At 67.5% G+C, this 112,574-nt stretch carries 107 protein-coding genes, 5 tRNA genes and 1 pseudogene (2 of these 113 cut by a window edge); 60 read left to right on the top strand and 53 right to left on the bottom strand.

The features are described from left to right. A protein-coding gene (locus tag ILP86_RS08840) for a tetratricopeptide repeat protein (RefSeq protein WP_113681929.1) crosses the window boundary here: on the top strand, positions 1 to 431 show its final stretch. It extends 493 nt beyond the left edge of the window; 431 of the gene's 924 nt are visible here — the last part of the coding sequence; its start codon lies beyond the left edge, outside the window; the stop codon is at positions 429 to 431. Between the two features lie 53 nt (positions 432 to 484). On the opposite strand, the gene glgB is transcribed toward ILP86_RS08840, so the two are convergent. From glgB to glgX, 3 genes are all read right to left on the bottom strand, one after another. Next, positions 485 to 2,689, bottom strand: coding sequence for a 1,4-alpha-glucan branching protein GlgB (glgB, locus tag ILP86_RS08845; protein ID WP_061018454.1), 2,205 nt, complete (start codon positions 2,687 to 2,689; stop codon positions 485 to 487). Continuing rightward, entirely contained in the window at positions 2,686 to 4,665 is a 1,980-nt protein-coding gene (locus ILP86_RS08850) for an alpha-1,4-glucan--maltose-1-phosphate maltosyltransferase (RefSeq protein ID WP_227750939.1), read from the bottom strand. Before ILP86_RS08850 ends, glgB begins: the two co-directional genes overlap by 4 nt. Positions 4,666 to 4,823: 158 nt before the next feature. Further along, a complete protein-coding gene (gene glgX / locus ILP86_RS08855; RefSeq protein ID WP_193761793.1) occupies positions 4,824 to 6,899 on the bottom strand; it encodes a glycogen debranching protein GlgX in 2,076 nt (691 codons plus the stop codon). A gap of 100 nt (positions 6,900 to 6,999) precedes the next feature. Here glgX and ILP86_RS08860 point away from each other — a divergent pair, with 100 nt between their 5' ends. From ILP86_RS08860 to ILP86_RS08875, 4 genes are read left to right on the top strand one after another with little or no spacing between them, the layout of a single operon-like run. After that, entirely contained in the window at positions 7,000 to 8,175 is a 1,176-nt protein-coding gene (locus ILP86_RS08860; RefSeq protein WP_179516017.1) for a cysteine desulfurase family protein, read from the top strand. A 9-nt stretch (positions 8,176 to 8,184) separates the two neighbouring features. Next, complete coding sequence (mnmA, locus tag ILP86_RS08865) at positions 8,185 to 9,282, top strand: tRNA 2-thiouridine(34) synthase MnmA (RefSeq protein ID WP_082682493.1); 1,098 nt, start codon at positions 8,185 to 8,187, stop codon at positions 9,280 to 9,282. Positions 9,283 to 9,320: 38 nt separating this feature from the next. Next, positions 9,321 to 11,654 (top strand): NAD-dependent DNA ligase LigA, encoded by a 2,334-nt coding sequence (gene ligA, locus ILP86_RS08870; RefSeq protein WP_113681934.1) that lies wholly within the window; start codon positions 9,321 to 9,323, stop codon positions 11,652 to 11,654. Beyond that, positions 11,651 to 12,118 carry a hypothetical protein gene (locus ILP86_RS08875; RefSeq protein WP_193761794.1) on the top strand — a complete coding sequence of 156 codons (468 nt, stop codon included), beginning with the start codon at positions 11,651 to 11,653 and terminating at the stop codon, positions 12,116 to 12,118. The genes ligA and ILP86_RS08875 overlap by 4 nt, the downstream gene beginning before the upstream one ends. A gap of 23 nt (positions 12,119 to 12,141) precedes the next feature. On the opposite strand, the gene ILP86_RS08880 is transcribed toward ILP86_RS08875, so the two are convergent. Continuing rightward, positions 12,142 to 13,983 (bottom strand): DEAD/DEAH box helicase, encoded by a 1,842-nt coding sequence (locus tag ILP86_RS08880; RefSeq protein ID WP_374706391.1) that lies wholly within the window; start codon positions 13,981 to 13,983, stop codon positions 12,142 to 12,144. Positions 13,984 to 14,030: 47 nt separating this feature from the next. After that, entirely contained in the window at positions 14,031 to 15,731 is a 1,701-nt protein-coding gene (locus ILP86_RS08885) for a long-chain-fatty-acid--CoA ligase (protein WP_193761795.1), read from the bottom strand. A gap of 67 nt (positions 15,732 to 15,798) precedes the next feature. Between ILP86_RS08885 and gatC the strand changes: the two genes are divergently transcribed. The 6 genes from gatC to ILP86_RS08915 are packed head-to-tail and all read left to right on the top strand — an operon-like array spanning position 15,799 to position 21,350. Further along, entirely contained in the window at positions 15,799 to 16,098 is a 300-nt protein-coding gene (gene gatC, locus ILP86_RS08890; RefSeq protein WP_026049703.1) for an Asp-tRNA(Asn)/Glu-tRNA(Gln) amidotransferase subunit GatC, read from the top strand. Continuing rightward, complete coding sequence (gene gatA / locus ILP86_RS08895; protein ID WP_141369791.1) at positions 16,095 to 17,612, top strand: Asp-tRNA(Asn)/Glu-tRNA(Gln) amidotransferase subunit GatA; 1,518 nt, start codon at positions 16,095 to 16,097, stop codon at positions 17,610 to 17,612. Before gatC ends, gatA begins: the two co-directional genes overlap by 4 nt. Then, a complete protein-coding gene (gene gatB / locus ILP86_RS08900) occupies positions 17,612 to 19,126 on the top strand; it encodes an Asp-tRNA(Asn)/Glu-tRNA(Gln) amidotransferase subunit GatB (RefSeq protein WP_058630629.1) in 1,515 nt (504 codons plus the stop codon). Before gatA ends, gatB begins: the two co-directional genes overlap by 1 nt. Positions 19,127 to 19,173: 47 nt before the next feature. Continuing rightward, entirely contained in the window at positions 19,174 to 20,430 is a 1,257-nt protein-coding gene (gene dinB, locus ILP86_RS08905) for a DNA polymerase IV (protein WP_058630630.1), read from the top strand. Positions 20,431 to 20,467: 37 nt separating this feature from the next. Continuing rightward, positions 20,468 to 20,785, top strand: a complete 318-nt coding sequence (locus ILP86_RS08910; RefSeq protein WP_046747046.1) for a hypothetical protein — start codon at positions 20,468 to 20,470, stop codon at positions 20,783 to 20,785. Next, the gene (locus tag ILP86_RS08915; RefSeq protein ID WP_082738362.1) at positions 20,769 to 21,350 is read left to right on the top strand and encodes a hypothetical protein; all 582 of its coding nucleotides are present in this window, start codon (positions 20,769 to 20,771) and stop codon (positions 21,348 to 21,350) included. The genes ILP86_RS08910 and ILP86_RS08915 overlap by 17 nt, the downstream gene beginning before the upstream one ends. On the opposite strand, the gene ILP86_RS08920 is transcribed toward ILP86_RS08915, so the two are convergent. The 6 genes from ILP86_RS08920 to orn all read right to left on the bottom strand — a co-directional run bounded on the left by ILP86_RS08920 (position 21,351) and on the right by orn (position 23,967). Beyond that, positions 21,351 to 21,848, bottom strand: coding sequence for a DUF2017 family protein (locus ILP86_RS08920; protein ID WP_193761796.1), 498 nt, complete (start codon positions 21,846 to 21,848; stop codon positions 21,351 to 21,353). It abuts the gene before it with no gap. Continuing rightward, on the bottom strand, positions 21,845 to 22,141 hold the full coding sequence (gene clpS / locus ILP86_RS08925; RefSeq protein WP_046747044.1) for an ATP-dependent Clp protease adapter ClpS: 297 nt from the start codon (positions 22,139 to 22,141) through the stop codon (positions 21,845 to 21,847). The genes ILP86_RS08920 and clpS overlap by 4 nt, the downstream gene beginning before the upstream one ends. Further along, positions 22,138 to 22,485, bottom strand: a complete 348-nt coding sequence (locus tag ILP86_RS08930) for a metallopeptidase family protein (protein ID WP_046747043.1) — start codon at positions 22,483 to 22,485, stop codon at positions 22,138 to 22,140. Before ILP86_RS08930 ends, clpS begins: the two co-directional genes overlap by 4 nt. Positions 22,486 to 22,511: 26 nt before the next feature. Further along, positions 22,512 to 23,141 carry a LysE family transporter gene (locus tag ILP86_RS08935; protein ID WP_046747042.1) on the bottom strand — a complete coding sequence of 210 codons (630 nt, stop codon included), beginning with the start codon at positions 23,139 to 23,141 and terminating at the stop codon, positions 22,512 to 22,514. An 89-nt stretch (positions 23,142 to 23,230) separates the two neighbouring features. Continuing rightward, positions 23,231 to 23,305 (bottom strand) — tRNA-His (locus ILP86_RS08940). A 35-nt stretch (positions 23,306 to 23,340) separates the two neighbouring features. Then, positions 23,341 to 23,967 (bottom strand): oligoribonuclease, encoded by a 627-nt coding sequence (gene orn, locus ILP86_RS08945; RefSeq protein WP_046747041.1) that lies wholly within the window; start codon positions 23,965 to 23,967, stop codon positions 23,341 to 23,343. 87 nt (positions 23,968 to 24,054) lie between these two features. Between orn and ILP86_RS08950 the strand changes: the two genes are divergently transcribed. Then, positions 24,055 to 24,130: transfer RNA gene (locus ILP86_RS08950), tRNA-Arg, on the top strand. 55 nt (positions 24,131 to 24,185) lie between these two features. Here ILP86_RS08950 and ILP86_RS08955 read toward each other — a convergent pair. Continuing rightward, positions 24,186 to 24,455, bottom strand: coding sequence for a hypothetical protein (locus ILP86_RS08955; RefSeq protein ID WP_052748636.1), 270 nt, complete (start codon positions 24,453 to 24,455; stop codon positions 24,186 to 24,188). A 205-nt stretch (positions 24,456 to 24,660) separates the two neighbouring features. On the opposite strand from ILP86_RS08955, the gene ILP86_RS08960 reads away from it, so the two are divergent. From ILP86_RS08960 to ILP86_RS08975, 4 genes are all read left to right on the top strand, one after another. Further along, a complete protein-coding gene (locus ILP86_RS08960) occupies positions 24,661 to 25,167 on the top strand; it encodes a single-stranded DNA-binding protein (protein WP_193761797.1) in 507 nt (168 codons plus the stop codon). Between the two features lie 94 nt (positions 25,168 to 25,261). Continuing rightward, complete coding sequence (locus ILP86_RS08965) at positions 25,262 to 25,759, top strand: hypothetical protein (protein WP_046747039.1); 498 nt, start codon at positions 25,262 to 25,264, stop codon at positions 25,757 to 25,759. Positions 25,760 to 25,822: 63 nt separating this feature from the next. Further along, the gene (ettA, locus tag ILP86_RS08970) at positions 25,823 to 27,502 is read left to right on the top strand and encodes an energy-dependent translational throttle protein EttA (protein ID WP_046747038.1); all 1,680 of its coding nucleotides are present in this window, start codon (positions 25,823 to 25,825) and stop codon (positions 27,500 to 27,502) included. A gap of 7 nt (positions 27,503 to 27,509) precedes the next feature. After that, positions 27,510 to 27,995: a thioesterase family protein gene (locus ILP86_RS08975; protein WP_046747037.1), complete on the top strand. Its 486-nt coding sequence runs from the start codon at positions 27,510 to 27,512 to the stop codon at positions 27,993 to 27,995. Between the two features lie 113 nt (positions 27,996 to 28,108). On the opposite strand, the gene ILP86_RS08980 is transcribed toward ILP86_RS08975, so the two are convergent. Then, positions 28,109 to 28,999 (bottom strand): acyl-CoA thioesterase II, encoded by an 891-nt coding sequence (locus tag ILP86_RS08980; RefSeq protein WP_058631142.1) that lies wholly within the window; start codon positions 28,997 to 28,999, stop codon positions 28,109 to 28,111. A gap of 50 nt (positions 29,000 to 29,049) precedes the next feature. Between ILP86_RS08980 and ILP86_RS08985 the strand changes: the two genes are divergently transcribed. Further along, a complete protein-coding gene (locus ILP86_RS08985; protein WP_046747035.1) occupies positions 29,050 to 29,715 on the top strand; it encodes a hypothetical protein in 666 nt (221 codons plus the stop codon). Here ILP86_RS08985 and ILP86_RS08990 read toward each other — a convergent pair. The 5 genes from ILP86_RS08990 to pepN form a co-directional block, all read right to left on the bottom strand. Then, positions 29,646 to 31,145 (bottom strand): serine hydrolase domain-containing protein, encoded by a 1,500-nt coding sequence (locus ILP86_RS08990; protein WP_308431900.1) that lies wholly within the window; start codon positions 31,143 to 31,145, stop codon positions 29,646 to 29,648. The two genes, ILP86_RS08985 and ILP86_RS08990, sit on opposite strands and share 70 nt — an antisense overlap. A 119-nt stretch (positions 31,146 to 31,264) precedes the next feature. Beyond that, positions 31,265 to 32,929 carry an FAD-binding dehydrogenase gene (locus ILP86_RS08995; protein ID WP_193761798.1) on the bottom strand — a complete coding sequence of 555 codons (1,665 nt, stop codon included), beginning with the start codon at positions 32,927 to 32,929 and terminating at the stop codon, positions 31,265 to 31,267. Beyond that, positions 32,926 to 33,375: a globin gene (locus ILP86_RS09000; protein ID WP_058631145.1), complete on the bottom strand. Its 450-nt coding sequence runs from the start codon at positions 33,373 to 33,375 to the stop codon at positions 32,926 to 32,928. Before ILP86_RS09000 ends, ILP86_RS08995 begins: the two co-directional genes overlap by 4 nt. Then, complete coding sequence (locus ILP86_RS09005) at positions 33,372 to 34,445, bottom strand: mechanosensitive ion channel family protein (protein ID WP_179516020.1); 1,074 nt, start codon at positions 34,443 to 34,445, stop codon at positions 33,372 to 33,374. The genes ILP86_RS09000 and ILP86_RS09005 overlap by 4 nt, the downstream gene beginning before the upstream one ends. Before the next feature lie 147 nt (positions 34,446 to 34,592). Next, positions 34,593 to 37,145, bottom strand: coding sequence for an aminopeptidase N (pepN, locus tag ILP86_RS09010; RefSeq protein ID WP_193761799.1), 2,553 nt, complete (start codon positions 37,143 to 37,145; stop codon positions 34,593 to 34,595). Between the two features lie 179 nt (positions 37,146 to 37,324). Between pepN and ILP86_RS09015 the strand changes: the two genes are divergently transcribed. The 5 genes from ILP86_RS09015 to ILP86_RS09035 are packed head-to-tail and all read left to right on the top strand — an operon-like array spanning position 37,325 to position 42,212. After that, positions 37,325 to 38,509 carry a ferrochelatase gene (locus ILP86_RS09015; protein WP_061016723.1) on the top strand — a complete coding sequence of 395 codons (1,185 nt, stop codon included), beginning with the start codon at positions 37,325 to 37,327 and terminating at the stop codon, positions 38,507 to 38,509. Positions 38,510 to 38,547: 38 nt separating this feature from the next. Then, complete coding sequence (locus ILP86_RS09020) at positions 38,548 to 39,033, top strand: ribose-5-phosphate isomerase (protein ID WP_046747030.1); 486 nt, start codon at positions 38,548 to 38,550, stop codon at positions 39,031 to 39,033. Position 39,034: 1 nt separating this feature from the next. Further along, positions 39,035 to 40,033 (top strand): Fpg/Nei family DNA glycosylase, encoded by a 999-nt coding sequence (locus tag ILP86_RS09025; RefSeq protein WP_058631149.1) that lies wholly within the window; start codon positions 39,035 to 39,037, stop codon positions 40,031 to 40,033. A gap of 38 nt (positions 40,034 to 40,071) precedes the next feature. Beyond that, entirely contained in the window at positions 40,072 to 40,719 is a 648-nt protein-coding gene (locus ILP86_RS09030) for an FMN-binding negative transcriptional regulator (protein WP_046747028.1), read from the top strand. After that, positions 40,716 to 42,212, top strand: a complete 1,497-nt coding sequence (locus ILP86_RS09035; protein WP_061016717.1) for an amidohydrolase — start codon at positions 40,716 to 40,718, stop codon at positions 42,210 to 42,212. Before ILP86_RS09030 ends, ILP86_RS09035 begins: the two co-directional genes overlap by 4 nt. A gap of 75 nt (positions 42,213 to 42,287) precedes the next feature. Here ILP86_RS09035 and ILP86_RS09040 read toward each other — a convergent pair whose 3' ends face one another. Continuing rightward, entirely contained in the window at positions 42,288 to 42,773 is a 486-nt protein-coding gene (locus ILP86_RS09040) for a Dps family protein (protein WP_046747026.1), read from the bottom strand. 130 nt (positions 42,774 to 42,903) lie between these two features. On the opposite strand from ILP86_RS09040, the gene ILP86_RS09045 reads away from it, so the two are divergent. From ILP86_RS09045 to ILP86_RS19605, 3 genes are all read left to right on the top strand, one after another. Beyond that, positions 42,904 to 43,440: a gamma carbonic anhydrase family protein gene (locus ILP86_RS09045; protein ID WP_061016715.1), complete on the top strand. Its 537-nt coding sequence runs from the start codon at positions 42,904 to 42,906 to the stop codon at positions 43,438 to 43,440. Between the two features lie 30 nt (positions 43,441 to 43,470). Further along, positions 43,471 to 43,544: transfer RNA gene (locus tag ILP86_RS09050), tRNA-Ile, on the top strand. Between the two features lie 54 nt (positions 43,545 to 43,598). Next, positions 43,599 to 43,907 (top strand): hypothetical protein, encoded by a 309-nt coding sequence (locus ILP86_RS19605; RefSeq protein ID WP_227751213.1) that lies wholly within the window; start codon positions 43,599 to 43,601, stop codon positions 43,905 to 43,907. 90 nt (positions 43,908 to 43,997) lie between these two features. On the opposite strand, the pseudogene ILP86_RS20010 reads toward ILP86_RS19605, so the two are convergent. Next, positions 43,998 to 44,303 (bottom strand): annotated as a pseudogene (locus ILP86_RS20010) (helix-turn-helix domain-containing protein); the annotation flags it as partial. Here ILP86_RS20010 and ILP86_RS09060 point away from each other — a divergent pair. Both ILP86_RS09060 and ILP86_RS09065 read left to right on the top strand, forming a co-directional pair. Then, complete coding sequence (locus ILP86_RS09060; protein WP_265333148.1) at positions 44,278 to 45,522, top strand: globin domain-containing protein; 1,245 nt, start codon at positions 44,278 to 44,280, stop codon at positions 45,520 to 45,522. The pseudogene ILP86_RS20010 and the gene ILP86_RS09060 sit on opposite strands and share 26 nt — an antisense overlap. A gap of 116 nt (positions 45,523 to 45,638) precedes the next feature. Next, the gene (locus tag ILP86_RS09065) at positions 45,639 to 45,899 is read left to right on the top strand and encodes a DUF6458 family protein (protein ID WP_046747022.1); all 261 of its coding nucleotides are present in this window, start codon (positions 45,639 to 45,641) and stop codon (positions 45,897 to 45,899) included. A 111-nt stretch (positions 45,900 to 46,010) separates the two neighbouring features. Here the strand turns inward: ILP86_RS09065 and ILP86_RS09070 are convergent, their stop codons facing one another. Together ILP86_RS09070 and ILP86_RS09075 are read right to left on the bottom strand one after the other, a co-directional pair. Continuing rightward, positions 46,011 to 46,328 carry a hypothetical protein gene (locus tag ILP86_RS09070; RefSeq protein ID WP_046747021.1) on the bottom strand — a complete coding sequence of 106 codons (318 nt, stop codon included), beginning with the start codon at positions 46,326 to 46,328 and terminating at the stop codon, positions 46,011 to 46,013. A 217-nt stretch (positions 46,329 to 46,545) separates the two neighbouring features. Continuing rightward, complete coding sequence (locus tag ILP86_RS09075) at positions 46,546 to 47,457, bottom strand: helix-turn-helix transcriptional regulator (RefSeq protein WP_061016708.1); 912 nt, start codon at positions 47,455 to 47,457, stop codon at positions 46,546 to 46,548. 138 nt (positions 47,458 to 47,595) lie between these two features. Between ILP86_RS09075 and ILP86_RS09080 the strand changes: the two genes are divergently transcribed. Further along, positions 47,596 to 48,495 carry an alpha/beta fold hydrolase gene (locus tag ILP86_RS09080; RefSeq protein WP_058631156.1) on the top strand — a complete coding sequence of 300 codons (900 nt, stop codon included), beginning with the start codon at positions 47,596 to 47,598 and terminating at the stop codon, positions 48,493 to 48,495. On the opposite strand, the gene ILP86_RS09085 is transcribed toward ILP86_RS09080, so the two are convergent. Continuing rightward, the gene (locus tag ILP86_RS09085; protein WP_045265266.1) at positions 48,467 to 48,940 is read right to left on the bottom strand and encodes an Lrp/AsnC family transcriptional regulator; all 474 of its coding nucleotides are present in this window, start codon (positions 48,938 to 48,940) and stop codon (positions 48,467 to 48,469) included. The two genes, ILP86_RS09080 and ILP86_RS09085, sit on opposite strands and share 29 nt — an antisense overlap. 171 nt (positions 48,941 to 49,111) lie before the next feature. On the opposite strand from ILP86_RS09085, the gene pdhA reads away from it, so the two are divergent. From pdhA to ILP86_RS09100, 3 genes are read left to right on the top strand one after another with little or no spacing between them, the layout of a single operon-like run. After that, complete coding sequence (gene pdhA, locus ILP86_RS09090) at positions 49,112 to 50,227, top strand: pyruvate dehydrogenase (acetyl-transferring) E1 component subunit alpha (protein WP_061016706.1); 1,116 nt, start codon at positions 49,112 to 49,114, stop codon at positions 50,225 to 50,227. A gap of 2 nt (positions 50,228 to 50,229) precedes the next feature. After that, positions 50,230 to 51,240: an alpha-ketoacid dehydrogenase subunit beta gene (locus ILP86_RS09095; protein ID WP_045265268.1), complete on the top strand. Its 1,011-nt coding sequence runs from the start codon at positions 50,230 to 50,232 to the stop codon at positions 51,238 to 51,240. Continuing rightward, the gene (locus tag ILP86_RS09100) at positions 51,237 to 52,601 is read left to right on the top strand and encodes a dihydrolipoamide acetyltransferase family protein (protein WP_058631158.1); all 1,365 of its coding nucleotides are present in this window, start codon (positions 51,237 to 51,239) and stop codon (positions 52,599 to 52,601) included. Before ILP86_RS09095 ends, ILP86_RS09100 begins: the two co-directional genes overlap by 4 nt. On the opposite strand, the gene ILP86_RS09105 is transcribed toward ILP86_RS09100, so the two are convergent. Beyond that, on the bottom strand, positions 52,594 to 53,202 hold the full coding sequence (locus ILP86_RS09105) for a TetR/AcrR family transcriptional regulator (protein WP_058631159.1): 609 nt from the start codon (positions 53,200 to 53,202) through the stop codon (positions 52,594 to 52,596). The two genes, ILP86_RS09100 and ILP86_RS09105, sit on opposite strands and share 8 nt — an antisense overlap. Before the next feature lie 112 nt (positions 53,203 to 53,314). Between ILP86_RS09105 and ILP86_RS09110 the strand changes: the two genes are divergently transcribed. Genes ILP86_RS09110 through ILP86_RS09130 form a run of 5 tightly spaced genes read left to right on the top strand, consistent with a single transcriptional unit; the run spans position 53,315 to position 59,263 of the window. After that, positions 53,315 to 54,868 carry a carboxyl transferase domain-containing protein gene (locus tag ILP86_RS09110; protein ID WP_141369575.1) on the top strand — a complete coding sequence of 518 codons (1,554 nt, stop codon included), beginning with the start codon at positions 53,315 to 53,317 and terminating at the stop codon, positions 54,866 to 54,868. A gap of 11 nt (positions 54,869 to 54,879) precedes the next feature. Further along, positions 54,880 to 56,811, top strand: coding sequence for a biotin carboxylase N-terminal domain-containing protein (locus ILP86_RS09115; protein ID WP_193761801.1), 1,932 nt, complete (start codon positions 54,880 to 54,882; stop codon positions 56,809 to 56,811). Positions 56,812 to 56,813: 2 nt separating this feature from the next. Then, entirely contained in the window at positions 56,814 to 57,962 is a 1,149-nt protein-coding gene (locus ILP86_RS09120) for an acyl-CoA dehydrogenase family protein (protein ID WP_193761802.1), read from the top strand. Between the two features lie 9 nt (positions 57,963 to 57,971). After that, positions 57,972 to 58,460 (top strand): MaoC family dehydratase, encoded by a 489-nt coding sequence (locus ILP86_RS09125; RefSeq protein ID WP_061015221.1) that lies wholly within the window; start codon positions 57,972 to 57,974, stop codon positions 58,458 to 58,460. After that, positions 58,457 to 59,263: a CoA ester lyase gene (locus tag ILP86_RS09130; RefSeq protein WP_193761803.1), complete on the top strand. Its 807-nt coding sequence runs from the start codon at positions 58,457 to 58,459 to the stop codon at positions 59,261 to 59,263. The genes ILP86_RS09125 and ILP86_RS09130 overlap by 4 nt, the downstream gene beginning before the upstream one ends. Here the strand turns inward: ILP86_RS09130 and ILP86_RS09135 are convergent, their stop codons facing one another. Both ILP86_RS09135 and ILP86_RS09140 read right to left on the bottom strand, forming a co-directional pair. After that, complete coding sequence (locus ILP86_RS09135) at positions 59,264 to 59,851, bottom strand: histidine phosphatase family protein (RefSeq protein WP_046747010.1); 588 nt, start codon at positions 59,849 to 59,851, stop codon at positions 59,264 to 59,266. Further along, positions 59,848 to 60,681, bottom strand: coding sequence for a Sir2 family NAD-dependent protein deacetylase (locus tag ILP86_RS09140; protein WP_308431926.1), 834 nt, complete (start codon positions 60,679 to 60,681; stop codon positions 59,848 to 59,850). The genes ILP86_RS09135 and ILP86_RS09140 overlap by 4 nt, the downstream gene beginning before the upstream one ends. Before the next feature lie 120 nt (positions 60,682 to 60,801). On the opposite strand from ILP86_RS09140, the gene ILP86_RS09145 reads away from it, so the two are divergent. After that, positions 60,802 to 61,602 (top strand): RNA methyltransferase, encoded by an 801-nt coding sequence (locus ILP86_RS09145; protein WP_193761805.1) that lies wholly within the window; start codon positions 60,802 to 60,804, stop codon positions 61,600 to 61,602. Between the two features lie 3 nt (positions 61,603 to 61,605). Here the strand turns inward: ILP86_RS09145 and ILP86_RS09150 are convergent, their stop codons facing one another. Beyond that, complete coding sequence (locus ILP86_RS09150; RefSeq protein WP_058631166.1) at positions 61,606 to 62,433, bottom strand: SGNH/GDSL hydrolase family protein; 828 nt, start codon at positions 62,431 to 62,433, stop codon at positions 61,606 to 61,608. A gap of 147 nt (positions 62,434 to 62,580) precedes the next feature. Here ILP86_RS09150 and ILP86_RS09155 point away from each other — a divergent pair, with 147 nt between their 5' ends. After that, positions 62,581 to 64,323, top strand: coding sequence for a DEAD/DEAH box helicase (locus ILP86_RS09155; RefSeq protein ID WP_193761806.1), 1,743 nt, complete (start codon positions 62,581 to 62,583; stop codon positions 64,321 to 64,323). 146 nt (positions 64,324 to 64,469) lie between these two features. Then, positions 64,470 to 65,567 carry a VIT1/CCC1 family protein gene (locus ILP86_RS09160; protein ID WP_058631167.1) on the top strand — a complete coding sequence of 366 codons (1,098 nt, stop codon included), beginning with the start codon at positions 64,470 to 64,472 and terminating at the stop codon, positions 65,565 to 65,567. Between the two features lie 112 nt (positions 65,568 to 65,679). Here the strand turns inward: ILP86_RS09160 and ILP86_RS09165 are convergent. Next, positions 65,680 to 65,762, bottom strand: a tRNA-Leu gene (locus ILP86_RS09165). Positions 65,763 to 65,873: 111 nt separating this feature from the next. On the opposite strand from ILP86_RS09165, the gene ILP86_RS09170 reads away from it, so the two are divergent. Together ILP86_RS09170 and ILP86_RS09175 are read left to right on the top strand one after the other, a co-directional pair. Further along, positions 65,874 to 67,169: a M20/M25/M40 family metallo-hydrolase gene (locus ILP86_RS09170; RefSeq protein WP_193761807.1), complete on the top strand. Its 1,296-nt coding sequence runs from the start codon at positions 65,874 to 65,876 to the stop codon at positions 67,167 to 67,169. Positions 67,170 to 67,210: 41 nt separating this feature from the next. Further along, entirely contained in the window at positions 67,211 to 68,035 is an 825-nt protein-coding gene (locus ILP86_RS09175; protein ID WP_017830635.1) for an undecaprenyl-diphosphate phosphatase, read from the top strand. 7 nt (positions 68,036 to 68,042) lie between these two features. On the opposite strand, the gene ILP86_RS09180 is transcribed toward ILP86_RS09175, so the two are convergent. Further along, positions 68,043 to 68,891 (bottom strand): PAC2 family protein, encoded by an 849-nt coding sequence (locus tag ILP86_RS09180; RefSeq protein WP_046747004.1) that lies wholly within the window; start codon positions 68,889 to 68,891, stop codon positions 68,043 to 68,045. Positions 68,892 to 68,971: 80 nt separating this feature from the next. On the opposite strand from ILP86_RS09180, the gene ILP86_RS09185 reads away from it, so the two are divergent. The 9 genes from ILP86_RS09185 to lnt are packed head-to-tail and all read left to right on the top strand — an operon-like array spanning position 68,972 to position 78,676. Beyond that, on the top strand, positions 68,972 to 69,664 hold the full coding sequence (locus ILP86_RS09185; RefSeq protein ID WP_371861856.1) for an HAD family phosphatase: 693 nt from the start codon (positions 68,972 to 68,974) through the stop codon (positions 69,662 to 69,664). Beyond that, positions 69,661 to 70,680 carry a tRNA (adenine-N1)-methyltransferase gene (locus ILP86_RS09190; protein ID WP_058631169.1) on the top strand — a complete coding sequence of 340 codons (1,020 nt, stop codon included), beginning with the start codon at positions 69,661 to 69,663 and terminating at the stop codon, positions 70,678 to 70,680. The genes ILP86_RS09185 and ILP86_RS09190 overlap by 4 nt, the downstream gene beginning before the upstream one ends. 10 nt (positions 70,681 to 70,690) lie before the next feature. Then, positions 70,691 to 71,602 carry a hypothetical protein gene (locus tag ILP86_RS09195; RefSeq protein WP_113681953.1) on the top strand — a complete coding sequence of 304 codons (912 nt, stop codon included), beginning with the start codon at positions 70,691 to 70,693 and terminating at the stop codon, positions 71,600 to 71,602. Next, entirely contained in the window at positions 71,602 to 72,594 is a 993-nt protein-coding gene (locus ILP86_RS09200) for a YafY family protein (protein WP_058631171.1), read from the top strand. Before ILP86_RS09195 ends, ILP86_RS09200 begins: the two co-directional genes overlap by 1 nt. Next, complete coding sequence (locus ILP86_RS09205; protein ID WP_058631172.1) at positions 72,591 to 73,574, top strand: YafY family protein; 984 nt, start codon at positions 72,591 to 72,593, stop codon at positions 73,572 to 73,574. Before ILP86_RS09200 ends, ILP86_RS09205 begins: the two co-directional genes overlap by 4 nt. Positions 73,575 to 73,618: 44 nt before the next feature. After that, positions 73,619 to 73,855 (top strand): Sec-independent protein translocase subunit TatA, encoded by a 237-nt coding sequence (tatA, locus tag ILP86_RS09210; RefSeq protein WP_021200561.1) that lies wholly within the window; start codon positions 73,619 to 73,621, stop codon positions 73,853 to 73,855. A 57-nt stretch (positions 73,856 to 73,912) separates the two neighbouring features. After that, positions 73,913 to 74,671, top strand: coding sequence for a twin-arginine translocase subunit TatC (gene tatC / locus ILP86_RS09215; protein ID WP_045265395.1), 759 nt, complete (start codon positions 73,913 to 73,915; stop codon positions 74,669 to 74,671). Further along, on the top strand, positions 74,668 to 77,142 hold the full coding sequence (locus ILP86_RS09220; protein WP_058631173.1) for an RNA helicase: 2,475 nt from the start codon (positions 74,668 to 74,670) through the stop codon (positions 77,140 to 77,142). The genes tatC and ILP86_RS09220 overlap by 4 nt, the downstream gene beginning before the upstream one ends. Before the next feature lies 1 nt (position 77,143). Beyond that, entirely contained in the window at positions 77,144 to 78,676 is a 1,533-nt protein-coding gene (gene lnt / locus ILP86_RS09225) for an apolipoprotein N-acyltransferase (RefSeq protein ID WP_113681957.1), read from the top strand. On the opposite strand, the gene ILP86_RS09230 is transcribed toward lnt, so the two are convergent. The 4 genes from ILP86_RS09230 to ILP86_RS09245 form a co-directional block, all read right to left on the bottom strand. Next, positions 78,673 to 79,056, bottom strand: coding sequence for an RNA polymerase-binding protein RbpA (locus ILP86_RS09230; protein WP_021200565.1), 384 nt, complete (start codon positions 79,054 to 79,056; stop codon positions 78,673 to 78,675). The genes lnt and ILP86_RS09230 overlap by 4 nt on opposite strands. A gap of 123 nt (positions 79,057 to 79,179) precedes the next feature. Then, positions 79,180 to 79,956, bottom strand: coding sequence for a glycerophosphodiester phosphodiesterase family protein (locus ILP86_RS09235; protein WP_193761808.1), 777 nt, complete (start codon positions 79,954 to 79,956; stop codon positions 79,180 to 79,182). Next, positions 79,953 to 80,882 carry an SPFH domain-containing protein gene (locus tag ILP86_RS09240; RefSeq protein WP_046746996.1) on the bottom strand — a complete coding sequence of 310 codons (930 nt, stop codon included), beginning with the start codon at positions 80,880 to 80,882 and terminating at the stop codon, positions 79,953 to 79,955. Before ILP86_RS09240 ends, ILP86_RS09235 begins: the two co-directional genes overlap by 4 nt. Before the next feature lie 9 nt (positions 80,883 to 80,891). Next, the gene (locus tag ILP86_RS09245; RefSeq protein ID WP_046746995.1) at positions 80,892 to 81,365 is read right to left on the bottom strand and encodes an NfeD family protein; all 474 of its coding nucleotides are present in this window, start codon (positions 81,363 to 81,365) and stop codon (positions 80,892 to 80,894) included. A 123-nt stretch (positions 81,366 to 81,488) separates the two neighbouring features. On the opposite strand from ILP86_RS09245, the gene ILP86_RS09250 reads away from it, so the two are divergent. Next, positions 81,489 to 82,253, top strand: a complete 765-nt coding sequence (locus ILP86_RS09250; protein WP_046746994.1) for an SDR family oxidoreductase — start codon at positions 81,489 to 81,491, stop codon at positions 82,251 to 82,253. 67 nt (positions 82,254 to 82,320) lie between these two features. Here the strand turns inward: ILP86_RS09250 and ILP86_RS09255 are convergent, their stop codons facing one another. Next, positions 82,321 to 82,917, bottom strand: coding sequence for an HdeD family acid-resistance protein (locus ILP86_RS09255; RefSeq protein ID WP_046746993.1), 597 nt, complete (start codon positions 82,915 to 82,917; stop codon positions 82,321 to 82,323). A 195-nt stretch (positions 82,918 to 83,112) separates the two neighbouring features. On the opposite strand from ILP86_RS09255, the gene ILP86_RS09260 reads away from it, so the two are divergent. Genes ILP86_RS09260 through ILP86_RS09275 form a run of 4 tightly spaced genes read left to right on the top strand, consistent with a single transcriptional unit; the run spans position 83,113 to position 86,803 of the window. Further along, on the top strand, positions 83,113 to 83,511 hold the full coding sequence (locus ILP86_RS09260; RefSeq protein WP_058631215.1) for a helix-turn-helix transcriptional regulator: 399 nt from the start codon (positions 83,113 to 83,115) through the stop codon (positions 83,509 to 83,511). Positions 83,512 to 83,516: 5 nt separating this feature from the next. Further along, complete coding sequence (locus tag ILP86_RS09265; RefSeq protein WP_113681959.1) at positions 83,517 to 83,927, top strand: VOC family protein; 411 nt, start codon at positions 83,517 to 83,519, stop codon at positions 83,925 to 83,927. Between the two features lie 43 nt (positions 83,928 to 83,970). Beyond that, positions 83,971 to 86,328 carry an excinuclease ABC subunit UvrA gene (locus ILP86_RS09270; RefSeq protein WP_193761809.1) on the top strand — a complete coding sequence of 786 codons (2,358 nt, stop codon included), beginning with the start codon at positions 83,971 to 83,973 and terminating at the stop codon, positions 86,326 to 86,328. A 4-nt stretch (positions 86,329 to 86,332) separates the two neighbouring features. Beyond that, entirely contained in the window at positions 86,333 to 86,803 is a 471-nt protein-coding gene (locus ILP86_RS09275; protein ID WP_193761810.1) for an NUDIX domain-containing protein, read from the top strand. Between the two features lie 104 nt (positions 86,804 to 86,907). Here the strand turns inward: ILP86_RS09275 and ILP86_RS09280 are convergent, their stop codons facing one another. Further along, on the bottom strand, positions 86,908 to 87,447 hold the full coding sequence (locus tag ILP86_RS09280) for an MOSC domain-containing protein (RefSeq protein ID WP_193761811.1): 540 nt from the start codon (positions 87,445 to 87,447) through the stop codon (positions 86,908 to 86,910). 64 nt (positions 87,448 to 87,511) lie between these two features. Here ILP86_RS09280 and ILP86_RS09285 point away from each other — a divergent pair, with 64 nt between their 5' ends. Then, positions 87,512 to 87,982, top strand: coding sequence for an HIT family protein (locus ILP86_RS09285; RefSeq protein ID WP_193761812.1), 471 nt, complete (start codon positions 87,512 to 87,514; stop codon positions 87,980 to 87,982). Positions 87,983 to 88,019: 37 nt separating this feature from the next. Next, positions 88,020 to 88,568: an AAA family ATPase gene (locus ILP86_RS09290; RefSeq protein WP_193761813.1), complete on the top strand. Its 549-nt coding sequence runs from the start codon at positions 88,020 to 88,022 to the stop codon at positions 88,566 to 88,568. 72 nt (positions 88,569 to 88,640) lie between these two features. Here the strand turns inward: ILP86_RS09290 and ILP86_RS09295 are convergent, their stop codons facing one another. Both ILP86_RS09295 and ILP86_RS09300 read right to left on the bottom strand, forming a co-directional pair. Continuing rightward, the gene (locus ILP86_RS09295; protein WP_061015921.1) at positions 88,641 to 89,096 is read right to left on the bottom strand and encodes a GNAT family N-acetyltransferase; all 456 of its coding nucleotides are present in this window, start codon (positions 89,094 to 89,096) and stop codon (positions 88,641 to 88,643) included. Between the two features lie 48 nt (positions 89,097 to 89,144). Then, entirely contained in the window at positions 89,145 to 89,513 is a 369-nt protein-coding gene (locus tag ILP86_RS09300) for a VOC family protein (protein ID WP_046747108.1), read from the bottom strand. 72 nt (positions 89,514 to 89,585) lie between these two features. On the opposite strand from ILP86_RS09300, the gene ILP86_RS09305 reads away from it, so the two are divergent. Then, complete coding sequence (locus ILP86_RS09305; protein ID WP_193761814.1) at positions 89,586 to 90,911, top strand: nitrate/nitrite transporter; 1,326 nt, start codon at positions 89,586 to 89,588, stop codon at positions 90,909 to 90,911. Positions 90,912 to 90,938: 27 nt separating this feature from the next. On the opposite strand, the gene ILP86_RS09310 is transcribed toward ILP86_RS09305, so the two are convergent. The 7 genes from ILP86_RS09310 to polA form a co-directional block, all read right to left on the bottom strand. After that, positions 90,939 to 91,751 carry an arginase family protein gene (locus tag ILP86_RS09310; protein ID WP_046747110.1) on the bottom strand — a complete coding sequence of 271 codons (813 nt, stop codon included), beginning with the start codon at positions 91,749 to 91,751 and terminating at the stop codon, positions 90,939 to 90,941. Positions 91,752 to 91,832: 81 nt separating this feature from the next. Continuing rightward, a complete protein-coding gene (locus tag ILP86_RS09315) occupies positions 91,833 to 92,579 on the bottom strand; it encodes an SUMF1/EgtB/PvdO family nonheme iron enzyme (protein ID WP_058631186.1) in 747 nt (248 codons plus the stop codon). Between the two features lie 25 nt (positions 92,580 to 92,604). Beyond that, complete coding sequence (locus ILP86_RS09320) at positions 92,605 to 93,360, bottom strand: SGNH/GDSL hydrolase family protein (protein WP_174799774.1); 756 nt, start codon at positions 93,358 to 93,360, stop codon at positions 92,605 to 92,607. A 61-nt stretch (positions 93,361 to 93,421) separates the two neighbouring features. Further along, complete coding sequence (locus tag ILP86_RS09325) at positions 93,422 to 94,774, bottom strand: MFS transporter (protein ID WP_193761815.1); 1,353 nt, start codon at positions 94,772 to 94,774, stop codon at positions 93,422 to 93,424. Between the two features lie 47 nt (positions 94,775 to 94,821). Beyond that, on the bottom strand, positions 94,822 to 95,856 hold the full coding sequence (locus ILP86_RS09330; protein ID WP_058631189.1) for an LLM class flavin-dependent oxidoreductase: 1,035 nt from the start codon (positions 95,854 to 95,856) through the stop codon (positions 94,822 to 94,824). Positions 95,857 to 95,910: 54 nt separating this feature from the next. Next, positions 95,911 to 97,587, bottom strand: a complete 1,677-nt coding sequence (locus tag ILP86_RS09335; RefSeq protein WP_046747115.1) for a DUF885 domain-containing protein — start codon at positions 97,585 to 97,587, stop codon at positions 95,911 to 95,913. Positions 97,588 to 97,628: 41 nt separating this feature from the next. Beyond that, positions 97,629 to 100,262: a DNA polymerase I gene (gene polA / locus ILP86_RS09340; protein WP_179516028.1), complete on the bottom strand. Its 2,634-nt coding sequence runs from the start codon at positions 100,260 to 100,262 to the stop codon at positions 97,629 to 97,631. A 45-nt stretch (positions 100,263 to 100,307) separates the two neighbouring features. Here polA and ILP86_RS09345 point away from each other — a divergent pair, with 45 nt between their 5' ends. Continuing rightward, entirely contained in the window at positions 100,308 to 100,736 is a 429-nt protein-coding gene (locus tag ILP86_RS09345) for a hotdog fold thioesterase (protein WP_193761816.1), read from the top strand. Here ILP86_RS09345 and ILP86_RS09350 read toward each other — a convergent pair. After that, the gene (locus ILP86_RS09350) at positions 100,711 to 101,286 is read right to left on the bottom strand and encodes a GNAT family N-acetyltransferase (RefSeq protein ID WP_193761817.1); all 576 of its coding nucleotides are present in this window, start codon (positions 101,284 to 101,286) and stop codon (positions 100,711 to 100,713) included. The genes ILP86_RS09345 and ILP86_RS09350 overlap by 26 nt on opposite strands. A 2-nt stretch (positions 101,287 to 101,288) precedes the next feature. Beyond that, complete coding sequence (locus ILP86_RS09355; protein WP_017830602.1) at positions 101,289 to 101,909, bottom strand: ANTAR domain-containing response regulator; 621 nt, start codon at positions 101,907 to 101,909, stop codon at positions 101,289 to 101,291. 101 nt (positions 101,910 to 102,010) lie between these two features. Here ILP86_RS09355 and ILP86_RS09360 point away from each other — a divergent pair. Then, positions 102,011 to 102,093, top strand: a tRNA-Leu gene (locus ILP86_RS09360). 51 nt (positions 102,094 to 102,144) lie between these two features. On the opposite strand, the gene ILP86_RS09365 is transcribed toward ILP86_RS09360, so the two are convergent. The 7 genes from ILP86_RS09365 to trpB all read right to left on the bottom strand — a co-directional run. Further along, a complete protein-coding gene (locus ILP86_RS09365) occupies positions 102,145 to 102,801 on the bottom strand; it encodes an alpha/beta hydrolase (RefSeq protein WP_308431901.1) in 657 nt (218 codons plus the stop codon). 109 nt (positions 102,802 to 102,910) lie between these two features. Continuing rightward, the gene (gene pyk / locus ILP86_RS09370) at positions 102,911 to 104,359 is read right to left on the bottom strand and encodes a pyruvate kinase (protein ID WP_193761818.1); all 1,449 of its coding nucleotides are present in this window, start codon (positions 104,357 to 104,359) and stop codon (positions 102,911 to 102,913) included. Positions 104,360 to 104,417: 58 nt separating this feature from the next. Further along, entirely contained in the window at positions 104,418 to 105,884 is a 1,467-nt protein-coding gene (locus ILP86_RS09375) for a glutamate synthase subunit beta (protein WP_193761819.1), read from the bottom strand. Beyond that, entirely contained in the window at positions 105,877 to 110,400 is a 4,524-nt protein-coding gene (gltB, locus tag ILP86_RS09380; RefSeq protein WP_193762012.1) for a glutamate synthase large subunit, read from the bottom strand. The genes ILP86_RS09375 and gltB overlap by 8 nt, the downstream gene beginning before the upstream one ends. 143 nt (positions 110,401 to 110,543) lie before the next feature. Then, positions 110,544 to 111,569 carry a prolipoprotein diacylglyceryl transferase gene (lgt, locus tag ILP86_RS09385; protein ID WP_193761820.1) on the bottom strand — a complete coding sequence of 342 codons (1,026 nt, stop codon included), beginning with the start codon at positions 111,567 to 111,569 and terminating at the stop codon, positions 110,544 to 110,546. Between the two features lie 10 nt (positions 111,570 to 111,579). Continuing rightward, a complete protein-coding gene (gene trpA, locus ILP86_RS09390; protein WP_046747123.1) occupies positions 111,580 to 112,383 on the bottom strand; it encodes a tryptophan synthase subunit alpha in 804 nt (267 codons plus the stop codon). Continuing rightward, positions 112,380 to 112,574, bottom strand: the 3' portion of a protein-coding gene (trpB, locus tag ILP86_RS09395; protein ID WP_046747124.1) for a tryptophan synthase subunit beta. Its footprint extends 1,074 nt past the window's final position; the window shows 195 of its 1,269 coding nt (coding positions 1,075-1,269); its start codon lies off the right edge, out of view — the gene reads right to left on this strand; its stop codon occupies positions 112,380 to 112,382. Before trpB ends, trpA begins: the two co-directional genes overlap by 4 nt.

The following is a 112,574-nucleotide window of genomic DNA, read 5'->3' on the forward strand; positions in this document are numbered from 1 at the left end:
CCCCCGCAGAGCCGGAGCTTCCACCGCTGCACGCTGAGGCGTTCGCAGCGATCGAGCTCGGGGACTACGCGGCGGCCATCACGGCCTATGAGAAGGCGCTCGCGGAGAACCCCCGTGACGCGGACGCGATCGCGGGGCTCGGCCAGGTGCGCCTCCTCGACCGCGTGCAGGGCCTCGATCTGCAGGCGGCGCGCGCTGCGGCAGCGGATGGCCCGCTCGATGTCCAGGCGCAGTTCGACGTGGCCGACCTCGATCTCGCCGGGGGACACGTGGAAGACGCCTTCGGCAGGCTGCTCGACCTGTTCGCGCAGCTCCCGGCGGATCAGCGCACTCCGGTGAGGGAGCGTCTTGTCGAGCTCTTCGGACTCATCGGCGCGGAGGATCCGCGAGTGGTGTCGGCGCGCAACCGACTGTCGTCGCTGCTCTTCTAGGGCGACGTTCTCCGGTACCGTTCTCGGCCCTGGCGCGTACGCGCCAGGGCGTCTCAGCCGTGGTTGACGGTCGGCACGTGTGGGTCGGACTGGTACCGCAGCCACAGAGTGGACAGCGCAGGCAGCGTCAGGCTCGCGACAGGAGCGCCGCCTTCTAGCGGCTTCGCGTACACCAGGCCGAGGTTCCCCGATCCGCGGCCCCCGTAGTCGGCGGCATCCGTGTTGAGCACCTCCTGCCACACGCCCTCGCGGGGCAGGTTGAGCTGGTAGCCCGTGCGTTCCACGCCGGCGAAGTTGCTGACGACGACCAGGCGCCCCCCGTGGGCGTCACGTCGTTCGAAGGCGATCACCGTGGGATCCCAGCTCGGCGCTCCGAGACGGCTGAACGACGAGCCGTCGTTGTCGCGCTCCCACAGCGGCGCCTGCGCCCGGTAGGAGCGGTTCATCGCCCCGACGAAGTCCTGCAGCTGCGCGTGTGAGGGCTGGTCGAGAAGCCACCAGTCCAGCTCCCGACCCTCCGACCACTCGGCGAGCTGACCGAATTCCTGCCCCATGAAGAGCAGCTTCTTGCCGGGATGACCCCACATGTAGGCGAGATACGCGCGGACGTTCGCGAGCTTGTGCCAGTGATCGCCCGGCATCTTGGCGAGCAGACTGCCCTTGCCGTGCACGACTTCGTCGTGACTGATGGGAAGCAGGTAGTTCTCTCCGAAGGCGTACACGAAGGAGAAGGTCATCTCGCCTTCATGGTGACCGCGGTACATCGGGTCGCGGGCGATGTACTGGAGCGAGTCGTTCATCCACCCCATGTTCCATTTGAAGCCGAACCCCAGACCCGCGTGATCGGTCGGAGCAGTGACCCCGGGGAAGCTGGTCGACTCCTCCGCGATCATCAGGATTCCCGGGTGCAGCCGGTACGAGGTGGCGTTGACCTCCTGCAGGAAGCGGATCGCCTCGAGGTTCTCGCGTCCGCCGTGGATGTTCGGCTCCCATTGGCCGGGTTCGCGCGAGTAGTCGAGATAGAGCATGGAGGCGACCGCGTCAACGCGAAGGCCGTCGACGTGGAACTCCTCGAGCCAGTAGAGCGCGTTGGCGACGAGGAATCCCCGTACCTCCGGCCTGCCGTAGTCGAAGATCAGCGTCCCCCAGTCCTGGTGCTCTCCCCGTCGCGGATCGGGGTGCTCGTAGAGCGGCTGTCCGTCGAAGCGGGCGAGGGCGAAGGCGTCCTTGGGGAAGTGACCCGGCACCCAGTCCATGATGACGCCGATGCCTGCCTGGTGCAGCCGGTCGATGAGGTAGCGGAGGTCGTCGGGGCTGCCGAAACGACTGGTCGGGGCGTAGTACCCGCTCACCTGGTATCCCCAGGATCCGCCGAAGGGGTGCTCCGCGAGCGGCATGAACTCGACATGGGTGAATCCCGCGTCCGTCACGTGCTGGATGAGCGGATCCGCGATCTCGCGATAGCCAAGTCCACCTCGCCACGATCCGACGTGGACCTCGTAGACCGACAGCGGTTGCGCGACGGCATGGGTGGCCGCCCTCCTGGTCATCCAGGCGCCATCGGACCAGGAGTGGGAGGAGGTGGTCACGACGGACGCTGTGTCCGGCGGCACCTCCGCCGCGAGCGCCATCGGATCGGCCTTGAGGATCCACGCGCCGTCGCGGGTGCGGATCTGATACTTGTACCTGGTGCCGATCGGGATCCCGGGGACGAAGAGCTCCCAGACGCCGCTGACTCCCATCGAGCGCATGGCGTGCGACTCGCCGTTCCAGCCGTTGTGGTCACCGACCACGCGCACGGCTGAGGCATTCGGGGCCCAGACGGCGAATGAGACGCCGATCTCTCCGTCGAAGGTGCGCACGTGTGCTCCCAGCACCTCCCAGAGACGTTCGTGACGCCCCTCAGCGATGAGGTGGAGGTCGAGGTCGCCCAGAGTCGGGGGATGGCGGTAGGGGTCGCCGACGACCGTCTCCTCGTGATCGCCGTACCGCGTCGCGATCCGATACGGGAGTGGAGGGCCGTCGTGCTGAGCTTCCCAGATGCCGTGCGCCACATGGGAGAGTTCGAGCCTGCTCCCGTCGGCGAACACGGCAGCGACCGCACCCGCGAGGGGGCGTCTCGCCCGGATGACGGTGACGGTACGATCAGCGGCATCCTTGTGCGCGTGCGCTCCGAGAACCGCGTGCGGATCGTGATGCGTGGCCGCTGAGATCGCCTCCCACTCGGTGGATGCCGCGACGTCTTCGGTGTAGCTCATGATCGCTCCCTCACCTTCAGGATGTGCACCGGCTCGGCGAACGCGTCGAGTCGTACGTAGTTGTGGTCGCTCCAGGTCCAGATCGCTCCGGTGAGGAGATCCTCCACCTCGAAGGCTTCCCCCAGCGGGATTCCCCATTGCGTCGTGTCGAGGTGCACGGTCGTCTCGCGAACCGAGTGCGGATCGACGTTGGCGACCACGATGATGGTGTCCGGGCGTCCGGTACCGGTGAACTCGGCAGCAAGGTGCTTGCTGTAGACGAGGACGGCGTCGTCGTCGCTCCAGTGCACCCGGAAGTTGCGAAGCTGCTGCAGCGCCGGGTGTGCCTCCCGGATAGCGTTGAGTCTGCGCAGGAGGGGAGCGAGCGATTCGCCTCTGGCTTCGGCTCCCGCCCAGTCGCGGAACTTGAACTCGTACTTCTCGTTGTCGATGTTCTCTTCCGAGCCGGGCCTGGCGACGTTCTCGAACAGCTCGTATCCGGCGTACACGCCGTAGACGGGGCCGGCCGTCGCCGCGATGCAGGCCCGGATACGGTAGGCCGCCCTGCCGCCGAACTGCAGGTACTCGGTGAGGATGTCATGCGTGTTCACGAACAGGTTCGGACGCATGTAGTCGGAGGTCTCCTGCGACACCGACGTCAGGAACTCCTCGAGCTCCGCCTTCGTGTTGCGCCACGTGAAGTAGCTGTAGCTCTGCTGGAAGCCCACGGCCGCGAGCGCGCGCATGACCGCCGGGCGTGTGAACGCCTCAGCCAGGAAGATGACGTCGGGGTCGGCCGCATTCACCTCGGCGATGAGCCACTCCCAGAACTGGAGCGGCTTGGTGTGCGGGTTGTCGACGCGGAAGATCTTCACGCCCTGCGCAACCCAGTGCTGCACGACGCGCAGCATCTCGGCGTAGATGCCCGCGGGATCATTGTCGAAGTTGAGCGGGTAGATGTCCTGGTACTTCTTCGGCGGGTTCTCGGCGTAGGCGATCGTCCCGTCGGGGAGGGTCGTGAACCACTCAGGATGCTCCTGCACCCACGGGTGGTCGGGAGAGGCTTGCAGCGCGAGATCGAGAGCGACTTCCAGGCCCTCCTTCCGGGCTGCACGCACGAAGGCGCGGAAATCCTGGGCCGAGCCGAGGTCCGGATGGATGGCGTCGTGTCCGCCCTCCGCTGCGCCGATCGCGTACGGGGAGCCCGGGTCTCCCGGTTCGGCCGCGAGGGTGTTGTTGCGGCCCTTGCGGTTGGTCGTGCCGATCGGATGGATGGGGACCAGGTAGACGACGTCGAACCCCATGGCTGCGACCTCGGGCAGCCGTCGTGTCGCCGTACGGAACGTACCGCTCCTGACCGTACCGTCCTTGAGGCGTCTGGCGCCCTCGGAGCGCGGGAAGAACTCGTACCAGGCGCCGACACCCGCGGCGCGCCGGTCGACGTCCAGCATCTGGGGGAGTGTGACGGAGCGCAGCGACGTGACAGGACGCTCTCGGAAGATCTGTGCGAGCTCTGCATCCGTCGAAAGGGCGATGGTCGTCGCGGCATCTCCGTTGCGGAGCGAGAGGGCATCAGCGGCCAGTCGTCTCCGCTGCGCTGCAGGACGGTCCTTCTCAGCGGCGGCGGTGGTGAGGAGATCGGCGCCGAGCGCCGCCATGACCGGGACGTCGACGCCGGCCGCCACCTTCAGCGCGGCGGCGTGGGCCCAGGTCGCGAAGTCGTCGGAGAAGGCTTCGAACCGGTAGCTCCAGGAGCCCTGCTCGTCGAGCGCGATCTCCGCCACCCACGCGTCGGTGCCGTCATCGCGCGGCGTGAGGCGATGCAGGCTCTCTTCGCCGGAGGGCGATGTGAGGCGGACATGCACGCCGATGATGTCGTGCCCCTCTCGGAACGCGACCACCCGGAACGGGACGACCTCGCCGACGAAGGCCTTCGGAGTGAACCCGCCAGGGACGGTGGGCGCAGGCTCGAGGAGCGGGATACGCGTCGTCCGCATCGAGCCGGGAGCATCTGCTCCGTCCGCGGCGCGCGCCGGGATCTGAGCGGGGCTCCGAAGAGCCGAGGACCGAGTACCAGCACGAGCAGCCACCTCCCGAATGTACCGCGCGGACGTGGTGGCGGGTAGCGCGCAGGATGGTGCGTCGGCCGCCGGACTCATTCCACGCGGAAAAGCCTCATCGACGTGCCGGACACCGGAAGGACATCGCCGGGTGCGAAGACCTCGGCGTCGTCAGAGGGACGTTCCTGCGCGCTCGACCACAGCGAGACGAAGCGCGTCGCTCCATCGATCTCCTCGGGGAGACGGACATCGACGGGGGACTCGGTTCCGTGCACGATGAGCAGGATGCGGTTGTGCGCCTCGGTATCAGGCGTGGAGGCGGCGACGTACTGCAGCGTTCTGTTGCCGGGGTCGGCCCATTGCTCCTGTTCCATCGTCTCGCCGTTCTGGTCGTACCAGTCCATCACCGAGGCATTGGGAATATGCTCGCCGAGTCGCGCATAGCGGCTGGGGCGCAGTGCGGGGTTCTCCTGACGAAGGCGGATCAGGCGCGAGACGTGGGCGCGCAGGTCCTCTTGCCACGGCTCGAACTCCCAGCCGAGCCAGGTGAGCACGGAGTCCTGAGCGTAGGCGTTGTTGTTGCCTCGCTGGGTGCGGCCCACTTCATCGCCGGCAGTGAGCATCGGGATACCTGCAGAGAGCAGAAGGGTCCCCAAGAGGTTCCGCATCGCCTTGCGGCGGTCGGCGAGGATCGCCGGGTCGTCGGTGGGCCCCTCGACGCCGTGGTTGAAGGCGCGGTTCATATCGGCGCCGTCGCGGTTGTGCTCGCCGTTCGCCTCGTTGTGCTTCACGTCGTAGGAGACGAGATCATGCAGGGTGAATCCATCGTGGGCGGTCACGAAGTTCACGCTGGCGAGCGGGCCGCGGTCTTCGCTGAACGTGTTGGAGGATCCGGCGAGGCGGGTCGCGAACCCGCCGATGCCGACCGGGGCGGACGCGCGGCGCGCGTAGTCGATGTCACTCAACCAGAAGTTGCGCACCCTGTCGCGATAGCGGTCGTTCCATTCATGCCAGCCGGCGGGGAAGTTCCCCGTCTGCCAGCCACCGAGGCCCACATCCCACGGTTCGGCGATGAGCTTGGCGTCTGCGAGGACGGGATCATCCGCGATGGCGGCGAGGAGCGGGTGCTCCGGCGAGTAGGCGTGCGTCTCGTCTCGCGCGATGGCGGTGGCGAGGTCGAAGCGGAACCCGTCGATCTGCATCTCCTGCGCCCAGTAGCGCAGCGAGTCCAGCACGAGTCTCGCGCCCGCAGCGGTCGATGTGTTGAGGGTGTTGCCGCAGCCCGTGGTGTCGATGTAGATCCCGGACTCGTCCTGACGGTAGTAGCTCGCGTTGTCGATGCCCCGCAGGCTCGATCTGGGGCCGCCGATACCCTCCTCCTCCGAGGTGTGGTTGTACACGACGTCGAGGATCACTTCGAGCCCCGCCTCGTGCAGCAGCCGCACCATGCCCTTGAACTCGGCCAGTACGGCTTCGGGGCCCGCCTTCCGAGCCTCCTCCGTCGCGTAGGCGGTGTGCGGAGTGAAGAAGTTCAGGGTGTTGTAGCCCCAGTAGTTCGTGAGTCCGCGTTCGAGGAGTCGTGGTTCCGGCACGAAGGCGTGCACAGGCAGCAGCTCGATCGAAGTGATGCCCAGCTCGTGGAAGTACTCGATCATCGCGGGGTGCGCGAGACCGGCGTAGGTGCCGTGCAGCGCGGGTGGGACGTCCGGGTGACGCTTCGTGAGCCCCTTGACGTGACCTTCGTAGATCACGGTGCGGTCCAGGGGCACGCGCGGCTTCTGCGAGTCGCCCCAGTCGAAACCGTCGACGATGACGACCGAGCGCCATTCCTCGTACCCGTCTCCTTGCGCGAGGCCGCGAGCGTAGGGGTCCAGCAGCAGGGTCTCCGGGTTGAAGGTGTTGCCCGGGCCGTGTGGGCCGCTGACGCGGATCGCGTAGCGAACCCCCGGCTGGAGCATCTCCGTCGTGACTTCCCAGATCCCCCCTGGCAGCCGCTCGAGCGCCACTTGATCGGTCGCCCAGTCGAGATCGGTCGCGTCGAAGACGACCAGTTCGACGGATGAGGCGTTCTGCGACCAGACACGCAGTGTGCCGACACCGTCGTGCAGACGGACGCCGAGGTTGTCGAGGACGGGGCCGCCGGGCGCGGTGAGGTCTCGGGACGCGGGCATGAGTACACATTAGGCGTGATGTGTTGCCGTCTCATGACAAGGAGGACCCGGTCCCAGGCGCGAAGGCCCTCTCCCGACGGTTTCGCGAGAGAATCGAAGGATGCGGCACTATCTCGACCACGCGGCGACCACGCCCCTGCGCCCCGAAGCGCGTGAGGCGTGGCTGGCAGCGTCGGAGACGGTGGGCAACGCCTCCTCGACTCATGGCGCCGGCCAGGACGCACGACGGCTTCTCGAGGAGTCCCGTGAGCGCGTGGCGGCGGTGCTGGAGGCCGACCCGATCGAGATCGTGTTCACCTCAGGCGGCACCGAATCGATCAACCTGGCGTTGCAGGGTTTGTGGCGCGCCCGGCCCACGGGGACGTCGGCGATCGTGATGCCCGACGCCGAGCACCACGCGACCACGGACACCGTCGCAGCGCTCCTCGATGAGGGGGCGGAGGTGCGACAGGTGCCGGTCTCGCCCTCGGCGCGCATCGTCCCGGAGCGCTTCGCCGAGGCTCTTCCCGGAGCTGCCCTCGCCACGGCCCTGGTGGCGAACAACGAGGCCGGGACGATCAACGACGCACGGTCGCTTGCGGCAGGGTCCGCCGGTGCCGGAGTTCCCCTCCACCTCGACGCGGTCGCTGCGCTCGGCCACGTGCCCTTGTCGTTCCGAGGCCTTCGAGGAGAGGCGGACAGCGGGGTCGGGCTCGTCGCGATGAGCCTCGCCGGTCACAAGATCGGCGCACCGGTGGGGGTCGGGGTGCTCGTCACCGCCCGCTCCGCCCGGCTCACGGCGTTGCTACGCGGGGGAGCCCAGCAACGAGGCCTGCGCGCCGGCACACAGGATGTCGCCGGAGCCGCCGCCCTCGCCGTGGCTCTCGAACTCGCGGAGCACGAACGACAGGACGAGGCTGCGCGTCTCAGTGCGCTGCGCGACCGCCTCGTGGCCGGGATCGTTGCCGCGGTGCCGACGGCCGAGCTCCTGGGCGACCCGACCGACCGTCTTCCCGGCAACGCGCACATGCTGTTCCCGGGTGCGGTGGGGGAGAGCCTGCTGTTCCTGCTCGACGTCGCAGGGGTGGCGGCGTCGACCGGATCAGCCTGCCAGGCGGGCGTGGCCGAACCTTCGCATGTCGTGATGGCGATGGGACGCCCGGAGCGCGACGCCCGCAGCGTGCTGCGCTTCTCGCTCGGGCGGACATCGACCGAGAGCGACGTCGATGCCGTGCTCGGTGCGATCGCCGAGGCGTACACGCGCGCATCCGGCGCCGGCACAGCCGCACGCTCGTAGACTGGTCGTATGCGGATCCTTGCGGCGATGAGCGGTGGAGTCGACTCCGCCGTCGCGGCAGCCAGGGCCGTGGAGGCGGGGCACGACGTGGTCGGCGTGCATCTCGCGCTCTCCCGGGCGGGCGGAACGCTGCGCACCGGCAGTCGAGGATGCTGCACGATCGAGGATGCCCTCGACGCGCGTCGTGCAGCCGACGTGCTCGGCATCCCGTTCTACGTCTGGGATTTCTCCGAGCGGTTCCGAGACGATGTGATCGAGGACTTCATCTCGGAGTACCAGGCAGGCCGCACCCCGAATCCCTGCATGCGCTGCAACGAGAAGATCAAGTTCGCCGCCCTTCTGGAGCGTGCGATCGAGTTGGGCTTCGACGCGGTGTGCACGGGGCATTACGCCACTCTGGTCGACGGCGAGGACGGCCTCGAGCTGCACCGGGCGTCGGACAACGCCAAGGACCAGTCCTATGTGCTCGGCGTCCTCACGGCCGAGCAGCTGGCGCACACCTACTTCCCGCTCGGCACGACGCCCACGAAGGCCATCGTCCGCGCAGAGGCCGAAGCACGCGGCCTGAGCGTCGCGCAGAAGCCGGACAGCCACGACATCTGCTTCATTCCCGATGGGGACACGCGCGGCTGGCTCGCCGAGAAGGTCGGCACGGCCACCGGCGAGATCGTCGATCGTGCGGGCGAGGTCGTCGGATCGCACGAGGGCGCGCATGCCTTCACCGTCGGACAGCGACGCGGGCTCAAGCTCGGCGTTCCCGCGGCAGACGGCAAGCCGCGCTTCGTCCTCGAGGTGCGACCGGTCTCGAACACGGTGGTCGTCGGCCCCAAGGAGGCCCTCGCGATCGCCGAGATCGCCGGAGAGCGGTTCAGCTGGGCCGGTGCCGCACCCACGGAGTCCTCGTTCGAGTGCCACGTGCAGATCCGAGCGCACGCTGAGCCGGTCCCTGCGAGGGCCGAGATCTCCGAAGGCGGCGTGCGCGTGACGCCCGAGGTCGCGTTGGACGGCGTCGCGCCGGGACAGACCGCCGTGCTCTACATCGGGACGCGGGTGCTCGGACAGTTCACGATCGACACCACGGTGTCCGCGGTCCCTGTCGGCGCGTAGCCTCCTCCGGTGTCCGCACCCGCTCGTAGACTGACGGGGTGCCGGAGAACATCTCGTTGGAAGACGCCCGAACCGAAGCCGAGGAGCTGACCACGCGCATCCTCGATGCGAAGGAGGCCTACTACGGCCGCGACACCTCGATCGTCGACGATTCCACCTACGACGGCTGGATGCGCCGACTCGAAGAGCTCGAGCGTCTGCATCCCGAGTTGCAGGGGCAGGACTCGCCCACACAGATGGTGGGGGCGGCTGAGGCGACGGGCCTCGCGACCATCGAGCACGCGGAGCGCATGCTCAGCCTCGACAATGTCTTCTCCATCGACGAGCTGCGGGAATGGGCCGCGAAGACGAAGGCCGCCGCCGGACGCGATGTCGCCTGGCTCACCGAGCTGAAGATCGACGGCCTCGCCATCAATCTCCGCTATGAGAACGGCGTGCTCACTTCTGCTGCGACCAGGGGCGACGGACGCGTGGGGGAGATCGTCACGGAGAACGCGCTTCGGCTGCCCGAGATCCCGTATCGACTGAGCGGTGAGGGCCACCCGGCCATCGTGGAGGTGCGCGGGGAGGTCTTCATCCCCGTCGCCGCGTTCGAACGGCTCAACGCGGCCCAGGCGGCGTTCCGCGACCGCGCCTACGCCGATGCGCTCGAGCGCTGGGAGGCGCGGGGCGGAGCGAAGAAGCCCTTCGACGAGGAGAAGGCTCGCACCGCCGCCGCGCGCCGATTCCCCGCGTTCGCCAATCCCCGCAACGCGGCGAGCGGCGGCCTGCGTCAGCAGATCGACAAGAAGAACGGCCTCGAACTCGAAGCCGGCCTGCTGCGCATCGAGTCGCTCGCGCTCTACGTGCACGGCGTCGGCGCATGGTCGAACCCTCCCGTCGCGGCGCAGAGCGAGGTCTACGATCTGCTGGCCGAGTGGGGGCTGCCGACGAGCCCGCACACCAGGGTGTGCCACACGATCGATGAGGTTGTCACGTTCGTGGAGTACTTCGGTGAACACCGCCACGACATCGAGCACGAGCTCGACGGCATCGTGGTGAAGGTCGACGAGCTCGAGCTTCATGACGAGCTCGGCGCGACCAGCCGGGCACCGCGCTGGGCGATCGCGTACAAGTACCCGCCGGAAGAGGTGCAGACGAAGCTCCTCGACATCGTGGTGTCGGTCGGCCGCACCGGCCGCGCGACGCCCTTCGCGGTGATGGCTCCTGCGCAGGTCGCGGGGTCTGTCGTCCGGCAGGCGACTCTGCACAACAAGGACGTCGTGAAGGCGAAGGGCGTGCTGATCGGAGACACGGTCGTGCTGCGCAAAGCCGGCGACGTCATCCCCGAAGTCCTCGGTCCGGTCGTCGAGAAGCGCGACGGCACGGAACGCGAGTTCGTGATGCCCCTGGAGTGCCCGGAGTGCGGCACTCCGCTTCGGGCGATGAAGGAGGGCGACATCGATCTGCGGTGTCCGAACGCGCGTTCGTGTCCGGCGCAGGTGCGCGGACGTGTCGAGCACATCGGCTCCCGCGGTGCCCTCGATGTCGAGGCCCTCGGCGAGGTCACCGCCGCCGCCCTGACACAGCCGACGTCTCCCGCGGTGCCGCCGCTCGAGACCGAGGCCGGCCTCTTCGCCCTCACGCTCGACCAGCTCGTCCCCATCGAGCTGGTGGTCCGCGACGCGGAGACGGGGCTTCCCAAGGAGGACGAGGACGGGATCGTCAAGACGCGCGCCCCGTTCCGACGGAACCCGACTGCGGCCGAGAAGAAGTCCGGCCTCGAGGGTCCGCAGCCCTCGTCCCAGGCGCTCACTCTCCTCGCCGAGCTCGAGAAGGCGAAGAAGAAGGAGCTGTGGCGTCTGCTCGTGTCCTTGAACATCCGCCACGTCGGACCTGTCGCTGCGAGGGCGCTCGCGCAGTGGTTCGGCTCACTCGACGCGATCCGCACGGCTACGCGCGACGAGTTGGCTGCCGTGGAGGGCGTGGGCGGCATCATCGCCGACTCGCTCCTGGCCTGGTTCGAGGTCGACTGGCACAAAGAGATCGTGGAGCAGTGGGCGGATGCGGGGGTGCAGTGGAAGACACCAGGTCACCCCGGTCCCGGCGCTGCCGTCGCCGCAGGGGGAGTGCTCGAAGGGCTGACGGTGGTCGCCACCGGCTCGCTCGACGGCTACACGCGTGAGGGTGCGCAGGAAGCCATCATCAACGCGGGAGGAAAGGCGGCGTCGAGCGTGTCGAAGAAGACGGACTTCGTGGCCGCCGGCCCCGGCGCGGGGTCCAAGCTCGCCAAGGCGGAGGAGCTCGGTCTCCGGATCCTCGATGCGGCGCAGTTCCACATCCTGGTGACGGAGGGACCGGACGCGCTCCCTCCCGCGGGCGAAGGGGCGTGAGACGCTACGGTCCGCTGATCGTCGTCCCCGAGGCGTTGGCTGTCGGTGATCCCGGTCGGAACCACCTGCGGCTGATGCCCGAGGCCGTGATCATCCGCGACGGAGTCGAGAATCGCGGAATAGTGCCGTGGACGGGACTCGAGCACATCGAACTCGACGTTCCGACGACGAACTTCCGCCTCCCCGGTCTCACGGGCACTGTGCTGCTCGGAGCGTTGACCGCCCTGATGCTGAGCGATCCCGGGATCGATCCCGATGACGGTTCCGCGAAGCTCGTCGTCGAAGGAGAGACGCACACCGTCCCGCTGAGCCGTCATCACGTCGGAGGTTACTGGACCCCGACCGTCACGGGAGCGCACCGACTGATCGCTCACCTGATCTCGCACCCGGAGCAACGGGCCCTTCTGGCACATCCAGAGCCGCTGATCGCCGTCGCCGCACGGCTCGCGCGCGGAGGCGACTAGACACCGCCGCGCGCGACCCGCCGTCAGTTCTTGTGGCGCGGCTTGCGGAAGGGCTTCTCGTCCCGGCTTTCGCGCGCAGGGCGCTCGTCACGGTCACGACGATCGAAACGGTCACCGCGACCGCCGGAGGGACGATCCTCGCGAGGGCCGCTACGTCGAGCGCCAGGACCGCGGTCGGGCTTGATCTCGATGAGGCGACCCGAGATGCGGGTGTCGCGGAGCTTGTCGAGCACGGCGGGATCCATGTTCGACGGGAGCTCGACGGTGGAGAAGTCGGGGCGGATGTTGATCGCCCCGAAGTCGTCACGGCCCAGGCCGCCCTCGTTGGCGAGGGCGCCGACGATCTGGCGCGGCTCGACACGGTGACGCCTGCCGACCTCGATGCGATAGGCGGTGTAGTCGCCACGGCTGCGGCGTTCGCCCCGAGGCTCGCGCGCGTCACGAGCGGGGCGCTCCCGCTGCGGCCGGTTGTCCGCCTCGACGGCCCTGGTGAGCGCATCGTTGGCGGGATCGAGGAGCAGAGGCTTGTCTCCCTGCGCGACCACGGCCAGCGCCGCGGCGACGTCGCTCTCCGGCACATCATGATGACGGACGTAGTGCGCGATGATGTCGCGGAACGCGTCGATGCGCCCGGTCTCCGAGAGAGCGGTGGTGATGGCATCGTCGAACCGGGTCAACCGGGTGGTGTTCACGTCCTCCGTGCTCGGCAGCTGCATCTGAGTGGGCTGCTGTCGGGTCGCCTTCTCGATGTGCTTGAGCAGGTAGCGCTCGCGCGGGGTGATGAAGCTGATCGCGTCGCCCGTTCGTCCCGCGCGCCCGGTGCGACCGATGCGGTGCACGTAGGACTCGGTGTCCGTGGGGATGTCGAAGTTCACGACGTGGCTGATGCGCTCGACGTCGAGCCCGCGCGCGGCCACGTCGGTCGCGACGAGGATGTCGAGCTTTCCGTCCTTGAGCTGGTTGACGCTGCGCTCGCGCTGCACCTGAGGCACGTCGCCGTTGATGGCTGCGGCTGAGTAGCCGCGGGCGCGGAGCTTCTCGGCGAGCGTCTCGGTCTCGTTCTTGGTGCGGACGAAGACGATCATGCCGTCGAAGTTCTCGACTTCGAGGATGCGGGTCAGCGCGTCGACCTTCTGCGCGTACGAGACCACGAGGTACCGCTGAGTGATGTTCGTGCCCGTCGCGGTCTTCGACTTGATGCTGATCTCTTCCGGCTCACGCAGGTACTTCTGCGCGAGGCGGCGGATCTGCGGCGGCATCGTGGCGGAGAACAGCGCGACCTGCTTCTCCTCGGGTGTCTGCGCGAGGATCTGCTCCACATCCTCGGCGAAGCCCATCTTCAGCATCTCGTCGGCCTCGTCGAGCACGAGGTACTGCAGCTGCGACAGGTCGAGTGTGCCCTTGGCGAGGTGATCCATGATGCGGCCCGGTGTCCCGACGATGACATGCACCCCGCGGCGCAGAGCCGAGAGCTGCACGCCGTAGCCCTGTCCGCCGTAGACGGGGAGGACGTGAACACCCTTCATCTTGGACGCGTACGACTCGAACGCCTCGCACACCTGGAGGGCGAGCTCACGGGTCGGAGCCAGCACGAGCGCCTGCGGCGTCTTCTGCGCGACATCGAGACGCTCGAGCACGGGCAGCGCGAATGCCGCGGTCTTGCCGGTTCCGGTCTGCGCCATGCCGACGACGTCGCGCCCGGCGAGGAGGGTAGGGATAGTGGCCGCCTGGATGGGCGACGGGGTCTCGTAGCCGAGGTCCTTGATGGCTTTGAGGACGGGCCCGGTGATTCCGAGTTCCTCGAATCCGGGGGTCGCGGGGGAGTCCTCGGGGGCGTCGGTCAGCACTGCATCTTCAGGGGTCACTTCCCAAGGGTAGCGCGCCGAACGTCTCGCCGCCTGTGAGGGCGTCCTCAGGAGCCGGTGTTCAGGGCGACCAGTTTCTCCTTGACCTGCCGACGGAGCACCTTGCCGATGAGCGACTTCGGGAGTTCGTCGACCACGAAGATCCTCCTGGGGACCTTGTAGGGCGTCAGGATGCTGCGCGCGAACTCGCGGATGGCCTCCACGTCGACCTCGGTCTCCGGATCGACGACGATCGCGGCCACGACCTCCTCGCCCGAGTGCTCGCTCGGAAGTCCGATGACCGCAGCGTCGACCACCTGCGGGTGCTGGCGCAGCGCATTCTCGACCTCGGTGGGGGCGACGTTGAAGCCGCCGGTGATGATGAGCTCCTTGATGCGGTCGACGATGCGCACGAAGCCGGCTTCGTCGATCGTGACGATGTCGCCCGTGCGGTACCACCCGTCGACGAACACGGCCTCCGTCTCCTCCGGCTTGCCGTAGTACCCGGAGAAGACCTGCGGTCCGCGAACCACGAGTTCTCCCGCCGCTCCTGCAGGCACGTCGTCCGTGGGGTTCTCCGGGTCGACCACCCGGCATTCGGTTCCGGGCAGCGGAAGTCCGACGGTGCCGGGCACGCGGTTGTCGGCGACGGGGTTCGCCATGAGTACGGGCGAGCACTCGCTCAGGCCGTAGCCCTCGACGAGGTAGCCGTTGGTCGCCTCCTCGAAGGGCACCACCAGCTCGTGGGGCAGTGCCATGGCCCCGGAGATCGCGACCTCGATGCCGTCGAGCGACACACCCTTGGCCTTGGCAGTGCTCAGAAGGCGGTCGGCGATCGGTGGCACGAGCGGGAGGAATGTCGCGGGATGCTTCTTCACGACGTCGAGAACCAGATCGGGATCGAACTTCGGGAAGAGCACGAGTCGCGCGCCCATCGACATCGCGAACGTCAGACAGAGCGTGAGGCCGTATGCGTGGAACATCGGCAGCACCGCGTACACGACGCATCCCTTGCCGCGCTGGATCGACGGCACCCAGGCCTGCGACTGCGCAGCATTGGCGAGGAGGTTGCGGTGTGTGAGCGCGGCACCCTTCGGCGTCCCGGTGGTGCCTGAGGTGTACTGGATGATCGCCAGGTCGTCTGCTGCGGGCGTCGGGTGCGACGACGGAATCGGGTCTGTGGCGATCAGCGAGTCCCAGAGCACCGTGCCGCGGACCTTCTCGGTGAGCGCTGCGCGGGACTCCCTGGCCTTGGAGACGGGCAGACGCAGGGCGAAGCGGGTGAGGAAGGGCATCGCGCGGGTCACGTCGACGGAGACGAGGTTCGTCACCGCCAGGTCGGCGGGGAACTCCTGCACCGTGGAGACGACCTTGTTCCACACGATCGCGTGCTTCGCGCCGTGGTCCTCGAACTGCTTGCGGAGCTCGCGCGGCGTGTACAGCGGGTTGTGCTCGACCACGACCGCGCCGAGTCGGAGCACGGCGTAGAACGCCACGATGTGCTGCGGACAGTTGGGGAGCACGATGGCCACAGGGTCGCCGGCGCGGACGCCCAGGTCTCGCAGGCCCGTCGCCGCCCGGTCGATGGCGGCCTGCAGCTCGGCGTACGTCGTCTCGCGGCCGAAGAACTGCAGGGCGGGGGCATCCGGATAGTCGCGTGCCGAGGCGGCGACGATGTCGACGAGCGATCCGTCGACGGGAGGCAGGTCTTCCGGGACGCCTGCGGCGTAGCTGGCGGTCCACGGGCGCGGGGGCTGGAACGTGCTCACCCGCCCAGCATATGTCGACGGCCGTGCAGGGAAGAGGAGTGACGGGTGCTCCAACTAGACTGGAGGAGTGTCTGAAATCACCCCTGAACTCGTGCGCCACCTCGGTGTGCTCGCACGCATCCAGCTGAACGACGACGAGGTGTCGCGGCTCACGGGCCAGCTCGACGCGATCGTCGACAACATCGCCAAGGTGTCGGAGGTCGCGACCGCCGACGTGGCAGCGACGAGTCACCCCATCCCGTTGAGCAACGTCTTCCGCCCCGACGTGGTCGGGCAGACGCTCACGCACGAGCAGGTGCTTCAGAACGCCCCGGATGCCGCCGACGGCCGATTCCGTGTGACCGCGATCCTGGGAGAAGAGCAGTGACCGACATCATCCGTCTGGACGCGGCGGATCTCGCCGCGAAGCTCGCTTCCGGCGAGGTCTCCAGTGTCGAGGCCACCCGCGCTCATCTCGACCGCATCGCCGCGGTGGACGGCGACGTCCACGCGTTCCTGCACGTCAACGAAGGGGCGATCGAGGCGGCTGCCGCCATCGATGCCCGTCGTGCGGCGGGTGAAGAGCTGGGCCCGCTCGCGGGAGTCCCTCTCGCGATCAAGGACGTCCTCGTCACGACGGACCAGCCCACCACGAGTGGCTCGCGCATCCTGGAGGGCTACCGTTCGCCGTATGACGCGACGGTGGTCGCACGCTCGCGCGCCGCGGGCCTGATCCCGCTCGGCAAGACCAACATGGACGAGTTCGCGATGGGGTCGTCCACCGAGCACTCGGCATACGGCCCCACGCACAACCCCTGGGACCTCGATCGCATCCCGGGCGGTTCCGGTGGTGGCTCGGCTGCGGCCGTCGCCGCGTTCGAAGCGCCGCTCGCGCTCGGTTCCGACACGGGCGGCTCGATCCGTCAGCCCGCGCACGTGACCGGCACAGTCGGCGTCAAGCCCACCTACGGCGGTGTGAGCCGCTACGGCGCGATCGCCCTCGCCTCGAGCCTCGACCAGGTCGGCCCGGTCTCCCGCACCGTGCTCGACTCCGGACTGCTGCACGACGCGATCGGCGGCCACGATCCCAAGGACTCGACCTCCCTGCGCGATGCGTGGCCCTCGTTCGCCGAGGCTGCCCGTGAGGGCGCGCGCGGTGACGTGCTCAAGGGGCTCAAGGTCGGCGTGATCCGCGAGCTTCCGGACAGCGGCTTCCAGCCCGGCGTCGCCGCGTCCTTCCGCAGCGCTCTCGCGCTGATGGAGGCCCAGGGCGCGGAGATCGTCGAGATCGGCGCGCCGCACTTCGAGTACGGCGTCGCCGCCTACTACCTGATCCTCCCGGCGGAGGCGTCGAGCAACCTCGCGAAGTTCGACTCGGTCCGTTTCGGCCTGCGGGTGACCCCCGACGGCAACCCGACGGTCGAGGACGTCATGTCCGCGACGCGCGATGCCGGATTCGGCGACGAGGTCAAGCGCCGGATCATCCTCGGCACGTACGCGCTCTCGGCGGGTTACTACGATGCCTACTACGGCAGTGCCCAGAAGGTTCGCACGCTCATCCAGCAGGACTTCGCGAACGCGTTCGCCGAGGTCGACGTGATCGCGACGCCCTCCGCGCCGACCACGGCGTTCAAGCTCGGCGAGAAGATCGACGACCCGCTGCAGATGTACCTCAACGACATCACCACCATCCCGGTGAACCTGGCCGGTGTCCCGGGGATCTCCATCCCCAGTGGTCTGTCGGACGAAGACGGTCTCCCCGTGGGCATCCAGTTCATCGCTCCGGCGCGCGAGGATGCTCGTCTCTACAAGGTCGGCGCAGCGCTCGAGACGCTCCTCGTCGATTCGTGGGGTGCGCCGTTGCTCACCCGTGCACCGCAGCTCGCAGGAGGGAAGCGCTGATGGCCGCCGCCAAGCTCATGGACTTCGACAAGGCGCTCGAGCTGTTCGAGCCGGTCCTCGGATTCGAGGTGCACGTCGAGCTGAACACCAACACCAAGATGTTCTCTGATGCGCCGAACCCGGCGAACGAGGCCTTCCATGCTGCCGAGCCGAACACGCTCATCGCGCCGGTCGACCTCGGGCTCCCGGGCTCGCTTCCGGTCGTGAACGAGACGGCAATCCGCTCCTCGATCAGTCTCGGTCTGGCTCTCGGCTGCTCGATCGCCGAATCGAGCCGGTTCGCGCGGAAGAACTACTTCTACCCTGACCTGGGCAAGAACTACCAGATCTCGCAGTACGACGAGCCGATCGCGTACGAGGGTTCGGTGGAGGTCGAGCTCGAGGACGGGACGCTCATCACGATCCCCATCGAGCGCGCGCACATGGAAGAGGACGCCGGGAAGCTGACCCACATGGGCGGTGCGACCGGGCGCATCCAGGGCGCCGAGTACTCGCTCGTCGACTACAACCGCGCCGGCGTGCCCCTGGTCGAGATCGTGACGAAGACGATCTTCGGCACCGACCACCGTGCGCCGGAGGTCGCGAAAGCCTATGTGCAGGCCATCCGCGACATCGTGCGGGGACTCGGCATCTCCGAAGCGCGTCTGGAGCGCGGCAACCTGCGCTGCGACGCCAACGTCTCGCTCCGTCCGCGCGGACAGGAGAAGCTCGGCACCCGCACCGAGACGAAGAACGTCAACTCGATGCGTTCCGTCGAGCGTGCCGTGCGATACGAGATCCAGCGTCAGGCGCAGATCCTCGCGGACGGCGGCACCATCACGCAGGAGACCCGGCACTGGCACGAGGACACCGGGACGACCTCGCCGGGACGGCCCAAGTCGGATGCCGACGATTACCGCTACTTCCCCGAACCGGATCTGCTGCCCGTGGAGCCGGCAGCCGAGCTGGTCGAGGAACTGCGCGAGGCGCTTCCGGAGCAGCCGGTGGCTCGCCGCCGCCGCCTCATGACCGAATGGGGATTCACCGACCTGGAGTTCCAGGACGTCCGCAACGGCGGTCTGCTCGAGGTCGTCGAGGCGACCATCGCCGCCGGGGCGACCCCCGCGACCGCGCGCAAGTGGTGGACCGGTGAGATCACCCGTATCGCGAACTCCCAGGAGAAGGACGCGACCGAGCTGATCAGCCCGGAGAGCGTGGCTGCTCTGCAGCAGCTCGTCGATGCGGGAACCCTGACCGACAAGCTCGCGCGTCAGGTGCTCGAAGGCGTCATCGCCGGGGAGGGCTCGCCGCAGGAAGTGGTCGACTCGCGTGGGCTCGCGGTCGTCTCCGACGACGGAGCGCTGATCGCCGCCATCGATGAGGCCCTCGCAGCGCAGCCCGATGTGATGGCCAAGATCAAGGACGGTAAGGTGCAGGCCGCCGGCGCCGTGATCGGGGCCGTCATGAAGGCGATGAAGGGCCAGGCGGACGCCGCCCGTGTCCGTGAGCTCATTCTCGAGCGCGCTGCGCAGTAGCGCGCCGTCCCGGGCCTCGTGTCGGAGGCCCGGGGGAGAATGGTTGTATGGGACACGGTGACGGGCGGGGGCGGATCGTATCCGCCCCCGACGCCGACGACTCCGGCACGCGGATTCTCCATGTCGACATGGACGCGTTCTACGCCGCCGTGGAGGTGCTCGACGATCCTTCCCTCCGCGGACTGCCTCTGATCATCGGAGCTCCCGATGGGCGTTCGGTGGTGTCGAGCGCATCGTACGAGGCGAGACGCTACGGCGTCCGGGCGGCGATGCCGGTGTCGCAGGCCCTTCGACTGTGCCCGACCGCGCGCATCGTCCCGCCGCACTTCCACCGCTACCAGGAGGTCTCCCGGCAGGTCATGGCGATCTTCGAGTCGTTCACCCCGCTGGTCGAGCCGCTGTCCGTCGATGAGGCGTTCCTCGATGTGCAGGGTGTGCGTCGACTCTGGGGGAGTCCTGCACGCATCGCCGAGCTCATCCGACAACGAGTCCTCGACGAGGTGGGAATCACCTGCAGCGTGGGAGTGGCGGCGACCAAGCACGTCGCGAAGATGGCCTCGACGATCGCCAAGCCCGACGGGATGCTCGTGGTCGCAGCGAGGGACACCCTCGACTTCCTGGCGCCGAGATCGGTCCGGGCCATGTGGGGCGTCGGTCCGAAAGCCGCGGAGGCTCTGGAGGCGCGTGGTATCCGCACGGTGCAGGACGTCCGCGATGCGCGCCCCGGTATGGTCGAACGCGCCGTGGGCACGGCCCTCAGCATGCGTCTCGGAGAACTCGCGAGGGGGGAAGACCCGCGAGCGGTGCACACGGAGCGGGTGGAGAAGAGCATCGGCCACGAGGAGACGTTCGACCACGACATCCTCGACCGTCCGTTCCTGCGAGCCGAACTGCTGCGGCTGGCCGACCGGGTCGCGGCTCGGCTCCGGCGCGCGGAGTGGGAGACCTCGACCGTCGCCGTCAAGATCCGCTTCGACGACTTCCGCACGGTGAACCGCTCCCAGACCTTGAGCGAACCCACCGCGGTGGGGCAACGCATCGGCGAGGCCGCGCAGTCGCTGTTCGAGCTGATCGATCGGCGAGACCCCGTCCGGCTCGTCGGTGTTCGCGCCGAGAACCTGCGTCCTGCCGGCGGCGGGGGCCTGGCTCTCTGGGACGAAGACGAGGACTGGCGCAAAGTCGAGGGGGCCGTCGACGAGGCCGTCGCTCGGTTCGGCACGGCGACGATCAGTCGCGCGCGGCACATAGGTCGCGGAGACGGTCGGGGAGCCGCTCAGCATCCGAAGGCCCATGGCGTGAATTGATCCCGCACCGGCGCGGTTCCTGGACTAGCGTGGGGGTATGCCGAACATTGCACTGGAACTCGGAAAGCAGGCTGCGTCCTTCGGCGTGAAGAGCGCATACGGAGAACCACAGGACGTCGGTGGAGTGAGTATCACCCCGGTGGCGTTCACGTACTCCGGTTTCGGTGGCGGCAGCGGCGACGGCGGCGAGGGTGGCGGCGGCGGTGGCGTCTCCGTTCCGGTCGGCGTGTACGTGCGTCGCGAGGAGGGTCTGCGCTTCGAGCCCAACATCATCACGCTGCTCGTGGTCGCTGTCCCCTTCGTCTGGGTCGCCGGACGGGCGCTCACTCGCATCATCCGTGCCCTCAAGAAGTGACGATCCGGTCGCGGCTGCACTGGAGCACGCCGCGGCACTGATCGAGCAGGACGTCCGTGCCGTGGCCGCGGCGAACCCGGTCGTCCTCATCGACGGCGGCAGCGGGGCCGGCAAGTCCTCTCTCGCGGCATTGCTGGTGAGACGTTGGCCCGTGGTCGGGCACGTGCAGCTCATCGCCCTGGATTCCCTCTATCCGGGGTGGGACGGACTCGACGGCGGCGCGGAGCGCGCCCGCGAGTGGATCCTCGGTCCGCACGGACGCGGCTACATCGGCATCTGGCGCCGCTGGGATTGGGAAGAGCAGTCCGAGGCGGAGAGTCATGCCGTCGACCCCTCCCTCGGAATGATCATCGAGGGGAGCGGCATCCTTCGCCCCTCCACGGCGGGTCTCGCCGATGTCAGAGTCTGGGTGGAGTCGGGGGAAGCCTCGCGGAAGGCGCGCGCCCTCGCTCGCGACGGGGACACCTATCGCCCGCACTGGGACCGCTGGGCCGCGCAGGAACGCCGTCACATCGAGCGGGATGATCCTCGCTCCCTGGCGACGCGTATCGTCGAGGTTCCCTGACTACGCGCCCGACTCGGCTTCGTCTGCTGCCTGGATGAGAAGCTCCAGGCGATAGCCCAGCCAGTCGTACACGTCGTGACGTCTGTCCGACATCGCGTGCTGGTCCGTCGTGATCCCCAGACGATCAGCGATCACGAGGCGCAGGGCCGTCACGGTGCGGAGCCACGATTCCAGATCGCCCAGGGTGATGGAGAGGTCACGAGTGCGAACCGCTTCTGCATCCGTGAGGCCCGCAGTGGGGGCAGAGACCTCTTCAAGCGCAGCACGCATGCGACGCGCGTCCGCGAGGCGCCGATCGAGCAGATCCTTCCGCGTGCTCCCGGCGAAATCGGCAGCGGCGTCGGGGTCATCGGGATACGGGTTGGGCGCCAGGCGGTCGACGGCCGGGTCCTCGCCGTTCCGCGATTCACCGATGAGCTCGATGAAGTCGTCGAGCAGCATCGCCAGGTGATGCTCCTCGATGGCGCTGATCGTGACGGTGATGCGGTCTGAAGTCATGGGGACGCCCTTCTGACCGTCGCCCAGAGGCCGTAGTCGTGCATCGCCTGCGCGTGGACCTCCATGGTCTCCCGGGGGCCCGTGGCCACGATCGCGTGCCCGTCGTTGTGCACCGCGAGCATGAGCGCTGTCGCGTGGTCGAGCGAGTAGCCGAAGTATTTCCGGAAGACGCGGACGACGTAGCTCATGAGGTTCACCGGATCATTCCAGACGACGACCTGCCACGGCTCCAGAGGTGCGGCACTGAGTTCGATCGTCTCCTCGAGATCGGGGACTGCCGTGGGCATCGTCATGCCCAGCCCAACTCGTGCAGCTGCGCATCATCGATCCCGTAGAAGTGCGCGATCTCATGCACCAACGTCGTGTGGATCTCGTCGCGGAGTTCTTGTTCCGTCTCGCACTGCGCAAGATGCGGTTCGCGGTAGACGACGATGCGATCGGGGAGTTCGCCCATCCCGTACTGCGTCCGCTCCGTCAGCGCCAGTCCGTCATAGAGACCGAGCAGATCGAGGCTGCCGTCCTCCGGGCGGTCCTCCACCACGAACACCACGTTGTCGAGCCCTTCGACCATGTCGTCGGGGAGCAGATCGAGCTCGTCGATCACGAGCTCTTCGAAGGCGGCCGCATCCATGTCCATCCCCTCCAGCCTAGGGGCGACAGCCCTCAGTGGAGGAGAACGAGAATCGCGGCGACCGCTATGAAGAGCGTGCCGAAGACCGTGTTGAGCACTCGCTGTCCGCGCGCGGTTCGCGTGAGGCGACGGAACGGACGCGCGGCTGCTGCGAAGAACCCCCACATCACGATCACGTCCACCACGATCACGGTCGCGATGAGCGTGAGGTACTGGGGGAGCGGGGGCTGATCCAGTCTGACGAATTGGGGGATGAACGCCAGGAAGAACACGATCGCCTTGGGATTGAGCAGGTTCACCCAGAAGCCGCGGCGGATCATCGACCACGGGCTCTCACGGGAGTCGACCGGAACGGGTGCGTCCTCGACCGCCACGGTCGGCTTCGTCAAGATCAGCCGGACGCCGAGAAACACGAGGTAGGCCGCTCCGGCGTAGCGGATCCCGTTGAAGAGAAGCTCCGAACGGGACACGAGGAGCCCGACTCCCGCGGCGACGACCGCCACATGGACGATCAGGGCGATCTGCTGGCCGACGATGCCCCAGATGGAACGACGCCATCCCTGATTCATCGCATTCGACATCGTGTTGATCGCGCCGGCCCCCGGCGTGAAGCTGATGACGACGGAAGCGGTCAGCAACGAGAACCAGACCGCGAGCGACACGTCGTCAGTCTAGGGCTTCGCGGGGGCGCATCATTCGAGGCACAGATGCGAAGAAGGCCCGAACCTTGCGATTCGGGCCTTCTTCTGGAGGGTGAGTAACGGGACTCGAACCCGCGACATCCGGCACCACAAGCCAGCGCTCTACCAGCTGAGCTATACCCACCATGTGCCCACCGGAGCGGGCAACCATACGAGTCTATTACATGTTCGGAGTGAACTCTGACACCGTACGGGAAGCGATCTCGCGAGCCTCGTCGCTCGACGGACCCGGCTCATCGACGAACACGGCCTCCCGGTAGTAGCGGAGCTCCCTGATCGACTCCAGGATGTCAGCAAGGGCGCGGTGACCGCCGTCCTTCGAGGGAGCCTGGAAGAACACCCGCGGATACCAGCGGCGCGACAGCTCTTTGATGCTCGACACGTCGACGTTGCGGTAATGCAGCCACTGATCGACCTGGGGCATGTACTTTGCCAGGAACATCCTGTCCGTGCCGATCGTGTTGCCTGCCAGAGGAGCCTTCCGCTCGAGCGGAACGAAGCGTTTGATATAGGCGAGAGTCTGCGCCTCCGCCTCTTCGAGCGAGAGACCGCCTGCGATCTCGTCGATGAGCCCCGAGGTCTCGTGCATGTTCGTGACGAAGTCATTCATGTGATCGAGGGCCGCTTCGCTGGCTCTGATCACCACCTGGAACCCCGCATCGACGGGGTTGAGTTCGAAGTCGGTGATCACGACCGCGATCTCCACGAGTTCGTCGACTGCGAGATCGAGGCCCGTCATCTCGCAGTCGATCCATACGAGACGGTCGTTCTCGGACGCAGATACCATGTCGCCATCCTATCGACGGTCCCGACATCCCCGACCGGAACCGGCGTCATGATCGTTCGGCAGGAGCGCGATACTCTAGACGCGTGCGCCTCCGTAGCTCAGGGGATAGAGCAGGAGCCTTCTAATCTCTTGGTCGCAGGTTCGAATCCTGCCGGGGGCACCACACAGGATCGAATCCCGGTGAGAGACGCGGAACGGGACCGGGCTCCTGGCCGTCGTCAGGAAGCACGCAGAGCCGCGACCGCGTCGTCCACACGCCAGAACTCGCCGACGACGCGGAACACGCCCGTCGCGAGGTGCAGCCGTTCGGCGCGGTACCGAAGCCCCAGCGGATCGGCGACGATCCGGAGATGACCCAGGATATGCTCCCGGCGATCCTGCACCCTCCAGAGGTGATCGGCAGCGCGGACCAGATGCTCGCGCGCAGAGGAGAGTCGAGGCGTCGCGAACGGGACGTCGGGTAGGGAGGTGGTCAGGTGGTCGGACATCGGTACTCCTTTCATGATTCGAAGATATGACCGACCACAGACATTCGCCGTCGCAGGTTCCGTCGCTGTCATCGGGGCTTTCTCTCCACCGTCCGCGCGATCTGCAATCTGTCCACCGGTAGCGTCTTCACCGCATCCGCGGCCCGATGCTCCCGCGCAAGCTGGAGAAAGCCGGAAGAGACCCGGCGATCGAGAGGATACGAACATGATCGACACCCTGACCATCGTGGGACGAGTCGCCACCGACCCGACGCAGACACAGACAGGCGGAGGGGTCCGTGTCACCAACTTCCGCCTTGCCACCACGCACCGTCGCTTCGATGCCGCGACGCAGACGTGGACGGATTCGGGCACCAACTGGTACTCGGTGGCGGCGTTCCGCCACCTCGGAGAGAACGCCAAGGCGTCTCTGCGCACGGGAGACAGCGTCATCGTGACGGGGCGTCTCAAGATCCGCAACTGGGAGAGCAATGGGAAGCACGGCACCAGTGTCGACATCGAGGCAGACGCGATCGGCCATGATCTGCGGTGGGGAACCACGGCGTATCGCCCGCAGCCGCGTCCGCAGACGAGTACTCCCGACACGTCGACCGAATCACCGGATACGCGTGTCTCCGAGGATGACGTCGATGCGCTGGGCTCGGGGAGCGATTCATCCGCGTTCGCACTCTCCTGGTCGGCACCGGACGTAGAGGTGGTCGGGAGCGCGTAACGGGCGCTGCCTCGGCGACGGCGCACGGCTGCGCGCGTGAACGGGGGCACGGGGACAGCGCAGGTGTGATGAGAAGGCGACGTAGACTCGGCACGTGCTTCGTCGATCGGTCCTTCCTCCGCCGCGCACAGCCGGTGCACTAGCCGCCGCCGCTGTCGTCGCCATGCTCCTGTCCGGCTGCACGCCGACCGCCGCACCGTCTCCCTCCGCCACGGCCTCCGCTTCACCGGACGCGGAATCGACGGCACCCGTCGGGCCCGTTCTCGTGCCGGATGGCAGCGCCGACGACAATCTGCCGCTGTTCACCGCTACCGCGGAGGGCGTTTGGGCGACCGAGCAGCGCGGCGAAGGTCGGGCGTACATCGACGCGCTGATCGGCGCAGGATTCGATCGCGATTCGATGCAGGTGACCCAGGACCTGACCACGGTGGGCAACCCGGCGGAGAGTCTGCAGTTCTCGGTCCGCTGGGGCAATGACGAGTGCCTCGTCGGCCAGGTCGGTCCTTCCACCGGTCAGGTCGTCACGGCGGTTCTCCCGCAGCTCGCGGAGGGGCGCTGTCTCGTCGGCACCACACGTCCGATCGACTGGTGAGATGCCAGGGGGCCGGTAGGCTGGAGTGTCGATCTTCGACGCCAACAGAAGGAGCGGTTTTCGGTGGCTGAGTACATCTACTCGATGGTTCGTGCGCGCAAGGCGGTGGGCGAGAAGCTCATCCTCGACGACGTGACCATGGCGTTCCTCCCCGGGGCCAAGATCGGCATGGTCGGTCCGAACGGCGCGGGTAAGTCGACCATCCTCAAGATCATGGCAGGACTCGACACCCCGTCGAACGGCGAGGCGAAGCTCTCCCCGGGCTTCACGGTCGGCATCCTGATGCAGGAACCTGAACTCGACGAGACCAAGACCGTTCTGGAGAACATCCAGGACGGGATCGCGATCAAGGCCAAGCTCGACCGGTTCAACGAGATCTCCGCTCTGATGGCGGATCCCGATGCCGACTTCGACGCTCTCCTCGCCGAGATGGGCTCGCTTCAGGAGGAGATCGACGCGGCAGACGGTTGGGACCTCGACTCGCAGCTCGAGCAGGCCATGGACGCCCTCCGCACCCCTCCGGGAGACGCGGCCATCGCACCGCTGTCGGGTGGAGAGAAGCGTCGCGTGGCGCTGGCGAAGCTGCTCCTCCAGAAGCCCGATCTGCTGCTGCTGGACGAGCCGACCAACCACCTCGACGCCGAGAGCGTGCTCTGGCTCGAGCAGCACCTCCAGGCATACAAGGGCGCCGTCATCGCGATCACCCACGACCGCTACTTCCTCGACCACGTGGCCGAGTGGATCGCCGAGGTCGACCGCGGCCGCCTGATCGGTTACGAGGGCAACTACTCGACGTACCTGGAGAAGAAGGGCGAACGCCTCGAGATCCAGGGCAAGAAGGACGCCAAGCTCGCCAAGCGCCTCAAGGAGGAGCTGGAGTGGGTGCGTTCCAGCGCGAAGGGTCGCCAGACCAAGTCGAAGGCGCGTCTCGCCCGATACGAGGAGATGGCTTCCGAGGCGGAGCGGACCAGGAAGCTCGACTTCGAGGAGATCCAGATTCCGGCGGGCCCGCGTCTCGGAAGCGTGGTCATCGAGGCCAAGAACCTGAAGAAGGGCTTCGACGGGCGCTCGCTCATCGATGGACTCAGCTTCAGCCTCCCGCCGAACGGCATCGTCGGCGTCATCGGGCCGAACGGTGTGGGAAAGACCACCCTGTTCAAGACCATCGTCGGGCTCGAGCCGCTCGACGGCGGAGACCTGAAGATCGGTGAGACGGTCAAGATCAGCTACGTCGACCAGTCCCGCTCCAACATCGACCCGAACAAGACGCTGTGGGAGGTCGTCTCCGACGGCCTCGACTACATCACGGTCGGCAAGACCGAGATCCCGTCGCGCGCCTACGTGTCGAAGTTCGGCTTCAAGGGCCCCGATCAGCAGAAGAAGGCCGGCGTGCTCTCCGGTGGTGAGCGCAACCGCCTCAACCTGGCGCTGACCCTCAAGGAGGGTGGCAACCTGCTTCTTCTCGACGAGCCCACGAACGACCTCGACGTCGAGACCCTGAGCTCGCTGGAGAACGCGCTGCTCGAGTTCCCCGGCTGCGCCGTGGTGATCACCCACGACCGGTGGTTCCTCGACCGCATCGCCACGCACATCCTCGCCTACGAGGGAACCGACGAGAAGCCGGACCAGTGGTATTGGTTCGAGGGCAACTTCGAGGCGTACGAGGAGAACAAGATCGAGCGTCTCGGAGCCGATGCCGCCAAGCCGCACCGCTCGACCCACCGCAAGCTGACGCGCGACTGACTCCGTCATGACCGCGACGCCGGGGCCCCGCCTGCACATCCCGATCCAGCTCCGCTGGGGCGATCTGGATGCGTTCAACCACGTCAACAACACCTCGATGCTGAAACTGCTCGAGGAGGCTCGCGTGCGAGCGTTCTGGCGTGCGGGCCCCGGCGAGGAGGCTCCATCGACGGCGGTGCTCGATTCGGGCATCGAAGAGGGGATCCTCACGCTGATCGCGCGCCAGGAGATCGAATACCTCGCGCCGGTGCCGTATCAGCGGCGACCGCTCGAGGTGCAGATGTGGTTCGGCAAGCTCGGCGGATCCAGCGTCGAGGTCTGCTACGAGGTACACAACGATCCGACGGCGGAACCTCGTCAGATCTACGCGCGCTCGACGGCGATCATCGTCCTGGTCGACGCGCAGACCGGTCGCCCGACCCGCCTGACCCAGGAGATGCGCGACGTCTGGGAGCCGTACGTCGGCGAATCGATCGAGTACACCCACCGCTGACACCGGCCGCGGTCCCGGTCGCAGCGCGCCTCGACCGAAGCTGCCAGCTCTTCAAGCCGGTCGGGCCAGTCAAACCCGGCAGACGCTTCAGCGCTGCTGGTCAGTGCTGCTCGTCAGTCCTGATCGTCAGGGACGCGGATCATGATCTCCTGCGCGACGCTCGCCACGAACTCGCCGTCTCGGGTGAAGATCCGGCCGGTGGCGAGTCCCCGTCCGCCGCGCGCGTTCGGCGACTCCTGCACGTACAGGAGCCACTCGTCCACCCGCGCGGGCCGGTGCCACCACATCGCGTGATCGAGGCTCGCGACTTTGAGACCGGGAAGCGCCCAGTACACGCCGTGCGCCCGAAGGATGGACTCCTGGATCGTCATGTCGCTGAGGTAGGCGAGGGCTGCGCGATGCAGACGCGGGTCGTCGGGGAGCGGAGCCCGCAGGCGCATCCACACGGCCTGCTGCGGTATGCGCTCGTCGTCACTGGGCAGATACAACGGCGAGTCGACGTGACGGATGTCCGCTGCTCGCTCGCTCAGCATCCGGGCCGTCCCGCCGGGGAGCCCCTGCACGCGGGCCTCGTCCGGAGCCAGGTCTTCCGGTGCGGGAATGCCCTCCGGCATCGATGCCGCATGTTCGACACCGGGGTCCGCGTCCTGGAAGGAAGCGATCATCGAGAAGATCGGCACACCGTTCTGGTACGCCTGGGCACGGCGCGTCGAGAAGGAACGTCCGTCGTGGATGCGGTCCACAGAGATCGTGATGCCCTGGCTCGCGTCGCCGGGGCGCAGGAAGTAGCCGTGCATCGAGTGCGCAGCCCGATCCTCGGGGAGCGTGCGTTCGGCAGCCAGGAGCGCCTGAGCGAGGACCTGGCCACCGTAGATCCGTCCGCTCGGCATCGGGTGCGAAGAACCCGTGAAGATGTCCTCCGTGGTCCGTGCCTGCGTCGAATCGAGATCGAGCACCTCGAGCAGTCGCTCGACGGTCCGGGTGGCGTGCTCGTCCGTGCTCATCTGTTCCTCTCCGCGCCCCGAGGCGCCGCTCCGTTGGTAGTTTAGAACGCGTGCCGCATCACCTCCTCCTCGCCGACCCGGACACAGCGAAGGACGTCCTCACGTTCGTGGGACGCGCGTCACGGATCACGGACGAGGGAGTACGGTTGCAGGCGGGGAACGGTGTGCTCGCCCTCACGACCGCGGCGCTCGCTCCCCATGGACTCTTCGACCAGACACCGACGATCCTCGCGATGCGGATCGTGCACGCCGACCCCGAGCTCGAGTGCGACATCGTGGTCGACCAGCTTTCGCAGACCGATGAGCCGCAGCGGCTCGGTCTCCCGGAGACCGGGATGTCGCCCGCCTGGGCCGGGGTGGCTCCGCCCCGTGGCTCTTGGGAGCCCGTAGGGGAGCTCGACGCATCTGTGATCGCGCAGCGCGCGCAGTGGGGAATCTCCGCCGTCGCCCGCGGCGCAGCCCCGGGATCCGGCGAAGAGGCCGTACGCGCCCTGCGTGCGGCGATCTGGGGCGAACCCGACGAGGACCTCGACGGCCTCCCTCGGGGAATCGCCTTCGCTGCCGACGCGATGGGGTTCATCTCCGGTGAGGAGCAGGTCCGCGTGTCGAAGTCGGGGCGGTGGACACGTCTCGCCTTCCGACGTGGTCACGTGCTCTCGCGCGGTCCCGTCGCATCGGGTCTCACGAGCGTCCGGGACACCGGCTCCGCGGGCTGAGATCCTCCGGGCGCCCGCGAGTCCAACCGCAGCGCCACGATCCTGCTCACCAGCGCGCTTGTGCCACCCAGTACGAGCACGAGTCCCAGAGCGTCCAGGAGCGGGAACAGCCAGAGGTCGATCACCCAGTACTGCCAGTTCACGGATCCCCCGAGCAGCCCTGGCACCAGGGGGACGAAGAACCCCGCCACGATGACGAGCGCGAACGGAACGAGCCGGACACCGGCACGCGACCTCCCCTCTCCGCGCATCCGCCTCGCCCACCGCGGAGCCCTCAGCGTCGTGACGAGCAGAATGATCGACGCGAACGCTGTGACACCCAGGAGGATCCTGTTCGCGATATCCAGCGGATTCTCGTACGTCGCCGCGGACGCGTCGCCTTCGATCAGGTGACGCACCAGCTCGCCGGGGGAGCCCACCCCGTTCGTCAGCACCACGGCTGCGGTACCGGTGGTGGTGTCGAAGGCCATCGACCCGCCGAACGTCGCGAGAGTACCCGCGTGCGACAGGACGCCGGGCGCTGGTGCTCCGTCCGGACCGAGGTTCTGCCATCCCAGGGCATACGACACGGCGCCCGGTTGCACAGAATGCAGTTCCTCCCGCAGCACCGGATCCAGGATGTCCGCACCGACGTCACCCTGGTTGAAACCCAGCCATTGCACCATGTCGGAAAGCGTCGAGACCACACCACCGTTGCCGCCGCACCGGCCCGGCATCTCCGGCATGACATAGGCGACCCCGAGCACCACGGAGTAGCCGGGTGTGAGCCCGTCGACGCTCTGATCACAGGCGTCGACGCTTCGAGAGTCGAGCATCCCGAGCGGGGCGAAAAGCCGCTGACGGAGGAACTCGTCGAGGCTCTGCCCGGAGACGACCTCGACGATGCGGGCCGCGAGCGAGTAGTTCGTGTTGTGGTATTCGAAACGAGCACCCGGATCCGCGACGAGTCGTCGTCCTGTGAGTTCAGTCACCACCGCCCGCGTGTTGCGCGGCGCCGGCAGCGAGAACTCGTCGTTCGTCTGCAGCGAGAGCCCCGACGTATGAGACAAGAGCTGTCTGATCGTGATGTCCCGATGCCTGGGGTCGGCCATCGTGAATTCAGGGAGCCGCTCGACGACGAGGTCGTCGAGCGCCAGCGCTCCATCCTGCACGAGGAGCATGATCGCGGTCGCCGTGATCGACTTGCTCATCGACGCGATCCGGAACGGCGTCTGCGGAGTGATCGGGTCGCCCGCTCCATCACGGCCGTGCACGATCAGGTCGACGTCACCATTCGAGATGACCGCTGCCGCGACCCCGGGAGTCGCGAACGCCTCGGCGTAGCTCCTGACCGCGCTTTCATGCGCCGTCGACGCCTCGGCGGCGGCAGCGGAGAGCGTACCGCCGAGGATCGATGCCGAGACGAGACCGAGGATGCAGAGGATGCGCACGAGTCCACGGTAGGGAGCAGGACGCGACGACTCGAGACCCGCCGCCGCCGCTTCGGGTTACCCCGAACAAGCAGGATGGATCCCCCGAAGAGGTTCACCCGGAAAGCCCGGGACCGAGATCATCCGGCCAGAGCCGCAGCCCGTCCGGCGATGCGGCCGGAGAACAGACACCCGCCGAGGAACGTCCCCTCGAGCGCACGGTAGCCGTGCACTCCGCCACCGCCGAAACCGCTCGCCTCGCCAGCGGCGTACAAGCCGGGGATCGGCTCGCCGACCGCGTTCAGCGCGCGCCCTTGGAGGTCGGTGTTGATGCCGCCGAGCGACTTGCGGGTGAGCACGTGCAGCTTCACCGCGACGAGCGGCCCCGCGGCCGGATCCTGAAGGCGATGCGGAGCCGCCGTTCGGATGACCTTGTCGCCTCGATAGCTGCGCATGGAACGGAGCATGCCGATCTGCGCGTCCTTCGTGAAGTCGTTCTCCATCTCCCGATCGCGGGCGAGCACCTCGCGCCGCACGTTGTCGATGTCCAGCACCTCGCCGCCGGCGTGCCTCTGCATCTGCTCCAGCAGCGAATCGAGGTCGTTCTCCACGATGAAGTCCTCACCCTCGTCGAGGAACGCCTGCACCGGCCCTGTGGGCCCCTTCGCCAGGCGGGACTTCAACAGGAGGCCCACGTCCTTCCCGGTGAGGTCGGGGTTCTGCTCGCTTCCGGAGAGGGCGAACTCCTTCTCGACGATCTGGCGCGACGTGACGAACCAGGAGTGGTCGTGCCCGGTCGTGCGCAGATGAGCGAGAGTCCCGAGAGTGTCGAATCCGGGGAACAGCGGCACGGGCAGGCGAACGCCGGTCGCGTCGAACCACAGCGAGGACGGCCCGGGGAGGATGCGGATCCCGTGCGACGGCCACACCGGATCCCAGTTGGCGATGCCTTCGACGTAGTGCCACATGCGATCGCCGTTGATCAGCCGGGCACCGGCGGCTTCGCTCACACCGTGCATCGAGCCGTCGACATACGCGGGCACCCCGGTGAGCATGTGCTCCGGTGCAGTGCCGAGGCGCGCGGGCCAAGCGGCGCGCACAAGGTCGTGGTTTCCACCGATGCCGCCCGACGAGACGATGGTCGCTGTCGCCGTGATCTCGAAATCGTCGACGACGTCGCGCGATGAAGGCTCACCGCGCTTCGACCCGCTCGTCGCGAGGATCTGCCCGCGTGCCCCGGTGACGGTTCCGTCGGTCACCAGCAGCTCGGAGACGCGGTGGCGGGGGAGCACGGTCAGGCGCCCCTCTCGCTCCCCTTGCTCGACAGCTGCGGCGAACGGCGCGACGATTCCCGGGCCGGTGCCCCACGTGATGTGGAAGCGGGGCACGGAGTTGCCAGGTCCGATAGCGCCGTAGCCGCCGCGCTCCGCCCAGCCGACGACGGGGAAGAAGCCGACCCCACGTTCACGGAGCCACGCGCGCTTCTCGCCGGCGGCGAACTGCAGGTACGCCTCGGCCCATCGCCGGGGCCACTCGTCTTCCGGTCGATCGAATCCGGCGTTGCCCACCCAGTCCTGGGTCGCCAGTTCCAACGAGTCCTTGATGCCGAGGCGCCGCTGCTCGGGGGAGTCGATGAAGAACAGCCCTCCGAACGACCACCAGGCCTGCCCACCGAGGTTCGTGCGCGGTTCCTGATCCACCAGGATGACACGCCGCCCGGCATCGAGCGCCTCGGCGGCGGCGACCAGGCCCGCCAACCCCCATCCGATCACCAGGACGTCTGCGGACAGGGGCGTTGTCGTCATGGGGTCTCCGTTGATTCCTGACGTGAGCGGGTCTCGAGCGTGGGCCGGCCGCCGGGTCCGGCGCCGATCCCGGAAGGTTCGCGTGTGTTCACCATGGCATAGGCCGCGCGCTCCAGGTAGTCCCACAGCGTGGTTTCGTGCAGGGGAGACAACTGCGCCTCGTCGAGCGCGGTGCGCATGTGACGAAGCCAACGGTCTCGCGCATCCGCATCGATGTGGAACGGCATGTGCCTCATGCGCAGACGCGGATGCCCGCGGGTTTCGCCGTACGTCGTGGGGCCGCCCCAGTACTGCTCGAGGAACATCCGAAGACGGTCTTCGGCAGGACCGAGGTCTTCCTCCGGGTACATCGGCTTCATGACGGGGTCCAGCGCGACCTCGCGGTAGAACACGGAGACGATCTTCCGGAAGGTCTCGTGCCCGCCGATCTCGTCGTAGAAGGTCACTTCTGGGTGCTCCCGTCGTCGTTCGGCTTCTTCCGCCGCCAGATACCTCGGTCGGGGACCACCGGCACGCCGGTCACCGCGTTCGGGCGCGTTCTCGGCGGGTTCGCACCGCGGACCCGCCGTGCACCGTCGAGCCCCGTCGGCACCACGTCGACCATTCGGGGCACGCCGATCTCCTTCTCGAGGAGGGCAGCGCGCAGGCGGCGACGCAGCTCCTGGGCCACGTCGTCCTTGGCATTGGCCCTGGCCTTGATGACGATACGCACCACGAGCGCGTCTCCGTCGATGGACTCCAAGCCCCACAGCTCGGGCTTCTCGATGATGCGCGTACGCCACTTCGGGTCCTTCGACAGTCCCTGCGCGGTCTCGAGCATGATGTGCTCGACCTGTTCGAGGTCGGAGTCGGCCGGCACGCCGATGTCGATGATGGAGCGCGCCCACCCCTGCGACATGTTGCCGATCCGGGTCACCTCACCGTTGCGCACGTACCACAGCGTGCCGTTGACGTCGCGCACCTGGGTGATACGCACACTCACGTATTCGACCACACCGCTCGCGAGACCGAGATCCACCACATCGCCGATGCCGATCTGGTCCTCGGCCACGAGGAACATGCCGTTGAGCACGTCCTTGACGATGTTCTGGGCGCCGAAACCGAGACCAGCGCCGACCGCAGCGGTCAGGAGGGTCAGCGAGCCGAGCAGACTCGAATCGAGCGCGTTCACGATGAGCACGATCGCGATCACGACCAGCATCACGTTCACGATGTTCTGCAGGATGGTGCCGAGCGTGCGTGTGCGCTGCACCAGGCGCATATCCGCGAGCGGAGAGCGCTCGAGTGCCTGAGTGTCGTCGACCGACGCCTTGTTCTTCGCGCTGTCGACGATGCGGTGCACCACACGTCGGATGACGAGCCGCAGGACGAGCCCGATCACGATGCAGCTGACGATGATGATGGTGACCGTCAGGGCATTCATGCCGACCTGGCCGAGCCAGGCGAGCAGCGCCTTCACCCAGTCGGGGAGGGGGATCTCCGCAGGTGGTTCGGTGACAGTGGAGGGAAGAATCATCACCTCCGATCCTAGCGAGCGGGCCTCTGCGCGGGCTGGGTGGAACCCCGCGTCAAAACGGAGACCATCCGGCCCGACCGCAGCGTGTCATTGGTGGACACACGGGGATCAGAGCGGATGGTCTCCGTTTTCGCTGGTGTTCGGGTATCAGTCCTCGGCGTCGCGGGCCTGCGCGGCCAGGGCGCGCTCGACATCGGCGAGGTTCTCGAGCACGAGGCGTCGCAGAGCAGGGGCGACATCCTGGTGCTCCGAGAGCCAGCCGCGGGTCGCGTCGCGCAGGGCGATGTCCGCCAGTGCGGTCGGGAACAGCCCCACGATCAGGTACTGCGCGATCTGGTAGGTCCGCGACTCCCAGATCGGCAGCAGCATGTCGAAGTACGCCGGGACGAACTCCTCGAGCACCGCAGCCCCCGCCGGGTGGGTGAACCCGAGTGCTGCGGAGCGCACGATCGTGTTCGGAGCATCATCGCGCTCGATCAACGACGCCCACGCGGCCTTCTTGGAGGCGGAGTCCGGCAGGGACGCGCGTGCCTGAGCCGCGAACTCCCCACCCTTCGCGGTGTTGTCCGCGGCGAGAGCGGCATCGATCGTGGCGGCGTCCGTCGCGCCGATCGTGGCGAGCCCGGCGAGCAGCTGCCAGTTCAGGTCAGCGTCGATCTCCAGCCCGGGGAGCGTGTCCTCACCGGAGCGCAGACGTCCGACGATGCCGGCGTGCTCAGGAGTGACCAGAGCGTTGGCGAAGGCCGTGACGAACTGCAGCTGGCTGTCGCTGCCAGGGTCGGCCGACTCTGCCAGGCTCCACAGACCATCCGCCACCTTGAGGCGCGCGGCCTCGCGGTCGGCCGGTGCGACGTAGAGGTTCGCCGCGGTGCGCAGTTGCGCGAGCGTGGTGCGCACCGTCGTCGACTCGGTCTCACGCCCGATGTTGCCGAGCACGAGGTCGATGTACTCGGAAGCGCCGGTCTCGGCGTCGCGGGTCTGATCCCATGCCGCGCCCCAGACGAGCGAACGGGCGAGCGGGTCGTGGATGTCGGCGAGGTGTGCGATCGCGGTGGCCAGAGACTTCTCGTCGAGGCGGATCTTCGCGTAGGCGAGGTCGTTGTCGTTGAGGAGCACGAGGTCGGGGCGGGTGAGACCCTGCAGCTCGGGGATCTCGGTGCGGTCGCCGTCGACGTCCACTTCGAGGTAGTGCGTGCGGGTGAGCGAGCCGTCCGTGAGGGTGTAGAAGCCGATGCCGAGACGGTGCGGACGGATGGTCGGGTAGTCGGCCGGAGCGGTCTGCGTGATCGCGAAGCGCGAGATCGTGCCGTCGTGGCCCTCGGCGATGACCGGCGCCAGCGTGTTCACGCCGGCGGTCTCCAGCCACTTCTTGGACCACGTGCCGAGGTCGCGGCCGCTGGTGGCTTCGAGCTCGGTGAGCAGGTCGCTGAGCTCCGTGTTGCCCCAGGAGTGCTTCTGGAAGTATTGCGAGACGCCCGAGAAGAACGCCTCGATACCGACCCAGGCGGCCAGCTGCTTCAGGACGGAGCCGCCCTTGGCGTAGGTGATCCCATCGAAGTTCACCTGCACGTCTTCGAGGTCGTTGATCTCGGCGACGATCGGGTGGGTCGAGGGGAGTTGGTCTTGGCGGTAGGCCCAGGTCTTCTCCATGGCGTTGAACGTGGTCCATGCCTCGGTCCACTCGGTGGCCTCCGCCGTGGCGATGGTCGAGGCCCACTCGGCGAACGACTCGTTCAGCCAGAGGTCGTTCCACCACTTCATGGTGACGAGGTCGCCGAACCACATGTGAGCGAGCTCGTGCAGGATCGTGACGACGCGACGTTCCTTGACGGCGTCCGTCACCTTGCTGCGGAAGACGTAGGTCTCTGTGAAGGTGACGGCTCCCGCGTTCTCCATGGCGCCGGCGTTGAACTCCGGCACGAAGAGCTGGTCGTACTTGGCGAACGGGTACGGCACGCCGAACTTCGACTCGAAGTAGGCGAAGCCCTCGCGGGTCTTGTCGAAGATGTAGTCGGCGTCGAGGTGCTGCCACAGGCTCTTGCGGCCGTACACGCCGAGGGGGATGACGCGGCCGGAGGCGCTCGTCAGCTCCGAGAAGGTCGACTCGTAGGGACCGGCGACCAACGCCGTGATGTACGAGGAGATGCGCGGCGTGGGCTCGAAGCCCCACGTGGCGGTGACGTCATCGTCGTGCACGATGGGCTCGGGGGTGGGCGAGTTGGAGACGACCTTCCATGCGGCCGGTGCGGTCACGGTGAACTGGAACGTCGCTTTGAGGTCGGGCTGCTCGAAGACCGCGAACACCCGACGCGAGTCGGGCACCTCGAACTGCGAGTAGAGGTAGACCTCGCCATCGACGGGATCGACGAAACGGTGCAGGCCCTCGCCGGTGTTCGTGTACTCGCAGTCGGCGTCGACGACGAGGACGTTCTCCGCCTGCAGTCCCTCGAGCGTGATGCGCGAGTCGGCGAAGACCTCGTTGGGGTCGAGCTGCTCCCCGTTGAGGGAGATCTCACGGACCTCCCGCGCGATCAGATCGATGAAGGTGAAGCTCTCTGGCGTGGCGGTGAAGCGGACGACGCTCCGAGAGCCGAAGACCTCGGCGCCCTTGGTCAGATCGAGGGCGACTTCGTAGGACTGCGTGTCGACGACGTCGCGGCGCTCCTGCGCTTCGATACGGGTGAGGTTCTCTCCAGGCACAGCTGTACTCCCAGGGGTGAGGGGATGTCACCGGGGCTGGGCGCAGTTGGCGCCGACGGCAACCCTGACAGCCTACGCCAGTGCGGGGAATGCCCGATCTCCATCGCGGTGCAGCGGAATCGGATAGAAACGGTGCTCGCGCGCACTCCGGCACTCCGTAGAAGTGGGAGGATGGACGGGTGACTGCGATCGAGCCGAATGTCGTCCCCTTTGCCTCGCCTGCTGCCTCCGGTGGTGCACCTTTCGTGACCGCACCGGTCGCCTATGACGCGATCCTGCTCGCCGGATTCGGCGGGCCCGAGGGCCAGGAGGATGTGATCCCGTTCCTCAGGAACGTGACGCGCGGCCGCGGCATCCCCGACGAGCGGCTCGAGGAAGTCGCGCACCACTACCGCCACTTCGGCGGGGTGAGTCCGATCAACGGTCAGAACCGCGTGCTCAAGGAGGCGCTGCAGAACGCTCTCGCCGAGCGGGGCATCACGCTCCCGGTCTACTGGGGCAACCGCAACTGGGCGCCGTACCTGGAAGAGGTCGTGACCGAGGCATCGGGCAACGGGCACAACACCCTGCTCGCCTTCGCCACGAGTGCGTACAGCTCGTTCTCCAGCTGCCGCCAGTACCGGGAGGACTTCGCCCGCATCCTGGAGGAGACCGGCCTGGGCGAGACCGTCACGATCGACAAGATCCGCCCGTTCTACGATCACCCCGGCTTCGTCGAGGCGTTCGAGACCGGTGTCCGTGAGGCCATCGAGAACTTCCTCGCCGAAGGCATCGCAGCCGCGGACATCCAGATCCTCTTCTCGACGCACAGCATCCCCACCGCCGACGCCGAGCGCTCGGGTGCCCGCGACATCGAGTGGGGTGAGGGCGGCGCCTATGCCGCGCAGCACCTCGCCGTCGCCGCGTGGGTCATGGATCGCGTCCGCCAGACCGTCCCGGCGGCCGCCGATGTGTCGTGGGAGCTCGTCTACCAGTCCCGCTCCGGTCCCGCCTCGCAGCCGTGGCTCGAGCCCGATGTCTGCGACGTGATCGGCGAGCTGCCCGAGCGCGGACGCAAGGCCGTCGCCGTCGTGCCGGTGGGATTCATGAGCGACCACATGGAGGTCCTGTGGGACCTCGACACCGAGGCGGCGGAGGCCGCGGAGGAAGCGGGACTCTCCTTCACCCGTACTCCGACCCCCGGCGTATCGCCGGCATTCGTCGCGGGCATCGTCGATCTGATCGAGGAGCGCCTCCAGGGGCGTCCCAACGAGGAACGCGCTCACGTCACTTCCCTTCCCGGCGGGTTCGACGTGTGCCGCCCCGGTTGTTGCGAGAACATCCGGGCGGGCTTCAAGCCGGCTGCCGCAGGCGTCGCTCCGTGACCTCTCGGTGACCGGCGCGCGCTTCTAGGATGGGACACATGCGCATCCATATCGCCACCGACCACGCGGGCCTCGACTTCTCCACGCAGCTGCAGGACCATCTGCGCGCCGCCGGGCACGAGGTCGTCGATCACGGCCCCGTCGAGTACGACGCGGTCGACGACTACCCGGCGTTCTGCATCCGCGCGGCGCAGGCCGTCATCGCCGATCAGCGTGCGGGCGTCGAGGCGCTCGGGGTCGTCTTCGGCGGCTCCGGAAACGGCGAGCAGATCGCCGCGAACAAGGTCGAGGGCGTACGTGCGGCGCTCGTCTGGAACCTCTCGACCGCGGAGCTGGCCCGCGAGCACAACGATGCGAACGTGATCTCCATCGGCGCGCGTCAGCACACGTACGACGAGGTCACCTCGTTCATCGACCGCTTCATCACGACCCCGTTCTCGGGCGACGAGCGCCACGTGCGGCGCATCGGACAGATCGCCGACTTCGAACGCGACGGCTCACTGCTCCCGGACCCGCGGGCCTGACATGCCCGAGGGTCATTCCGTCCACCGGATCGCTCGGCAGTTCGACCGCAACTTCGTCGGCAAGACGCTGAGCGCTTCCAGCCCGCAGGGTCGGTTCGCCGAAGGAGCATCCCTGCTCGACGGCCGTGCCGCGGTGAGCGTGCAGGCGGTCGGCAAGCAGATGTTCCTGGAGACGGAAGGCGACCTGTGGCTCCGGGTGCATCTCGGCCTGTATGGAGCGTGGGACTTCGCCGGTGAGATCGTCGTCGACCCGACCATCGCCTCCGCCAACGGACGCATGGGCCAGACCAATCAGCGGGGCACGATCCTCGAGGACCCGATCCTCGATGATGCGGGGGAGAACTCGCTGTCCTCGATCGGTGCGCCCCGACGCACGCGGGTGCACGTGCGCATGTCCGAGCAGACGAAGGGGCTCGCTGATGAGGGCATGGAGTGGCCGCCGCCCGTGGTCGGCCAGGTTCGACTGCGTCTGATGACCGACATCACCGCGGCCGACCTCCGAGGGCCGACCGCGTGCGTCCTGCAGACGCCTGAGGAGATGCTCGCGACCGTCGCAAAACTGGGCCCTGACCCCCTGGTCGGCGATCCGGTCGAGAACGAGGAGCGTTTCGTCCGCGCTGTCAGGAAGAAGCCGACGGTGATCGCACTCCTGCTCATGGACCAGTCGGTCGTGAGCGGCATCGGGAACGTCTACCGCGCCGAGATGCTGTTCCGGCAGAGGCTGAACCCGCACACGCCGGGTCGCGACGTTCCCGAAGACGTCGTGCGCGCGCTCTGGCACGACTGGGTGCGTCTGCTCGCCATCGGTGTGGAGACGGGGCAGATGATGACGATGGACGGTCTGACCGGCGCGGACTACCGCGCCGCCATGGCCAACCGGGACGATCGTCACTGGGTCTATCACCGCGCTGGTCTGCCCTGCCGTATCTGCGGGACCGAGATCGCGCTGGAGGAGATCGGCGCTCGGAAGCTCTACTGGTGCCCGCGTTGCCAAGCGTGATCCGCCCGCGCCGCCACCACCGGATCTAGGCTGATCGAATGCGACAGAATCCCAGCTTCACGCTGGCCGATGTGCCCGAGATCCGCCGCGTGATCGAGGCGAACCCCTGGGCGACGATCATGAGCTCTGGCGGAGAGGGGCTCGTGGCCTCGCACTACGCCGTCCTGCTCGATGACGCCCACGACGACCTCACCGTCGTGGGTCACGTGGGTCGTCCTGACGACCTCATCCACGGGCTGGGGGAGGACCGAGAGATGCTGGTGGCCTTCCAGGGCCCGCACGGCTACATCTCGCCCGGATGGTACGGCGATGTGCCCGCGGTGCCGACCTGGAACTACACCGCTGTCCATCTATCCGGCGTTCCCGAGATCCTGAGCGCCGAGGAGAACCTCGTCGTGCTCGACCGCCTCGTCGCGCACTTCGAATCCCTGATGCCGGAACCGCGACGCATGTGGGAGCGCCCCAACGACGCGGCCTACGTGGAGCGGCTGGCCGCGGGAACGGTGGGTTTCCGGTTGACACCGACACGAGTCGTCGCCAAGAGGAAGCTCAGCCAGAACAAGGCGCCGGAGACGATCGAGACGGTGATCGAGGAGCTCTCCGGCGACGGACCCTATGCGAACCCGGCCCTCGCCGCGGAGATGCGGCGCGCGCAGGACGCACGCCGAGGAGGGGTACAGCAGTGACCGAACGCGGCGCCGCCATCGACACCATCACAGCCGTGCGGATCGCCGGACCAGGACGCGAGTTCCTGATGGACGACGAACCGGTCGACATCTTCATCGCCGATGGACGCATAGTCGACATCGCCCCGACCGGTGCTCTGTCCGCCCGCGGCCGCGCCCTCGCCGCCGACGGCGCCTGGGCGGTTCCCGGTCTCTGGGACAACCACGTCCACACCGTCCAATGGGCGCTGACATCGGAGCGCGCGCCGCTCGGACACGCGGAATCCGCAGCGGCCGCCGCGGGTGCGATGAGTGGTGTTCCCCCGCTGGCGGACGGTCGACGCGTCGGGACCGGTTTCCGAGATGCGCTGTGGCCGGATCGTCCGTCACTCGAACTCCTGGACACAGCCACCGGCGGCGTTCCCACCTACCTCATCAACGCCGACGTCCACAGCGTCTGGTTGAACAGCGCTGCACTCGCTCGTGAGGGCTTCCGCAGCGAGGACGGCGTGCTGCGCGAGACCGATGCTTTCGAGATCTCGCGGCGCCTCAATGCCGTCGACGCCGCTCATGGTGACCGTGCGATGGTGCGGGCAGGGGAGCAGGCCGCGGCACGAGGTGTCACCGGCCTCGTCGACTTCGACATGGCGTGGAGTGCGGAAGCGTGGCCGCGACGGGTGCAGGCGGGCTTCGCCTCCCATCGCGTCGAGTTCGCGGTGTACCCGTTCGACCTCGAACGCGCCATCGACGCCGGGCTCCGCACGGGTGAACTCCATGAACTGACCGAGACTCCGGCCCGCGGGGCGGGGCTCGTGCGCGTCGGGCCGCTGAAGATCATCACAGACGGTTCCCTGGGCACTCGGACAGCCGCGTGCTCGCACGCCTACCCGGGAGATCCCGGCAACTTCGGCATGCTCACGGTGCCCTCCGACGAGTTGGTCGACCTCCTCACCCGCGCGACCGGCGCAGGACTGGGGGTGGCGGTGCACGCGATCGGCGACAGGGCCATCACCTCGGCGCTGGATGCCTTCACCACCACGGGCGCAGCCGGATCGATAGAGCATGTCCAGCTCGTGCGACACACCGACCTCGCGCGGTTCGCTCGCCTCGGTGTGATCGCCAGCGTTCAGCCGCAGCACGCCGTCGATGATCGCGATCTGGTGGACCGGCACTGGTCGGAGCAGACCTCGATCGGCTATCCCCTCGCATCACTGCGCGCATCAGGGGCACAGTTGCGCTTCGGTTCCGACGCCCCGGTGGCCCCGCTTGATCCGTGGCAGGCCATCTCCGCAGCGGTGTCCCGGACGGCCGACGCGCGAGCAGCATGGCATCCGGAAGAGCGGATCACGGTCGCCCAGGCACTGGAAGCGAGCGTGCGTACTTCGCTGCGGCCGGGTGAGCCCGCCGACATCGTCCTGTGTGCGGCGGACCCGCTGACGTCGACGGGGCCGGCTCTGCGCTCGATGAGCGTGCTCTCCACCGTCTTGCGGGGATACGTCACACACGCGCACTGATGGGTTACTCGTGCAGCAAGGGCGGCCCTCGGAGAACCGAGGACCGCCCTTGCCACGTTCAGACGATGTCTGCGATCAGGCCGCGATGTGCGAGACGAGGAACCAACGGTCCTTCTCGAGGCCGCGCTGGATCTCGATCGCGACGTCCTGGCTGGTGAGGTCGACCTCGTCGAGGCCTTCCACAGCGGCCTTGACGTCGACGAGGATGGCGTCGATGTCGGAGATCACCGCGCGGATCAGCTCGTCGGACTGTGCGAAGCCGGCCGCGACCGACGTCGAGCCCGCCTTCTCCGCGACGGCGCTCACGCGTGCATCGATCGGCAGACCGAGAGCGACGATACGCTCAGCGGCGGTGTCGGCGAAGTCGCCGGCGTGGGCGACGATCGTGTCGAGCAGCTCGTGCACGCCGACGAAGTTCGCGCCGCGGACATGCCAGTGGGCCTGCTTGCCGTTGATGGTCAGTGCCTGGAGACCGAGGACGACAGGGGAGAGGAACTGGGCCGCCCCTGCAGCCACGGTCGGGTCGATGGCGGTGGTGGAAACGGTCTGTGCCTTGCTCATCTTGTGCTCCTCCGGAACGGTTTCTCGTATCTGATGAAGACAACGCTACTCAGCGTCAGACATTCCGCAAGCAAGCTGAGGCTCGGCTCACTTCCGCGTGATTCCGCGGAAGTGAGGGTAGTCTCGCCTCATGAGCATCGCGTCCGGAGCCTCCATCCTCGCCCTGCCGAACAGTACGCCGTCGATCGACGCGACGGCATTCGTCGCCGACGGCGCTCGCATCGTCGGCGACGTCAGCCTCGCGGCGGGCTCCAGCGTCTGGTACAACGCCGTCCTTCGCGGGGATTCGGCGCAGATCGTCATCGGCCCCGGCTCCAATCTCCAGGACAACGTTTCCGTCCACGTCGATGCAGCGCATCCTGTGGTGATCGGCTCCAAGGTCTCGGTCGGACACAACGCGGTCGTGCACGGCTGCACGATCGGCGACGGAAGCCTGGTGGGAATGGGGGCGGTGATACTCAGCGGTGCCGTCATCGGCGAAGGATGTCTCATCGCCGGAGGAGCGGTCGTCCTCGGCGGGACGGAGATCCCCGCAGGCTCTCTCGTCGCCGGCGTGCCGGCGAAGGTGCGTCGAGCGCTCAGCGAAGAGGAGCGAGCGGAACTCCTGGCCAACGCCGACATCTATCTCGGACACTCGCAGACGCACTCGGCGGCGACGCGGGTGTGAGCGCCCCGGCCGCTAGGCTGGGACCCGTACGGGGCGGTGGCCAAGCTGGTTAAGGCAGTGGGCTCATAACCCAACGATCGTCGGTTCAAGTCCGACCCGCCCTACTCGCGATCCTCAGCGGATCCCTGCTCGCTCGATGACAGCAGCAGCGTGCAGCGATGCGGCGTCACGAACGGATCGAGTCGCCGCATCTCCAGAGGACCATCGCCCAGTCGGAGCACATCGCGCACGAGTTGCGCATGCACGGCGCATACGAGCGCCTGATCCTCGGCGAGCAGGCCGCGGTACCGGCAGGGAGCAAGATCGAATCGGAGCGTTTCCTCGTCGACGACGGGGTTCAGACCGGCATCGTCGAGGTGCTCGTACAGGACGTCAACCTGCCGGAGGGCCTGCTCGCCGAGGCGCGGACTCTCCGACGTCACGGCGCGGAGCATGCGGCCCCTCACATCGGCGCCTTCGACCCGTGACCGTGCTCTCTGGCTCGACGATGTCTCACGCACAGGGTGGAAGACGAGGGGTGGACGACCGCGATGGCCGGTGTTGACGGGCTCACTGCGAATCAGGCCTTCGTCTTCGAGCACCCGCAGGTGGTCACGTGCGGTGTTCAACGGGATCCCGCTCTCCTCGGCGAGCGCGCCGGCGTCCCGGCCGGGCCTCTCCTGGATGGAGCGGAGCAGGCGCAGGCGCCGCGGTTGGGTCAGACCTCGGAAGTCATGGGCTCGACGGGGCATGGGGCGAGGATAAGCACGCCGGCAGAGAGGAGGGCGCGTTTCGGCCGGAAATAACCCGGTGAAAGGGCGCGCGCACTCCGTCTGGTCCGGCGATGGTGGAACGACCATGACGCTGAAGAGAAGGGAAGTCATGAAGCTCTCAACGGAGTCCGAGGCGGTCGTACGTGCGACCGCAGGAGTCGTAGCCGCGCACGCGGATGAGATCACCACGCTGTTCTACCGGGAGATGTTCACCGCGCACCCCGAACTGCTGCGGGTGTTCAACCGTGCGAACCAGGCTATCGGCGAGCAGCCGCGAGCTCTGGCCGCGTCGGTCGTCGCCTTCGCCGTGCACCTCATCGACCCGGACGCCCCCGACTTCACGCCGATCATGAGTCGGATCGCCCATAAACACGTCTCGCTGGGTGTCCAGGCACGCCAGTACACGATCGTCGGCCACTACCTCCTCGATGCGGTGCAGACGGTGCTCGGCGATGCGGTGACCACAGAGGTCAGAGCCGCCTGGGACGAGGTCTACTGGCTCTTCGGGTGCTCCCTCATCGCCGAAGAGGCGAAGCTGTACGCGCAGGGCGGCACCGATCCCGCCCATCCGTGGCGCAAACATCGGGTGGTGGAGCGCGTCGTCGAGTCGGACGACGTCATCTCGCTCCTCCTCGCGCCTGTCGACGGCGTCGTCGCGTCACATCGGACGGGGCAGTACGTCGCCATCGCGGTGGACCTGCCGGACGGGTCCAGACAGCCCCGCCAGTACACGATCTCCTCCGGTCCGCGAGGCGATGCGCTGCGCGTGACCGTCAAGCGCGTCCGCGGCAGTGCAGGCGTCCCCGACGGTCAGGTCTCGACCTGGCTCCACGAGCACGCCCACCCCGGCACCGTGCTCGATGTGTCCCAACCAGCAGGTGACGTCGTGCTCGATGACACCGGGCATCCCCTCGTCCTCGTCTCCGCAGGCATCGGCATCACACCGATCACCGCAATCGTCGAGGATCTGTCCCGTCGCGCCCCGGACCGCACCATCCGACTCTTCCATGCCGACCGGAACCACGACGCCCATGTGCTGTATCCCTCCTTGCGGCGACAGGTGCTCGCGATGAAGGATGCCAAGGCGCAGAACTGGTACGCGGACGGGGCGGACGCGGCCCCGACCCTCCACCCCGCGCTCCCCGGGCGGATGGACCTCTCGAATGTCGAGCTCCCGGACGACGCGGTCGTCTTCATGTGCGGCCCTCTCGAGTTCATGCGCTCTGTCCGGGCGACTCTGATCGGCCGGGGGATACCTGCGGAGCGGATCGCCTACGAGGTCTTCGGCCCCGACCTCTGGCTGCAGCAGCCGACCGTCGACGCCGCCTGACGCGCGGAGCGCCGCGGAGGAGAAGGGTTCGCGCCGATGTCAAGCCCCTCCTCGGCGCCGCGACCCCACGCCATTCTTCCGAAGTGCGGCACCGCGCCGCAGAGACAGGAGGAACAATGAGCATCGGCAGCGGAATCGCGCTCTTCGTGATCGGGGCGATCCTCGTCTTCGCGATCAACGTCGACGTTCCCTGGGTCGACCTCGACATGGTCGGCTACATCCTGATGGGAGCAGGAGTCATCATCTTCCTCATCGGCATCGTGCTGCTCGCGCGTCGCCGGCGAACGGAGACGGTCTCACGCACATACGTCGACCCCGCCACGGGGGAGCCGACCACTCGTCGCTCCGTGAGCTCCAGCGGCGACGAGGCCCTGTGAGTTGCGCCGCCCTGTGAGTTGCGCCGCCCTGTGAGCGACACCGGCTTCTGAGTGCACGCACTGACGGCGTCGGTCACCACAGTGTCCGACGCCGTCAGTGCGAGGCGGTGATCAGTCCGGCGCGATGGTCTCGAGGTGCTCCTCGACCAGGACGATGCCGCCGCTCGAACTCGCCGAGTGCGCGAGCTCCTCGATCCACCTCCGGCTCAGATCGGGAGACTCCGGTTCCTGGAAGACGAACCTCAGAGGAATCGACGGGTGGAGCCAGAGGGTCGATCGCCCAGGGGCCTCACCCTCGGGGTGACGCCAGGAGAGGGTGAAGCTCTCGTTCCGGCGGAGCTTGGTGGCGATGACCACCTTGAGGTGCGCCAAAGCGCGATCCTCGATGTAGATCGGCGTCGATGTGTCGCCGTAGTACAGGCTGCCCATCAGCAGTGGCGGCGGGACACGACGGTCAGGGGGCGGGCCATGGTTCTCCTCGATGGCATGCTCGACGGACCGGGAAGTGGTCCGGGAATTCGAACTCTAGCCAACAAATCGACGCGCACCCTGCGCCTGACGCCCCACATTGCGCTGAGCGAACAATCTGTTCGCTCAGTGTCACGTTCACAAGGCGAGTGTCACGTTCACAAGGCGAGCGTCACGATCACGAGGCGAGGACGGGCGCTGCACCGTAGGCGTCACGATACGCCGCAGTGAAGCGAGACGAGTTGCTGAAGCCCCAGCGGCGCGCGATCTCGGCGACCGATCGGCCCTCGCCGTTGCGGAGATCACGGTGCGCCCCGTCGAGGCGCGCCCGCCGCAGAGCGTCGGCGGGCGTCATGTCCAACGCTCGTCGAAAGGCGTACTGCAGTCCCCGTGTGGAGATGTACGACGCGGCGGCGACGTCATCGATGGTGATCGCCAGGTGCGCATTCGCGTCGATGTAGGCGAGCGCACGACGGACCGAGGCCGGCGCTCCGGCTCGCTGTGCCGGCCGCCTGAGGGAGTCGGTGAATGTGGTCGGGAACGCCGAAAGCGTCATCGTCAGGGCGTGCCGTTCGAGTTCGGCGAGGAGCAGATGATCGGTCGGCCCCGCGTTCACGGACTGATCCACGTACTCGAACATCCGCTCCCAGCGCCGAGCGTCGGCAGGGGAGTGCGGCACGAACCCCGTCGTGCGCAACTCCCGTCGGTCATCACCCGTGATCTGCCTCGCGCGCGCCTGGGCGGCGCGGTGATCGAACACGAACGCCCGTACGCGCGCTGTCCGGTCCCATCGGGCTTCGACCTCGGTGCCGTCGGACATCCAGGCCGAGCCTGCATCCAGGGACTCGCGTCCCGACCAGACACGCGCATCGGGAGCGTCGACCCGACACACCAGCAGCTGCTCCTGAGGTTCTGCCCGAGAGTGCACCTTGGCGGTGAGTCGGTAGTCGATCAGGGACGCGGTGCCGAGTTCCTCGGATCGCCAGTCGAAGCGGAAGCTGCGCGGATCCGCATCCTGCAGCGACGACGACGGAACGTACTGCTGCCATGTGGACTCCACCTGGGCCAGATCGGTGGACGTGAACTGCATGGGCTACTCCTCGTGCTACGCGCGTCGATCCCACTCGAAAGCGCACGATCAGGAGCGTATCCCACGATGCCTGAGCCTCCGCCGTGCAGGTCTCCGGGATGCACCAGAACCCGCGAGGCCGCTCGTAGACTCGGGAGTATGAGCGTGCCTTCCCCATATGCGGACCGTCTTCGTCGCCTTCCCGTGCAGCGTCGCGAGGTCGAGGTGCATGGGGGGACCACGGCATACTGGGCGTACGGCCCCGACGACGCAGACACCACGGTCGTCGCGGTGCACGGTTTCCGAGGGGAGCACCACGGCCTCGAACCGGTGCTCGCGTTCCTGCCCGAGGTGCGGGTGATCGCGCCGGATCTTCCCGGTTTCGGCGAGTCTGCCCCTGTGCCACGACGCACGCATGATCTCGACGAGTATGCGGAGTGGCTCACCGACTTCGTCGCCGAAGTCGCCCCAGGTGCCGTGATCCTCGGCCATTCCTTCGGTTCGATCGTGGCCTCAGCCGCCGTGGCACGCGGACTGCAGACCCCGCGCCTGATCCTGCTGAACCCCATCGGTGCGCCGGCGCTCGAAGGGCCGAAGGGACTGATGACACGACTTGCGGTCCTCTACTACGCTCTCGGCGCCAGGCTCCCCGAGAAGGTCGGGACGGCCCTGCTGCGCAACCGGATCATCGTCCGCGTGATGAGCATCACGATGGCCAAGACGAGGGATCCGGAACTCCGCCGGTTCATCCACGACCAGCACGACACCTATTTCTCCCGATTCTCGGATCGGGATGTACTCCGGGACGCCTTCGTCACGAGCGTTTCGCACGACGTACGCGAGTTCGCCCCCGAGATCGACGTTCCGACACTGCTCGTCGCAGCAGAGCGGGACGACATCACACCCATCGAAGCGGAGCGGAGGCTGGCGACGATGTTCCCGGACGCCCGCCTTGTCGAGATCGCGCACGTCGGACACCTGATCCACTACGAGACCCCGGCCGAAGCTGCGGGAGCCGTTCGCCGCTTCCTCAGGATTCCCGTCGCGCGAGGCCGATGAGGCCCGCCACACGGAACGGGATGACCTCACCCATCGCCAACGACGTCTCCGTGCGTTCGACGCCCTCGATGGACAGGATGCGCGCGTCCGTGTCGAAGAGGTGTCGCGCATCGCGGCAGGCCACGCGCGCGAGCAGATCGATCGATCCGCTGAGGCCGTGCGCTTGCACGACCTCAGGGATCCGGGAAAGCTCGTTGATGATGCGGGGCAGTTCCGTCTGACGGACCCCGATGCTCACGAAGGCCTGCAAGGGGAAACCGAGCACATCGGGCGAGAAGGACCGCTCGTAGGACAGGAAGATCCCGCTCTGCTCCAACCGCGCCATCCGCGCCTGGATCGTGTTGCGCGAGAGCCCCAGGTTCTCCGCGAGCGCGACGATCGTCGTGCGCGGGTCGTCGGCGAGCGCGGCGAGAAGCTCGAGATCTATGCGGTCCAGTCCTGGCATAGTGCCAAACCTTAGCAGCACTCTCTCGAGCGAAATTGAGCAACATGCTCAAGCGCTCTTGGAATGCTTGAGCGAGGTGTTGACCGGACGTACTCTCAGACCATGCCGGTGATGACGCTGGCATCAGTGCGCGGAGCCTCACGAGGGCCGCCGAGGACGAGGAGGACGACGATGTCACCGCAGGCCACGCCCATCGCAGACACGGCACAGGATCTGGAGCTCTCGGAGCGCCTCCTGAACCCCGACGGAAGCCGCATCCCGAACCCCCGGCTGGACCCGTTCGTCGCCGACGTCGATGCCGAGCAGCTGCGTTCTCTGCTCCGGGACATGGTCATCCTCCGCCGCATCGATGCCGAGGGTGTCGCGCTTCAGCGCCAGGGACAGCTCGGACTCTGGGCGCCTTGCCAGGGACAGGAAGCGACGCAGATCGGCACGGCCCGTGCCCTCGCTCCCGAGGACTTCGTGTTCCCCAGCTACCGGGAGACCGGAGTCATCTACGCGCGGGGCGCGGAACCCGGAGACTACGTGCGCATGTGGCGCGGTGAGGAAGGTGCGGCTCACGATCCCGCCGACCTCGGTGTCGCTCCCTTGCAGATCATCATCGGAGCGCAGACACTGCACGCGGTCGGCTACGCGCTCGGCATCCAGCACGACGGCGCTGACGAGGTGGCGGTGACCTACTTCGGTGACGGAGCCACCAGCCAGGGTGACGTGAACGAGGCGATGATCTTCGCCGCGTCGTACCAGGCGCCGGTCGTCTTCGTATGTCAGAACAACCACTGGGCGATCTCCGAGCCGGTCGCCGTGCAGTCGCAGTATCCGATCGCGGGAAGGGCGCCAGGATTCGGCATCCCCAGCCTGCGGGTGGACGGCAACGACGTGCTCGCCTGCATGGCGGCCATGCGCTGGGCTCTCGACCACGCGCGGTCCGGCAAGGGCCCCGCCTACATCGAAGCCGTCACTTATCGCATGGGTCCGCACACCACGGCCGACGATCCGACCCGCTACCGCGACCAGGAGGAACTGGATTCCTGGCGCCGTCGCGATCCGATCGCGCGGTTGGAGGCACACCTGCGCGCCAGCGGGGAGCTCGCCGAAGAGCACGCCGCCGAGACCCAGTCCGCAGCCGATCTCGTCGCCAAGGAGATGCGTGCCGCGTGCCTCGGCATGGTCACACGGCCGGCACTCGCCGTGTTCGACGGCGTCTACGCGGAGCCGCACACCGGACTCGAGCGGCAGCGCGATGAGTACGCCTCGTACCTCGCCACCTTCGAGAGCGAGGTGTGACCATGACCGAGCTGACTCTCGGGAAGGCCCTCGGAGCCGGTCTCCGCCAGGCGATGCGCGATGACGACAAGGTCGTGCTGCTCGGGGAGGACATCGGCAAGCTGGGAGGCGTCTTCCGCATCACCGACGGACTGCTCGACGAGTTCGGCGCTGCGCGCGTGATCGACACGCCGCTCGCCGAGTCCGGAATCGTCGGCACGGCGGTGGGCCTCGCATTCCGCGGCTACCGACCCGTCGTCGAGATCCAGTTCGACGGCTTCGTGTATCCCGCCTTCGATCAGATCGTCGCTCAGGTCGCGAAGCTGCACTACCGCACTCAGGGCCGGGTGAAGATGCCCATCACCATCCGGATCCCGTGGGCGGGCGGCATCGGCGCTGCCGAGCATCACTCGGAGTCTCCGGAGGCCTACTTCGTGCACACGGCAGGACTGCGCGTGATCGCGGTCTCGAACCCGGAGGACGCGTATCGAAGCCTGCGACAGGCCATCGCCTCCGACGACCCCGTGATCTTCTTCGAGCCGAAGCGGCTGTACCACCACAAGGGCGAGGTCGACCTCGAAGCCCCGCTGGCCGACGCGCCGCCGATGGGTCTCGCGCGCGTGGTGCGGACCGGGACGGATGCGACCCTCATCACGTACGGCGCCATGGTGTCCACCGCGCTGCAGGCAGCGGACGCCGCGGCGGATGAGGGAACGTCGCTCGAGGTCATCGATCTCCGTTCCCTCTCGCCCGTCGACTATGACTCCGTCGCGGCTTCGGTGCGGAAGACGGGCCGCGTCGTGGTCGCTCACGAGGCGTCGCGGGAAGCGGGAGTGGCCGCGGAAGTGATCGCGAGCATCACGGAGCGCTGTTTCGAGTACCTCGAGTCGGCTCCACTGCGGGTCACCGGCCACGACATCCCCTACCCGCCCGCGAAGCTCGAGAAGTACCACCTCCCGGACCTGGATCGACTGCTCGACGCCGTCGACCGGGTATTGGACCGGCCGAACAGCCTGACGGGAGCAGAGGCATGATCGCGGAGTTCCGCCTTCCCGACCTCGGGGAAGGACTGACAGAAGCCGAGGTCGTGACCTGGCTCGTCGCTCCCGGCGACAGCGTCACTCTCAACCAGACGCTCGCAGAAGTCGAGACCGCGAAAGCGGTCGTCGAGCTGCCCTCGCCCTACGAGGGCATCGTCTCGACGTTGCACGCGGAAGCAGGACAGACCATCGCCGTCGGTGCTCCTCTGATCGCCTTCGATGTCGTGGGGGAGGAGCCGGCGGCCCCGTCGCCCTCCTCGGAGCCTGGGGAGAAGGCCGAGCCGAACCTGGTGGGGTACGGCGCCGCGCCCACGAGCTCAGGGCGACCAGCGCGACGGGCACGGAGGATCGGCGCGTCCGCTCCGGCCACCATCGACACGGCCGTTCTCGAGGCGGCACCGCACGACGCTGCTCCGTCAGCCGTCGACGCCGTGATCGAGCGCCCACGCTCGACGCCCCCGGTGCGCGCCCACGCGAAGAGGCTCGGCATCGATCTCGTGCTGGTTGCGGCAGAAGTGGGCGACCGCCTCATCACCCGCAACGATGTAGACGCCTATGCGGAACGCGTCGGCGCGCACGATCGCGCCGGCGGCGGCGTGCATTCCACGTCGTCCGCTGCACTTCCGGCCAGCCCTGCCGCACTCGCCGGCGAGGAGCGCGAGACCCGGATCCCTATCCGCGGAGTGCGCAAGCACACGGCGGCGGCGATGGTCCAGAGCGCCTTCACGGCCCCGCACGTCACCGTCTTCCATACCGTCGACGTGACCGCGACCATGGATCTGCTGTCGAGTCTCCGCGAAGATCGATCGCTGAGCGCACATCGGATCGGGCCGCTCGCCGTGGTGGCGAAGGCGGTCTGCCTCGCTCTCGGGCGGACTCCTGGCCTCAATTCGCGTTGGGATGAGGCCGCCGGCGAGATCGTCCAGCACAACTACGTCGATCTCGGGATCGCGGCAGCGACGGAGCGCGGACTGATCGTCCCCATGATCAGAGATGCCGAGCGGCTGACACTCACCGAACTCGCGGACGCCGTGAAATCCCTCGCCGAGGTCGCGCGTTCGGGGAAGACCTCGCCGGCGGAGCTCGCGGGCGGCACCTTCTCGATCTCCAACATCGGCGTGTTCGGTGTCGATGCCGGTACGCCGATCCTTCCCCCCGGTCAGTCCGGGATCCTGGCCGTGGGCGCGGTACGTCGTCAGCCCTGGGAACACCGGGGCGAGATCGCGCTGCGGCAGCTGATGACCCTCAGTCTCTCTTTCGACCACCGGATGGTCGACGGCGCGGAGGGCGCCCGGTTCCTGAAGGATGTGGCCGACCTCCTCGAGGAGCCGGGGCGGGCGATGCTCCTCAGCTAGTCGCGCGCACGGCAGCATCCGCCATCGCGATCAACACGGTCGCGGTGGCGGAGTGCCGTCTGGCCGCCGCACGCGTGCTGTGCGGCGTGGAGTTGATGAGTCCGAAGCAGGCCTGCACGCGCAGACGCAGCTCGTCCGGATCGGCGCCGTCCGTGCCGCCTCGATGCAACGGAGCCAGGGCCGCCATCCACAATTCGATGTAGGCGCGTTGCAGGCGGCGTACCTCGGCGCGGTCGGCATCGGACAGGAACGCGACATCGCGGTCCTGCACCTGGATCACCTCGGCGTTACCCAGGGCGAAGTCCACGTGGAACTCGATCAGCGCACGCATGCGCGCGTCGGGCGTCGGGGCCTCGTCAGCGACGCGGCGTCCGCCGTGGATGAGGTCCTGACTGACTTTGACGAGGACCGCTCCCAGCAGAGCCTGCTTACCGGCGAAATGACGATAGACGGCCGGGCCGGACACACCGACGGCAGCGCCGATGTCCTCCAGGCTCACGCCGCTGTACCCGCGCGCGGCGAACAGTCGCGCTGCGGCGTGCAGGATCGCATCGGACCGTTCGGCCTTGGCGCGGTCTCGGGCGGTGACCGGGCTTGTCATCTCAGTTAATCCTCGCTAACCTGAATCAACGGGTTAGTGAACACTAACCGAAAGTGCATGCACCGCGCCAGGGTTCGGCCCAGGGCGGACGTGGGTCGAGGAGGACATCACGATGCCGACATCCCAGGAGTCGCTCGCGCACGAACTGCGAGACCGCCTCGCCGCCGCCGCGCGCGGAGGACCGGACGCTTCTCGCGAGCGTCACCTGGCGCGAGGGAAGCTGCTCCCTCGCGATCGCGTCACCCGTGTGCTCGATGAGGGCAGCCCCTTCCTCGAGGTCGCGCCCCTCGCGGCTGACGGCCTGTACGGGGGAGAGGCGCCGGGCGCGGGCGTGATCGCCGGTATCGGTCTCGTGCACGGGCGGCACGTCATGGTGGTCTGCAACGACGCGACGGTCAAGGGCGGCACGTACTTCCCCCTCACCGTCAAGAAGCATCTTCGCGCGCAGGAGATCGCGCTGGAGAATCGCCTTCCCTGTCTCTACCTCGTCGATTCGGGGGGCGCGTTCCTCCCCAAGCAGGACGAGGTCTTCCCGGACCGCGAGCACTTCGGGCGGATCTTCTTCAATCAGGCGCGCATGTCCGCGGAGGGCATCCCGCAACTCGCCGCCGTTCTCGGCTCGTGCACCGCCGGCGGCGCCTACGTACCGGCGATGAGCGACGAGACCGTCATCGTGCGCGGCCAGGGGACCATCTTCCTCGGTGGCCCCCCGCTCGTGAAGGCCGCCATCGGGGAGATCGTCACGGCGGAGGAACTCGGCGGCGGCGAGCTGCACGCACGACGCAGCGGCGTGGTCGACCATCTCGCCGAAGACGACGAGCACGCCCTCGAGATCCTCCGCGACATCGTGGCCACGCTCCCTCCTCCCGCCGCCCCGGCCTGGGAGGTGCTCGGCAGCCGCGCTCCCTCCGAGCTGTCCAGCCTCTACGACGCCGTCCCTGTCGACGTCAATGCCGCGTACGACGTGCACGAGGTCATCTCGCGGTTGGTCGACGGCGACTCGTTCCTCGAGTTCAAGCCCGAGTACGGCACGACCCTGGTCACCGGCTTCGCCCGTCTCCACGGTCACCCCGTCGGCATCGTCGCGAACAACGGCGTGCTCTTCAGCGAGTCGGCGCTCAAGGGCGCCCACTTCATCGAGCTCTGCGACCAGCGGGGGATCCCTCTGCTCTTCCTGCAGAACATCACCGGTTTCATGGTCGGCTCCGACGCGGAGGCCGGCGGCATCGCCAAGGACGGCGCCAAGATGGTCACGGCCGTCGCCAGCACCCGTGTACCGAAGCTCACCGTCATCATCGGGGGATCCTTCGGAGCCGGGAACTATTCGATGTGCGGGCGCGCGTACTCGCCGCGGTTCTTGTGGACCTGGCCCGCCAGCCGCATCTCCGTGATGGGGGGCGCGCAGGCCGCGTCGGTGCTCGCCACTGTCAAGGAGGACCAGCTCTCCGCACGGGGAGGCTCCTGGACGGCGGAGGAGCGAGCAGCCTTCGAGGCCCCGGTCCGGGAACAGTACGAGCACCAGGGCGAGCCGTACTACGCGACCGCGCGGCTCTGGGACGACGGCATCGTCGACCCCGCCCAGACCCGCGACCTCCTCGGCCTCGCCCTCGACGTCGTCTCCCGCAGCCCGCTGCCCGAACCGCGCTTCGGCGTCTTCCGGATGTGAGTGCCTTGTCCATGAATCCGACACCGACGTCGTCCGACGTCCTTTTCGACACCGTCCTCGTCGCCAACCGCGGGGAGATCGCCCGCAGGGTGATCCGCACGCTGCGGGCGCTCGGCATCCGCAGCGTCGCCGTCTACAGCGACGCCGATGCGACGAGCCCTCATGTCCGCGAGGCCGATCTGGCCGTGCGGATCGGGCCAGCGCCCGCTGCCGACTCCTACCTCGACATCGACGCCGTCATCGCCGCGGCGCGCGCCACCGGTGCGCAGGCCATCCACCCCGGCTACGGGTTCCTCTCCGAGAGCGTCGGACTCGCCGAGGCCTGCGAGGAGAGCGGGGTCGTCTTCATCGGTCCCTCCGTCGACGCCCTGCAGATCATGGGAGACAAGGCCCGCGCCCGCGATCATGTGCTGCGGTACGGGGTCCCCGTCGTCCCCGGCTTCGATGCCAAGGGACTGTCCGACACCGAGATCGCCGAAGAGGCCGAGACCGTCGGATATCCGCTGCTGGTCAAGCCCAGCGCAGGGGGAGGGGGAAAGGGCATGGAGGTCGTCGCCGACGCGGCGGGGCTCCGCGGCGCTCTCGCCTCCGCCCGCCGGGTCGCGTCCGCCGCTTTCGGAGACGACGCGCTCATCCTCGAGCGGCTGATCAGACGACCACGGCACATCGAGGTACAGGTCTTCGGCGACGTGCACGGAACCGTCATCGCCCTCGGCGAACGCGAGTGCACGTTGCAGCGCCGGCATCAGAAGGTCATCGAGGAGGCCCCGTCGGCGGGGATCCCGGCCGACACGCGCGAGCGCCTGCTCTCCGCCGCGGTGCTCGCCGCCGAGAGCGTCTCCTACGTGGGGGCCGGCACGGTCGAGTTCCTCGTGGATGCCGACGCGCCGGACGAGGTCTTCTTCATCGAGATGAACACGCGGCTCCAGGTGGAGCACCCCGTCACCGAGGAGGTCACCGGACTCGACCTCGTCGCGCTTCAGCTCCGCGCGGCAGCGGGTCTTCCCCTGGACGTCACACCTCACCTGCGCGGCCACGCGGTCGAGGCTCGGGTGTACGCGGAGGCCCCTGAGCGCGGCTTCCTTCCGTCCACGGGGACGGTGCTCCTCTTCGACCCACCGCCGGGTGTCCGCGTGGATGCGGCCATCGAGAGCGGCAGCGAGGTCACCGGATTCTACGACCCGATGATCGCGAAGGTGATCGCCTTCGCCGATGACCGCGCCACGGCACTGGCACGACTGGACCGAGCACTCGCGAGCACCGTCGTGCTGGGCGTCGAGACCAACATCGCGTTCCTGCGGATGCTGTGCCAGGACGCGCGGGTCATCGAAGGCGATCTCGACACCGGTCTCATCGAGTCCCTGCTTCCCCTCGAGACGGTGAAGCCTTCGGCGTCTCAGTTGGCTGCGGCGCGGGACGCCGTTTCGGATCCCCCCGCATCGGTGCGCACCAGCCCGCTGTGGCGTGAGCTGCCCGGGTGGCGCCTGGGGACCCAGGACGCGCCGTATGCCCCGTTCGTCGCGCTCACGGACGACGGCGACGAGGTCGAGCTCGATGAAGCGTCTCCTTCCCCCTCCAGAGCGGGCGTGCTGGCCGCAGTCGATGCCGAGGGAGCGGTCTGGGTCGCGGAGGAAGGTCGCACGATACGCCTGCGCCCTCTCGACAGGCGACAGCGGATGCAGCGCCGGTTGTCCGCACGCGACGCGGGAGCTGCGGCGACCGAGCCGGAGGGCCGTGCCCCCATGCCGGGCAGCGTCGTGGCGGTGCACGTGACCGACGGCGACACGGTGTCCGCGGGAGAAGCCCTCGTCTCGATCGAGGCGATGAAGATGGAGCACCCGGTACTGGCACCGCATGACGGTGTGGTGCATCTGCTGGTCGCGGTCGGCGACCAGGTGCGGCGTGACCAGCCGGTCGCCCGCGTGACGACGGAGGAGAGCTGAACATGGAAGAGCTGACCGACGAGGAGCGCGAGCTCGCCGCCATGGTGCGCGAATTCGCCGACACGGTCGTCGCACCGCAGGCCTACGAGGCCGATCGCACGCACACGCTGTCGATGGACGTCGTTCGCCAGATGGGCGATCTCGGATTGTTCGGTCTACCGTTCCCCGAGGAGTACGGCGGACAGGGCGGCGACTACATGGCACTCGGCATCGCGATCGAGGCGCTCGCGCGCGTCGACCAGTCCATCGCGATCACGCTCGAAGCAGGGGTCAGCCTCGGCGCGATGCCGATCTACCGCTTCGGCTCGGAGGAGCAGCGCCAGGAGCTGCTGCCGGACCTGCTCGCCGGGCGAGCCCTGGCGGGCTTCGGCCTCACGGAGCCGGAGGCCGGCAGCGATGCCGGTGCGACCAGGACCACGGCGCGCCTCGACGGCGACGAGTGGGTGATCGACGGCTCGAAGCAGTTCATCACGAACTCCGGGACCCCCATCACGCGGTTCGTCACGGTCACGGCGGTGACCGGGAACGAGGATGGGCGCAAGGAGATCTCCACCATCATCGTGCCGAACGGGACACCGGGGTTCACGGTCGAAGCGCCGTACGACAAGGTCGGGTGGAACGCGTCGGACACACATCCCCTCACCTTCGACGGCGCGCGGGTTCCCGCCTCCAACCTGTTGGGTTCGCGGGGGAGCGGCTTCCGCAGCTTCCTCAGCATCCTCGACGAAGGACGCATCGCGATCGCGGCCCTCTCGACCGGCGCCGCCGAAGGATGCCTGGAGGCCGCTGTCGAGTACGCCAAGAGCCGCACGATCTTCGGGGCCGCCCTGAGCACGCGGCAGAACGCGCAGTTCACTCTGGCCCGCATGCGCGCACGGGTGCACACGGCACGCCTCGCCTGGCATCACGCGGCACGACTCCGAGACGCGGGCAAGCCGTTCGCCGAAGCCGCGGCCATCGCCAAGCTGGTCGCGGGCGAGGCGGCGATGGACAACGCGAGAGACGCGACGCAGATCTTCGGCGGCAACGGCTTCATGAACGAGTTCTCCGTGGCACGGCACTACCGCGACTCCAAGATCCTCGAGATCGGCGAGGGCACGACCGAGGTGCAGCTGCTGGTCATCGCCCGCGGTCTCGGACTCGCCGGGTAGCGTGGCGGTATGAGCACGCACGACGTCGTCCAGAGGGGTCTGTACTACGAGGAGTTCGAGACCGACGCCCGCTACCTGCACCGCCCAGGACGAACTGCGACCGAAGCCGACAACGTGCTGTTCACCACCCTCACCATGAACACGCAGGCCCTGCACCTCGATGCGGCTTTCGCCGACGGTCAGGAGCCGTTCCGCGCGCGACTGATGAACTCGATGTGGACTCTGTCCACCATGGTGGGTTCGTCCGTCGCGCAGCTGACGCAGGGGACCCTCGTCGCACAGCTCGGCTTCGGCGATGTCGCGTTCCCGCATCCGCTGTTCGCGGGAGACACCCTCTACACCGAGAGCACGGTCGTCGAGAAGCGGCTCTCCTCCTCCCGGCCGGGGCAGGGGATCGTGAAGATCGCCCACACCGGCCGGAACCAGGACGGTACCGTCGTCGCCACGGCCGTCCGCTCGGTGCTCGTCCACTGCCGTCCGGAAGGATCCCCCGCATGACGTTCGACCTCGGTCCGGCGCTGTTGTTCTGCCCTGCCGACCGGCCGGAGCGCTTCCGGAAAGCCGCGGAGCGGGCTGATGCGATCATCCTCGACCTCGAGGACGCGGTGCTCCCGGAGGCGAAGGACGAAGCGCGCAGGAACGTGATCGCCGCCGATGTCGACCCCTCTCGAGTGGTCGTGCGCGTCAACGCCCCCGACACCGAGGCCTTCGCCGCAGACCTCGCGGCGCTGGCTCAGACCGACTTCCGCACCGTGATGGTGGCGAAGACCGAGCGTGCGGACAGCTTGTCGGCGTTCGATGAGAGGTACTCGCTGATCGCCCTGTGCGAGACCGCCCGCGGCGTCCAGGCAGCCGACCGCATCGCCGCACACCCGCAGGTGTCCGCGTTGATGTGGGGGGCCGAGGATCTCGTCGCCTCCCTGGGAGGCACGTCTTCGCGCAACGCGGACGGCGCGTATCGCGACATCGCCAGGTACGCCAGAGCGCGTGTCCTCCTCGAAGCCGGTGCGCACGGCAAAGCAGCCATCGACGCCGTGCACATCGACATCGATGACCTCACTGGACTCGAGGAGGAGGCGATCGACGCCGCCGCTTCGGGATTCCGTGCGACGGCCTGCATCCATCCAAACCAGGTGGCGACGATCCGTGCGGCGTACCGTCCGGACGACGCGCTGCTCACCTGGGCGCGCGCCGTGCTCACTGCGGCCGAGTCGCAGCGCGGCGTGTTCCGGTTCGATGGACGGATGATCGACGAGCCGGTCCTCCATCACGCGCGTTCGGTCGTGTCCCGCGCCGTCTGATCAGAGGACGGGCGTCTCCTCCAGCAGACGGAGATAGCCCGGTGCGGCGACGAACCGGTGCGCCGAGCCGTTCTGCAGCACCTCGCCGTCGCGCGGGAGAGTGCCGCCGGAGACGTGGTCGATCACGGCGCGGATCACGCCACCATGAGCGACGACGATGACCGACTCCGCACGCGGGGAGGACCGACGCCGCGCCTCGCGAGCGATCGTGTGCAGTGCTTCGATCGCGCGTTCTCCCACCTCGTGCAGCGACTCCGCACCAGGAACCTCCGCGTGCCAGTCGCCATACGTCGCGATGTAGTCGGGCACGAGCATGCCCTCACCATCGCCGAACTCGCGCTCGCGGATGTCGGGGACGACGCCGGCGACTTCCAGCCCCAGGCGCTCCGCGATGATCTCCGCGGTCTCCTTGGCGCGCAGCAACGGGCTCGTGTACACGGCGTGATGGGTTCCTGCCGCGAGCTTCTCCGCGGCCCATCGCGCGTCTTCGCGTCCCTTCTCGTTCAGGGGGATGTCGGTGGAGCCCTGGATGCGCCGCGCGAGGTTCCAGTCGGTCTGACCGTGGCGGACGAGGGTGAGGTGGGTCACGAGAGGAGTTCCTGGAGGGCGGGGAGCACGTCGCTGGTGCCCGCGGCGATGGTCACATGCGCCCAGGCATCCGCGCGCGTCGACTCACGGTTGACGATGATCAGGGGGATGTTACGTCGCCGCGCACGCTCGACGAGGCGGACACCGGAGTTGACCACGAGGGAGGAGCCCGCGACGATCAGGGCGGAGCTCGAACGCAGCAGCGACTCCGCTGCGCGGAAGCGATCCTGTGGCACGTACTCGCCGAAGAACACCACGTCAGGCTTGAGCATGCCCGCGCAGACGGTGCACACGGGGATGACGAAGCCTTCCGTGCTCTCCGGGAGCACGTCGCCGTCGGGGGCGAGAGCGACGTTCTCCGGCACGGTGATCCAGGGGTTGAGCTCCTCGATCTGCACGGCGACGTCGCGGCGATCGAAGACCTGACCGCACTGCAGACACAGCACGCGACGCATGGTCCCGTGGACCTCGATGACGTGCGAGCTCCCCGCCCGCAGATGCAGTCCGTCGACGTTCTGGGTGATCACGCCGGACACGTTCCCCGATGCTTCGAGTTGCGCCAGGGCGATGTGTCCCGCGTTCGGCTCGGCTCTCGCGAAAGCGCGCCAGCCCAGGTGCCCGCCGACCCAATAGCGCCGACGCGCCGCCTCGTCACCCAGATAGGTCTGGATCGTCATCGGATCGCTGCGCGTCCTCGCGCCTTCGCCACGGTAGGCGGGGATGCCGGAATCGGTGGAGATGCCGGCGCCGGTGAGGAGTGCGATGCGCTTCTCGCGCAGCAGCTCGGCGGCGTGGGCGATGGTGGCCGACAGCTCGGCGGGAATGGACACGCTCACAAGACCTCCTCGAGCGAGTCTACGGTGCCGAGGCCGACCAGGGCCTCCACGAGAGCCGCCGACGTCCCAGCGACCGGTGCTGCGCCGTGTCCTGACGGTGGCAGAGTGGACATCGTGGATCTCCTGCCTGTGACCGACGCCGCCGACCGACGTCTCGACGACTACCGCGGCCTCACCGATACCGCCCTACGAGCACTGTCGGAGCCGTCCGGTGGTCTCTACATCGCGGAATCGACGAAGGTGATCGCGCGCGCGGTCGCCTCCGGTCACCGTCCCCGCTCCGTCCTGGTGCAGGAGCGCAGGGTGGACGACATCCGTGCCATCGTCGGTGACCTCGACGTGCCGGTGTACGTCGTTCCGGACGAGGTGGCGGAGGCGGTGACGGGTTTCGCGGTGCACCGCGGCACCATCGCCTCCATGCACCGACCAGAGCTGCCCTCCGTCCGCGAGGTGATCGACGGCGCCTCCCTCGTGCTGATCCTGGAGAACATCGGGGATCACACCAACGTCGGAGCAGCCTTCCGTGCTGCAGCAGGTCTCGGCGCCGACGCGGTGCTGGTGTCTCCGGGCGGGGCCGATCCGCTGTACCGGCGCAGCGTCCGAGTCAGCATGGGCACCGTCTTCCAGGTGCCGTGGACGCGCATCACGGACTGGGAGTCCGCGATCGCGGATCTCCACGCCGACGGCTTCGACATCGCCGCGCTGGCGCTGCGCGACGACGCGGTGACGCTCGACGCGTATGCGGCCGCACGTCCGGCGCGGGTCGCGCTGGTCATGGGGTCGGAAGGCGACGGACTCTCGCGCGAGGCCATGGACGGAGCCGACACCGTCGTCACGATCCCGATGTCCGGTGGGGTCGACTCCCTCAACGTGGCATCAGCGGCAGCGGTCGCACTCTGGGCGATGAAGGCCTGACGCTCAGTCCCTCCCGGGAAGGACGACGGGGGAGGGCTCCGGACGCTTCGCAGCGAGGTTGTCGCCAGATGACTGGTGACGGAGCCTTCTGAGCACCCACGGAACCAGGTGCTCCCTGGCCCAGCCCAGGTCTTCCGAGCGTGCCTCTCGCCAGGTGCGCAGCGGGAACGGCTCGGGCTGCATGGCCTCGAGATCGTTCGGCACGTTCAGGGCACGCAACGCCATGCGGGCCACCTCGTGGTGGCCGAGCGCGTTGTAGTGCAGTCGGTCATCGTCGAAGAAGCGCATGTCCTGCACGACCTTGAGCGCCCACTGGTCGGCCACGATGCAGTCGTATCGCTCGGCGATGGTGCGGACGTTCTCGTTGTAGATCGCGACCTTTCCGCGGAAGGCGCGGAAGACCGGCGTGAAGGCGGTGTCGATGCCCGTGAACAACAGCACGGCGGCGCCGGTGGAGGACAGCCGGGCGACGGCGTCGTCGAGCTGGCTCGCGATCGCATCCGGGTCGGTGCCGGGCCGGATCACATCGTTGCCGCCCGCACAGATGGAGACCAGATCGGGGCGCAGCGCGACGGCCGGCTCGATCTGGTCGGCGACGATCTGGGCGATCAGCTTGCCGCGGACGGCGAGGTTCGCGTAGGCGAAGTCGTCGACCTGCGCGGCGAGCACCTCGGCGACGCGGTCTGCCCACCCGCGGTGGCTCCCCGGATGCGCCGGATCGGGGTCGCCGATGCCCTCGGTGAACGAGTCGCCGACCGCGACGAATCGGCGCCACGGGTGCGCGGTCTCGTTCGGGATGTAAGGGGTCCGAGTCGAATCCTGGTCGGTCATCCAGCTCTCCTTCGCGAACGATCAGCGACGCGGCGGTGATCGCGACGCAGTGACCGAGCCTACCCGCAGGGCTCGGTGCGGGGCAGGGCACGCGCGGGAATCGCGGGGAGTGATCCGGTGTCCCCGGCAGCGATTATCGTGGACTCGATGCTCTCTCCGTCCTTTCCTCAGCGTGCCCCATGGGGAACCGCGAACAAGCTGCGTGCCTGGCAGCAGGAGGCCCTCGAACAGTACTTCGCGGCGGATCAGCGCGACTTCCTCGTCGCCGCCACACCCGGCGCAGGCAAGACCACGTTCGCACTCACCCTCGCCGTCGAGCTCATGCGCATGGGCGAGGTCAACCGCATCATCGTGGTCGCACCGACCGAGCATCTCAAGACCCAGTGGGCGGACGCCGCGGCACGCGTGCACATCCGCCTCGACCCGCGCTTCCGCAACAGCGACTGGGCACCGGCTCGGCACTATCACGGCGCTGTCGTGACGTACGCGCAGGTCGCCGCGAAGTCCTCGGTGCACCGGCATCTCACGGAGGACGCCAAGACCCTGGTGATCCTCGACGAGGTTCACCACGGCGGCGATGCGCTGAGCTGGGGCGACGCCATCCGAGACGCGTACGGGCCGGCGAAGAGGCGCCTGCTGCTGTCCGGCACGCCGTTCCGTAGCGACACGGCGCCCATCCCGTTCGTGGAGTACCACCCCGATGAGTCCGGCGCCCGCATCTCGCGCACCGACTACAACTACGGCTACGGCCGGGCACTGGCCGACGGCGTCGTCCGGCCCGTGCTCTTCCACATGTACGCCGGCAAGATGCGCTGGCGCACCACCACCGGCGACGAGCTCGAGACGCACTTGGGCCAGGACAACACCAAGGACGTGACGTCGCAGGCGTGGCGCACGGCGCTCGATCCCGAGGGCGAGTGGATGCCGGCCGTCCTGTCGGCCGCGGACAGACGGCTCACGGAGATCCGCCACCACGTCCCCGATGCCGGCGGTCTCGTACTGGCGACGGACCAGACGGTCGCGCGCGCGTATGCGAAGATCCTGCACAGCATCACGGGCCAGCAGGCCACGGTCGTGCTCTCGGATGATGCGACGGCGTCGGAGCGGATCGAGAAGTTCAGCGCCAACGACTCCCGCTGGATGGTGGCCGTGCGCATGGTGTCGGAGGGCGTCGACGTGCCGCGTCTCGCCGTGGGGGTCTATGCGACGTCGTCCTCGACTCCGCTGTTCTTCGCTCAGGCCATCGGCCGGTTCGTGCGAGCCCGGCGTCGTGGCGAGGCCGCGAGCGTGTTCCTTCCGCAGGTCCCCGTGCTCATGGGGCTTGCGAACGAGATGGACAAGCAGCGTGACCATGCGCTCGACCGGCAGTCGAAGGAAGACGACGGCCTGGAGGATTCGCTGCTCGAGAGTGCGAACCGTGAGGAGGAGACCTCGGACGCGCTGACGCAGGAGTTCAGCTACCAGGCGCTCTCGTCCGTCGCCCATTTCGACCGCGTGGTCTTCGAAGGACAGGAGTTCGGTCAGCTGGCCGAACCGGGGACCCCGGAGGAGGAGGAGTTCATCGGCTTCCCCGGTCTCCTCGAGCCGGAGCACGTGCATGAGCTCCTCATGCAACGTCAGTCCCGCCAGTCACGCCTGCGGGAGGCACGTGAGGCCTCCACACCGCCCGACGAGTCGACGACGCTTCCCCCGCCCCTGCACCGCACCCTCAAGGAGCAGAGGCAGCTGCTGAACAGCCTCGTCGGCCTCTACGCGCGCCAGAGGGGTGAGCCGCACGGCGCGGTGCATGCGGAGCTCCGCCGCATCTGCGGAGGACCGGCAGTCGCGCAGGCCACCGTGACGCAGCTGCAATCCCGCATCGAGGTTCTTCGGAAGCGCGTGCGGTCCTGACATGATCTGCGCCCCGCCCGTGCAGGGACGGCGCTTCGGATCCCCGAAATGCTGTCAATCCGCGCCTGGGTGAGGTCGTGCTGAGCATCCGCGGATAGCGTTGAACGGTTGCCCACGCATAGGGCGCCGCCATCTCTGGAGGATCCATGACAGCCCCCGCTGCCGCCACCCCGACCCCCGCCGATCGTCGGCGCTGGGCGCGCTACCTGGTCGAGGAGCGCGCCGAGGGCGCCGTCTATCAGAAGCTCGCTGCACGCCGAGAAGGCGAAGAGCGCGACATCCTGCTGAGCCTCGCCGATGCGGAACGTCGCCATGAGCAGCATTGGCTCGATCTCCTCGGTGAGGAACCGCGGCGTCTGCCCCGCGCCGGGGTCCGCTCGCGCCTACTCGGATGGATGGCCGGTCGTTTCGGATCGATCTTCGTGCTCGCCCTCGCACAGAGCGCTGAGGCACGGTCGCCCTACGATTCGGAGCAGTACGCCACTCCGGCCATGAGGGCAGACGAGAAGGTGCACTACGAGGTCGTGCGCGGACTCGCTGCGCGTGGTCGCAGGCGGTTGTCCGGTTCGTTCCGCGCGGCCGTGTTCGGCGCCAACGACGGCCTGGTGAGCAACCTCGCGCTGGTGCTCGGGATCGGCGCGACGGGCGTGAGCTCCGGCTTCGTGCTTTTCAGCGGGATCGCCGGTCTCCTGGCCGGCGCACTGTCGATGGGAGCAGGCGAGTTCGTCTCGGTACGTTCCCAGCGCGAACTGCTCGCGGCGACGGAGGCCAACGAGGACGCACACGCATCAGCGGGAGATCTCGACATCGACGAGAACGAGCTGGCTCTCGTCTACCGTGCCCGCGGCATGGAGCAGGAGGAATCCCTCGCGCGGGCACGCCGCATCGTGAAGGCGGCGCAGGCCGGCGTGCGTCAGGCGGCGACCGGTCCCGTGGACATCCAGCGCGGCGATGATCACGAGATCGTCGGCAGCGACTGGACGGCGGCCATCTCCAGCTTCCTCCTGTTCGCCTCCGGGGCGATCATCCCCGTGCTCCCGTGGATCTTCGGGCTTCAGGGCACCACGGCGATCATCGTCGCTCTCGTGCTCGTCGGCATCGCCCTCCTGAGCACAGGCGCGATGGTGGGAGTGCTGTCCGGGGGCCCGCCCCTTCGTCGAGCACTCCGCCAGCTCGCCATCGGGTTCGGGGCTGCCGCGATCACCTACGCGCTCGGTGTGCTGTTCGGCGTCGGCGCGGCCTGAACGATCCGCGATCCGGCGGGCGCTGCGTCCCCGCCGGATCGCGGAAGACGAACCGCATCGCGGAACGCGAAGAAGGCCCCGGATCCTGGGATCCGGGGCCTTCTTCTTCCTGTGCGCGGAGGGGGACTTGAACCCCCACGCCCTTACGGGCACTACGACCTCAACGTAGCGCGTCTACCATTCCGCCACCCGCGCAGGTTTTGGATGATCGTTGCCGACCGAAGAATGACATTACCATGTCCTCCGCGGCCTCTCGAACCGAGGCGCACGCCCGGGCGTGGCGCGACGTTTCGATAGCCTGGACCCATGACTGATCCGTCCCTCCCGGAGGTCGTGCGCATCGCGAGCGACCTGATCCGCTTCGACACCTCCAACTTCGGCGGCGGCAACGCGAAGGGCGAGCGGGAAGCCGCGGAATATGTCGGGGCCTACCTGGAGGGGCTCGGACTCGAGGTCGAGTACTACGAGCCGATCCCGCGCCGCACGAACGTCATGGCACGAGTGGCGGGACGCGACAGGGAAAAGCCCGCACTCGTCGTGCACGGGCACCTCGATGTGGTCCCGGCCATGGCCGAGGATTGGAGCGTCGACCCGTTCGCCGGATTGGTGCAGGACGGGATGCTCTGGGGCCGTGGGGCCGTGGACATGAAGAACATGAACGCGATGATCCTCACCTCGGTCGCCGAGATCCTGCGTGCGGGTGAGCAGCCGGAGCGCGACCTCGTTCTCGCGTTCTTCGCCGACGAGGAGAACGGCGGGGTCGAGGGGTCGGCGCTCGTCGTGCAGAACCGCCCGGAATGGTTCGAGGGTGCCGCGGCCGCGATCAGCGAGGTCGGCGGCTACTCGATCACGGTCGACGACCGCCGCGCCTATCTGCTGCAGGTGGGGGAGAAGGCCCTGATCTGGATCCGTTTGGTGGCGAAGGGGCGAGCGGGACACGGCAGCCGCCTGCACGACGACAACGCGGTCACGAAGCTCGCTGAGGCCGTCGCGGCGATCGGACGCACCCGGTGGCCGATCCGCCTGACTCCGACCACCAGAGCGCTGCTCGAGGGGCTGAGCACGCTGTCAGGTCGCAGCGCGGACGACCCTGACGCTCTCGCCGCAGCCGCAGGGCCGGCCGAGGCCTTCCTCCGCTCCTCGTTCCGCACCACCACGAACCCGACGGCGCTGACCGCGGGGTACAAGCACAACGTCATCCCGGAGCGGGCGGAGGCGCTCATCGACGTGCGAGTGATCCCCGGCACCGAGGACGAGGTCCTGGCCGAGCTCCAGCAGATCGTCGGAGACGAGATCGTCATCGAGACGGTCGTCCGTGACATCGGTATGGAGACGCCCTTCGAAGGGGATCTCGTCGAGGCGATGGTCGCCAGCATCGGTCGTCATGACCCCGGGGTTCCGGTGATCCCGTATCTGCTCGGTGCCGGTACCGACAACAAGGCGTTGGCGTACCTCGGGATCACGGGCTACGGCTTCGCACCTCTCAGGCTCCCGGCCGACCTCGACTTCACAGGCATGTTCCACGGAGTCGACGAGCGAGTACCCGTAGAATCGCTTGTCTTCGGCCAGCGGGTGCTGACCGATCTGCTGCGCACGTACTGAGCGCCGCGCGCTCCGTGCCTCCTCCGACCTGAAAGCCCTCCATGCACCTGCTCGAAGCACTGATCCTCGGCGTCGTCCAGGGACTCACCGAGTTCCTCCCGATCTCCTCCAGCGCACACCTGCGCATCCTCGGGACGTTCCTCCCCTCCGGTGAGGACCCGGGCGCGGCGTTCACCGCGATCACCCAGATCGGCACCGAGGCCGCAGTCGTCGTGTTCTTCTGGCGAGACATCGTACGCATCGTGACCCAGTGGTTCCGCTCCCTCGTGGGGAAAGCGCCTCGCAACGATCCGGACGCGAGGATGGGCTGGTTGATCATCATCGGCAGCATCCCGATCGTGGTGCTCGGGCTGCTCTTCCAGGATCAGATCGAGACCGTCTTGCGCTCGATGTGGATCGTCGCGGTCATGCTGATCGTCTTCGGAATCCTGCTCGGTGTGGCCGATTACGTGGGGGCGAAGCGCCGCAAGCTCGACGACCTGACCTACCCGCACGGCATCGCATTCGGTTTCGCGCAGGCGCTGGCCCTGATTCCCGGCGTCTCCCGTTCGGGCGGAACCATCACCATGGGCCTGTTCCTGGGCTACGAGCGCGCCGCGGCTGCGCGTTATGCGTTCCTGCTGGCGATCCCTGCGGTGTTCGGCAGCGGCTTCTACCAGGTCTTCAAGAGCTGGGACGAGCCCTCGTTCTTCTCCTTCGGCGACACCCTCGCCGCGACCGGCATCGCGTTCGTCGTCGCTCTCGGCGTGATCGCGTTCTTCATGAACTGGATCTCGAAGCGCAGCTTCCTGCCGTTCGTGATCTACCGCATCCTGCTCGGAACCGTGCTGCTCGTACTGCTCGGCACCGGCGTGATCGCAGCCTGAGCGCGAATCAGCGCTTGCGGTCTCCCGGACCGTCGTCCCGTCGACGGAGGTAGCGCTCGAAGGCCTGCGCGATCGCGTCTCCCGACGCTTCGGGGGAGTCCCACGTGTCGCGCGTGCGCTCGAGCTGGCGGATGTACTCCGCCATGTCCTCATCCTCGGAAGCGGCGGCGTCGATGGACGCCTCCCACGCGGCAGCCTCCGTCCGCAGCGCCTGACGGTCGACATCCACGCCGGTGAGTTCCTCGAGCCGGTCCAGCAGCGCGAGGGTCACCTTCGGCGAGGGAGTCGCCGAAGCGACGTAGTGCGGCACACTCGCCCACAGGCTCGCTGTGGGGATTCCCGCATTCTCGGCGAAGTGCTCGAACACCGTGAGGATTCCCACCGGGCCCTCGTACATCGATCGTTCCAGGGCGTGCGCCTCGCGCACCTGCTCGTTCTGGCTGGAGGCGAAGATCGATATCGGTCGGGTGTGCGGCACGTCGGAGAGCATCGCACCGAGGGTCACCAGCCCGGTGATGTCGTCACGCAACGCGACGTCGATGAACTCGGAGGCGAACGCCTGCCACGTGCGCGCGGGCTCGGCGCCGGTGAGCAGCCAGATCTCGGGACCGGGCCCGGGATCGCGCGGCCGCCACAGTCCTGCTTCCGGCCAGGTCAGCTGGCGTCGTCCCTCGGCGTCCATGCGTGTCGATGGGCGCGTGTACTGGTAGTCGAAGTACAGCTCGGGGTCGACGGAATGCACGAGGTCGTACTCCGAAGATCTCCGCAGTGCCTCGATGGCGCCGCTCGCTGCTTCACCCGCATCGTTCCAGCCGTCGAAGGCGGCGATGACGATGCGCGGACCGAGAACATCCATCGAGGCTCCCTTCGAGATGGCGGTCGTGATCCTTCCAGGCTAGTCCGCGGAGGCGGGATGCGGGCGGCACCACGGCTAGCATGGGTTCAGTGAGCAGAAAGCCCAGCGCGGTCCTGTGGGACATGGATGGAACACTCGTCGACACCGAACCGTATTGGATGGCGGCCGAGACGGCGCTCGTCCAGTCGTTCGGAGGCTCCTGGACCCATGAGGATGCACTTCAGCTCGTGGGAAGCGGCCTGATCGACAGCGCGGTCATCCTGCAGAACGCCGGAGTCGCCATGGAAGCCGAGGCGATCGTCTCGCATCTCACCGACGTCGTGCAGGAGTCGCTGCGCACCCAGGGCGTCCCGTTCCGCCCCGGTGCGCGCGAGCTGCTCCGCGACCTCCGCGACGCGGGGATCCCGACAGGGCTGGTGACGATGTCGTTGCGCCGCATGGCCCTCAACGTGGTCGACCTGATCGAGTTCGACGCGTTCGACATCGTGGTCGCGGGCGACGACGTGGACAACCCCAAGCCGCATCCCGAGCCTTACCTGCAGGCAGCGGCTCTTCTGGACGTCGACATCGCCGAGGTGATCGTCATCGAGGACTCGCCGACCGGGGTGCGAGCGGGCCTCGCCTCGGGCGCGCTCACCCTCGCAGTCCCGCACATCGTGCCTCTCGACCACCTCGGCGCTCACGAGCTGTGGGACACGCTGGACGGCCGAGGCGCGGTGGACCTGACCGATCTCTACGACAGCCGCGCAACCGCGACAGGAGCCGCCCGATGACCGAAGCCAGCCCGAACCGGCCGAGTGGCCCCTTCCGCGCCGGCGACCGCGTGCAGCTCACCGGCCCCAAGGGGCGCCTGCACACCGTGACGCTCCGCGAGGACGGCGAACTGCACACGCATCAGGGCGTGCTCCGCCACCGCGACCTCATCGGACTTCCCGACGGCTCCGTCGTGGCGAACAGCTCGGGGCACGACTACCTGGCGCTGCGTCCGTTGCTGCGCGATTTCGCGATGTCGATGCCGCGCGGAGCGGCGATCGTGTACCCGAAGGACGCGGCGCAGATCGTGATGCAGGCCGACATCTTCCCCGGCTCGGTCGTGGTCGAGGCGGGTGTCGGCTCCGGCGCTCTCTCCCTTTCCCTCCTGCGAGCCGTGGGACCGGCGGGAACGCTGATCTCCTTCGAACGCCGCGAGGACTTCGCCGATGTCGCCCGCGGCAACGTGGAGACGTTCTTCGGGGAGCGCCCTGACACCTGGCGCGTCGTGGTCGGCGATCTCGTGGAGTCCCTTCCCCGCGAGGTGACGCCGGCCTCCGTCGATCGGGTGGTGCTCGACATGCTCGCTCCGTGGGAGTGCATGGACGCCGTCGCCGATGCGCTGACCCCCGGTGGCGTCGTGCTCTGCTACGTGGCGACAGCCACTCAGCTCTCCCGTGTGGCAGAGTACATCCGCGCCACGGGTCTCTTCACCGAACCCGATGCCTCCGAGACGATGGTTCGCGGCTGGCATGTGGAGGGCCTCGCCGTGCGGCCTGATCACCGCATGGTCGCGCACACCGGCTTCCTGCTCACCGCGCGCAGGCTCGCGCCGGGTGCGGTCGCCCCCTCCGTGAAGCGACGGGCATCCAAGAGCAGCTATGGCGACGAGGACGTGGAGGCGTGGACCCCCGGTGCCGTGGGCGACCGCGAGATCAGCGACAAGAATCTCCGCAAGCGCGCACGGGAGGCGGAGAAGGCTGCGGAAGGGGCGCGCCTTGCCGCCGCATCGCGCGATTCCGGGCACGCGACGGAATAGACTGGAGCGCGTGCGTAAAACGTCCGCCGTTCTGGCCTCCCTCAGCCTCGCCGTCCTCGCCCTGACGGGCTGCACCGCGACCGCATCCGACGGTGTCGCCGCCTGTGATCGCGGTGGTGACGACAAGATCCTGAACGTCGCCGACGTGAGCGGTGACCTCGGTTCGCTGCCCGACGTCGAGGTCTTCGGGCCCGTCAAGTCCGACAAGACGGCCTTCGCCGATGTGACGGTCGGCGATGGCCTCCCGCTGGGCTCGAAGTTCCAGCCCGTGGTGCTCGATATCGCCTTCTACGGCGGCGACAGCGGCGAGAAGCTCTACCAGTCCGAGTTCAACGGCGACCAGAGCCGCGTGCACAGCATCGACTACTGGGCGCAGCGCTCTGCCGGTCTGTCCGATGTGCTGGAGTGCGCGACCGAGGGCAGTCGCGTCCTCGCCGTGCTCACCCCGGAGGACTTCGGCGAGCAGAACGTCCAGGCGTTCGGACTCGAAAAGGGGGAGAATATCGTGGCGGTCATCGACGTGCTCGATGTGATGCCGGCGAAGGCATCCGGCGCGTTGCAGTTCAATGACGCGCGAGGACTCCCCACCGTGGTGCGCGCTCCCGACGGCACGCCGGGCGTCATCATCCCCGACGTTCCCGCCCCCAAGGAGATCACCACGCAGACGCTGATCAAGGGCGACGGTCCGAAGGTGAAGAAGGACGACATCGTCGTCACCAACATCATGGGCGTCGGTTGGGACGACAAGAAGGTCACCACGAGCTCGTGGGGTGCCGATGCCAGCGTCAGCGTGGCTGCCGAACAGCTCGTCGGAGCCACGGTCGGATCCCAGCTCCTCGTCGTCTTCCCCGCCGCCGAGAACGCTCCGGCCACTGCGGTCGTCGTCGACATCCTGGGCGCAGTGACGGCGCCCACGCCGTGATGGCAGCCCGGATCCCCGCGGAGGAGCGTCTGACGAATCTCGTCGTGGCGCTGATGGCCACGGAGATCGGGTTGACCAAGCAGCAGATCCTCGACAACGTCTCCGGCTACCGGCAGCGCGCCGAGGCCGGTACCCGGTCGGATGCGCTCGAGAAGATGTTCGAGCGCGACAAGGACGAGTTGCGCTCACTCGGCGTGCCCATCGAGACCATCGGGGACGCCGCGGATCCGAACGATCTCCGCGAGGCGCGCTATCGCATCCCGCAGGCGGAGTACGACCTCCCCAGCGACATCGAGTTCTCGCCGGCCGAGCTCGCGGTGCTACAGCTCGCAGGAAGCGTCTGGAGCTCCGAATCGGTCTCCGGGGACGCGCAGTCCGGCGTCCGCAAGATTCGCGCCCTCGGCATCGACGGCGACGAGCCGATCATCGGGTTCGCGCCGCGCATCACCGCGCGCGATGCGGCGTTCTCGCCTCTGCAGGATGCGATCGAGCGGTGCAGGGTGGTCACGTTCGAGTACTTGAAGCCCGGAGAGGATGCGCCGCGCCGCCGCCGTATCCGGCCGCTGGCTCTGGTCGACTACGAGGCACGGTGGCATGTCTACGGCATCGACGTCGATGTGGAGGAGGACCGCACCTTCCTGCTCAGCCGGATCGTCGGGGACGTACGCATGACTCCCCAGAGCTTCGATCCGGTGCTGCGCGACGGCGCAGGAGATCGCGCACTCGCCGGGCTGGAGCGCGTCGCCGCCGAGAACTCGGCCCTTCTGGAGGTCACCCCCGGCACGGAGGCGGCGTTGCGGCTGGGACGACGCGCCTCGCCGGCCACGCAGGGCATCAACGTGCCCTTCGTCGACCTGCACATCCTCGCCGACGAGCTCGCCTCGTACGGACCGGAAGTACGAGTGGTCGACCCGGCACCCTTGCGGGAAGCCGTGATCTCGCGGCTGCGTGCCGTCGTGAACGCCCACTCCGGAGCGGAGGAGACGAAGTGAGCGCGAGCTCGAAGCCCCTGCTCGCCGCCGATCGCGTGCGCCTGTATCTCACACTGGTTCCCTATCTCCTGGAGCACGGACAGGTCTCTCTCGAGGAGGCGGCCGCGGAGTTCGCCGTCACGCCGCAGGAGATGCGCGGGATGGTGGAGAAGCTCACCGTGATCGGTCTCCCCGGAGAAGCGGGGTACTGGCAGCAGCCGCAGGAGATGTTCGACATCAACTGGGACCTCCTCGATCTGGAAGACGTGATCGAGATCACGAACGATGTGGCTCTACGCCGCGTCCCGCGCTTCACCGCTCGCGAGGCTGCGGCGCTGCTCGCAGGGCTCCAGATGGTCGCGGCGGTCCCGGCCGTCTCGGACTCGGGTCTCGTCGCCGGACTGATCTCCAAGCTGTCCCGTGGCGCGGCGGACGCGCCCGCCGATGTCGTCGTCGCCCCCAGTGCCGTCGACGAGGTGCGCGAGGCGGTGGCCCGCGGACTGCATGAGGGCGTCGCGATCGCGTTCACGTATCAGGCTCCCGACGCCGCGCCGACCACTCGCACCGTGGATCCGATGCAGATCCTCATCACCAACGGTCAGTGGTACCTCCAGGGGTGGTGCCATCTGCGCAAGGCCATGCGCACTTTCCACCTCGACCGGGTCAGCGCGCCGGCGCTCACCGACATCCCGATCACGCATCAGGGAGATCACGTCCCCGAAGCCTTCGCAGGGCTCGAGGAGGAACGGACCGTCACGGTGCGGGTGCCGGAGAGGCTGGCTCCTCTGCTCGGCGGATTCGTGCCCACCGGAACCACCGACGCGGTGGACGGTACGGTCACAGCGCAGCTGCACCTCGCGGACCCGCGGGGTATCAAGCGGCTCGCTGCGCGCTTCGGCGGGGCGATGGAGGTGCTGGAGCCCGCGCTGGGCCGTACGGCGACGAGGGAGTGGGCTGCTGCGGGACTCGCGCTCTATCACCAGCCCGAAGCAGAGGTTTGATCTGTAGACTGGATCGAACGCTCACCGACGACGGGAAACCTGACATGTTCGCTGGAATGCAAGGCTGGCACCTGCTGATTGTGCTCGCCGTGATCCTCCTCCTGTTCGGTGCGGCCAAGTTGCCGGCTCTCGCGAAGAGCATGGGCCAGTCGGCTCGCGTGTTCAAGGGCGAGATGAAGGCCATGAAGGACGACGACGCCGCTCGCACCGACTCCGCAGCCGCCGAGCCGACCACGGTGAAGGACTCGGGCATCGACCCTGAGACCCCGCCCCGCGCCTGACCGGCCGTGGCAGCCATCGAACCGACCGTGATGCCGAAGGCGGATCGGGATCGACGGATGTCGCTCGGCGCGCATCTCGTCGAACTGCGCAAGCGCCTCATGTTCGCTGCGCTCGCCCTGCTCGTCGGAATGGTGATCGCCTTCCTCATCGCCGATCCGATCATCAACTTCATCACCGAACCGGTCCGCATCATCGCCGAGAAGCGCGGAGACGATTTCAGCGCGCTCAACTTCGGCACCGTCACGGCCGCGTTCGACATGCGCATGCGCATCGCGTTCTCGATCGGCATCTTCCTGTCCGCACCCGTGTGGCTGTGGCAGATCTGGGCGTTCATCATGCCCGGACTCACGCGCAAAGAGGTCAGGTACACCGTCGGCTTCGTGGTCGCCGCCGTTCCGCTGTTCTTCGCCGGCTGCTACCTCGGCGTCATGATCATGCCGCACATCATCGAGCTGATGTGGAGCTTCACCCCGGCAGGCGCGACGAACCTGTACTCGGCGCAGGAGTATTACGACTTCATCTTCAAGCTGATGATCGTGATCGGCATCTCCTTCGTGCTCCCGGTGTTCCTCGTCGCCCTCAACCTCGCAGGTGTGATGTCCGGACGGGCGATCCTCAAGGGATGGCGCGTCGCGATCATCATCGCGACGGTCTTCGCCGCGCTCGCGACACCCGCGGCAGACGTCGTCAGCATGCTGATGCTGGCCGGCATCCTCATCGTGCTGTTCTTCGCCGCTGCCGGTCTCTCGCTCATCTTCGACCGGCGCAAGCGCAAGCGTGACGAGGCATCAGGGCTTCTGCCGGATCCGGCATGAGCTCGCCTTCGGAGAAGTACGCTCGCGCGCGGGAAGCGGGGGAGCATCCGCAGTCAACGGCGTTCGCGGCGCTGCAGAAGTTCGATCTCGACCCGTTCCAGGTCGCGGGCTGTCATGCACTCGAGGGTGGACGAAGCGTGTTGGTCGCTGCTCCGACAGGTGCAGGCAAGACGATCGTCGGCGAGTTCGCGATCCATCTCGCGATGCAGACATCGAGCGACAAGGCCTTCTACACGACGCCGATGAAGGCACTGTCGAACCAGAAGTTCCGCGAGCTGGTCGACGTCTACGGGGCCGATCAGGTGGGCCTGCTCACCGGCGACACCAACATCAACGGCAATGCGCGGATCGTCGTCATGACGACAGAGGTCCTGCGCAACATGATCTACGCCGACTCGGCGGCGCTGAGGGATCTGCGCTACGTGGTCATGGACGAGGTGCACTACCTCGCTGACCGATTCCGTGGAGCGGTCTGGGAAGAGGTCATCATCCACCTCCCCGCCCGCGTCCGCCTGGTGTCGTTGAGCGCGACGGTGTCGAACGCGGAGGAGTTCGGCGACTGGCTGGACACGGTGCGCGGCGATACCGAGGTCATCGTCTCCGAGATCCGTCCCGTGCCGCTCGAACAGCACGTCCTCGTCCGTGACGACCTGCTGCCGCTGTTCGACGATCGGGCGGGTCTGGCCACCGCGCAGGTCAACCAGGAGCTCATGCGGATCCGCTCCGCGACGGGCACGACATACGAGAACAACCGGCAGGCACAGTCGTACCGCAGCGACCGCCATGCCGGACGTCAGGCGAAGCGTCCGCCGCGCGGAGGACGACGTCCGGTCCGTGCTGCCAACGCGCGCCGCATCGAGCGAATGGATCGGCCCGACGTCGTCCGTCTGCTCGAACGCGCGAATCTGCTCCCTGCCATCTTCTTCATCTTCAGCCGCGTGGGGTGCGATGCCGCGGTGCAGCAGGTGCGCCGCTCCGGTATCAGGCTCACGTCAAACGAGGAGCGCGCGGAGATCCGCGCCATCGTCGAGGAGCGCACGCGGACCCTCCAGGACGAAGACCTCGGTGTGCTCGGCTACTGGGAATGGCTCGACAACCTCGAACGCGGAATCGCCTCGCACCACGCGGGCTTGCTGCCCGCTTTCAAGGAGGTCGTCGAGGAGCTCTATCAGCGCAAGCTCGTGAAGGTGGTCTTCGCCACCGAGACGCTCGCCCTCGGCATCAACATGCCGGCGCGCACCGTCGTCCTCGAGAAGATGGAGAAGTTCAACGGCGAGGCCCGCGTCGCCATCACCTCGGGGGAGTACACCCAGCTCACCGGTCGCGCAGGGCGTCGCGGCATCGACGTCGAGGGCCACGCCGTCGTGCAGTGGACCGAGGGCATGGATCCGCAGGCGGTCGCCGCACTCGCGTCCCGGCGCACGTATCCGTTGAACTCCAGCTTCCGCCCGACCTACAACATGGCCGTGAACCTGATCGACATGTTCGGCAAGCCCAGGGCGCGGCAGATCCTGGAATCGTCGTTCGCGCAGTTCCAAGCAGATCGGGCCGTCGTCGGGCTCGCACGCCAGGTGCGCGAGGCCGAGGAGTCGTTGGCCGGTTACCAGAGCGCGATGGCCTGTGAGCACGGGGACTACCCCGAGTACGCGGCCATCCGGCGCGAACTGAGCGACCTCGAGAAGAAGAACCGGCAGGACTCGAACGCCCCTCGCGCTTCACGCGACAAGCGGATGAAGCGAATCCAGTCGTTGCGCACGCAGATGCAGCGGCACCCGTGCCATCGTTGTCCGGATCGCGAAGCTCACGCGCGGTGGGCGGAGCGGTATTGGAAGCTCAAGCGCCAGACCGATCGGATCCGCCGTCAGATCGAGACGCGCACCGGCACGGTCGCACGCGTCTTCGACCGCGTGGTCGAGGTACTGGAGACGCTCGACTACCTCACCGAAGTCGACGGAGAGACGGCGCTGACCGAAGCGGGACGCACCATGCGTCGCATCTACGGCGAGCGGGATCTGCTCGTCGCGGAGTCGCTCCGTCAGGGACTGTGGGCGGGGCTGGATGCTCCTTCACTCGCGGCGATGGCGTGCTGCCTCGTCTATGAGCCTCGCCGTGACGAGGCGAATTCGGGGGAGCGGGGTCTGCCCCGAGGCGCCTTCCGGGCCGCATACGAGAAGACGACGACGCTCTGGGCCGAGCTCGACGATCTGGAGCAGGATCACCACCTGCCCGGGAGTGAGCCGCTGGCGGCAGGGCTGGCCGGGGCGATGCACTCCTGGGCCCGCGGCGGCATGCTCGACCGCGTCCTGATCGACGCCGACATGGCTGCGGGAGACTTCGTGCGCTGGGCCAAGCAAACGATCGATCTGCTCGATCAGCTCTCCATCGTCGCGGAAGATGCCGCACTCGCACGAACGGCACGGGCCGCGCTCGATGGCGTGCGCCGCGGCATCGTCGCCTACTCGTCGATGTGAGATGGACGGAATGACCTCGAAAACCGCGCCACAACGCGCCCTCCTGCCCCTCTGGGCTGCTGTGCTCGCCGCCGGACTGGCCGCCCTGGTGATGAATCTGGCGTATCCGGAGGCTGCGATCTGGATCCTCGCCTTCCCAGCGACAGCTCTTCTGCTGCTCGCGCTGATAGGACGACGGTTCGGGGGTGCGCTGCTCGTCGGGCTGGTCTACGGCATCCTGTTCTTCGGGCTCCTGGTCTCCTGGACATCGCGATACCTCGGCCCCATCCCGTGGGCCGCCCTGAGCGTCGTCGAGGGCGTGCTGACGGCGATCGCCCTCATCCCGATTGCGCTCGCCTATCGCTGGCTCCCGAAAGCCTTCCCCGGGACAGCGGGGCGCCTTCTGGGGCTCCCGACGGTCGTCGCGGCCCTCTGGGTCGGCCGCGAGCTGTTCGTCGGCTCCTGGCCCTACGGCGGCTTCCCTTGGGCACGTATCGGCATGAGTCAGGCCGAGAGTCCCCTCGCGTCCGTCTCCTCCTGGGTCGGCGTGAGCGGGCTCAGCTTCCTCATGGTGCTCGTCGTGGCGATGCTGATCGAAGTCGTGCGGCTGCGCGCATGGCGCCGGCCCTTGCGGCTGATCGCGCCGGCAGCCCTCGTGGTGGTGCTGCTGTTCACCCCGCTCTTCCCGACCGCGACCAGCGGCTCGATGCGGATCGCCGCCGTGCAGGGGAACGGCCCGACGGGGTACTTCGACGATCGCGAGCCGTTCGCGGTGATCCAGGCGCAGACAGAGGCGACCGCCCCTCTTTACGGCGAAGACGTCGATCTGCTGGTCTGGCCGGAAGGGTCATTGGACGCGGACCCTTTTCAGAGCGATGCGCTGGCGCGGCGGATGACCCTCATCGCGAACCGGATCGACGCACCGCTCCTCGCCAACGCGCCAACAGGTCGTGACGACCGCTTCTTCAACACCTCGATGCTCTGGAACCTCGATGGCACCGCGAGGCAGCTGCACGACAAACGGCACCCCGTCCCCTTCGGCGAGTACGTGCCGGATCGCCCGTTCTTCAACGCGCTCGCCCCGGAGCTGATCGGTCTCATCCAACGGGAGTACACGCCGGGTTCGAACCCTCCGATCGTCGACGTCGACGGGGTCCGCGTCGGTCTCGCCATCTGCTTCGATGTGATCTACGACGATGTGATCTGGCAGGGCCTGAACGCGGGGGCAGAGGTGCTGGTGTTCCAGACGAACAATGCCGACTTCCGTGGCACGGACGAGAACCTGCAGCAGCTGGCCTTTGCACGCATGAGGGCCATCGAGACCGGCAGAAGCGTGGTGAACGTCTCGACCGTCGGCACGAGCCAGGTCATCCGTGCTGACGGCTCCACGGTCACGAGCCTGGACGCAGATGAGGCCGGAGCCATGCTCGAGGATGTCGAGCTGCGCTCCGGCCTCACGGCTGGTGTGGTGCTGGGCCCCTGGATCCAGGCAGTCGTGCTGTGGGGCGGTCTCGGCGCGCTCCTCGTCGGGTGGTGGCGCGCCAGGAGGCGCTAGGCGCCGATCTTCTCGCGGGTCGGGTCTTCTCCGGCACCGCGGCGGGCCCGGATGAAGGCGAGGCGCTCTTCCAGCAGCTCCTCGAGCTCGGCGCGCGTACGGCGCTCCAGCAGCATGTCCCAGTGGGTGCGGGCGGCCTTCTCGTCGCTCGCCTCGAGCGTGACGGCCTGGCCGTCGACGTTCAGTCGAGCCTCGGCACCGCAGGCGCGGCACTCCCAGGTCTGGGGCGGCTCGGCGTCCGCCGCGAACATCAGGTTCGTGACGTGGCCGCATGTGTCACAGGTGTAGGTGGTCTCACGGCGCTCCATGAAAACGACGCCCTCTTCGCTCTGTAGGCTCTGGGCGCCGAGTCGGATGCCGCGCAGGCTGCGATCTGCCATTGTGTGGTCCTCTCGTCGCTGTCAGGTATAACGCTCCAGCCTGTGGGCTTCATCCACGCGGGCGAGTTCTCGGCGGAACTCACAGGTTAATCCCAGCGGAGGAGGTTATGAGGCGGGTCGCCCCTAACGCGGGGCGAGAGTCTTCAGGGCGAGATCAGCGCGGTCCGACACGATGCCGTCGACACCGAGGTCGATGAGACGGCGCATGTCTGCGGCCTCGTTGACGGTCCAGATGTGCACCTCCACCCCGTGCCGGTGCGAGGCCTGAAGAAGAGCAGGAGTCAGCACCGTCAGCGCGCGGTGGCGCTCCGGGATCTGCAGAGCATCGATGCCGCGAAGGATGCGCGCGGGGGAGAGGCGGAGTGCCGAGAGCGCGCGCAGGGAGGCGATCGTCGCGCTGCCTCCGGACGTGGCCGGACGAAGCGCCGCCCCTGCCCGCAACACGGACGCCACCGTTCCCCGTCGATTGGCGTCGGAGAAGCTCGTCACGAGCACCCGGTGCGTGTCGTCGACCAGGATCTTCCCGAGAGGCTCGACAGCGGACGACGTCTTCACGTCGATGTTGAACCGCACGTCCGGGAAGGAATCGAGTGCTTCTGCGACGGTCAGCAGGCCCCCGTGCTCCTCGAACAGGGTGCGCAGCTCACGTGTACTCACCTCACCGACGGGCCGGGGGTCGCCGGTGAGTCGTGCGATGTCGTCATCGTGGAAGAGCACCACGTCGCCGCTCGCTGTGACCTGACAATCGGTCTCGATGTACTCGACGCCGGCGGCATTGGCGGCCGCGAAAGCCCCGGCGGAGTTCTCCCAGACGCCGGAGTCCTCGCCCGCCGCGGTGATCAGACCACGGTGGGCGAGGACTCGGGGATTCCGCGTCTTCGAGAAGTACGGGTGCGTCACGCGCCGGGAAGCGTGTTCGACGGGCCCTGGCCGGGCTTCGGCGTGAACGCGCTGCCGATGCCCTTGAGCGCCTCGGTGAGTTCGCTGGGGATGATCCAGAGCTTGTTGGACTGCCCCTCACTGATCTTCGGAAGCATCTGCAGGTACTGGTAGGCCAGAAGCTTGTCGTCCGGCTCGCCCTGGTGGATGGCGCTGAAGACGTTCTGGATGGCCTCGGCCTCACCCTGGGCGCGCAGCACTGCGGCTTGCTTGTCACCTTCCGCGCGGAGGATCTCCGCCTGCCGCGCACCCTCGGCTTCGAGGATCGCGGACTGCTTGGTCCCCTCAGCGGTCAGGATCGCGGCGCGGCGGTCACGCTCGGCTCGCATCTGCTTCTCCATCGAGTCCTGGATCGAGATGGGCGGGTCGATGGCCTTGAGCTCGACCCGGCCGACGCGGATGCCCCACTTGCCTGTCGCCTCGTCGAGGACGACTCGCAGTTGACCGTTGATGTTGTCACGGCTCGTGAGCGCTTCCTCGAGGTTGAGGCCACCGACCACGTTTCGAAGCGTGGTGGTCGTCAGCTGCTCGACGGCGCCCAGGTAGTTCGCGATCTCGTAGGTCGCCGCACGCGCGTCGGTCACCTGGAAGTAGACGACGGTGTCGATCGAGACCACGAGGTTGTCCTCGGTGATCACCGGCTGCGGCGGGAAGGACACGACCTGCTCGCGCATGTCGATCAGAGGCCGCAGCCTGTCGATGAACGGCACGAGCACGTTGAGGCCCGGCGTCAGTGTCTTGTGATAGCGCCCGAGACGCTCGACCACCCCGGCCGTGGCCTGCGGGATGATGCGGATCGCTCGCGCGACGGTGACCACCACGAAGATGATCACGGCGATCACGAGGATCCACAGGATCGCTGTGGGGATGAACGATGCGTCGTTCACGGGGTTCTCCTAGTCGTTCACGGGACGGACGATGGCCGTGGCGCCGTTGATCGCGGTCACGGCGACCGGGGCACCCTGGGGGATGGGAACGGGGGTGGCGGTGCGCGCGGTCCAGGTGTCGCCGTTCGCGAGCTTGGCCTGGCCGGAGATCTGCGTGATGTCATTCAGCGCGATCCCGCGAAGGTCTATGAGGGCGTCGACGTTCGACCTGGTCGGATCCTCGCCGCGGTGCAGGCGTCTGAGAAGGGGAGGGCGCAGGAACAGGATGAACAGGGCGGCAGCGGCGGCGGCGATGATCACCTGCAGCCACACGGGGACGCCGACCAGATCCGTGACGAGACCGACGACTCCGCCGAAGCTGAGCATGAGGAACGTGAAGTCCAGCGAGAGCATCTCGATCACCAGGAAGACGGCGATGAGAACCAGCCAGCCGATCCACGCCCATTGCTCGATGAACGTGACGAACGTCACGATGTTGTCCATGCGGCCTCCTTTGTGGTCAACGTATCACGCGCAGAGCGCTGGATCAGGGCGCCACTGCGTGCGCTTGGTAGGGTGTGAAGGCCGTGCGATCACGGCTTTTTTCGCGCATCATGAGGAGTCACCGTGACCGACGTTCTTCCCGCAGGATCCCTCGACGGCAAGGTCGCCCTTGTCACCGGTTCATCGCGGGGGATCGGCGCCGACACCGTCCGCTACCTGGCGGAGGCCGGTGCCGACGTCGTCATCAACTTCCGCAACAAGGCCCCGCGCGCCGAGAAGCTCGCCGCCCAGCTGCGGGAACTCGGTCGCCGTGCGCTCGTCGTGGGTGCCGACCTCACCGACCCCGAGTCCGTCGCTGCGATGTTCGAGGCTATCCGCGCCGAGTACGGCCGCCTGGACGTACTCGTGCTCAACGCCTCAGGGGGCATGGAGTCGGGCATGGCTGCGGACTACGCGCTCACCCTGAACCGCGACGCGCAGCTCAACGTGCTCGACGCCGCTACCCCGCTGCTCTCTGACGGAGCACGCGTGGTGTTCGTCACCAGCCACCAGGCGCACTTCATCCGCACCACACCGACCATGCCGGAGTACGAGCCCGTCGCCCTCTCCAAGCGTGCCGGAGAGGACGCCCTCCGGGAGCGCATCCCCGGCCTCGCCGAGAAGGGCATCGGCTTCACGGTCGTGTCGGGCGACATGATCGAGGGCACCATCACGGCGACGCTGTTGGAGCGCGCGAACCCGGGGGCGATCGCCGAGCGCCGGGAGTCGGCGGGCAAGCTCTACAACGTCTCGGAGTTCGCTGCCGAGGTCGCCAGGGCGGCCGTCGACGCGGTGCCCGCTGACAACACGCGCCTCGTCGGTGACGTGAGCGCTTTCGCGGCCGAGTAAGAGCACGAGAAGAGCGGCCCCGTCTTGCATCGCAAGTCGGGGCCGCTCTCGTTTCAGACGATGAGCGTCAGCTCGTCGCTCCGCCCTGAACGGCGGAGACGTACTCCTTCGCATCCCGACCGAGTGTTATGGCACGGACGATCTGGATGATTCCGAGCACGACCAGCGAGATCCCCAGCAGCAGCCAGAAGGCGAAGCCGGCGATCAGCGGCGAGAACAGCACGATGATTCCCGCGACGATGCTCAGGATCGCGTAGAGGACCGTCCAGACGCGCGATCCGTCGCTGCCCAGCAGGGACAGAGCGACGATGCCGTCGACGATCCAGCTGACACCGATGAAGATCACGACGACGAAGGCGAGCGTGGCCGCAGCGACGTTCAGGTTGAAGAACGCGATCACACCGGCAGCGATGTAGAGCAGTCCGAGGACGATGTGACCGACGCGCGCCCACCCGCCCTTGGCACTCGAGAAGATACCGAGGCCGACGTAGACGAGCCCGGCGACGATCAGGTACGAGGCGAAGATCGCCGTCACGATGACCGCGGACTTGACCGGCCAGACGAGGAGGACGATACCCGCGATCAGCGCGAGAACGCCGGCGACGGCCAGCGTGACGCGGATCGACTTGAACAACGACTTCGCCTCTGCGAGTGGTTCAGACATGGTGGGGACCCCTTTCTGAGAAAATCCTGTGAGGATGCCCCTCAGGGTAGCGCCCCTGAGGGCAGGAGCGGGGGAGAAGCGCCCGCCCGCGTTTCTCTTCGTCACGCCGGGAAACTCCCCGACACGATTCCCCGACGTGGCAAGATCATCCTCGTGACGGACCTCGACCACGCTCGGCTGCGCGAGCTCGCCGTCATGCGACGGGTCCGCGATCGCATCGATCGGGAGTACGCCCGACCTCTGGATGTCGAAGCGCTGGCGCGCGGAGTGCACATGTCGGCAGGGCACCTGAGCCGGCAGTTCCGCGAAGCCTACGGGGAGTCCCCGTACTCGTATCTGATGACGAGGCGGATCGAACGCGCCATGGCTCTGCTGCGGCGCGGCGACCTGACGGTGACGGAGGTGTGCTTCGAAGTCGGATGCTCCTCGCTCGGCACCTTCAGCACGAGGTTCTCGGAGCTCATCGGTGTCTCACCCAGCGTGTACCGTGAACGCGCCACCACCATCGAGGGAATACCGTCCTTCCAGGCGAAGCAGGTCACGAGACCGATCAGGAATAGAGAAGCGCCGCGCCCCGATGCCCACCTAACGTGAGAGCCATGAGAATCAGCATCCACTACGCATTCCTTCCACACACCGATGGGGAAGCCGCTCTCGCGTTCTACCGCGACGCTCTCGGATTCGAGGTGCGCAACGACGTCGGCTACGACGGACTGCGATGGCTCACCGTCGGCCCCGTCGGTCAGCCTGAGACGTCGATCGTCCTCCACCCGCCGGCAACAGATCCCGGCATCACCGATTCCGAGCGGCAGACGATCCTCGAGCTGATCGCGAAGGGCAGCTACGCTGCTCTCACCCTCGCCAGCGATGACCTCGACACGCTCTTCGAGAGCCTGGTCGAGCACGGCGCCGATGTCGTGCAGGAGCCGATGGACCAGCCCTACGGCGTGCGCGATTGCGCGTTCCGCGACCCGGCCGGGAATCTGCTCCGTATCAATCAGACCGCTTAGACCAGACCACCTGATATCTCCACCGCAGAACCGAAGGACCCCGATGAGCACCGAAGCGCACCCTGCCGACACCCATGACCTCATCCGCGTCCAGGGCGCGCGTGAGAACAACCTCAAAGAGGTCAGCGTCGACATCCCGAAGCGCCGGTTGACCGTCTTCACCGGTGTCTCCGGCTCGGGCAAGAGCTCGCTCGTCTTCGACACGATCGCCGCGGAATCGCGCCGCATGATCGACGAGACCTACAGCGCTTTCGTGCAGGGCTTCATGCCGTCGGTGCCGAGGCCCGACGTCGATGTCCTCGAGGGACTGACAACCGCGATCATCGTGGACCAGGAGCGGCTCGGCGCGAACCCGCGTTCGACGGTCGGCACGGTGACGGATGCCAACGCGATGCTGCGCATCCTGTTCAGCAAACTCGGGCAGCCGTACATCGGCGGACCCACCGCCTTCTCGTTCAACATCCCGACGCAGAGAGCCAGCGGGGTGATGACGGGCCCTGGCGGTGAGAAGAAGATCGTGAAGGACGCGATCTACCTCGGCGGCATGTGCCCGCGATGCGAAGGCAGGGGAGCGGTGTCCGACCTCGATCTCGCCCAGATCGTCGACGAGTCGCGGTCTCTCGACGAAGGGGCCATCATGGTTCCCGGCTACACGGCGGACGGCTGGATGGTGAAGGGCTTCTCTCAGTCGGGGTTCTATCCCGCCGATAAGCCGATCTCGCAGTTCACCGACAAACAGCGTCAGCTCTTCCTCTACGGAGAGGTCACGAAGGTCAAGATCTCCGGGATCAACATGACCTACGAAGGCCTCATCCCGAAGATCACCAAGTCGATGCTGTCGAAGGATCTCGATGCGTTGCAGCCGCACATCCGTGCTTTCGTCGAGCGCGTCGCCACCTTCGCGGTGTGCCCGGAGTGCGACGGCACGCGACTCACCGAGGGTGCACGGTCATCGAAGATCGAGGGCGTGAGCATCGCGGACGCATGCCGCATGCAGGTCACAGACCTCGCGGACTGGGTCCGGGGGCTCGACCTTCCCGGCGCGGGTCCACTACTTCAGGCGCTCAGCGCGAACCTCGATGCCTTCGTGACCCTGGGACTCGGCTATCTCAGTCTCGAACGGCCTTCGGGCACGCTGTCCGGGGGAGAGGCACAGCGCATCAAGATGCTGCGCCACCTCGGTTCCTCGCTCACCGACATCACCTACGTGTTCGACGAGCCGACCATCGGATTGCACCCGCACGATATCCAGCGCATGAACGGGCTCCTGCTGCAGCTGCGCGACAAGGGGAACACGGTGCTCGTGGTCGAGCACAAACCCGAGACGATCATGATCGGCGACCATGTCGTCGACCTGGGTCCCGGTGCGGGCAGCGCCGGCGGAGAGATCTGTTACGAGGGAACGGTCGAGGGTCTCAAGGCCAGCGGCACCAAGACCGGCGATCACCTCGAGGACCGGGCGCAGTTGAAGGAATCGGTGCGCACCGGCACCGGCGCGATCGACGTCAGAGGCGCGACGGCCAACAACCTGCAGGACGTCGACGTCGACATCCCGACGGGCGTGCTCACGGTCGTCACGGGCGTCGCGGGCTCGGGCAAGAGTTCCCTCATCCACGGGTCGGTCTCGAAGCGCGACGGCGTCGTGGCGATCGATCAGGCCGCGATCAAGGGCTCGCGACGAAGCAACCCCGCGACGTACACAGGCCTCCTGGAGCCGATCCGCAAGGCGTTCGCCAAGGCCAACGGCGTGAAGCCGGCTCTATTCAGCGCGAACTCAGAGGGCGCCTGCCCGTCGTGCAAGGGCGCCGGCGTGATCATCACGGAACTCGGATTCATGGACACGATCGAGACGCCCTGCGAGGACTGCGGCGGCAAGCGCTTCCAGGCAGCTGTTCTCGAGTACAAACTCGCCGGCAAGGACATCACCGAGGTGCTCGATCTGCCTGTGTCCGAAGCGCGGGTGTTCTTCGGTGAGGGCGAGGCGAAGCTCCCGGCGGCTTCCGCCATCCTCGGCCGGATGGAAGACGTGGGTCTCGGCTACCTGTCACTCGGGCAGCCGTTGTCGACCCTGTCGGGTGGTGAGCGCCAGCGGATCAAGCTCGCGATCCAGATGGGGGAGAAGGGCGACGTCTACGTGCTCGACGAACCCACGACCGGCCTGCACCTCGCCGATGTCGACAAGATCCTCGGGCTGCTCGATCGGCTCGTCGACGCCGGGAAGACGGTGATCGTCATCGAACATCATCAGGCGGTGATGGCCCATGCAGACTGGATCATCGATATCGGGCCCGGCGCCGGTCATGATGGCGGCAAGATCGTGTTCGAAGGGACACCTGCAGATTTGGTATCCCAAAAATCCACACTGACGGGGGAGCACCTCGCTGCCTACGTCGGAGCGTAGGGGCATGCCGGTCGACCGCTCCCACATTCGTGTCAAAGCCATGCTTGTGGCCACCCACAGCGACGGCGCTCGGCACCTCGTCAGCCAGCACGGTGCGACGGCGGAGAACCCGCTCGGCTTTCATCGGCTGATCGGCGGCGGTGTCGAACTCGGCGAGACACACGAGAAGGCGATACTCCGCGAAGTCCAGGAAGAGCTCCAAGCCGATGTGGTCGATCTGGCTTTCCTGGGCGTCGTTGAGAACATCTTCCGATACGACGGCGAGCTCGGTCATGAAATCGTTGCGCTGTACTGCGGCAGGCTGCACCCAGAACCTGCATTGGAGGGCGGCACCCTCACGGAGTCCGACGGATCGATCGTGCCGATCCTATGGCGCCCATTCGACGACGACGATGTGTCGGCACCGCTGTACCCGTCAGCGGCGAACCGCTGGATTCGCGACGTCGTCTCCCATGCAGCAGCCCAGGGAGCATGAGGGGCCCGAGAGCACAGAGTCCCATCTCTTCGCGCCACTCTCGACTCGTGAGCTATATCCGATAATGCACATTATGTCAGCTAGCAGAAAGCAGCCCGTCCCCCTCAGACTCGCGTGAGCGGGAGATGCGGGTGCGGTGGCAACTCGACATCGATCGGATCTCCCGCAGCCACGCGCCCACCCCGCGACACGATGCCCATCACGCCGGCGAGGCGGACGACCTTGCCGTCACCGGCGTTCCGCACCACCTGCTTGAGCAGCCCCGACTGGAATCCGTTGATCTGCTGGCACGGATTGCGAAGCCCCGTGACCGTCACCACAGTCTCTCCGATTCGCAGTCGTGATCCGACAGGCAGCGCGAGCAGATCGATGCCCTGCGTCGTGATGTTCTCGCCGAGGTCCCCTGGAGCCACGAGATGGCCACCCTCCTTCAGGGTCTCGAAGAGCTCGCCGTGGATCAGGTGCACCTGCCGGAGATTCGGTTGGGACGGATCGGCGGCCACCCGCGATCGGTGCTTGACCGTCGCTCCACAGTGCGCATCGCCGTCGACGCCCAGACCCTCTAGCAGCAAGATGGATCCCCGTGTCTCCTTGCTGAACGTGTGAGAAGCACTGGAATGGACCGCGACGACCCGAGCAAGCATGTCTTCATTGTTCCACGAGCCATCCAGCCGCTCACCGTGCGATGATCGGGGCGTGAGTCCCCCTATGCATGCGCCCGCGGGCTACGTCTGCCCGTTCTGCGCTTTCCTCGAGGGCACGCATGACGATCACAACCTGCCCACAGACGTGGTCGCTGTCACTGAACGCGCTTACGCCCGGATCGCTCCGAAGTGGTGGCCTGGGAACCCGGGCGCGGTGCTTGTCATCCCTCGGACGCATGTGGAGAACATCTACGACCTTTCGCCGTCGGACAGCGCGGCGGTGTGGGACCTCACCCAGAGAGTCGCCATCGGCATCCGTTCCTCATACGCGTGTGAGGGCACCTCGATCCGCCAGCACAACGAACCCGCCGGAGGCCAGGACGTCTGGCATCTTCACGTTCACGTGTTCCCCCGCCACCCGGACGACCTTCTGTACCAGCGGCATGATGACGCGGAATGGGTCGATCCGGCTCACCGCCAAGCCTTCGCGACCAGGCTCAGGACAGCCCTCGGCATGCCGTTCCAGCTCACCTGACATCCGTCAGACCCGAGAGCGTTGCGAGAATGGCCCGATGGCTCTCACAGGCAGCGGATCCACCCGTCTCGTCATTCTTCGCGGCGATGCGGCATCGGGGAAGACGACCACGGCAACGTCGTTGCGCACAGCGCTGGGCGCGCGCGTCGCTCTGATCTCTCAGGATCACTTCCGCCGCGAGCTCCTCCGTGAGCCGGATCGGCGGAAGCTCTCCCGCGACGCCAGTGTCCTCATCATCACCACCGCCCGCCAGGCGCTCGACCTCGGGTATGACGTGATCCTCGACGGCGTGTTCAATCTGCGCGACTACTTGGAGGCGTTCGAACGGTTGTACCGAGACCACCTCGGGTCCACACGCATCTACCAGTTCGACGTCGGCCTCGAGGAGACGATCCGCCGCCACGCGGGCCGGCAGCTTGCCCAGGAATTCGGGGAGGACAAGATCCGCGAATGGCACGATGGGTGGCAGCCACTCCCCTGGTTCGATGAACGACGGATCGGCCCCGAGATCGGTACCGATGAGCTGGTATCGATCATCGTGGAGGATCTCAGGGGCCCGGCACTCCCCTCCCCTGGGCCGTCATAGGCTCGGCATACTCCATGCCCCTCTGTCAGGCGTGCAGCGCGCTGAACGTACCCCCGGAGGCGTCGGCTCCCCTCAGAGGCCGACACTGAACGTGATCATGGGCTCGCCGCCGAGCGGATGAGTGACCGGACCGGAAACAGGCCGGAATCCCTGCAGCTCATAGAGCCGGATGGCGGGGTTTCCTCGCCGCACAGCGAGCTCGACCGTGGAGTACCCGGCGTCCTTCGACGCCCGTATCGCGTCCTTCAACAGAGCTCTTCCCATCCCCTTGCCGGAGGAAGCAGGGAGCACAGCGATCCGCTCCAGCACTGCCGTAGTCTCGTCACCGGATTTCGGTGCCGTCAGAGCGAACCCAGCGAGAGGCTCCCCTGCCAACGCGAACCGCAGGAGAGGCCCGTCGAACAGCTTGCGCATGCGGGCGGCGACTGCGGCCGCGTCGACCTCTCCATCGCGGTATCGAAGAGCCTGCACCCAGAGATCGACACATCTCGCGATGTCGTCGGTAGTACCCGCGGTGATGTCCGTCATACGGGCAATCGTCGCACGCTCGAAAGGTCCGACGCCGCGAACCGGGCGCTAGTGCGCGGACCACACCCCGAGCTCGGTGCCAGACGGATCCGCGAAGTGCAGCCGACGCCCACCCGGGAACTCATACGGCTCCTGCAGGATCTTGCCCCCGGCCGCCACGATGGCCTCCTTCGTGGCGTCGAGGTCCTCGGAGTAGAGCAGCACCAGAGGGCCGCCGGCGGGACGCACCTCGTCGGCGAGCAGCAGACCACCGGCCTCGTTCCCGTCGGCGCGCGGAGACACGATCCCCGCATAGCCCGGGCCGTAGTCGTTGAAATGCCAGCCGAACGCATCGGCGAAGAAGCGCTTCGAGACGTCGAGGTCGGTGACGACGAGCTCGACGTAATCGAGTGAGTGATGCAGAGGTGTGCTGGTCATGGCGTCAGGGTAGCTCCCACCTGCGACATCACAGATCTCATCTGCGACATCGCAGAGGAGTAGCGTTGAGGGGTGCCGCAGGTCTCCCACTCCCCCGTCTCCACACCGGGGTGGCGGGCCTGGCTGATCTGGTCGGTCGGCGTCGCCGCCTATGTGCTCGCGATCACCAACCGCACCTCGCTCGGGGCTGTCGGCGTCGAGGCGGCTGACCGGTTCCAGGCCGACGCTTCCACGCTGGCCCTGTTCGCCGTGGTCCAACTGGCGGTGTACGGCGGGATGCAGATCCCCGTGGGAATCCTGCTCGACCGTTTCGGATCCCGGCCGATCATGACGATCGGGATGCTGCTCATGGCCGCCGGCCAGTTGACCATGGCTCTCTCCCCCAGCATCGGCATCGCGATCGTCGCACGCGTTCTGCTCGGCGCCGGAGATGCCGCCATCTTCCCCGCCGTGCTGCGCCTGGTTGCCACCTGGTTCCCCGCGCAGCGAGGACCCCTCATGGTGCAGTTCACCGGCATCATCGGCCAGGCAGGGCAACTCATCGCGCTCGTCCCCGTCGCCGCGCTGCTGCACGCCACCACCTGGACGATCACCTTCGGCAGCATCGCCGGGCTCGGGGTGCTGTTCACGATCCTCGTGGCGCTCGTCATCCGCAACCACCCGGTCGAGCGCGGCGCCGATGTCACGGTGAACACCGACACGGGAGTCGTGCGCGTCGTCACCTCAGCGATAGATACCGGCGTCGGCATACGCGCCGCCTGGGCGCACCCAGGGACCCGCCTCGCCTTCTGGTCGCACTTCACCACGCCGTTCGCGGGAACCGCGTTCGTGCTCCTCTGGGGAATGCCGTTCCTCACAGCGGCGGAGGGCCTGGATGCTGCACACGCCGCGGGCATCATCTCCGTATATGTCGTTGCCGGAATGCTTCTCGGTCCCATCATCGGCGACCTCTCGCGTCGACTGCCGAACCATCGCTCTCTCGCCCTCGTGCTTCCGGCCGTGGGGGTTCAGATGGCAGCGTGGATCTCTGTCATCGCCCTCCCCGACACCGCACCGCTCTGGCTCCTCTACGTCCTGGCGATCGCTCTCGGGACCGGTGGTCCCGCCTCGATGATCGCCTTCGACCACGCCAGAACGCACAACCCGACGCACCGCCTCAGCACCGCCACCGGCGTCACGAACGCCGGAGGTTTCATCGCCGCGCTCATCGCCATCTTCCTCATCGGTCTCGCGCTCGATCTGCAGGGCGCCGGCACGCCGGAGACCTACTCGCTGGAAGCCTTCCGGATCGCATTTCTCATGCCGATCCCGCCCTGGATCATCGGCACCGTCTTCATCCTCGTCGAGCGCAAACGTACGCGTGTCCGTATGGGGCTCGACCCCGAGCGCCGTCGCTGACGCGGCACCCGGACAGCGTCCACAAAATCAGCGCAGGAGGTGCTGCAAAGTCTCGATCACGAGCTCCACGCTGAGATGCTCAGGGACTTCGGCGTCTCCCGCCTCGAACTCCGCGAGCTCCACCCCCTGCACGGCACCTACGGGCAGTGCGGCGAAGATCCCGGCGATCTGATGCGGCAGCAGCCCGCCCCCGATGCGATAGGCCGCGGGGATGTAACCGGGCTCGAGCACGTCCCAGTCGACGTGTATCCATACCGGTCGACCGGCGATGATGTCGACGATGCGTTCAGGCGTGCTCTCTGCCGGCCGAAGTACGGTGACCCCTGCCTCCGCCAGAAGGTCCCCCTCGGCGGGGTCGATGTCCCGGCCACCGACGACGATCACCTGCTTCGGGTCGATGCCGGAACCGTGGCCGCTGTCCCAGAGGCCGCACGCCGCGGCGAGCACCATGCCGCCGAGGTACCCCGACTCCGTCGTCTCCGGGGTGTTGAAGTCGCCGTGCGCGTCGATCCACAGCACCACCGCATCCGGGTGATGCTCCGCGACCGTGGGGAGCGTGCCGAGGCTCACAGCGCAGGTGTTGGTGATCAGCAGGGGTGTCGTCCCCGCGGCAAGGGCATCCTGCAGCGCCGCCCGGATCCCCTGGAGCGTCTGCTCCGCCTCCGGTAACGCCTTCGTCCAGTCATCGACGACACTCGGGGTCGGAGTGCCGATGGTCTGTGCTTCGATCGACATCAGGGACGACACCGCCTCGCCCACTCGGCGCGCGCCGATCAAGGCGCCGTCGGTACGGTCGGCCACCCGGCCCTGAGAGACGATGAGCGAATAGGAGGATGCCATGTCCCTCAGCCTGGCATCAGCACAGCCAGCGGGACAAATGCGCTCCTCTCGCACATGTCGCCGACGAAGAATCGGGGCGCCTCAGCCGCGGCGAGGAGTCCATCCCGATGGAAGCGGGCCATCCTGGAAAGCACGCTCTCGATCGCTTCGCGCCGACCAGCCCTGTGCCTGATCCGTGGTGTCGAAGGCGCCACGAGCGAGCCTCAACCCCACGTCGTCGTGATGCATACGCGGCGCTCCGCCGCGACGAACGGATGCCCGAACGCTCCAGGCGTCGTCGGCGAAGCCGCCTCCGCGGAACACCCGGTAGTCGTCGTAGCGGGCGGGGTCGAGCAGGTCCCAGCACCACTCCCAGACGTTGCCGAGCGTGTCGAAGAGCCCGTTGAGATTCGGGAGCTTCCCGCCCACGTCCTGTGGCGAGGCCACCCCGTCCGCCGCCGTCCAAGCCGCATCCGCGAGCGGCGCATAGTGAGGGCCCGTCGCGCCGGCACGACAGGCGAACTCCCACTCCGCCTCTGTGGGCAGCCGGTATCCGTCCGCGGTCGTATCCCACGTGACGACCTCGCCGTCGAACGAGTAGCTCCGTTCCAGCCCCTCCCACTCCGACGCGGCATTGCAGAAATGCACCGCTCGCAACCAGCTGAGATCCGCGGCGGGGCGGCGGGGATGCCGTGCGGGAATGCCGAGCACCTCGGCGAGCTGTTCCTCCGTCACCGGGTACACACCGATCTCGAATGGTTCGAGAGCGACATCGCGCCTCTCCTGCCTGCGAGCATCATGCAGCGACACGGTGCCGGCACTGATGGCCGCGAGCTCGAAGTCACTCACCGGATTCGGCAACTGTCGGACGACGTCATGCGGGAACCCGTTCTACCCACGACGGGTACTTCGCCGCACGGCCGTCTCCCGACGACGTCCTGGTCACACGCCGCCGCACCCAGGGCCCGACGAACTCGCGGTAATAGGCGAGGCCGGAGGGGCCCGTACCGAGCCGATCGCTCGGCGCCCACCACGTCTCCGGAGGCTCGTAGCCGAGAGCGTGCAGCACGCGGGCGGCCACACGGTGGTGACCCGATGCATTCATGTGCAGCCTGTCCTCCGCCCAGTACGCGCCGCGGGAGAGCTCACGGTCGGGCCAGTTGAGCGCTCGGATCACGTCGGGACGATCTTCGACGCGACGCAGCACGGCCTCGGACAGCAGATCACCCCGCCGCTGCACGAGAGAGCCCATCGGGAGCTGACCACTCGGGTTCGCGCCGGAGAGCAGGATCATCGTCACCCCCTCCTCGTCGCATCGGCGCAGTACCCGGCTGAAGGCGTCGGCGATGTGCTCGACGTCGGTACGCGGGCGCAGCATGTCGTTGCCACCGCCGTTGAACGAGAGATGCGTGGGACGCAGGGCGAGCGCGGGTTCGAGCTGCTCTTCCACGATCGGCCAGGCGAGCTTGCCCCTGATCGCGAGGTTCGCGTACTGGATGGGGTGCCCGGCGGCGTCCGCCCACCCTTGAGCCGCCAGGTCGGCCCAGCCGCGCTCCCGTCCGTCCGGGAGGACATCACCCACACCCTCGGTAAACGAGTCGCCGATCGCCACGAACCGCACATCTGCCATCATCCCAGCCTATTGCGGGACGACGACGCACGGCGCCGGGACCGGATGGGTCGTCCCCGCCTCAGCGGTCGTCGAGAGCCTGGCCGCCGCGATCGACGAGTCCCCACGCCGCAGCCGCAGCACCGAGGAAACAGACGCCGAAGACCGCGAACAGGAGCGGCGCGCCGCCCCCGACCAGGAGGATCGGGACAGAGAGCGGTGCGACGATCGATGCGATGCGCCCCACTCCAGCGGCCCAGCCCGCGCCCGTGCCCCGCAACGAGGTCGGATAGATCTCCGGGGTCACCGCGTACAGGGCACCCCAGGCGCCGAGGTTGAAGAACGACAGCGCCATGCCGGCGGCGATGATGGTGCCCTCCGTCGTCGCCGTGCCGAAGACCACGGCAGAGACCGCCGAGCCGAGGAGGAAGACGGAGAGCGTCAGTCGACGGCCCCAGACCTCGATGAGCCACGCGGCCACCGCGTAGCCGGGGAGCTGAGCCAACGTGATGATGAGCGTGAACCCGAAAGACCGCACCAGATCGAACCCGGCATCGACGAGGATGCTCGGGATCCAGATGAACGCTCCGTAATAGGCGAAGTTCACACCGAGCCACACCAGCCAGAGACACAGTGTGCGCAGTCGGAACTCCGGATTCCAGAGTGTCGCCAACCGTGCGCGGGCGGTGACGGCGATCGCTCGTGATGCCGGCTCCTTCCTGATGGCCGGAGTCGCCTCCACCCGCGCCTCTGCCTCGAACGCGGAGACGATGCGGTCGGCCTCTGCGATCCGTCCCCGCGACGCGAGCCAGCGAGGCGACTCGGGCATCCGCCACCGCACGAAGAGTGCGTACACCGCCGGGATGGCCCCGAGGGCGAACGCCCAGCGCCAGCCATCCTCCGAAGCGGGTATGACCAGGAACCCGATGAGAGCAGCTGCCGTCCACCCGAGTGCCCAGAACGCCTCCAGTACGACGATCAGGCGACCGCGGATCCGGGTGGGGGCGAACTCGCTCACGTAGGTCGATGCCACAGGAAGCTCGGCGCCGAGCCCGAGGCCGACGAGGAATCGGAGAACCAGAAGCGCCGCAAGCCCGCCCACGAGCGCGCTGGCTCCGGTGGCGAGGCCATACACGAGCAACGTCAGAGCGAACACCTGCCGTCGTCCGTAGCGGTCCGCCAGGAGACCGCCGAGCGTCGCACCTATGGCCATGCCGATGAACCCGACGGAGGCGATCCAGCCCGCCTCGCCCTTGGACAGCCCCCACTGCTGCGTGAGTGCCGCGAGGATGAAGGAGATCAGACCCACGTCCATCGCGTCCAGCGCCCAGCCGAGACCGGAGCCCGTGAGCAAGCGGAGATGCCGGCGCGTGAAAGGCAGGACGTCCAGGCGCTCAGCCAACGATGAGCGGCTCGGCAAGGCGGTGTTGGCCATGCTTCTCATCGTAAAGCCGAGCGCCGGGCGTCCTGCCCTCGATGACGTCAGTCCTGCGAGGCGAGGATCCGCTTCACGCGCGGGATCACCTCGGTGCCATACAGCTCGATGCTGCGCATCATCGACTCGTGCGACAGGGTGCCCGTGGCGTACTTGAGGTCGAAACGCCCGAGGCCGAGCGTCGTGATGGTGTCGGCGATCTTCGCAGCGACCCGGTCCGGCGACCCTGCGTAGATCGCCCCCTCAGGTCCCACGTCGTTCTGGAAACGTGCACGGCTGTACGCCGGCCACCCGCGCTCTCGGCCGATGGTGTTGTTCATCGCCTCGAATCCGGAGTAAGCGGCATCCCAGGCTTCCGCGTCTGTCGCGGCGATGTGGCCAGGCGAGTGCACCGAGACGGGATGCGACGTGGTACCGAACGATGCGACCGAGCGATGGTACAGATCGACGAACGGCTTGAACCGCACCGCCGGCCCCCCGATGATCGCGAGCATGAGGCCGAGACCGTGGCGAGCGACACGGACGACCGACTCCGGGCTTCCGCCCACACCGACCCAGGTACGCAGACCCTTCTCGGTCTTCGGGAACACGTTCGCGTTCTCCAACGACGGACGCATCGTTCCCGACCAGGTCACCGGCTCCTCCTTCAGGAGCTCCACGAACAGTTCGAGCTTCTGCTCGAAGAGCGCGTCGTAGTCTCGCAGGTCATAGCCGAACAGGGGGAAGGACTCGATGAAGGAGCCGCGCCCGAGCACCACCTCGGCCCGGCCGTTCGACAGCGCGTCCAGCGTCGAGAAGCGCTCGAACACGCGTACGGGGTCGTCGGAGGACAGCACCGTGACCGCAGTGCCAAGCCGGATGTTCTCCGTGCGCGCGGCGATCGCCGCCAGCACCATCTCCGGGGCGGACACGGCGAACTCGGTGCGGTGATGCTCCCCGACCCCGAAGAAGTCCACGCCCACGGAGTCTGCGAGTTCCGCCTGCTGAACGATGTTGCGGATCGTCTGCGCCCCCGTGAGGAGCTCCCCGTCCGCATCTCGCGTGATGTCGCCGAACGTGTCCAGCCCGAATTCGATGCCCATGTCATCCCTTCCTATTCAGATGAATGAACACGTGACCGTCCGGCCGCATTCCCGTCAGCGCGGGAGCAGAGCGGTGCGCAACGTGTCGAGCCCGACGCCGCCCATATCGAGCGCCCGCTTGTGGAAGTCCTTGAACGAGAAGGCATCGCCTTCCGCCGCGCGAACACCATCGCGGACCTGCTCCCAGATGCGCTGGCCCACCTTGTACGACGGCGCCTGTCCCGGCCAACCCAGGTAGCGGTTCACCTCGAACTGCACGAACTGATCCGACATGTTCACGTTCGCGCGCATGAAGTCCAGCGCGTACTCCGCGTCCCACACACCTGTGCCGTCGAGACGGGGCTTGCCGAGGTGCACGCCGATGTCGAGCACCACACGGGCCGCCCGCATGCGCTGACCGTCGAGCATGCCGAGTCGATCGGCGGGGTCGTCGAGGTAGCCGAGCTGCTCCATGAGGCGCTCGGCGTAGAGCGCCCAGCCTTCTGCATGGCCGGACGTGCCTGCGAGCAGACGGCGCCAGGAGTTGAGCTCTGCCCGATTGTAGACGGCCTGCGCGATCTGCAGGTGATGTCCGGGGACGCCCTCGTGGAACACCGTGGTGAGCTCGCGCCAGGTGTCGAACTCGGTGACGCCTTCGGGGACCGACCACCACATGCGACCGGGACGCGAGAAATCGTCCGTGGGCCCCGTGTAGTAGATGCCACCCTCCTGGGTGGGAGCGATCATGCACTCGAGTGTGCGGATCGCCTCGGGAATGTCGAAGTGCGAGGCGCCCAGTTCAGCGACGGCCCTGTCGCTCGTCTCCTGCATCCACTTCTGCAATGCGTCGGTGCCGACGAGCTTGCGTGCGGGATCGGCCTCGAGATGGGCGACGGCCTCCTCGACCGACGCACCAGGGAGGATCTCGTTCGCGATGGCGGTCTGCTCCGCCACCATGCGGGCGAGCTCTTCACGACCCCATTCGTACGTCTCGTCGAGGTCGATCGTCGCGCCGAGGAAACGGCGGGAGTTGAGGGCGTACAGCTCGCGGCCGACGGCGTCGACCTCGCCCGCGACGGGGGCGAGCTCCTCGGCGAGGAAGCGGCGGAGTTCGTCGTAGGCGACGCGTGCAGCTGCCGAGTTGTCCGCGAGCGTGCGTGCGAGGGAGGCCGGGAGCTGGCCCTCCTCCGGGTCGGCCTCGGCGACGAAGGCGGCGAAGAACCCGTCGTCGGCCGTGTAGCGGTCGATCTGTGTCGCGACCTCGACCACCTGACGACGCGCCGGCGTCACTCCCTCAGCGATCCCGGTGCGGAGCGTCTCGACGTATCCGCGGAGCGCATCCGGAACCGCGGCGAGACGGGTCGCGATCACGTCCCAGTCCTCGACGGTCGCAGTGGGCATCAGGTCGAAGGCGGCGCGCACGTCCTGCGCCGCCGAGGCGATGACGTTGAGGTCACGAAGGTGCCACTTGGCATCGTGGAGTTCGAGATCGAGGCGGAGCTCGGCGCTGAGATCGGTCTTCGTCACCTCGTCGATCGCGTCGACGGGCTCGAGTGCCGAGAGACGGTCGAGTGTCGCGCGGGTGGCTGCAGCGATCTCTTCGTGCCCCTGCGGGCTCAGGTCGCCGAAGCGGTCGTTCACCTCGTCGCGGCCGATGTACGTCCCGAGTGTGGGAGCCAGTACCGCGATCGTGTCGACCCATTCATCGGCGACGGCGTCGATGGCAGAGGGGGTGCGAGGAGCTGAAGTCATACCTTTCAGCCTAATCCCCGGCCCCCTCCCACCGCCGGAGGTCAGTGCGCGGCTTCGTTCCAATCGCGACCCCGACCGACCTGCACATCGAGCGGCACGGACAGCTCGGCAGCATCGCCCATCCGCGCGCGGACGATCCGCTCCGTGGCGTCCCACTCCCCCGGCGCGACCTCGACCACGAGTTCGTCGTGGATCTGCAACAGCACCCGCGAGGAGAGGTTCTCGGACCGGAGGTCGTCGTGGATGTGCAGCAGCGCGATCTTCATGATGTCGGCGGCACTGCCCTGGATCGGAGCGTTGAGGGCGGCCCGCTCGGCGTTCTCGCGGAGCACGCGGTTCGGACTCGCGAGGTCGGGGAACGGTCGACGGCGGCCGAAGATGGTCTCGGTGTAGCCGACCTCCTTCGCCTTCATCACGGATGCACGCAGGTAGTCGCGCACGGCGCCGAACCGCGCGAAGTACTCGATCATGAGCTGCTTGGCCTCGGACTGCTCGATGCGCAGCTGCTTGGAGAGGCCGAACGCGGAGAGCCCATAGACCAGACCGTAGGACATCGCCTTGACCTTGGTGCGCATCGCCGCCGTGACATCGCTCGGCTCGACACCGAACACGCGCGCTCCGACGAAACGGTGCAGGTCTTCCCCGCTGTTGAAGGCCTCGATCAGCCCCTCGTCGCCGGAGAGGTGCGCCATGATGCGCATCTCGATCTGGGAGTAGTCAGCGGTGAGCAGAGCCTCATACCCTTGGCCCACCTCGAAAGCACTGCGGATGCGGCGTGACTCCTCGGTGCGCACCGGGATGTTCTGCAGGTTCGGGTCGGTGCTCGAGAGCCGTCCGGTCTGGCTTCCCGTCTGCACGTACGTGGTGTGCACACGGTGGTCGTCTCCGATCGCCGAATCGAGCGACTCGATGATCTGGCGCAGCTTCGTGGCCTCACGGTGCTGCAGCAGCAGGCTCAGGAACGGATGCGGGTTGCTCTCCTGCAGATCGGCGAGCACCGCAGCGTCGGTCGAGTAGCCGGTCTTGGTCTTGCGGGTCTTCGGCAGCTGCAGGTCTTCGAACAGCACCTCCTGCAGCTGCTTGGGCGAGCCGAGGTTGAACTCGCGGCCGACGACGGAGAACGCCTCCTGTGCGAGGCCCTCCGCTCGGGCCGCGAGCTCACCCGAGAAGGTCGACAGCACGTCGTGCGACACGGCGACACCCGCGACCTCCATGTCGGCGAGGGTGAGCAGCGTGGGCAGCTCGATGTCGTCGAGGACCTTCGCGACCGACTCCGGGATGTCCTCGCGGAGAGCATCGGCAACTCGCAGAGCGAACCACGCCTCCTGAGACGGCGTCGCACCCTCGGTCTCGGGGACGAGCTGGGAAGGATCGGCCTCGGGGAGCTTCTCCCCCAGGTAGCGCTCGACGAGGTCGGAGAGGGTCTTGTCGGGGAAGCTCGGTCGCAGCAGCCAGCCGGCCAGACTCGTGTCGTATGCGAGCCCGCGAAGGCGGATGCCCTGGCGGATCAGCGCCTTCACCTGCGGCTTCGCGTCGTGGAGCACCTTCGGTGCGTCGGACTCCAACCATCCGCGCAGAGCGCCCGCGGCCTCATCCGACCAATCGGCTTCACGTACTTCGGTCAGCGTGGCAACACCGATGCGTACGGGGACACCGCCCTGGGTCGTGACGCGGAGCGCGACATCGCCTTCCTGCGCCGCAGCCCAACTCGCGAGGTCGGCCGCAGGCGCCTCGACGGGCACCGGGAGCACCACGACGGAAGCAGGGTCGTCAGCGACGTCGCCGGCACCGACGGCCTCGAACACCCGCGGCAGCAGGGTGCGGAACTCGAGACGGGCGAAGATGTCGCGCACGGCCTGCGCATCGATCGGTGCGACGGCGAGGTCAGCCGGGCCCACCGGAAGCTCGACGTCGGTGAGCAGACGGTTGAGCTTGCGGTTGCGACGGACGTCTTCGATGTGGTCGCGGAGATTGCCTCCGACGACGCCCTTGATCTCGTCGGCGCGGGCGATCAGTTCATCGAGCGAGCCGAACTGCGTGAGCCATTTGACCGCCGTCTTCTCGCCGACCTTCGGCACGCCGGGCAGATTGTCGCTGGTCTCACCCACGAGCGCGGCGATATCCGGGTACTGCTCGGGTCGCACCCCGTAGCGCTCCTGAACGGTCGCCGGGTCGTAGCGTTTGAGTTGGGAGACCCCCTGCACCGATGGATACAGCAGCGTGACGTCTTCGTTGACGAGCTGGATGGTGTCGCGGTCTCCCGAGACGACGAGCACTTCGAAGCCCTGTTCGGCACCTTGGGACGCGAGGGTGGCGAGGATGTCGTCCGCCTCGATCCCCTCCTTCGTCAGGACCGGGATGGACATGGCGGCGAGGCAGTCCTGCAGCAGCGGGATCTGCCCCTTGAACTCCTGCGGCGACTCGGACCGCGTGGCCTTGTACTCGGGGTACTCATCGGTGCGGAAGGAGTGCCGCGAGGTGTCGAAGGCGATCGCGAGATGCGTCGGCTTCTCCGCCTTGATGAGGTTGACCAGCATCGACAGGAACCCGTAGATGCCGTTCGTGTGCTGCTTGTCCTTGGTCGTGAAGTTGTCGACCGGGAGCGCGAAGAAGGCGCGGTAGGCGAGCGAGTGGCCGTCGACGACCATGAGGGTAGGCTTTGCGGAGTCCGTCACCCTGTCAGCCTAACGAGGACGACGGACACCCGCTGAGGAGGATGCATGGGCGATGTCGCGATGAGCGAGGGACTCGACTGGGCGACGGCCCGGGGAATGGGCGCCCTCGCCGAGAAGATGGGCATGGAGTTCCTCGAGTTCAGCGTCGAGCGCTGCGTCGCGACGATGCCGGTCGAGGGCAACACCCAGCCCGTCGGACTCATGCACGGCGGGGCGTACGTCGTGCTCGGAGAGTCACTCGGCTCGATGGCTGCCAATCTGCACGCCGGTGCCGGAAGGCTCGCGGTCGGGGTGGACATCAATGCGACACACACGCGATCGGCGACCTCTGGTCTGGTCACCGGCGTCTGCACGCCCGTGCACCTGGGACGGAGCATCACGGTGCACGAGATCGTGGTGACTGACGATCAGGGTCGTCGTTGCTCGACCATCCGCATCACCAACATGATCAAGGACCTTCCCGCTGGGCGCTGAGCGGTTCCTCCAGCAGGCGCTGGAACAGCAGATGATCCTGCCACTCCCCCGCGATCAGGAGGTACTTCGGCGCCATCCCGATGCGCTCGAACCCGTTTCCGAGCAGCACCCGCTGTGAGCCGAGGTTGTGCAGCAGCGTGGCCGCCTGGAGTCGGTGCAGCCGCAGCTCGGTGCGGGAGTGCTCGATCACCCTCGCGACCGCGCGGCTCGCGAGCCCACGGTGCACGCGCGTCGCATCCACCCAGTAACCGAGGTCTGCGCTCCAGAACGCCCCACGGACGATGTTGTTGAGGTTCATCCGTCCGCGGATCTCACCATCGTCGGACTCGATCACGAAGCGGATGCCACGCCCTGCCGATGCGTCGACCAAACACTGCTGTGCATGCGCCTCCTGCGAGGCGACGGTGAAGAACGCCTCCGAGCGCGTCGGCTCCCACGGCGCGAGATGCCGGCGGTTCGCCAGATAGGCACGCGAAAGCGCGGCACCGTCGCCCAGGCGCACGGGCCTGAGGATGTGCTCGGAATCGAGCCGGAAGGATCCGGCGCTCACCGCTACTTCTTGGGAGCGAGCTGCTCGATGATCGCCTTCGCGACGTCCTGCATCGTGAGACGACGGTCCATGGAGGCCTTCTGGATCCAGCGGAAGGCCTCGGGCTCGCTCAGCCCCATCTTCTCGTTGAGCAGACCCTTGGCCCGGTCGACGAGTTTGCGGGTCTCGAAGCGCTCGACCATGTCGGCGACCTCTGCCTCGAGCGTGATGATCTGCTCGTGGCGGGCCAGCGCGATCTCGATCGCCGGAAGGAGGTCGTTCGGCGTGAACGGCTTCACGACGTAGGCGAGGGCGCCGGCCTCGCTGGCACGCTCGACGAGCTCCTTCTGGCTGAACGCCGTCAGGAGCACGACCGGGGCGATGTTGCCCTTGTGCAGCTTCTCGGCCGCGCTGATGCCGTCGAGCTGAGGCATCTTGACATCCATGATGACCAGGTCGGGGCGGAGCTCAGTGGCCAGAGCGACCGCGGTCTCCCCGTCACCGGCCTCGCCGACCACATCGAAGCCGTTGTCGCGGAGGATCTCGACGATGTCGAGACGGATCAGCGACTCATCTTCGGCGACGACGACGCGTCGGGGTGCGGATGACGTGGGCTGCTCAGCCTGCTCTTCTTGCTCTGTCACACACCCATCCTAGTGGAGTGCCCCTGTCTGCAGGCCTCAGGCGCTCGGCGCGGACGGTCGCGCCTCCTGCTCTGCGCTAAAGTCGTAGACGCGACACACGAGCCGGCGTGGCGGAATGGCAGACGCGGAGCACTCAAAATGCTTTGTCCGAAAGGGCGTGTGGGTTCGAGTCCCACCGCCGGCACCCAACATCGATCGAACGAACGCGCGAATTCCGGCGCGGGCGACTGATCGACTATTCCGCGAGGACCGCGAGCTCCGCCAGAACGCGTGGATGCGCGAGGATCCGGAAGTGCCCGCCCGTATCGAGGCGCACGTTCTTGGCGCCGGCCAGTTCGCTGCCTTCGGGGATATGAGGGTCGAACGCCGCGTACACCGAGACGATCCGCTCGTTCACCGTCACCTGCTGCGCCAGATCCACGATCGACGGGTCGCGCGGTGAGAACGCACGAAGCGTTCTGGAGAGCATCAACCGCGCATAGCGCGACCCGCCGAACGGTGCGGCGATCGCGAGCATCGACCGCACGCGCGTGCCCGCCGGACCGGTCATCACGGTCTTTCCCGCAAGGCCGCCCTTGCTGTGCGCGACGAGGATCACGTCTTCGAGCCCCCGCTCCTCGAGAAACGTCGCCACGACCGCGGCCATCTCAGCCACAGGACGCTCGTTCCGGTGGAGCGCGTCGACGATGTGCACCGGATGACCACGTTCATGCATCGCGACGACGAGCGGCTGCAGGAACCGCCAGGTCTCGTAGACGCCGGGGAGCACGACGATGTGTGCAGCATCCCCGGAGACGAAAGACGACGGATCGGTGCGGTCGAATGCCGCACGGACCTGCCAGTACCCCGCGTACGCGTAATCGGCTATCCACCATCGCGCGTTCCTCAGCACGCCGATGACGGCCTCCTTCGACGGCGATGCGTTTCCATGCCTGAAAGCTACCCGAAGCGGACGACAGAGGGGGCAGGACCGAAGTCCCACCCCCTCTGGATGACGTACGTCAGACGCCGGCCTTGTAGATCGGCGCGGCGCCGCGGATCGCATCGCCGACCTTGTGCACGCGAAGGTCGTTCGTGGATCCGACGATTCCGGGAGGGGAACCGGAGATCACGACGACCTTGTCCCCTTCTTCTGCCAGACCGTTGCCGAGCAGGTACTCATCGACCTGGTGGTACATCAGGTCGGTGTGCTGGACCATGTCGACCAGCGTCGAGCGGATACCCCACGTCAGCGCCATGCGGCGACGGATGCCGGGCTCCGGGGTGAAGGCGATCATCGGGATGCGCGAGCGCAGACGCGACAGGCGACGGGCGGAGTCACCGGACTGCGTGAAGACGCAGAGGAACTTCGCGTCGACGAACTCAGCGACCTCGAGCGCGGCGAGGGTGATCGCACCACCCTGCGTGCGGGGCTTGGTCGTGAGCGGCGCGATGCGCTCCAGGCCGTGCTCCTCAGTCGACTCGATGATGCGCGCCATGGTCTCGACCACGACGACCGGGTAGTCTCCCACGCTGGTCTCGCCCGAGAGCATCACAGCGTCGGCACCGTCGAGCACCGCATTCGCAACGTCAGACGTCTCGGCGCGGGTCGGCACCGGGCTGTTGATCATCGACTCGAGCATCTGCGTCGCGACGATGACCGGCTTCGCCATGCGGCGGGCGATCTCGACGGCGCGCTTCTGCACGATCGGGACGGCCTCGAGCGGCAGCTCGACACCCAGGTCGCCGCGGGCCACCATGATCGAGTCGAACGCGTCGATGATCTCCTCGAGCGCGTCGACCGCCTGCGGCTTCTCGACCTTGGCGATGACGGGGACGCGGACGCCCTCCTCCGCCATGATCTCGTGGACGCGGATGACATCGGCGGCGTTGCGCACGAAGGACAACGCGATCAGGTCGGCGCCGATGCGCAGACCCCAACGGAGGTCCTCCTCGTCCTTCTCGCTCAGCGCGGGGACGTTCACGGCGACGCCGGGCAGGTTGATGCCCTTGTTGTTCGAGACGGCACCGGCGACGATGACCTTGGTGGTGACCGTCACACCGTCGGTCTCGACGACCTCGACGCGGACCTTGCCGTCGTCGATGAGGAGGAAGTCACCGGGCTTGACGTCCTGCGGGAGTCCCTTGAACGTCGTTCCGGAGATCTCCTTGTTGCCGATGATGTCCTCGGTGGTGATCTTGAAGATGTCGCCCTTGGCGAGTTCGTAGGGTCCGCCCTCGAACTTGCCGAGACGGATCTTCGGACCCTGCAGGTCGACGAGGATCGCGACGGGGCGACCAGCGTCCTCAGCGGCACGGCGCACGTTGGCGTAGTTGTTCTCGTGCACGGAGTAGTCACCGTGGCTGAGGTTCAGTCGGGCGACGTCCACGCCCGCATCGATCAGTGCGCGCACCGTCTCATAGGTGGAGGTGGCGGGGCCCAGGGTGGCGACGATTTTCGCGCGTCTCAAAGATTGCTCCAGGGTAGAAGTGGGGGATGGTGAATCAGGCGACGGTGCCGGCCTCAGCCTACGCGGGCTGGAGTCCGATCGCGACATCGCTCGGACGCACCGGCTCCGGGAGCACGGTGGTGCCCATCAGGAACCGGTCGACGTTGGCCGCGGCTGCACGCCCCTCGGCGATGGCCCACACGATGAGCGACTGTCCACGGCCGGCGTCGCCGGCGACGAACACGCCCGGCACCGTCGACTCGTAGGAGGAGTCGCGCCGGAACGCACCCCGATCGGTCACCTGGGGAAGCGTCTCCTCGGTGTAGCCGTCCTGCTCCGGTCCGGTGAAGCCCATGGCGATCAGGATGAGATCGGCCGGGATCTCCCGCTCAGTGCCGCTCTTGGGCACACGCCGACCATCGACGAACTCCGTCTCCGCCACGCGCAGTGCACGGACCTCGCCGACGTCGTTGCCGAGGAACTCGACGGTGGAGGCGAGGAACACACGCTCTCCGCCCTCTTCGTGAGCGGAGGAGACCTCGAACAGGGTCGGCATCATCGGCCACGGCTGGTGGTCGGGACGGGTGTCGCCCGGCTGCTTGCCGATCGCGAGGTTGGTGACGCTGAGTGCGCCCTGCCGGTGCGCGGTTCCGATGCAGTCCGCACCCGTGTCGCCACCGCCGATCACGATGACGTGCTTGCCCTCGGCGCTGATCTGATCCGTGACCTTGTCGCCCGCCACCGCGTGGTTCGACTCGACGAGGTACTCCATGGCGAAATGGACGCCGTCCAGGTCGCGGCCGGGGATCGCGAGGTCACGCGGAACCGTGGAGCCTGTGGCGATCACCACCGCGTCGTACCGGGCGCGCAGGTCCGGCCAGGAGATGTCCTTGCCGATCTCGACGCCGGCGCGGAAGCGGGTGCCTTCCTCCTGCATCTGGCGAAGGCGGGACTCGAGCTGCGTCTTCTCCATCTTGAAGTCGGGGATGCCGTAGCGCAGCAGTCCGCCGATGCGGTCGTCACGCTCGAAGACCGCGACGGTGTGCCCGGCACGGGTGAGCTGCTGGGCAGCGGCAAGCCCCGCAGGACCGGAACCGACCACCGCGACCGTCTTGCCCGTCAGCCGCTCCGGCGGCTCCGGCTCGACCCAGCCCTTCGAGAAGGCCTCGTCGATGATCGAGACCTCGATCTGCTTGATCGTCACAGCCGGCTGGTTGATACCGAGCACGCACGAGCTCTCGCACGGCGCAGGGCAGAGCCGCCCCGTGAACTCCGGGAAGTTGTTCGTCGCGTGCAGGCGCTCGATCGCCGCGCGACCCTCGCCTCGCCACGTCAAGTCGTTCCACTCCGGGATCAGGTTGCCGAGCGGGCACCCCTGATGGCAGAACGGCACGCCGCAGTCCATGCAGCGCCCTGCCTGACGGCGCAGGACCTGCTTGTCGCCGGGCTCATAGACCTCTTTCCAGTCCATGATGCGCACGGGAACGGGACGACGCGGGGGAAGCTCCCGCTCGGTCACCTTCAGAAAGCCTTTGGGGTCAGCCACCGGTCACCTCCAGGATGCGGTTCCACACGATGTCGCCGTCGGGGTCGATCCCCTCGGCCAGCGCCTCCTCGCGCATGCTCCGCACGGCGGCGAAGTCACGAGGGAGCACCTTCACGAACTCTGCGGCGGCCGCCTCGAAGTTCTCGAGAAGACCCGCGGCCCGCGGCGACGCGGTGCGCTCGACGTGCGCGACCAGCAGGCTCCGCAGCACTTCGAGATCCGCGCGGTCGAGCGACTCGAGGAGCAGCTCGCCGCTCCCGAGCGACTGCGCGTTCACCTTGCTGGTGTCGAGGGCGTGCACGTAGGCCACTCCCCCGGACATCCCCGCGCCGAAGTTCCGCCCGGTCGAGCCGAGGATCACCGCGAGCCCACCGGTCATGTACTCCAGAGCGTGGTCGCCCACGCCCTCGACCACGGCGGTCGCACCCGAGTTGCGGACGAGGAAACGCTCGCCGACGACGCCCGAGATGAACATCGTCCCCGAGGTCGCGCCGTAGCCGATCACGTTGCCGGCGATCACGTTCTCGTGCGGCGCGATCTTGGAGCCTCGCGGCGGACGGATCGTGATGTCGCCGCCGGAGAGCCCCTTGCCGACGTAGTCGTTGGCATCGCCCTCGAGCCGCAGGACGATACCCGGCGGCAGGAACGCCCCGAGCGACTGACCGGCGGTGCCGTGCAGAGTCACGTCGATGGTGCCCTGCGGCAGACCGGCTGCTCCGTGCCGTGACGTCACCTGATGACCGAGCATGGTTCCGACCGCACGTTCGGTGTTGGCGATGGGCAGCTCGACCACGACGGGCTCGCCGTTGAGCAGAGCGCCCTTCGCGATGTCGATCAGCTTCACGTCGAAGTGCTTCTCGAGCTCGTGGTCCTGGGTGCGTGCGCTGCGACGCGGTTCGCCAGCCGGGAACACCGGGCCTTCCAGCACCGGAGTGAGGTCGAGCCCCTCGGCCTTCCAGTGCTCGACCGCGGCGTTGACCTCGATGAGGTCGGCACGGCCGACGATCTCGTCGATCGAGCGGTAGCCGAGCTCGGCGAGGAGCTCACGCACCTCTTCGGCGATGAACTCCATGAAGTTCACGACGAACTCGGGCTTGCCCGTGAACCGCTCGCGCAGAACCGGGTTCTGCGTGGCGACACCGACGGGGCACGTGTCCAGGTGGCAGACGCGCATCATGATGCAGCCGCTGACGACGAGCGGAGCGGTGGCGAAGCCGAACTCCTCCGCGCCGAGCAGCGCACCGATGATGACGTCGCGGCCGGTCTTGAGCTGGCCGTCGACCTGCACCACGACGCGATCCCGCATGCCGTTGAGCATGAGCGTCTGCTGCGTCTCCGCGAGGCCGAGCTCCCACGGTGTGCCCGCGTGCTTCAGCGAGTTCAACGGGCTCGCACCTGTTCCACCGTCGTGACCCGAGACCAGGATCACGTCGCTCAGCGCCTTCGCGACACCGGCCGACACCGCGCCGATGCCCGACTGGCTCACCAGCTTGGTGTGGATGCGGGCCTCGGGGTTCGCCCTCTTCAGGTCGAAGATCAGCTGCTTCAGGTCTTCGATCGAGTAGATGTCGTGATGCGGCGGCGGGGAGATCAGTCCCACACCGGCGGTGGCGTGACGGGTACGCGCGACCCAGGGGTACACCTTGGTCGGCGGCAGCTGGCCTCCCTCGCCGGGCTTGGCACCCTGGGCGAGCTTGATCTGGATGTCGTCCGCCTCGGTGAGGTACAGGCTCGTCACCCCGAACCGCCCCGACGCGACCTGCTTGATCGAGCTGCGACGCTCGGGGTCGACCAGGCGGTCCGGATCCTCGCCGCCCTCACCGGTGTTCGACTTCGCGCCGATGCTGTTCATCGCGACGGCGAGCGTCTCGTGCGCCTCCTTGGAGATGGAGCCGTAGCTCATCGCCCCCGTGGAGAAGCGCTTGACGATGGCGGAGACGGGCTCCACCTCGTCCAGCGGCACGGGCTTGCGAGTGCCGGTGCGCAGCGTGAACAGTCCGCGCAGGGTCTTCAGCTCGGCGGCCTGCTCATCGACGAGCTTCGTGTACTCGCGGAAGATGTCGTAACGTCGCGTCCGCGTCGAATGCTGCAGCTTGAACACCGTCTCCGGATTGAAAAGGTGCGGAGAGCCGTCGCGGCGCCACTGGTACTCGCCGCCCGTCCAGAGCCTCTCGTGCGCACGTGCTGCCGCATCCTCCGGATAGGCGTAGTCGTGGCGCGCCTGGTTCTCGGCGAAGATCTCCTCGATGCCGATGCCGCCGAGCTTCGACTCGGTGCGCGTGAAGTACGCGTCGATGAACTCCTGGCTGAGGCCGACCGCCTCGAACACCTGAGCACCGGCATAGGACGACACGGTGGAGATGCCCATCTTCGACATGATCTTCAACACGCCCTTGCCGAGCGCGTAGATCAGGTTCTTGACGGCCTTCTCGGTCGTGATGCCCGTGATGTAGCCGGTGCGCACGAGGTGCTCTACCGTCTCCATCGCGAGGTACGGGTTGACGGCGGAGGCACCGTAGCCGATCAGGGTCGCGACATGATGCACTTCGCGGACGTCTCCGGCTTCGACGATGAGACCGACCTTCATGCGGTTCTCGCGCCGGATGAGGTGGTGGTGGATCGCCGAGACCATGAGCAGTGACGGGATCGGTGTCAGATCCTTGTTCGAGTCACGGTCCGACAGGATGATGAACTCGGCACCGTTCTCGATGGCCTCGTCCACCTCGGCGCACATCTCGGTGAGCCGGTCGGCGAGCGTCTGGGGGCCGGCGTCGAAGTGGTAGAGGCCGCGGATCGTCGCGCTCGATCGACCGGGCATGGCCTTGTCGATGTGGCGGATCTTCGCGAGCTCGTCGTTGTCGATCACCGGGAAGTCCAGAGACACCGTACGCGTGTGCTCCGGCCCCCAGGTGAGCAGGTTGCTCTCCGGCCCGAGGCCCAGCTTGAGGCTCGTGACGACCTCTTCGCGGATCGAGTCGAGCGGCGGGTTGGTCACCTGGGCGAACTGCTGGGTGAAGTAGTCGAACAGCAACCGCGGACGCTTGCTGAGCACGGCGATCGGCGTGTCAGAGCCCATCGCGCCGAGCGGCTCGACACCGGTCTGACCCATCGGGGTGAGGAGGATGCGGACCTCTTCCTCGGTGTAGCCGAAGGTCCGCTGACGACGGGTGATCGACGCCGGCGGGTGCACGATGTGCTCACGCTCGGGAAGCTCGGCAAGACGCACGGCGCCGGCGTCGAGCCACTCCTGCCACGGGTGCATCGTGGCGAGATCGTGCTTGAGCTCGCTGTCCTCGATGATCCGACGCTGCGACGTGTCGACCAGGAACATCTTGCCCGGCTGCAGGCGGCCGCGACGCTTGATGCGCTCCGGTTCGAACTGGAGAACGCCGGTCTCGGATCCGATGACGACCAGTCCGTCGGTCGTCTCCGTCCAGCGTCCAGGACGCAGACCGTTGCGGTCGAGCGTCGCGCCGACGAGGGTCCCGTCCGTGAAGATGAGAGCGGCCGGTCCGTCCCACGGCTCCATCTGGTTGGAGTGGTACTCGTAGAACGAGCGGAGCTCCGGAGAGATGTCGGCCTGCTTCTCGTACGCTTCCGGCACCATCATCATGATCGCGTGCGGCAGGCTGCGCCCGGTCAGCGTGAGCAGCTCGAGCACCTCGTCGAACGAGGCGGAGTCGCTGGCGCCGTCGGTGCAGATGGGAAGCAGCGGCGTGATGTCGCCGAGGAGCTCGGATTCCAGCTGCGATTGGCGGGCGCGCATCCAGTTGCGGTTGCCGCCGACGGTGTTGATCTCGCCGTTGTGGGCGAGCATGCGCAGCGGCTGCGCGAGCGGCCACGACGGGAAGGTGTTCGTGGAGTAGCGGGAGTGCACCACGGCGAGCTCCGAGGCGAAGCGCTCGTCCTGCAGGTCGGGATAGAACGGCTCGAGCTGCAGGGTGGTGACCATGCCCTTGTACCCGAGGGTGCGGGCGGAGAGCGAGACGAAGTAGGCACCGAGTTCGTGACCGGCGCGCTTGCGCAGACGGTAGGCGACGCGGTCGAGCGCGATGCCCGTGAGGGGCGCATCGGAGTGCGTCGCTCCGCCCGCGCTGACGAAGAGCTGCTCGAACGCGGGACGCGCCTCATCGGCGAGCTTGCCTAGGTTCTCGTTGGCCGTGGGCACCTCACGCCAGCCGAGGACGCGAAGCCCCTCGGAACGGGCGATCTTCTCGATGCCGGCCTTCTGCTGGCGGCGCTCGCTGGAATCGCGAGGCAGGAACGCCAGTCCTGCGGCGTACTCCCCCACCGGCGGCAGTTCGAACCCGACCACGGCGCGGAGGAACGCATCGGGCATCGGCGTCAGGATGCCGGCGCCGTCCCCGGTGCCCGCATCCGAGCCGATGGCTCCGCGGTGCTCCAGGTTGCGCAGGGCCTCGAGGGCCAACGCGATGATGTCATGCCCGGCTTCGCCGCGCAGGGTCGCGACCATGGCGAGGCCGCAGGCGTCCTTCTCGAACGCCGGGTTGTACATGCCCTGCTTCGGGGGGTATGCGCCGGAGGCGCCGTAAGGGGGCTGGAAGTACACCAGTTACCGTCCTCAGATCTTCGAGTGAAACCCGGGGACGACGTCGGCCCGCTCGTTCAGTGCAATGGTTCTCCCGCTACGAGGCGGCGTTATCGAGAGCCGTCCTCGCTCGTGGGAGCAGTGCTTGTGGCGGTGGCTCCTGCGGTGACTTCTTCGGCCGGAGGCTCGCTCACGTCTACGAAGTCAGAGGTATTGTTCTGCGATTGTACAACAGCGTCCGGGTCGGTCCGTTCGCGACCGGGCTGGTACGGCGACGGCTCCAGTCCGGGGTGACGACGCGTCTGCACGATGAGGATCGCGACACCGATGAGCACGCCGATGATGGCCGCGAGGACGTTGCTGCGCAGGCCCAGGATGATCTCGCTCGGATCGATGCGGATCGACTCCCAGAGGATGCGACCGGCGCTGTACCAGATCAGGTAGATCGCGAAGAGGCGACCCCACTGGAAGAAGAGCTTGCGACCGAGCCACAGCAGGACGATGACGCCGAGACCGTTCCAGATCACCTCGTACAGGAAGGTGGGGTGGAACAGCGTGCCCTCGGGAAGTCCAGGGGGGAAGGCCGAGTTGGTGGACGGGATCTCCAGACCCCAGGGCAGATCGGTGGGAAGCCCGAAGAGTTCGTTGTTGAACCAGTTGCCGAAGCGACCCATGGCCTGTGCCAGCAGCAGACCGGGTGCCAGCGCGTCGGCGAACGTCCAGAAGCGGATGCCTGTCCAGCGGCACCCGAGGTACGCGCCGATGGCACCGCCGATGAGCGCGCCGAAGATCGCGATGCCGCCCTCCCAGATGGCCCAGACGGAGCCTGGCTGGAACGGGTTCCAGGTGTTGATACCCTCGCCGAAGTAGTCGTTCGGGTGGGTGAGCACGTGGAAGATGCGCGCGCCGATGATCGCCAGCGGCACTGCGAGGATCGAGATGTCGATCACGACCCACGGCTCCGCTCCACGCTTGGTGAGGCGGTGGTTGGTCAGGAACGTCGCGGCGATGATGCCGGCGATGATGCACAGCGCGTAGAAGTGGATCCGGATCGGCCCGAGGTCGAAATACGAGACCGTGGGGCTCGGGATGCTGGCGAGCACGTTCGTGAAGGTGCTGTGGAGCGCGAGTGACATGAGTGCGATTCTAGTTCTCGTGATCGGGGCGTGCCGACGAGGTGCCGGAGGCCAGGTTTCGGGTGACTTCTGCGAGGGCCGGTACTCCGCCGTCACGCAGAGCGCGGACGAGCGCCGTGCCGACGATGGCGCCGTCGGCGTACTCGGAGACTCCGGCGATCTGCTCGGCGGTGGAGATGCCGATTCCGACGCAGGCGCGGTGAGCTCCGTGCGCCCGCAGGCGCCCGACGAGGGTGCGGGCAGCGCGGTCGAGTTCGGCGCGCTCCCCCGTGATGCCCATCGTCGAGACCGTGTACACGAACCCCGTGGAGGACTTCACCACCAGGTCGAGTCGTTCATCGGAGGAGGTCGGCGCCGCCAGGAACACCCGGTCGAGGCCGGTCCGCTCGCTGGCTGCGATCCACTCCCCTGCCGCGTCCGGCGTGATGTCCGGCGTGATGAGCCCGGCACCGCCCGCGGCGAGCAGGTCATCCGCGTAGCGATCGATGCCGTACTGCAGAACAGGGTTCCAGTAGGTCATCACGAGCACGGGGACATCGGTGGCCGCCGTGATGGCGCGGATCGCCGTGAAGAGGTCGGCCATCCGGAAACCCGCAGCCAGAGCCTTGGTGGTCGCCTCCTGGATGATCGCGCCGTCCATCACCGGGTCGCTGTACGGCGGTCCCAGCTCGATGATGTCGACGCCGTTCTCGGCCAGGGCGATGGCTGCCTGGATGCTCGTCTCGAGATCGGGGAAGCCGACGGGCAGGTACCCGACGAAGGCGCTGCGGCCGGCGTCCTGCGCACGCTGGATGGCTTGTTCGACGCGGCTCACAGCTGCGGTTCCCCCTTCGCGATGCGTTCTTCCTCTTCGCTCTCCTGCTCGACGTCGTGGGCCAGAGCGGCCTCGTCGTAGAGCTGGAAGTAGCGGGCCGCGGTGTCCATGTCCTTGTCGCCGCGACCGGACAGGCAGACGGCGATCAAGCCGTCGGGACCGAGCTCGCGACCGATGCGCAGTGCCCCGGC

Origin of the sequence: Microbacterium sp. R1 (assembly GCF_015159725.1) — a bacterium.
Taxonomy (GTDB): Bacteria; Actinomycetota; Actinomycetes; order Actinomycetales; family Microbacteriaceae; genus Microbacterium; species Microbacterium oxydans.

Bases quoted from the DNA above. Each gene is read 5' to 3' on its own strand.
- ILP86_RS09160 (WP_058631167.1), top strand. From the start codon at position 64,470: ATGACAGCCCCCGCTGCCGCCACCCCGACCCCCGCCGATCGTCGGCGC.
- lnt (WP_113681957.1), top strand. From the start codon at position 77,144: ATGGACGGAATGACCTCGAAAACCGCGCCACAACGCGCCCTCCTGCCC.
- ILP86_RS09045 (WP_061016715.1), top strand. From the start codon at position 42,904: ATGAGCATCGCGTCCGGAGCCTCCATCCTCGCCCTGCCGAACAGTACG.
- ILP86_RS09060 (WP_265333148.1), top strand. From the start codon at position 44,278: ATGACGCTGAAGAGAAGGGAAGTCATGAAGCTCTCAACGGAGTCCGAG.
- ILP86_RS09105 (WP_058631159.1), bottom strand. From the start codon at position 53,202: ATGACAAGCCCGGTCACCGCCCGAGACCGCGCCAAGGCCGAACGGTCC.
- ILP86_RS09080 (WP_058631156.1), top strand. From the start codon at position 47,596: ATGAGCGTGCCTTCCCCATATGCGGACCGTCTTCGTCGCCTTCCCGTG.
- ILP86_RS09260 (WP_058631215.1), top strand. From the start codon at position 83,113: ATGCGACGGGTCCGCGATCGCATCGATCGGGAGTACGCCCGACCTCTG.
- ILP86_RS09280 (WP_193761811.1), bottom strand. From the start codon at position 87,447: ATGCTTGCTCGGGTCGTCGCGGTCCATTCCAGTGCTTCTCACACGTTC.
- glgB (WP_061018454.1), bottom strand. From the start codon at position 2,689: ATGAGCTACACCGAAGACGTCGCGGCATCCACCGAGTGGGAGGCGATC.
- ILP86_RS09190 (WP_058631169.1), top strand. From the start codon at position 69,661: ATGACCGAAGCCAGCCCGAACCGGCCGAGTGGCCCCTTCCGCGCCGGC.
- ILP86_RS09330 (WP_058631189.1), bottom strand. From the start codon at position 95,856: ATGGGCATCGAATTCGGGCTGGACACGTTCGGCGACATCACGCGAGAT.
- ILP86_RS09180 (WP_046747004.1), bottom strand. From the start codon at position 68,891: ATGGATGTTCTCGGTCCGCGCATCGTCATCGCCGCCTTCGACGGCTGG.
- ILP86_RS09005 (WP_179516020.1), bottom strand. From the start codon at position 34,445: ATGATTCTTCCCTCCACTGTCACCGAACCACCTGCGGAGATCCCCCTC.
- mnmA (WP_082682493.1), top strand. From the start codon at position 8,185: ATGCGGATCCTTGCGGCGATGAGCGGTGGAGTCGACTCCGCCGTCGCG.
- ILP86_RS09200 (WP_058631171.1), top strand. From the start codon at position 71,602: ATGGCAGCCCGGATCCCCGCGGAGGAGCGTCTGACGAATCTCGTCGTG.
- ILP86_RS09245 (WP_046746995.1), bottom strand. From the start codon at position 81,365: ATGGACAACATCGTGACGTTCGTCACGTTCATCGAGCAATGGGCGTGG.
- ILP86_RS09275 (WP_193761810.1), top strand. From the start codon at position 86,333: ATGCCGGTCGACCGCTCCCACATTCGTGTCAAAGCCATGCTTGTGGCC.
- lgt (WP_193761820.1), bottom strand. From the start codon at position 111,569: ATGTCACTCGCGCTCCACAGCACCTTCACGAACGTGCTCGCCAGCATC.
- tatA (WP_021200561.1), top strand. From the start codon at position 73,619: ATGTTCGCTGGAATGCAAGGCTGGCACCTGCTGATTGTGCTCGCCGTG.
- orn (WP_046747041.1), bottom strand. From the start codon at position 23,967: ATGGTATCTGCGTCCGAGAACGACCGTCTCGTATGGATCGACTGCGAG.
- ILP86_RS08960 (WP_193761797.1), top strand. From the start codon at position 24,661: ATGATCGACACCCTGACCATCGTGGGACGAGTCGCCACCGACCCGACG.
- ILP86_RS09325 (WP_193761815.1), bottom strand. From the start codon at position 94,774: ATGGCCAACACCGCCTTGCCGAGCCGCTCATCGTTGGCTGAGCGCCTG.
- ILP86_RS09310 (WP_046747110.1), bottom strand. From the start codon at position 91,751: ATGGCATCCTCCTATTCGCTCATCGTCTCTCAGGGCCGGGTGGCCGAC.
- ILP86_RS09230 (WP_021200565.1), bottom strand. From the start codon at position 79,056: ATGGCAGATCGCAGCCTGCGCGGCATCCGACTCGGCGCCCAGAGCCTA.
- ILP86_RS09150 (WP_058631166.1), bottom strand. From the start codon at position 62,433: ATGACCGACCAGGATTCGACTCGGACCCCTTACATCCCGAACGAGACC.
- gatB (WP_058630629.1), top strand. From the start codon at position 17,612: ATGGCCGCCGCCAAGCTCATGGACTTCGACAAGGCGCTCGAGCTGTTC.
- ILP86_RS08980 (WP_058631142.1), bottom strand. From the start codon at position 28,999: ATGAGCACGGACGAGCACGCCACCCGGACCGTCGAGCGACTGCTCGAG.
- ILP86_RS09285 (WP_193761812.1), top strand. From the start codon at position 87,512: ATGCATGCGCCCGCGGGCTACGTCTGCCCGTTCTGCGCTTTCCTCGAG.
- ILP86_RS09345 (WP_193761816.1), top strand. From the start codon at position 100,308: ATGGGCGATGTCGCGATGAGCGAGGGACTCGACTGGGCGACGGCCCGG.
- ILP86_RS09300 (WP_046747108.1), bottom strand. From the start codon at position 89,513: ATGACCAGCACACCTCTGCATCACTCACTCGATTACGTCGAGCTCGTC.
- ILP86_RS08860 (WP_179516017.1), top strand. From the start codon at position 7,000: ATGCGGCACTATCTCGACCACGCGGCGACCACGCCCCTGCGCCCCGAA.
- ILP86_RS19605 (WP_227751213.1), top strand. From the start codon at position 43,599: ATGCGGCGTCACGAACGGATCGAGTCGCCGCATCTCCAGAGGACCATC.
- ILP86_RS09095 (WP_045265268.1), top strand. From the start codon at position 50,230: ATGACCGAGCTGACTCTCGGGAAGGCCCTCGGAGCCGGTCTCCGCCAG.
- ILP86_RS09065 (WP_046747022.1), top strand. From the start codon at position 45,639: ATGAGCATCGGCAGCGGAATCGCGCTCTTCGTGATCGGGGCGATCCTC.
- ILP86_RS09110 (WP_141369575.1), top strand. From the start codon at position 53,315: ATGCCGACATCCCAGGAGTCGCTCGCGCACGAACTGCGAGACCGCCTC.
- pdhA (WP_061016706.1), top strand. From the start codon at position 49,112: ATGTCACCGCAGGCCACGCCCATCGCAGACACGGCACAGGATCTGGAG.
- ILP86_RS09130 (WP_193761803.1), top strand. From the start codon at position 58,457: ATGACGTTCGACCTCGGTCCGGCGCTGTTGTTCTGCCCTGCCGACCGG.
- tatC (WP_045265395.1), top strand. From the start codon at position 73,913: ATGTCGCTCGGCGCGCATCTCGTCGAACTGCGCAAGCGCCTCATGTTC.
- ILP86_RS09025 (WP_058631149.1), top strand. From the start codon at position 39,035: ATGCCCGAGGGTCATTCCGTCCACCGGATCGCTCGGCAGTTCGACCGC.
- ILP86_RS09155 (WP_193761806.1), top strand. From the start codon at position 62,581: ATGCTCTCTCCGTCCTTTCCTCAGCGTGCCCCATGGGGAACCGCGAAC.
- ILP86_RS09120 (WP_193761802.1), top strand. From the start codon at position 56,814: ATGGAAGAGCTGACCGACGAGGAGCGCGAGCTCGCCGCCATGGTGCGC.
- ILP86_RS09270 (WP_193761809.1), top strand. From the start codon at position 83,971: ATGAGCACCGAAGCGCACCCTGCCGACACCCATGACCTCATCCGCGTC.
- ILP86_RS09075 (WP_061016708.1), bottom strand. From the start codon at position 47,457: ATGCAGTTCACGTCCACCGATCTGGCCCAGGTGGAGTCCACATGGCAG.
- ILP86_RS09320 (WP_174799774.1), bottom strand. From the start codon at position 93,360: ATGGCAGATGTGCGGTTCGTGGCGATCGGCGACTCGTTTACCGAGGGT.
- clpS (WP_046747044.1), bottom strand. From the start codon at position 22,141: ATGACGATGCCCACGGCAGTCCCCGATCTCGAGGAGACGATCGAACTC.
- ILP86_RS08930 (WP_046747043.1), bottom strand. From the start codon at position 22,485: ATGGACATGGATGCGGCCGCCTTCGAAGAGCTCGTGATCGACGAGCTC.
- ILP86_RS08955 (WP_052748636.1), bottom strand. From the start codon at position 24,455: ATGTCCGACCACCTGACCACCTCCCTACCCGACGTCCCGTTCGCGACG.
- ILP86_RS08850 (WP_227750939.1), bottom strand. From the start codon at position 4,665: ATGCGGACGACGCGTATCCCGCTCCTCGAGCCTGCGCCCACCGTCCCT.
- ILP86_RS09100 (WP_058631158.1), top strand. From the start codon at position 51,237: ATGATCGCGGAGTTCCGCCTTCCCGACCTCGGGGAAGGACTGACAGAA.
- dinB (WP_058630630.1), top strand. From the start codon at position 19,174: ATGGGACACGGTGACGGGCGGGGGCGGATCGTATCCGCCCCCGACGCC.
- ILP86_RS09030 (WP_046747028.1), top strand. From the start codon at position 40,072: ATGCGACAGAATCCCAGCTTCACGCTGGCCGATGTGCCCGAGATCCGC.
- ILP86_RS09115 (WP_193761801.1), top strand. From the start codon at position 54,880: ATGAATCCGACACCGACGTCGTCCGACGTCCTTTTCGACACCGTCCTC.
- ILP86_RS09085 (WP_045265266.1), bottom strand. From the start codon at position 48,940: ATGCCAGGACTGGACCGCATAGATCTCGAGCTTCTCGCCGCGCTCGCC.
- ILP86_RS09265 (WP_113681959.1), top strand. From the start codon at position 83,517: ATGAGAATCAGCATCCACTACGCATTCCTTCCACACACCGATGGGGAA.
- ILP86_RS09185 (WP_371861856.1), top strand. From the start codon at position 68,972: ATGGGTTCAGTGAGCAGAAAGCCCAGCGCGGTCCTGTGGGACATGGAT.
- ILP86_RS08910 (WP_046747046.1), top strand. From the start codon at position 20,468: ATGCCGAACATTGCACTGGAACTCGGAAAGCAGGCTGCGTCCTTCGGC.
- ILP86_RS08995 (WP_193761798.1), bottom strand. From the start codon at position 32,929: ATGACGACAACGCCCCTGTCCGCAGACGTCCTGGTGATCGGATGGGGG.
- ILP86_RS09125 (WP_061015221.1), top strand. From the start codon at position 57,972: ATGAGCACGCACGACGTCGTCCAGAGGGGTCTGTACTACGAGGAGTTC.
- ILP86_RS09070 (WP_046747021.1), bottom strand. From the start codon at position 46,328: ATGGGCAGCCTGTACTACGGCGACACATCGACGCCGATCTACATCGAG.
- ILP86_RS09295 (WP_061015921.1), bottom strand. From the start codon at position 89,096: ATGACGGACATCACCGCGGGTACTACCGACGACATCGCGAGATGTGTC.
- ILP86_RS09040 (WP_046747026.1), bottom strand. From the start codon at position 42,773: ATGAGCAAGGCACAGACCGTTTCCACCACCGCCATCGACCCGACCGTG.
- ILP86_RS09020 (WP_046747030.1), top strand. From the start codon at position 38,548: ATGCGCATCCATATCGCCACCGACCACGCGGGCCTCGACTTCTCCACG.
- ILP86_RS08920 (WP_193761796.1), bottom strand. From the start codon at position 21,848: ATGACTTCAGACCGCATCACCGTCACGATCAGCGCCATCGAGGAGCAT.
- gltB (WP_193762012.1), bottom strand. From the start codon at position 110,400: ATGTACAACCCGGCGTTCGAGAAGGACGCCTGCGGCCTCGCCATGGTC.
- ILP86_RS09335 (WP_046747115.1), bottom strand. From the start codon at position 97,587: ATGACTTCAGCTCCTCGCACCCCCTCTGCCATCGACGCCGTCGCCGAT.
- ILP86_RS08975 (WP_046747037.1), top strand. From the start codon at position 27,510: ATGACCGCGACGCCGGGGCCCCGCCTGCACATCCCGATCCAGCTCCGC.
- ILP86_RS09220 (WP_058631173.1), top strand. From the start codon at position 74,668: ATGAGCTCGCCTTCGGAGAAGTACGCTCGCGCGCGGGAAGCGGGGGAG.
- ILP86_RS09290 (WP_193761813.1), top strand. From the start codon at position 88,020: ATGGCTCTCACAGGCAGCGGATCCACCCGTCTCGTCATTCTTCGCGGC.
- glgX (WP_193761793.1), bottom strand. From the start codon at position 6,899: ATGCCCGCGTCCCGAGACCTCACCGCGCCCGGCGGCCCCGTCCTCGAC.
- ILP86_RS09175 (WP_017830635.1), top strand. From the start codon at position 67,211: ATGCACCTGCTCGAAGCACTGATCCTCGGCGTCGTCCAGGGACTCACC.
- ILP86_RS09255 (WP_046746993.1), bottom strand. From the start codon at position 82,917: ATGTCTGAACCACTCGCAGAGGCGAAGTCGTTGTTCAAGTCGATCCGC.
- ILP86_RS09170 (WP_193761807.1), top strand. From the start codon at position 65,874: ATGACTGATCCGTCCCTCCCGGAGGTCGTGCGCATCGCGAGCGACCTG.